Origin of the sequence: Desulfosporosinus nitroreducens (genome assembly GCF_023897015.1) — a bacterium.
In the GTDB taxonomy this organism is placed as follows: domain Bacteria; phylum Bacillota; class Desulfitobacteriia; order Desulfitobacteriales; family Desulfitobacteriaceae; genus Desulfosporosinus; species Desulfosporosinus nitroreducens.
The window spans coordinates 1-115343 of the sequence record NZ_JAMHFY010000007.1; the positions used below are offsets into that span (position 1 = coordinate 1).

The following is a 115343-nucleotide window of genomic DNA, read 5'->3' on the forward strand; positions in this document are numbered from 1 at the left end:
ATGTTCTTAGAGGTCACAACACTCCAAGCTGCTGCAATCGACAGAATCGCAAAAATAAAGAAAACGATTGTGCTCACCTCACTCCACCTTCCCGCTTGATATGTTCGCTTGTTTGGAACGCGCCATCATATCCCAAAGTAATTCTTCGCGATGGTAGACCGCATTTTCATAGACTTGGCAGAGTTTAAGGGCTTTGGTTGGGCAGGCTTCCGTACACAACCCGCACAACAGGCAACGGCCCATGTTCATATGGTAAGTCTGTAATACTTTCTTATTTTTGTCATCCTTTTCGCTGGTTAGAATAATAACCTGATTCGGACAAGCGTTGACACAAAGTCCGCATGAAATACACTTTTCGGGTTCAAGAACCATAGAACTCCGTGTACGGGAAGGAAGAATCGGCTTTACTTCAGGATAATATTCTGTAAGATTAGGTCCGTAGAGACGTTTAATTGTAATACTCAAGCCTTTTAATAAACCTTTACCAAACACTCTTTTACCCTCCAATCCGCACAATGAATAAATCGTAAACATAAATGCCCAGACCTGTTAAGAAGATATTGACTAACGCTAAGGGAAGTAAGATCTTCCAGGCAAAATGCATAAGATGATCGATTCTCATCCGGACAAAGGTCCACCGAACCCACATCATTAAGAAAATTACTAACCAGATCTTGAGAATAAACCATAACCACCCGGGTAGGAATTCAGGGCCGTACCAACCACCCAGGAACATCGTAACAGCGATTGCCGATGTAGCGACCACATTACCGTATTCGGCCAGCATGAACAATCCCCACCTAAGTCCGGAGTACTCCGTGAACGGTCCGGCGACGATCTCCTGTTCCCCTTGGACATGATCAAAAGGAGCCCGGTTAGTCTCCGCAATCCCAGCTATCAGGAAAATTAGAAAAGCCAAAGGTTGCAGGAAAATAAAAGGAATGGTTTTCTGCGCTTCAATAATAGCTGATAAATTAAAGGTCTGAGTAATCATGACTACCCCTAGTAAAGAAAAGATCAAGGGTATTTCGTAACTGATCATTTGGGCTACTGCCCGCAGTCCCCCTAGCAAAGAGTATTTATTATTGGATGCCCATCCGGCCATTAAGATCCCCAAGGTTGTTAATGAAGAAACTGCAAAAAAGTAAAGTATACCCAGATCAAGGTCAATGGCGACCATTTCTTCACCAAAAGGAATGACACCAAATACCATCAAGGTAACACCTACTAGCATCATGGGAGCCATTTTAAAGAGGAATTTATCCACATTGGCAGGGGTAATATCTTCCTTACCCAACATTTTCACCGCATCAGCGATAAATTGGAACCAGCCGTGTGGCCCAAGTCTATTGGGACCTGATCTCTGTGATACCCAGTGGGCAAATTTGCGTTCCACCAAACTAAGAAACAAAGCTGCAACGACCATAATCAAAAAGAGCATAATAAATACGATAATATTAATGCTCAAGTCAGCTCCAAACGAGTGGGAATCGGCAAAAAGTCCACGGATGGCGGCCGCAATATTTACAAACAGATTGTTTAAAGCGTCCATCTTCTTCTCCCCTCATTGAAAAGTTCTTACTTATCCACTTCCCCTAAAACAAGATCCATAGATGCGAAAATAGTCACAAGATCTTGTATCTTCCAACCTTTAACTATCTCAGGCAGCATTTGAACGTTAACAAATGCACCGGTACGAATCCGAACTCGAGCCGGTTTCGTCGACCCATTACTAACAATGTACCAACCCATTTCTCCCTTAGGGTTCTCAACTCGGTGATAAACTTTGCCGACCGGCGGCTTAAGCACCTTAGGAACCTTCGTCATCACAGGGCCTGCTGGGATGTCTTTGTAAGCCTGTTCGATAATCTTTTTACTCTCTTGGATCTCCAGCAGTCGAATAAAGTGCCGGTCATAGGTATCGCATCCATACAACACCGGGATCTCGAAATCAAACCTGTCGTAAATACCGTAAGGCTCGGCCTTACGCACGTCATACTGTACTCCAGAAGCCCGTAAATTGGCCCCCGTTATCAGCAGATTTTCTGCCAATTCCTTAGGAAGAATCCCAACACTTTTCATGCGTGATTGAGCAATCTCATTCCCGAAAAAGATACCATAGTACTCCTCAATCATCTCAGGCATATCCTCTAGAAAACTCTTAAGGGCAGGCATAAACTCCTCCGGAACATCTTGACTGACCCCGCCGATTCGGAAGTAATTGGGAGTCATACGATTGCCCGCCGTCATTTCAAACAGGTCGAGAATCCGCTCGCGGTCACGGAAACAATAACTCCATGGAGTCCAGCCGCTAATATCTAAAGATCCACTCGCGATCATAACCAAATGACTGGCAATCCGCCCTAATTCTGCAAAGATGATGCGGAGGTACTCAGCACGCTCAGGCACTTCTGTATCCATCAATTTCTCAACTGCTTGGACGTAACCAAGACTGTTATGTGGACCTGCCAGATAATCTAAGCGGTCTGTGTACGGAATAAACTGAGTATAAGTTCGACTTTCTGCCATTTTTTCCAGACCACGATGGAGATAGCCGATTTTGGGTTCAACTTTAGTAACAACCTCTCCATCCAAATGGACCACCATGCGAAACACGCCATGCGTACTCGGGTGTTGGGGGCCCATGTTTAAGGAGTACTCTTGAGTTCCTTCAATCATCATAGTTTCCCCACCTATTCCCCTTCTTTTCTTACTCTCATAACAGCACGTTGTTCATGACTCTCAATCACATAATCCTTCCGCATTGGATATCCTTCAAAATCATCCCACATATAGATACGTTTCAAATTTGGATGTCCTCTGAATTGCAAGCCGAACATATCGAAGGCTTCACGCTCTAAAAAGTCTGACCCCTTCCAGATCTGAGTAACTGAGTTAATCACAGGATTATCTCGCTCAACTCTGGCGATAATACGTAAACGCTGAGGACCGCGAAGACTGGATAATTGGTAAACAACTTCGAGGTGATCCCCCAGATCCATTCCACATAGGTCATGCAAAAAATCACATGGGACATCTGCAAAGTTCCTAGCATCTGTTAAAGCTTCTAATATATATCGGCCATCAACAGTTAATTCAAGCTCGCCCAGGTTCTCTTCAACTTCTCCGTTAAACCTGGCAGCTAATTCGATCACTCGGACTCTCAAAATATCACTTACCATAATTAATTAACCTCGCCTTAGCAGGATTCTGGATCTTCTGTTTAAGTTGTAACATCCCAAAAATCAAAGATTCCGGCCTGGGTGGGCATCCTGGTATATAGACGTCAATCGGAATTATGCTATCCGCCCCCGGTACCACAGCATAGGAGTCTGCAAACGGCCCCCCTGAGCAAGCACAATTGCCCATAGCAATAGCCCATTTAGGCTCTGGCATTTGATCATAGATACGCCGTGCTACTGGTGCCATTTTCCTCGTCAAAGTTCCTGCCACAATCATTAAATCAGCTTGTCTCGGCGAAGCTTGGAACACCTCATACCCGAAACGAGATAAGTCATAACGGGGATTTCCTGTTGATGCCATCTCAATTGCACAACAAGCCAGACCGAATGAATTAGGCCAAAAAGAATGTACTCGGCCCCAGTTCAAGAACTTTTCTATGCTGGTAAGCAAAATATTTTTTTCTTCCATAGCCTCAGCATCGCGCAGCTCCATCTCCCTTTTTACATCCACTCCAAAGCACCTTCCTTCCAAGCGTACCAAAAACCGACGATGAGAATAATCATGAAGACAAACATTTCCACAAATGCAAAGGTCCCTAGTTTACGGAACGTCAATGCCCAAGGATACAAAAAGATTGTTTCTACACTAAAGGCGGCAAAGACAATAGCATAAAGAAAGTAGTTACTTTTGAATCCAATCCAGGCCTTTCCAATTGGCAGATTACCGCATTCATAGGTTGTTAATTTTTCCTTATGCGGCTTATGGGGTGCCAGCAGATGCACAATAGTCATCACTACGATCGGTAAAACCACTGCAAACGCAAGTAACAGTCCCACTGCAGCAAAATTATCTGACATTTTATTCTCTCCTTTCACTCAGCTTTAGTGCCAGTTCACTTCCTTTCGAGATGTAAGTTGTAACCTTATTCCCTCCTTCCTTAACACCTACCTTAAAACTGATATAACTCCTTGTTATCAGTCTCGGCACTGATTTATGATAAACTAGCCCTTATGAAGCCACGTTTTGACACTCCCCAAACGCCGTGGCTAAAAGGATATTACAATAGCTAAAAGTATATATCTAGCTATTAGTATATACTTAGAGAAAATCGACTTCAATTGATAGATAATTTTATAACTTGTAAAATTACCCATTAAGTTTCATAAACTACCAAATAAATTAATTAAATACTATATCCCCGCATAATACGCGAAAAAACAACTTTAAAGCGTTAGCTTCAACAAATCGCAGTCTCTAAGAACACTAGTATTTTAAGATCCTGTCAATGAAAAAACCTTCGGTCCCCTTCTCCAAATGGATAAGGGGACCGAAGGAAACTCAGGAAAAAGGAACACCTATGTCCTGGCATACTCAAGGATCTTGGCTTCTACATGGCTCAACCACCGCACATCGGCTTCCGCGTGAAACAATGCCGCATCTGTGAGAAGATCAGTCATCATATTCTCCCGGTTAATCCCACCTTTGCTCAGGCGGTACTTAGCTTCTGTCAGTTCTCTCATTTGTTCCATGTATATTTGAGTCTGTCGTTCAAGGAGTTGGAGCGCAAGCTCCGGATTCTCCCTGCTAATGAACACTAATTTTATAAAGAGTTCATCTCGAAGAGCCCTTGGTTTGGTAGCCGGTTCTCGGAGCCAACGCTCTAACTCCTGAACCCCTTGCGGGCTAATATCGTACACTTTCTTGTCTGGCCGAAAACTTTGCTCTTCTTCAGTTCCGCTAACGAATCCTTCTTTATCCAGCCTGTCTAGTGTGGTGTAGATTTGTCCGTAATTAAGGTTCCAGAAGTTCCCTATTCGCGCATCAAAAATACTTTTTAGTTCATATCCATGGCGTGGGGCTTCTTTTAAAATACCTAAGATGGCGTGTTTAACCGGCATGACTAACTACTCTCCTTATTCTGTTTATTCTTTTATGTACCGATTGGAAAGTATACGTGATATAAGTGCAACTAAGGCGGTCGCCTTCGCTATGCTTCTCCGCTAAGTTAACACGTGCGAAGACAGTGTCTGCAAGAAAGGCTAATACGTGCGAAGACAGTGTCTTCGTGTGTGTGGGCGCCAGCCAAGTTTTCTTTTATATGAGTTTAAACCAATCATAATTATTTACTCTGAACGCAACGCTTTGACTGGATCAACTTTGGAGGCTAACCATGCTGGGTACAGTGTACTCAGACCAACGACCAACGCCATGACGAGGGCAACTCCGATATTCTTGGCCCAAGGGATTGATACATCCAAGACCCAACCATTGACGTTTTTATCGAATATGGTCCCTCCAATCTGAATACCGGCGGCCACCGGAATGGATAGGACTATTCCTGCTATAAACAAAGACCCCACTTCAATTAACAACACACTTCTGATTTGTCCACGGGTCAGTCCTACAGAACGAAGAGTGCCGATTTCACGAACCCGCTCCAGTACAGAAATCAGCATAGAATTGGCAGTCCCAACCGCTGCCACGAGGACTATTACAATAATTACCAAGTTGAAAATATCGCATATACTCCTGTTCAACTTGATCATGCTGTCCCGAAAATCTGAAGCCAAGGCTACCTGCACCCGGAAGTCATTTTGCAAATCTGCCTCCAACCGATCCCGCACCAAGGCTGGTGATACGCCTGGTTCCAGGGTTAAGTAGATATGATCAATCGAGTGGTCACCCCAATAGCGAAGATAGTCTTGGCGGTTCATGTACACACTGCCATTATAGCTATAGAAATCCTTGATAATGGCAACAACCGGAAACTCAAGGTTTCCAGCAGGGGTAGGAATTTCCAGTTTTTCTCCTCTGTGCACGCCGTATTTCAAAGCCATTGATTCAGAAATCCATATATTACCTTCTTGTTTGATGGCGTCCCAAGCTTCATCCTTCCCCGGCTCAAGCACATGGGGAGTGGCTAATTGACGACTATCTAGGACATCGTAGATTTGAAGATCGAGGGGATTGCCGTGCCATTGAATACCGGTGGTACGTAATCCGGCAGCGACTCTTACCCCGTCTACCTTACGGACCCGTTCCAACAACGCTTCAGGTAAACCTACTTGATTACTGGAGAAGGTCTGTAATCCCTGGGTAATCACAATGTCTGACGAAATTAAGGTGTTAACCCAGTTGCCAAATGTCAGATTAACACTGGCGAGGATTCCTAAGAAGCCAAAAGCTACAGCCAAACCAAGAAGTATGGGCATTCCAGTAGCCACTGAACGTCTTGGAGTGCGCCGAAAGGAGCTTAGCCCTAGGCGTCCAGTCAAGCCAAACATTGTTTCAGCCATAGGTTCTAACTTATCTAAAACTATGATTAAAAAAGGTGGCATCAAAACGGCTGCTCCTATCACTATACCGGTTAACGCAGCTTGGAATAATAAGGACATGTTATTCACGAAGACTAGAATCAACCATGACGAAAGAATTAGAATAGCACCGACTACAATCCGCCATCGAGGGTAACCGAGTTCGATTTTAGAATATCGGCTGTTCATGGCCTCGATCGGCGCGATATTGGCAGCCTTCCAAGCAGGTAGCCAAGCAGAGAGAAGGCATGACAGCACGCCCGTCAGCCATATCATGGCGTAATCAAGCATCGTAAAACGAATGCGGGGAATAGACACCTTGAACACTTGGCTCAAAGTTTCGCTCACTGTGCTGAGCAAACCTTGAGCCAAGTATGTCCCTAAGAGGAGCCCCAGGGAACTGCCAATTACACCGATAACTATTGATTGGGCTATGATTAATTTATGGATTTCCCAGCGTCTCCAACCCAAGGCACGCAGGATTCCAAGTTGACGACGTTGTTCGGATACCGCAACTCTCATCGAGTTATACATGACATACAGAGCCAGGAACAAGCCCATGAACCCATAGACATTATTAAGGCTCTTAATGAAACCCAACATTTTGTCTTTAGTCCCGTCTCGTCCCAAGGGCGTGAGCACTTCTACTCTATTACCCAAGCTTTCCTGTAAGGCTTTTTGCACCGCCAGTACATTGTCCGGGTTTTGCAGGACAATGCTGATGTACGATAATTTCCCCTCCAGCTCGAAAGCCTTCTGAGCCGTTGTCAGGGGCATAAAGACCACGGCACCGCCATTGGTTTGGGCCACTCCGCTGTCCTCCAAGATTCCGACCAGGGTAAAATCCTGCATTCCCAGCATAGTCTGGACCTGCCAGATATCCCCCACTTTTACCGGCTTCCCCCGTAACAATTCCTTCGGTACAGCGATCTCTCGGTGATCCTGTGCTGGCATGCGGCCTTGCGTTACCCGATAAGTACGGATTGCTGCATCTTCTCCGGGCACAATGCCCATCAGCGTGGTAAATCCCGGCAATCCTTTGACTTGCACAGAGCTCTGCACAAAAGGAACTGCCGCTTGTACCCCTGCGGTCTTTTGGACTTTAGCTAGTAAAGTATCGCTCATGCCACCCTGAGGGGCTTTCACCTCCAAGTGGGCATTTCCCCCAAGTAAACTAGCAAACTCTCCCCTCGCATAATCGATACTACTATTCAACCCTTGCAAAGCCACCAACGCCGCTATCGCTACCGCCACACTCAGCGTATTTAAAATTGCCCGCAGTTTTCGACGGCGAAAATAGGCTAGAGCTAACTTTATACTTAACAACTCTCTCACCTCGCCGTCGAATCTAGAATTCGTCCGTCTTTCAGGCTGATCAGAGAGTGACCGTACGCGGCAACCATGGGATCATGGGTGACCATGATGACTGTGACGCCCAGATCTTCAGTAATTTCTTTTAATATAAAGAGCATCTGATCACCGGTTTTGGAATCCAGGTTACCCGTAGGTTCATCCGCTAAAATTAGAGAAGGTTGGTGAATGAGAGCCCGTATGATGGCTATCCTTTGCATTTGGCCCCCTGATAATTCTGCTGGATAGTGTTTACGCCGGCTTTCAAGATCCACCCGCTTCAACCAGTCACTCACTTTAGGTTGCCAAACTGAGCGGGGCTGGCCGGCCATTAGTAAAGGCAAAGCTGCATTCTCTTCGGCACTTAGGGTGGGGATTAGATTGAACAACTGAAAGATAAAACCGATTTCCTGGCGACGAAACAAAGTGAGCTGATTATCCTTCCAGTCGGAAATTCTCCGCTTGTTGAGGTAAATATCCCCTTGACTTGGCTTATCTAAGCCGGCCAATAAATTTAATAGTGTGGACTTGCCGGACCCGCTTGCCCCCATAATGGCTAGGAATTCTCCCGCTTTGACCTCTATACTCACTTTATCCAGAGCAACTACTTGTTCCTTGCCCTGGGTATATTGTTTACTCACTTGATCTAGCTTAACCTCACTTCCCTTGAACTGGTTTTCTCCCACTGATTCTATATTTTCCCTCTGTGGTTTCATCCATAGTTTCATCCTCTCTGCCTATATGGCTAAAAGTATATATCTAGCTAATAATATATATGTCACAAGCTCGAAATTCAATATGCTTTTCATGATTTGCAATCCCTCAGTGAACTTCAAGGACATCATTGCATAAAAATAAGGACTTCACGTCGTCAAAACGAGAAGCCCCTTGCAGGCGCCGATCAGTCTCTCTTCTATAATTCTGCAGCGCTCTCTAACAGCGCCACAAGCAAATCCACAGCAGCTTTAACATCACGTGTGTCAATCATTTCAGCCGAGCTGTGAACATATCGCGTCGGTATTGATAACACTCCTGAAGGTACTCCTCCTCTGGACAAATGAATAGCTCCAGAATCTGTCCCCCCATACTCTAAAATCTCCCACTGGAAGGGAATGTTTCGTTCAGTGGCAACCGCTGCCATCCAACGCTTAATTTGAGGAGAGGTGATCATAGAACGGTCGAGGACTTTGATCCCCACACCACTTCCTAACTTAACAGACATAGTATGTGCTTTAGGAGTATCTCCGGTAGCTGTGACATCCACAGCAATTGCTAAGTCAGGTTCAAGAGCATAGGCAGCCGTTTTGGCACCGCGAGTCCCAATTTCTTCTTGCGCCGTAAAAACAAACGCCAATTCATGGGGGGACTTGGTACGTTTGAAGGCTTCCATTGCTATAAAACAACCAATCCGGTCATCAAGGGCCTTGGCTATAATTCTAGATCCAGATTCCACGAAATCTCCCATAAAAACTGCCGTTTCTCCTATGTGAACAATCTGTTCCGCTTCTTCCCGCGAAGATGCACCAATATCCAGATAGAGTTTATCAAGTTTGAAATCGCTTGGCTTATCTAACTTTTCAACTCCGACTGTTCCTACTCTCCCCTTACTCAACTCAACTCTCTGTCCAACCAAGTTTGGGATGCGCACTCCACCGAGGGGGGTAAAACGCAAGAACCCCTCTTGGTCAATATGGGTGATCATCAAGCCGATTTCATCCATATGAGCAGCAACCATGATTTTTTTACCAGTTCCATGACGCGTGACGATGAGATTTCCTAAAGTGTCTGTCTTTAGTTCGTCACAATAAGGCCGCAACTGAGTGGATATATATTTCGCGACCAGCTCTTCGGAACCTGATGGGCCAAATATCTGTGTTAAGTGTCCGAGCGTGCTATAGTCCAAATTTATCACCTTTATCCTCCTTATCAATCACGATAACCCTCAGCATAGGCGGAAAATCCTTTTAATAGTTCATAAACGAGGTTAAGGCAAGCTGTATAGTCCTTTTCTGAAATCACCGAGGCAAAAGAATGAATGTAGCGACACGGTACACTTAAAACAATCGTAGGGATTCCGGCTTTGCTAACATGAATAGGACCGGCGTCATTTGCGCCGCTGCTTCCGCGCCGAAACTGTAAAGGAATTTCCTTTTGACGAGCGACGTCCGTTACCCATCGGATAAGTTTAGGGCTATAGAGGGTTGCTCTATCCATGAGTGAGCAAGCAGGGCCCTTACCCAACTCGGTAACCCATCCCTCTTCTTCGCGATCAGACACATCGGCAGCTACTGTTCCCTCAATAACAATCGCAAAATCCGGAGCAAGGTGATAAGCAGCAACTTTAGCGCCTCGGAGGCCTGCCTCCTCTTGCACTGTAAACGCAGCAACAAAAGGAAAATCACTGTCTTTCTTCAGCAGGTCTGCCAAGATGGCACACCCTGCCCGATCATCAAAGGCCTTCCCCTTGTAAAGACCCTCCCCGAAAGGTTCGCATTTCGTCATGAAGTAAGCGTAATCACCCAGTTTCACCTTACCAGAGGTGTCATCTTTAGATTTAGCCCCGATATCAATATATAGTTGGTCAAAGGTCAAAGCCTTTTGACGTTCAGATCGTTTTTGTAAATGGATTGCTTTGGCCCCAATGACCCCTGCTATGGATTCGTTAATTAGTACGGGTTTGGATACAAGAATTCGGGCATCAATTCCGCCTACAGGCCGAAATTTGAGGAAACCGTCACTGGTTATATCGATGATCATCAGCGCGACTTCGTCCATATGAGCAGCAACCATAACCTTTGGACCAGTAAGATGTCCATTTTTCACCGCAATCAAATTTCCCATTTTATCGATGTTAACGGAGTCGACAAAGGGTTCAATGTGTTGACGCAAAAAATTGCGCACGTGGCTTTCAGCGCCAGAAGTACCATTTAATTCACTTAATCTCTTTAATAACATAACAATCCCTCCAGATCGTCCGGTAAGGAGGCTATAAAGTGGGCCAGCAGTTTTCCAGAGTTAACTACATCTTGCATATCGAGAGTTTCCACTGAGGTATGCATATACCGCAAGGGAATTGAAATCAGCCCCGTAGGAATCCCCGCTTGGCTTACTTGAATAACCCAAGCGTCCGTTCCAGAATGTCCAGGAATTGGTTCTATCTGAATGGGTAACCGATGTCCTCGAGCAGTTTCTGAGAGCTGACGATAGATGGCGGGATGAATATTGGGTCCGAGAGCCACTGCAGGCCCCTTACCTAAGTCAATGGCGACTTGGCCCTTCGTATCTGGAGTACTAGCGTGAGTAACATCTATTGCCACTGCTAAATCCGGATTAAGCGTATAGGCACTGGTAATCGCTCCCCGAATTCCTACTTCCTCCTGGGTTGTCGCTACTGCAATCACATCGTGGCCGTGATGCAGGCGGGAGAGTTCTTCCAAGCAAACCAACATGACCACGACCCCGGCGCGATCATCAAACGCTTTCCCCGCTATCACGTTATTAAGTAAAGGATATGTTTCTCGCCTGAGGGTAATGATATCCCCTACTTGAATAACCTCATTAAGCTTTGTGGGTGAAAGTCCAACATCAATAGTCATATCCTCCATCTTAACGGCTTGATCCGAATCCAGACTTTCTAATAGGTGTGGAGGCAAGGAGCCGATAATACCAGGGATAGTCCGGCGCCCATGAATAAGTACTTCTTGGGACAAGAGGGTTCGCTGGTCTACCCCGCCAATGGAGGTAAAGCGCAGAAACCCATGGGGATCGATCTTTGTTACGATCAGACCGATCTCATCCATATGCGCAGCTATCATTATTTTTTTATTAGGTTTGCTATTCCCTCTTTTAAGAGTATATACATTGCCAAATGCATCGCATTGCACTTCATCAGTTAACGATTTAAAACGCTCCATAACCAAAGAAGCAATCGAGACTTCGTGACCTGAAACCCCTGAGCTTATCGATAAACGATTAAGAAATTCTCTCGCACTCCGCATTTGCTCGTTGATCAAACGATACACCTTCTCCCGAAAAAACTGCTTCAATGTCGTAATGTTTATATATTACTTCGATTTTTAATTCAGAATAACCTGCAAAATCATTCTTCCAAACAATGCAGGATCTTCTTTAAAGAGCTTTTAAGATTCACTAAAATAGATCCAGCAAACGAACGAATGATATTTTATAGAGAATATACGTATGTCCCTTTCTTTTAAAAGTAATTAAATATACCTCAATTCTGTCTTTCAATTCATTCTTTTCTGAATTGGAGAACTTCTCTAAATCCAAACTACTAGGTTCAAAAAAGTTGTATAATTAGATTATTGTTGTGAAAGTAAACACATACTACTTGAATTAGAGGTAAGAAATAATGAGTATCTTTGAAGTCATTATGTTGATTTGTTTTGGCGCAGCTTGGCCCCTTTCCATTTATAAGTCTTACACCTCCCGATCCACCGCAGGTAAAAGCCTAGCTTTTCTAATTGTTATCCTTTTTGGATATGTTGCTGGAATTTTACATAAAGTTTTTAATCAGTACGATGTGGTTGTATATTTATACCTGCTGAATTTCATAATGGTTTTAACCGACCTTTTGATTTACTTACGCAACCGACGAATGAGCACTACTCCCTCCCACCGTCATAATTCAAAAACATCCCCTCCTGCAGTATCAGCTAAATAAAGATGAAAAACCCTCCCGTGGCCGTGATATCCGGAAACAGGGAGGGTTCTTTACTTCTCAACTTCTGGTTTCGCCAGGTCGTACCACTTTTTCCATTTCCAATTTGACTGATACTAATCATGGATTAGATAGGCATGCAAAAATGAACTCTGCCCCTGCTCACCGTTATAATAGCTGGACAGCAAGCAACTTAAATGTTATTATTAAGTTGTTAGGAAAATTTAGTAAAATTAGTTTATTAGGTTTCCCAGGGTTTAACACACGCTATTAAATCTTCTTAGCCTGCGCTATTGACTATACTTAACCAAGGATTGATGACCTTGCGGAACCGCCTAACGCGGTTCCTTTGTTTTTAATAATGAAGAACAATCCAGGATAAATAAGCTTAGAACGGAGATAAGGGAAGGTAGAAAGGAGAGATGTTCATGAGATTACTCATTGTTTCGAACAGGTTGCCGTTAAACGGGGTTCAACAGAACGGCAAACTCATCTTTGAGCAAAGCGCGGGGGGGCTTGTCTCTGGCTTGAGCGCCTATTTAGATTCCTTAAAAAGTACTTCGGCCCAAGACATAGAGTATATCTGGATAGGGTGGCCTGGAATCACTGTGCCTGACAAGATGCAACCCGAAGTAAAGAGCGTTTTAAGCGATCTCTGCGCGTCTCCCGTATTCTTATCCGAAGAAGCTATGGACAAATTTTATCTGGGTTTTTGCAACAAGATTATTTGGCCTTTGTTTCACTATTTCCCCACCTATACTGTTTATGACAAGGATTATTGGTTCCAATACCAAGACGTTAACAAGATCTTTAGAGATGCCGTGTTAGAGGTCATCAAGCCAGGGGATATCATCTGGGTGCACGATTACCACCTTATGCTCCTGCCAAGCTTGCTTCGGGAGAAACTTCCCCATACTCCCATTGGCTTTTTTCTGCATATTCCGTTTCCATCCTATGAACTCTATCGACTGTTGCCTGCTGCCTGGGGGAGTGAAATCCTGCGCGGGCTCTTAGGAGCTAATCTCATAGGCTTTCACACTCAGGAATATGCCCAGTACTTTTTACGGTCGACGCTTCGAATTTTAGGACATGAACATAAACTTGGGCAAATCCTATCCCAGGATCATGCTGTTAAAGTTGATGCCTTTCCCATGGGAATTGACTTTCAAAGATACCACTCAATTCCCTCTGGTTCAGAGTTCGGACATAACTTGAAGGAACTGGAGCAATTACTTCATGGCTTTAAGGCTATTCTTTCGGTGGACCGCTTGGACTACAGTAAAGGCATCAGCAATCGTCTCCAAGGCTACAAATTGTTTTTGGAGACTAATCCCCAGTGGTGTGAGCAAGTAGTACTGCTCATGATCGTAGTTCCTTCCCGCGTTGGAGTTGAACATTACCAGCAGATGAAACGACAGATTGATGAACTTGTGGGCGAGATAAATGGTCGCTTCGGCACTCTGAATTGGACCCCCATTATCTACCAATATAAGCATTTGCCGCTTGACTCTCTGCTGGCCATGTACCGACAAAGTGACGTCGCATTAATTACTCCCTTAAGAGATGGGATGAACCTAATTGCTAAAGAATATGTGGCTGCACGGACTGATCAAACTGGAGTACTTATTCTGAGCGAAATGGCAGGTGCCGCCAAAGAATTAGGAGAGGCTCTGATCATTAATCCCAACAACCTAGAAGCAATTTCTGGAGCATTACAACAAGCTTTAGCAATGCCTGAGACAGAGCAGAAAAAGCGCAACCAAGTCATGCAACATCGTCTTAAAGGGTATGATGTTGTGCGTTGGTCAGGTGACTTTATTCAGGAACTTTTGCAGGTCCAGAAAGATCAATTTTTCACCCTCCCCTTGGACCAGCACAAACAGGCCTTACTCACTGCTTTTCATCAGGCCGATAAACGCTTGTTGCTTCTAGACTATGACGGAACTCTGGTGCCATTTACAAACAATCCTGACCAAGCCAAGCCTGATCAGGAACTTTTGGATCTTCTAAAGGATTTAGCAAAAGCGGGTACGGAAGTTGTTATTATTAGTGGCAGGGATCGTGGAATCCTTGAAACTTGGCTGGGCTTTTTAAATATTACACTGGTGGGGGAGCATGGAGCATGGCTTAAAAGACGGGGAGAGCAGTGGAGTTTAAGCAAACCTCTAGTTAACTCCTGGAAACGCCAGCTCATGCCGATGCTCGAAATGTATACCGACAGACTCCCTGGTTCATTTATTGAAGAGAAGGAATTCTCTCTGGCTTGGCACTTCCGTCAAGCTAATTCGGAGCTTAGCGCCGCCTGCGCACGAGAACTCATGGACGAATTGGTGGCTTTCACTTCCAACGTAGATATTCATATACTACAAGGCAATAAAGTTATTGAAGTAAGAAATTCTGAGGTGACAAAAGGCTCAACTGGCCTCTCTCTTGCTCTGAAACAAGACTATGATTTTATTCTGGCTATCGGGGATGATACTACGGATGAGGACTTGTTTGCCATTCTAGCACTTGAGCATTCTTGGCCCGGGGTTTTGGCGCCTAAAAAGTTTACCATTCGGGTTGGCACAGACAAATCTCAAGCCAGCTACTTTCTGCCAAATTATGTGAAAGTGAGGAAAGTGCTTCAGGAACTGGCTGACATGGAATAAAGAACAATTGGAGGATTGGCCTTAATGCCTAAAAAAAAGTGGTGGAAAGAAAGTGTCGTTTACCAAATCTATCCCCGTAGCTTTAAAGACAGCAACGGGGACGGCACCGGAGACCTTAAGGGAATCATCTCCAAGCTTGATTACCTGCTGTACTTGGGGGTTAACGTGCTCTGGCTCTGCCCAGTTTATCATTCTCCCAATGTGGATAATGGGTATGATATCAGTGATTACAGGGGAATCATGGATGAAATGGGTACCATGGCTGACTGGGAGGAACTGCGGGATGGACTGCACAGCCGCGGCATGAAGTTAGTGATGGATCTAGTCGTCAATCACACTTCAGACCAACACCGTTGGTTTCAAGAGTCTCGCTCAAGCAAAGACAGCCCCTACCGCAGTTACTATATTTGGCGACCAGGCAAAGACGGCAAAGAGCCCAATAACTGGTCCTCAGAATTCGGCGGTTCCGCTTGGGAGTATGATGCCTTGACCGGAGAGTATTATTTGCACGTCTTTTCCAAAAATCAACCCGATCTTAATTGGGAAAATAAAACGGTACGTTATGAAATCTACGATATGATGAGGTGGTGGCTGGATAAGGGGGTTGATGGGTTTCGCATGGATGTGATCAACATGATCGCTAAACACCCTGACCTGCCTGATGCCCCATCCGTTGACAGCTCTCCTTATCAATGGGGAGGCCAGTTCTTTATTAACGGACCCCGCTTGCGGTATTACCTCAGAGAAATGTACGTTAAAGTTTTGTCTAAATACGATATTATGACCGTGGGGGAAACCCGTTGGGTCGACGCAGATATGGCGCGCATTTTTGTCGATGAGTACCGCCATGAACTGAATATGCTCTTTCACTTTGAGCTTTTAGAACTAGATTACGGACCCAGCGGCAAGTGGGAGAAAAAAGCCTGGGAACTTTCGGACTTTAAGCGCATCCTCAGTGACTGGCAAAAGAAACTCGCTGACAGCGGCTGGAACAGCCTCTTCCTCAGCAATCACGACCATCCCCGCATGGTTTCCCGTTTTGGCAATGATAGCACCTACAGAGTGGAGTCGGCAAAGATGCTCGCGACGTTGCTTCATACCCTCCAAGGGACACCTTACATATATCAAGGAGAAGAAATCGGCATGACCAATGTCCGTTTCCCATGTATTGAACATTATCGAGACATCGAAACTCTCAACATGTATGAAGAAGGTCTGAAGAATTCCAAAGACCTGAAGGAATTAACGGAAGTAATTTGTGAAAAGGGTCGGGACAACGCCCGCACCCCGATGCAGTGGAATGACAGTTCTCAAGCCGGCTTTACGGAAGGAACTCCTTGGATTAGTGTAAATCCTAATTATCAGGAAATCAATGTAGAGCAAGCCCAGCAAGATCAAAACTCTATCTTGCACTATTACCGCAAGCTTATCGACCTGCGCCGCCGATATCCCCTCTTGGTGTACGGGGATTATCGGCTGATTTTGCATAAACATACCCAAATTTATTCTTATCTGCGTCATTGGGAAGAAGAAACTCTCTTGGTTATTCTGAATTTCTTTGAGGAGAGTGCCGTTTTTACCCTTCCGGAAAGAGTCACCTTTAAAACTGGCAGACTGCTGATTGCCAATTACTCAGACATTAACGAAAAAATTGTTGCGGAAGACCTTAATGAACTCTCCCTGCGCCCATACGAAGCGCGTGTATATTTGCTTGATTAGCAATACAGTCCTAAAACTGAGAAACATCGATTGTTCGGGGGAAGTTGAGTCCATAGGAAGGAAGGATGTATGAGTTTTGCTAAAGCAAGTTTTAACACAACTAGAGAATGAATTATCAATCTCTCAGACTCAGATCTTAACGATTGCCGCCCTTTTTCAGGCGCACATGGAGCAAGGGTTAAGTGGACGTGTAAGCTCGCTTAAGATGTTTCCTTCTTATCTTCCGGCTCCGAGCGGCTCCGAGACAGGGACCTTTCTGGCGTTTGATTTTGGGGGTTCGAATCTTCGGGCTGCTGTCGTCAAGCTTAAGGGAGAGGGAAATTATCAGGAGCAGTACAGACTAGCCCGGCCTTTGTCAGAACCCGAGTCTGGACGGGATTACCGTTCTTCAACTGTGACTGCTGAAGAGCTCTTTGATTTCCTGGCAGGGATCATTCAAGAAGTGCTTAATAACTCTCCTGAGAATCTCAAGCTCAGTTCTAGCACGTCCGAGCTGATCAGCTTGGGTTTTGCGTTTTCTTTTCCCTATCGCCAACAAAAGTTAGAGGAAGGAGTTCTCCTCAACTGGAACAAAGAAGTTAAGACTTCCGGGGTGGTCGGAGAAGACGTCGGCAAATTGCTCTCTGCAGCTCTTATGCGCCGGGGACTTGGCAATGTCGTTAGACCTGCTGCCATTATCAACGACACTGTGGCCAATTTTTTAACCGCCGCCTATCAAGACCCAACCGTAGACATCGCCTCGATCGTTGGCACAGGGCACAACACCTGCTACCTGGAACCAAAAGCTCCAGGCTTTCCCACTCATATCATTATTAACACCGAGTCCGGAAATTTCTCTGCCGCTCCAGAAACCACCTATGATCAAATCCTAGATCAGCTAAGCGATAACCCAGGGGAGCAAAAATTTGAAAAAAAGCTCTCCGGCAAATATCTCGGAGAGCTTTTTCGTCAGATTGTCCTAGATTTTTCTCAGCGGGGGCTGCTTGGCAGACTTAATAACCCACCTGCCCCAGCCGACTGGAACCAACCCTATTCCATAAGCGGCAAAGACCTGGCTTTAATTTGTCTGAATGAGGATTCTCACTCACGCCTTGTGCCAAAAGAAATGGATTTCGCTCTAAAATACATCATTAATCTACTTATAAAACGTTCATCCCGGCTGGTGGCGGCTAGCTTGATCGGGATTGTTCGACATCTAGACCCACACCTCAACCATCATCACAGTGTAGCAATTGATGGCTCCATGTATAAAGGGATGCCTGGCTATGCACAGGAGCTGACGACTGCTTTAAGCGAAGCATTAGAGAGCAAAGCCAGTCAGGTCACCGTTAAATTGTCTGCTGGAGGCTCCCTTACCGGTGCAGCCATTGCCGCAGCTTTAGCAAAGCAAATCAAATAGTCACGGCAATAAAGCCCTACTTCATTTCTATGTCTATTTTCATCATTCGCTTAAAACATAAGAATTTTCTTTCTTAATTATATAATCATACCAAACCTGTAAAATATCTTGTATGCTGATCTTTCTCCAAAAAGAGCATGTTGTTATCTTTAGAAGGTAACACATGCTCTTTTTTTACATAACATAACTTAACAGCTTAGCCAAATCCCAAGATAGAGCTTTGCCAAAAATGATTGGAAATTGGCGATAAAGGCATGTTTATATAAGCAGAGACTCGGCCTTTACCCAGACGGCCGAGTCTCTGCTTATGACAATTATCGAATTGCATTAAGCTGACCACTTATTTATCTATTCCTTAATAAATATATAATATTATATTTACACATAAATAATATAATGACTTTATGTGTAAATATGGAATAGCAATTCGTATTTCAGTGCCCCTTGATAATTCGTTCATTTTGAAAGGAGATTATTAATGTACAGTCTGACATACGGAGAAGTATCTTTTAAGGAAATGGTTTCAATTATCAAAGCTTATTCGGCTCAGGACCCACATATGGAATTTGTAATTGCTGTGGGAACGGATAGCCAAAACTCGAACATTACGAAGGTACCTGTTACAGTAGGTATCCATAAAATAACAAACAAGGTCGGAAAAGGTGGCATTTATTTTTATGAAATTATTGAAATCAAAAAAATCAATAACATACGACAAAAGATATTTTATGAAACAAATATGAGCATTGAGTTAGCTCTTAAATTGAGCCAAACCTTTGAGGAAAGTAATATTCCACACGAAATCGAAGTTCACGTTGATGTCGGATACAATGGTCCGACTTCTCAGTACGTTGCGGAAATTAAAGGATGGGTTAAAGCTTGTGGCTTTCAATGTGTGGTTAAACCGGACTCTTATATGGCTTCAAGCGTTGCAAACAGGTTATCGAAGTGACTAATATAGTTATGCTTCAAATTTATCTCTAAGGCCTTGCGGCAGGTATTCAACAGCTTCTTCCCATATTAATGGCGAACGGAAGGCTGCAACTAACAGTTTTCCACAACGGGATCTGGTATCGTCTTTTCTTCGAATCAGAAGCCCTCCGCCGCGTTGTTCCAGAAAAACCCTGGCTGCTGCAACATCCCATTCATGAACATTTGAAGAAATAAACAGATCGTATTCTCCATTGGCAACCTTGCATAACTCAAGGGATGCACAACCCAAATATCTGTACGCCTGCACCGTGGACAACATTCCCAAAACATCCATACCCATACCCACAAAATCTCTCATAGTTCTCAAACTAATGCCAACAACTGCTTTGTTTAACCTCTCCTGCCGATCAGGCAAGATATCTAAGCGATACCCATTCATTATTGCCCCTTCACCGTGCCCTGCAGCGAACATAACCCCGTTAGCTACATCAAAGACCAGGCCAAAAATCGGCTTTTCGCCTAAGTACAGGGCTAGTGATATGGCGTAATCCTTGCCAAAACGGTAATAATTGATGGTGCCGTCGATGGGATCGATTACCCAGGTATAACCGCTAAGATCCGAAATGGCCCAGGTCTGGCATTCCTCTGCTAATATTCCATGCCCAGGGTACTTTTCCAGGATAGCCTTTACTAATAGTTTCTCAATAAGTAAATCATGTTCCGTAACAAGGTCCATCTGGGATGTTTTTTCCCTCACTTTAATTACCGAACGTTTATGTTCTTGTTTCAATTTAGTCCCAGCAGAATGTATTAAAATGTTAGCAAAGTCATACATTTCTCTTTCTTCAACGTTCATAAAACTTAACCCTTTCTGGACTGATATTTGCAGGCCATCACTTATTTTTCCTGGATAACAATTCGTTGATACATTCTTTATCCAGTTCAGGGCATCCCAATTCAACCGGTTTCTCCCCATAAAAGCCATGAAAGTCCGACCCGCCTGTTATGATCAGATTGTGTTTTTGGGCATAGCGCAAGGACGTTTGCCGGTCCTCTTCATTATGACTGGGATGATATAATTCAATTCCTTCCAGTCCTAACTCCACCCAATCATCAATCGCATCAAAATTCCTAAGCTGGCCCGGATGAGCAAGAACGGCTATCCCTCCAGCCTCTCTGACAGTCCGAATCGCCGTCTGAGCGTCAACGTATTCCAGCTTAATGTAGGCAATTCCTTGAGGCTCAGAAGTGCCCCCTCTTTGAAAAAGCTTTTTGTACAGATCACCATAAATGCTCTCGCAATAGCCTTTTTCCAGTAAAGCATGCATTATATGCTGTTTATAGACACCGGTTCCCCCTTCATACTTCTGAACAGCCTCCCAAGATATATCATACCCAGCATCCATAACCTTTCTCACCATATCATGAGACGCCTGGTTTCTGCTTTGGATGAGAGATGTGCAAAGCAGGTCCAGAGCAGGATGCCCGGGTTCAATATACATGCCAAGTATATGCGCTCTCTTATTTCTCTGATAATCATAGGCAGATATCTCTATCCCCGGTACGATGCCTACCCCTATTTCCTGTCCAAGAGATACCGCTTCCTGTAAACCTTTAGTGGTATCATGATCCGTAATGGCAAGATGTGTAATTCCCTTTTTCTTGGCAAGTCTAATAACTTCATCAGTGCTGAGGGAGTTATCCGAGATTTTTGTGTGTACGTGTAAATCAATCATTTTTACCAACCTCAATCATAAAACTGATTCCATGCTGCCGGAAACCAAGTTGCTCATAAAACTTATGAGCTTCTATCCTTTTTTTGTTACTGGAGAGCATAAGCTTGTAGCAGTTTTCCTCTTTTGCCTTTTCCATGACGAATTGCATCAGTTTGCTTCCAATGCGCGTCCTCTATACTCCTGACTTACGATCATGCTTTCTGCAAGAGCGAGTTTTGCACCCTTATGCCCTAAATTGTCAATGATGATCAGACTGCAGGTTGCAATAATTCGTCGGTTTTCTTCAACAACGTAAACTTCATAGTACGGATATTTAACCATTTCCCGCCATATTGCCTGAGCCTCACCGGAACTTATCCCGTCTTCTCCATCCATCCCTTTTAGAAGCTCTCTTACATCTGGCAGATCAGACTCCATGGCCTGTCTGATCAACATACAATGTCAACTCTTTCCGTGTTATTTAATACCTGGGAGTCCGCTTGAAAAATAATATTCCCACCTACCAAGGTTTTCCGAAGTATGGGATAATCCTGATGCATTTCAACAATCAGCAGATCAGCCGATTTTCCCACTTCTACAGTTCCGACGTCATTATCAATCCCCAATGCTTGAGCAGGGTTCAAGGTCACCATTTTAACTGCTTCAGTGAAATTAATCCCTTCCTTGACCAGACGAAAAACTGCTGGCAGCATAGCACTCGGGAGATAGTCAGAACACACAATATTTGCTGCATTGTTTAAAATAGCATCGATCGCTCTCATGTTATTGCTGTGAGACTTACCGCGGATAATATTGGGAGCACCCACGCAGACATTAATTCCTTGGGATCTGGCGTAGACGGCAGTATCAAGATTGATAGGAAACTCACTGACTGTCCCTCCACACGCAAGCAGAGTATCGATTTTCCCTCTTGTATCATCGTCATGAAAGGCCAATTTAATCCCTTGATTTTTGGCTATTTTGGCCAAACTAACAAGTTTAAACCAATCAATCTTGGCCCGGCACTCGAAGGTCTTGTCTAGAAAGTCATCAACTTCCTGCTCTTTTTTGCCATGCTGTTGTATGGTAAAGTTTTTAAGCGCTTGGGCATCTTTAAACTGGCCCTGACCTGGAGTATGGTCCATATAGGATATCAAATCTATGCTCTTATCCTTAATAAGGCCTTCCAGGGTACTAACTCCCGCTAGAAAGGTCAGCTCATATCTGAGATGTATTTTATGATTGATCATTGGACGAGTTTGTTTGAGCTTGTTAATGGTATTGATAACCTCGATAACCATGTCAACGTTTCGTACTCCCCATTCGTCACTCATGGTAAGAGAATGGTACATTGTTGTAATACCGCTGACGGCAAGCTTTTTTTCCAACTCGTAGAAGGCCATATTGATAGGAAATAAGGTATTTGGCCTTGGTTGTATCTCTTTTTCGATTGAATCACTGTGCAGATCTATCATTCCAGGCATAACATAACAACCTTCAACATCAAGCATCGTAATATCTGAATAACAATTAATTCTCGGAAAATCGTTTTCTGCCACCTCTGAAATTCTATTACCCTCAATAAGGATATACCCTTTAACGACTTTCTCAGGCAAAACAATCTGTGCGTTATAAATGCATATTCTTTTTGTTCTCATCTGTTTATTCTCCTTGCGTTACAATGATATATCTACTCTATTACCATTCCGTGCTAGTGAACTCGTTCACTAAAGATGAAGATTAGATTAAATACTTTTTTGCAGCTTCCCCTTAATATTCGTAGAAAACACCTCAAGAACAATCGCAATGGCTATAATGAGATAGGTGATAAAACCGACTTCCCTCAGATCGAAATAAAAACCGCCGGCCATGAACAGATCAAAGCCAATTCCCCCTGCTCCGGCTGCCGCACCCATGGCAACGGCATTAGCAAAATTGATTTCAAATCTCAAAAAAGTCCAAGAAAGCAAATAGGTAACTGAAGAAGGGATAACCGCCTGAAAAACAATCTGCCACCAGTTGGCACCGCTGGCCATCAGCGCTTCGATAACACTTCTGTCCAAGTCTTCAAACGACTCGGAATAAGCCTTCGTTAAATAGCTGATTGAATGAAAGCTCATGCCGATAATCGCGGCAGCACTGCCCAGCCCGGCAGCCACTGCAAAAATCAAAACCCATAAAATTGTTGGCACTGCTCGGATGATAGCGACAAAGCCTTTAATAAGATTGGTAACTTGCTTGGGAGCCAAATTCTGGGCGGCCAGCAGTCCCAATAACAAAGCGACAATTCCACCGATCAAGGTTGTTAAGAAGGCCAGCCCTAAAGTCACCACAACATTGTAGAAAGCTTCTCCTAAAGTAAAACGCTGAGCATAGGGGTTCAGAAGCATCGTCTTAAAATTGACGAAGGTATCGGTAAAACCCTTGAGAACATCAATACTCTGATAATCAAGCGTTGAGAAAAAATAGATAGTCAATACTGTTAAAAACAGTATTACTGTCCGCATGGCGATAGACGCCCTATCCAGGAGTTTGATTGGGCCAAAGTTTATAGTATCTTTAGTTAGGAACAATTCTTTAAAGGAGGTATGTCTATCTTCATAACTGCTTAATTGCTCACAAATGTTATTTGTTTCTTGAACGATTAATTCTTTAAATTGCATCACAAAATCACCCTCCTGACATTATTTGATACAAGTTCAATGACAATAACGGTAATCACGATCAATAACACAACTAGGCTGGCTGCATGGTAATCAAACCTTTTGTAATACAAATCAAAGGAGAACCCGATACCCGTTCCGGTTAGAACTCCAACCAGGGTAGCGTCACGGATATTGGTTTCAATCATGTACAATAACCAACTGATCATTTGCGGCATGCTGGCTGGCAGTACTGCCTGAAAAATTATATGAAAATAACTGGCCCCAGTCGCTTGCAAAGCTTCAATCGAGTTATTTCCCACTTCATCAATCGTTTCCATAAAGGCACGTGTCAGAAACCCTAGAGAACCAAAAAATATGGCGAGGTAACCCGTCAGTGGGCTTTGGCTAAACGAAATCATCAAAACCATAGCCCAAGCAACAATGGGTATATTCCGAAAGAGAGAGGCTATTCCCCTACTTACAATACTAAATATACGGTTAATTCTTGTCGTCTGGGAGCCTGCCAAGGATAAGACTAAGGCAAGAACTGCTGCTACAGTTGTTGCCGCAATGGACATCAACACTGTTTCCTGCAATTTGGGAAATATCTCGGGCAGTATCCTTAATGACTCGGCATCAGGATAGAAATTGCTTCCTCCCCAGATTACTGCCTTGGTGATGCTGGTAAAGCCTTTTATCACATCATATTCAGTGATAATAATCGAACCAACTGAAAGAATCAATAATGCTAAAAAGAATACAAGATTGCCATTTCTTCGTTTAGTAAAAATATCATCCCGCATGTCTTTCTCCTAGTTCGAAAATCAAATCTTCGGACTCTGAACCATAAATATCCCGAATCTGTCGAGTTGTTAGATCACATGGTGCTCCGTCAAACACAACTTTCCCCCTGTTAACACCGATAATTCGATCCGAATACTTCAGGGCTACTTCAACTTGGTGCAAATTGACAATGATTGTTATCCCCATCTCCTTAGAAATATTTCTTAAGTGATCCATAATTATTTTCGAAGCATTGGGATCCAACGAAGCAATCGGCTCATCGCATAAAATTATTTTTGGATTTTGCACCAATGCTCTAGCAATGCCAACCCGTTGTTTTTGGCCGCCGCTTAACTGGTCACACCTCTTATATATTTGCTCATTCAGGCCCAAAATCTCAATAATTCGGTAAGCCTGGCTTTTTTCCTCTTGGTTGTATCTGCCTAAGACCCCCGCCAGGGTCGATTTATAGCCAAGCCTGCCGTGAAGGACGTTCTCGATAACTGTCAAGCGGTCAACCAGATTATAATGCTGAAAGATCATACCGATCTTTGTTCTTAGCTTTCTTAACTTTTTCTTGCTCAAACTTGAAGAAATTACGCCGTCAACAGAGATTTCTCCGCTGCTTGCTTCAACCATCCTGTTAATACAGCGCAGAAGTGTCGACTTACCTGCTCCAGAAGGACCAATGATAGAAACAAACTCGCCTTTATCGACAGAGAAACTAACATTATCTAAAGCACAACATTCATTGTTATAGTTTTTTGTGACATTTTTTAATTCTAATAACGCCAATACTACACTTCCTTTCTCTTATTAAATTAAAAGAGAGGGTCAAAACAACCTTGCCATTATCTCATCATGGTTATGGTTGTTTTCAATCCCCTCCAGTGAACTCGTTCTACTATTATAAACCTATCCTAAAATAGTCTCTCGGATCCTATTGGTTATTTACTCAGTTCTCTAATCGGGTTATACCAACCATCTTCAGTGGTAAGAAAACGCTGCGGTGCTTTAAACATCCCTTTATATTTAGAATCCTTTGGTAAGAAAATCTTTTCATTCTTGGTAACCTCATCGGAGGTAAGCGCTTGAGTGATTGCGTCAATAGTTTTCTGGCTTAAAGCTCCGGTATTGACAGCGATTGGTGCATTAATGACTGGGGTGGATTTGATGACTACGAATTGCGTACCAGCCAGTTTGCTGAACGGATCAACAGCGTCCTTCTTGACCGTGTAGACAGCTCCCGGAGTATTGTCTGTTCCTGAAGTGAGATCCACATAGTTGACTACATCAAAATCATCGACGGCTGAGACATCCGATTTATCCGTGAGCAAGTTCACCAAAGAAAGCTGGTGAGAACCCCCAAAAATCACTTGACTGAAAAATTTATCACTGCCCCCTTGCAGCAGATCTTCTGCCTTCAGGTCCTTCCATTTGTCTTGCTTGGAGAAATAGGAAACGATTCCTGCTGAAGGCACCTTAAATCCAGAGGTTGAACTTGTTGATACGAAAGAGAACTTTTTCCCTGCTATGTTATCAATGACATAGTCTGAGCCGGATTTATATTGATCTTCATTGCCTTTTTTAACGAGTAACCGACTATAATACATGGCATCTTTCAAGGTTCCTGAGTCTCCGCTGTTGACCACGAGGGGAAGAACCTTAGGATTCTTTTTGTGAGCTTCCACATAAGATTCCCCGCCAACAAAGGCAAGTTGGGCATTGCCACTGGCCAGGGCTTCAACGGTAATAGCGTAATCTGTCGTTAATTTGTCTACCACTTTTATACCAGTGGCCTTTTCAATGACCTTGCAGATTTCAGCCCGAGCATCTTTGAAATCATCGGAAGCATTATTCGGTAACCAGGCAAAGGTGATGACTTCGGGGTCTTTGACATCCGTACCGGAATTCGACGAAGAATTTGCAGATCCACACCCTGTTATAAGAGACAAAATTAAGATGATAACAAGTGCAAGTAATGTAACTTTTTTCACGTTTATTCTCCTCTCATTTTCGGAGTTGAAACCTACCGAAGCAAGTTTCCTAATCCGATACCTTGAATTAACCATTTCTCTAACTACTCTTTAATTTTACCTGACCATAGTTAAGCCCCCATTATGAAACTGTAAGATTTAAGTTAAAGTTCAAGATCAGCCAGTTTCCCATCACGCATTGTGTATTCTCGCGTACAGAGGTTTTCCATGAATTCAATATCATGGAATATCCCGATCATAGTAGTGCCTTCTCTTTTCAATTGCTCGATAAGTTCTCTTACTTTCAATTTGGAGGCAGGATCCAAACTGGCAGTTGGTTCATCCAGCAGTAACAACTTTGGACGCTTTACCATCGCTCTGGCAATATTCAAACGCAGCTTTTCCCCTCCAGAGAAGGTACCGGGATAACAATCCCATAATTCTTGATCCAACTCAAAATGTTCTAACATCTTAACTGCTTCCAATTCTGCCCGTTCTTCCTCATACCCCATCTCCAAAACCGCTTGTTTCACAAGTTCCCTCGCGGTTGTCCTAGGCATAATGTTTAAGAATTGCGATACGTAGCCGATCTCATATTTCCTTAGATAAATCATCTGCCGCTCCGATAATTCTGCCAAGTTAATAAGTCCAAACTTTTTGGAGTGATACCATATACACCCTTGCTGTGGCGCGTACGTACGATAAATACACTTAAATACCGTTGATTTTCCACTGCCGCTTTTCCCAGTGATACCGACAAATTCGCCCTCTTTTAAATCAATACAAACATCGTGCAATGCCTCAATCTGCTTGTTCAAATTATGGATAACAAACGTTTTGGATAAATGCTCAATTGCCAGTATCTTTTCCATTCAATCACCCCCCGCATTAAAATACTTATCTGTGAATTCCTTAATGGGCAGGCAAAAATCATCCAGCCTTTCTTTAATAATTTCATACGACCAATCCCACCACTTGATTTCTTCAAGCTTTCGGACGCAATCCTCAGTAAATCGTTGCTTAATAGGTTTGGCAGGCACTCCTGCCACTACCCGATAGGGGGCAACATCTTTAGTCACGAGCGCGCCACTGCCCACTACTGCCCCGTTGCCAATCGTTACACCGGGCATGATAATCGCCCCATGTCCAATCCAAGTATCATGGCCGATCTTAATTTTTTGCTCCATTCGCCACTGGAAAAACGATTCATCGTCCAATTCAGCCAAGTCATACTTCATCCGCCGATAAGTGAAGTGGTGCAAGGAAGGCCTTTCTAGAGGATGAAAGACTGGACCAATCCGCACCATGTCCGCAATGTTGGAAAACTTGCCCACATCAACATTTTGCAATGTACAAAAACGACCTGTATAGGAAAAGTCATTTAACTTAACATTTTCAAGAACATTATAAATCCCGATCTCTGCATATTTACCTAACTCAGCATTGGACACTTGACAGTTCTCATTAATAAGTGGTTCTATTCCCAGCTTTTTACTCATTTCCACGCTCCTTTTCGCACTTAATCAGTATAAAGATGACACTTCAGATGGGCTCCAACGTCCATAGCAGTTCAGTAGAACTTACCAATCGCCTGTATGATAATCACCTTTACCGTCCATAGGCTTCCTACAACAGGGACTGTACTAAGTGCTGAGTATAGCCATGCTGGGGATCTTCAAGAATCTGATCTGTCAAACCCTGTTCAATAATTCTTCCATCCAACATAACCATGGTTCGATCCGCCAGCATTCTAATAACACCTAGGTCATGAGATACAATGACCACAGTGATCTGTAGCTCCCTTTGGATGGTCTTGATTAAGTCAAGCACACTGGCTTGAACAGACAAGTCCAGCCCTGTGGTAACTTCATCAAGTAAGAGAAGGGGTGGATTGTTAGATAACGCTTTGGCAATTTGCACCCTCTGCTGCATTCCCCCGGAGAAGTTCTTAGGCGCTTCTTTTATGCGATATATTGGTATGTTTACGTGCTCCAACAATTCTTTCCCCCGGGCTTCCATCTTGCCGACATGTCTGTTTCCAGCCGCAATCAATTTTTCAGCGATATTGCCAATGGATGTAAAGTTTATTCTTAAACCCAAAAGGGGATTCTGATAAACTTTTCCCATTATATGGTTTCTAATGTATCGTTTCTGTTGGGACGATTCTGCAAATACATCCGTTTTTCCATCCTTGTAGGAACTGATATAGGCTTCTCCGCTGCTTACCTCTTGATCAAAATAGAGACACTGCATCAAGGTTGATTTTCCGCTGCCGCTTTCCCCGACTACGCCCAAGATTTCCCCGGCATACACCTCGAAGGTGATATCATGGCAGGCATAGACCGTACCGCAGACAGGACAATAATTCTTCTTCAAGCTGTCCTCATTTAAATCTTTGCAGCTCGGACACCCCTTGCCAAATTGTTTATTAAGGTTGCTTACGGACAAAACAGGCTGTTCAAACTCTGTCATTATAAATCCCTCGTCCTGCTGATTCTTGATTTAATCTTTGCAAACAATAGCTGGTATCATTACATTGATAAAAGGTTTCACCCGTTAAATCATCCAGCATTTCATCCAAAAATACCCCCTTGGCGCCGCATATTCCACAGTATTTATTTTTAAAACTTTCGACTTCAAAAGAAAAGTCTTCAAAGGCGAGGGATTCAACTCGGGTATACGGAGGCACTGCATAGACCTTCTTTTCACGACCTGCACCCAGCAGAATCAACGCTTTCGAATGATTCAACTTAGGATTATCAAATCTCGGGATAGGGCTGGGGGCCATAACATACCTGTCATGAACCATAGCTGGATGATCTGCCCCTGTTGACATAGTTCCGTAATTCATAATTTGCTCAAATAGCATGAGCCAAGCACCGCTGTACTCCTGTTCCGCATGAAGTTTTTTGGTTTCCAATTCACTCGGCTCATAATATCTCAGGGGTTCTGGCAAAGGCACTTGAAGAACCAGGATTTGACCTGATTGAAGGGGTATTTCCGGAATTCTGTGTCTCGATTGAATAATGGTTGCTTCGCTCGCTTCGTCCGTTACTTTGATACCCGTAGTTTTAGTGATAAGTTTTTTAATATTGACGGCATTCACTGACTCATCTGAGCCTTGGTCAATTACTTTCAAAATGTCTTTCTTCCCAACTAGAGAGAGGGTTAGCTGGAGCCCCCCTGTTCCCCACCCCCTGGCAATCGGCATTTCTCTGGAAGCGAACGGTACCTGGTACCCCGGAATAGCAACTGCTTTCAAGGTTGCTCTTCTAATCTCTCGTTTAGACCCCTCATCGAAAAAGGCAAAATTGTACTCGATTCTCATATCTTCATCTCCTCAAGGTTTTCACTGTTGGCATTCCTTACTTTTTTGACTTGCGTACACTGTCCAGCTTAGACTGGAATGTCACATAGTGAGGTAATTTGAGATGTGAAATGAACCCTGTGGATTCAACAGAATCAATATGCAACAGGACAAACTCTTCATTATGGGGCGGATACTCTGGATTACCCGTTTCCAAACAACGGTCTAAAATACTCATAGCAATTGCTTTAGTTTCATTTTGTCCATAACAAATACCATAGCCAATCTCGAATTCAATCTCTTTTTCTCCTTTTCCCTTTTGGACTTCTGCGGGAAACAAAGTCTCAACTTCAGTGACTTTGATTTCTCCGATATAATAAGCATCCTCGTCTTCTTTCTGATCATGGAACGGACTATTTACATAGATCGGCAGCTTGCCTATTCTCAATTCCCCCACTGTCGGATGCAACGCCCCATAACTGCGCAAGGCTGCATATCCTAAGGAAGTAACTGCTCCTGTCTGCCCCCTGGTCAAGATCTGCAACCGTTGACTGCGGCTGGTTGGAAAATGCAGACTTTCTTTAGTAACATCATCTGGCTCGTTATTATTAATTTCGCAAGTGGGGATCAGCCCTTCCTCCCGTAAATAATCCAGGGTCTTGGGCAGATCGGACAAATCGGTCTGATCATTGTCAACTCCGCTTTCCAAGGCATACTCACGCACCCATGCGATGGCTTCGTCATCGGTTTCCTCATTCAAGTCAAAATCAATTAACCGATGAGTGTAATCATTAGCAGCCCCCAAAATCTGTCCTCCGGGAACTTCCTTAAAGCTCGATGAGATTCTTCTTTCCACCGACATCTCCTCTGACTGAACTGTTCGGGAATAATGTTTTCGGGGTAAAGTTGAACGATAGGCTCTCAATAAAAATACAGCTTCTTCAGGGCTTCCTTCGGCCTGTTTAATGGCCATGGCTGCCAGAGTTTCACTGTAGAGGCTGCTTTCCGACATTACTTGGTCGATCAGACAGCGCATTCCGCCTTCAATTTCCTGAAACTTCAGGACGGTACCTTTTTTAAGCCGCTCATACTTCAGGCGTTTAATTGATTCTTCGATAGCTTGAATTCCGCCTTTGACTGCAACATAACCCATTTATCCAGCCACCTCTTGCCATATTTGAGTTGTTCGCGGAAGACATAAAATATTAGCGTTCCTATCTGTAAAGATAAGATCAATTCCTAAGGGATACTCTGAGTTTTTATCAGCTCGTAAATCAACCCAGTTGTGGCTTGTTCTCACTGAGATAAAACTTTCTATTTCTATTCCTGGACCAATTAGGGTTAAATCTCTGTCATTACTCACCGAATCAGCCTCGATGATAATTGTTGCCGCTTTGTGGGGGTCATGCAAATCTCCTGGGCAAGCAGAGTTGATAACCTGCTCAAATTCCTCCGGATCCGCATCATTTAAGACTAAAATAAAATCCGCATTCTCTATTTCTGTTGCTTTGGCATAGGTTAACTGATTTATCAGTTCAGCTATTTCAGCCTCACGTTTGGAGCATACTTTAAACTTCACTTCTGTATCAAACAACATTAGTACCATTACTAAGGGAGCAGGAGGGTTGAAATTGCTGATCTCCAAGGCAACCTTGCTGGCCTGATCTTGAATATTGCTAATCAAACCCGGCCTGGACATTGAATCAAGCGTCTTGCGGTAAGCTTCTTGCAGGTCATGCACCAAATCCAGTTTCATCGGCGATTTCCTTTCCACATTAAATTCGTTGCCTAAAGCTAAACATTCATTGTGTCAAAGTTCACTTTCGTCTTTAAGACCTTATTCATAAAAGTTTGATTTTCCTTATTGATGCGATTCTCCTCAATCAACAATACTTTTTTCCAAGCGTCTGTCTCAGCTAAACTCGCATTATACGCTGCATCAATAACTGCCAGGTTGTGGGCCAGCTCTGGTTGATGCCCCTGGACCATGCCGATTCCTAAAAATCCGTTAATCATGACCTTGCACTCTGTAACCAATACTTCACCCAGGTAAAACAGGCTCTGTTTTGCTTTTTCCCTAGCCTTGATCATAACTAGACCATTATTGCTTTCCTCAATTTTCTTAACCTCATAACTGTCTTGTATCTCTTGGGCTAATTTTGCAGGAACATCTGATGAACCCTTGATTAATATCCTGGTTCTTCTTTTTCTAATCATTAATCAGCCTTCCTTTGCAAGTGTTTTCCTAAGTACCACCAATCGTAGTTCGCAGTTCGTGGTTCGAATATCGAATATCGAATATTTTCCTGGATAAGTTCAACTACTATGTAATTATCATAACTTGTTGCCAAGTTGGCCGATGTTAAAACTTTGTAAGTACCTCGTTAAATCTTTGTAAAGCATCTTTCGTTTTTGTTTGTTGGTTTCGTGAACAGTGTTAGTATTAACAGGTTATTAAAAACTAGGTTTTCCAGTGCAATAGGTGCGCACGAGGCAGGCATAGTTGCCCTTATGCAACCAACCCTAACCCCAAACCCACACATAACAGAGATGATTGAGTTTAAAAGAACGTCCTGGATGACAAGTCTAGTTAGAAAACTTGGCTGGTGCCAAGCCTTCAGGCGCAGGCGGCAGCCATTAGTTGCACTGATGCGCTGGCCACGGATGGCCGAGTGTCCCTGTAGCCATGGATGGCGAGAAGGGACCTTCCAGAAAATATGTAACGAGAGTTATACTCTCTGACTAGTACAAAAAAAATTAGCCGTATGCTTAAAAGCATACGGCTATGTCTTGAGAGGAATTTAAAGATGAACTTCGACGTGGTCGAAACATATTCTGGAAGCTATCGACCTATGGTATAACATAGGAAAAACAATCACTTCTATACAGAATCTTTATGTATTCCAATACAGTGCCAGTCTTCTTATCTGTGCAACCCGATTCTATGACCAAAAGTGGTATCAAGTAAGTGCAGTTTAACAGTTTCCTTTGGGACTCCGTGGGAAACGAAATACTTAAGATGCTGGGCTTTGAGTAATATTCAGTATATCCTTTGCTATTGTAATATTTAAACATAGATGTAATCTCCATACCCACAGTATCGATATCCGTAAATACTGATTTGGCAACATAGGAAATATGAAGGGCGATAGGCTGTTGATCAATATACCTCAATCTTCCCACTTTGAAAACCCTGTCGCTTTCATCAGTTTCTAAATAGTCATAAATTCGCTTATTGTATTTAATCTCCCTGCAAAAGATCGTTTCCGAATGGAAATCGTACCCTTTCTCGATCATTTTCTGGCTGAAACTCACATCACCCGAAAGGACAAGCTCAATCTGTTTAGATCTGTCTTTGACATAGCTTCCTTTCCCCTGCTTTTTATAGATATATCCCAATTCTTCGAGTCTTTCATACGCCTTCCGGGCTGAAATTCTTGGTACCTTGAATTGGTCTGCAATTTTATTTTCCGATGGCAGTTTATCATGGGCGATGTATTTGCCTGAGACAATCAAGTAAACTATCTTATCCACTATTTCCATTTCATTTGACATGTCATACACCCACTTTCAAACCTATTATACTAAATTACTTTCAATTTGTAAGTCAGGGTCTTTTAACAAATGTTACACGGAAACAGGCTGGTAAGGCTCAACTTCCAAATTGATAGAAACTGAACCTAACTTTGATTGTCTCTGGAGACTGGCAGTGCTGGGCTGTTACTCAAGAAAAAAATTACTCAGCTTGAAACAAGCTGAGTAATTTTAGTTTCTATGATCTATCTTCTCAGATCTTTACCGCAGATTATCTAATTTAACTTACAGCTCTGTTCTCTCGCTTTGCGATAATTTATTATATCATCGACCGTAACCACGGGCATTTCGTGTTTCTCGGCAAAGGCTATGATTTCAGGCAGACGCGCCATAGTGCCATCCGGATTTGTCAGTTCACACAATACACCATAAGGTTTTAGCCCGGCAAGCCACATTAAATCGACATTCGCTTCTGTATGCCCAGCACGTTCCAGTACACCTAAGGGCTTGGCTCTTAACGGAAACATATGTCCCGGGCGGCGGAGATCATCTGGACACGCTTGATCGGCAATCGCTGCTTTCACGGTCGTGACACGGTCAGCAGCTGACACACCCGTCGTGACCCCGCTTGCAGCTTCAATGGATACCGTAAATGGAGTTTGAAAACTGCTCGTGTTATTTTCTACCATCATCGGTAAACCTAAGTTTAGGATCTTTTCCTCTGGCAGGCACAAACAGACAATGCCACTGCCTTCTCGAATTAACATGGCCATTTGATCATTAGTCAAGGACTCCGCCGCAAAGAAAATATCTCCTTCGTTTTCCCTTTGTTCGTCATCAGTAACCAAGACGCCCTGGCCTCTCCGTAATGCGTCGAGCGCTTTCTCTACTCTTTCAACTGAATTTCCAAAACGTGTTAATAAAGTCTGATTCAAGTTAATACGCCTCCTATGTTATAGTCGACTTACTCGAATCAGGGCATAGACAGACAGCAAGCAAAAACCAAAAAGCTCCACCTTAATTTACAGAGGTGAATTAGATTATGCAGACTACCTTATCCTCTTTCATCCGGACTATACCGTCGGCACTGGCCTTGCACCAGTTCTGCTGACCCCTTCTACAAAAGAAAGGCGCTCGCGGGCTCCCTAGTATAACTAGGATACCGCCGGTGGGGACTCTAACCCCGCCCTGAGAATAAGTCACTTAACATTTAGTATACTCTTACTCAATCGTTTGTCTAGCCATTTTTATCCAAATTTTAACAGGGTTACTTTATTTATTTTGTCTATAATTCCTTTTCTAACTATCATTTCTCAAAGAGCTCTTGATCTGTACATATCAAAAGTATATACCTCTCTCAAGTTAGGTTATTAATTTTTATGGTATAATGATAAGATATGTTAATTATTTTATTCATAAAAGAGGTATTTTTATGTTAAAGGTTCTAATAGCAGATGATCAAAAGCTCTTACGAGAAAGCTTTAAAACTATCATAGAAAACAATGGGGATATGAAGGTTGTTGCTTGTGCTGCGAATGGCAGAGAGGCTTATGAATTATGCGGCGAATTTAATCCTGATGTGGTGCTAATGGATATTTCGATGCCTTTGTGCAGTGGGACTGAGGCTACCAAGTTAATTAAGTCTAATTATCCACAAATCAAAGTTCTTATAGTTACAGCTTCTGATGATGAATCAGATGTTTCTGAGGCAATAAACAATGGAGCCAACGGCTATATTTTGAAAAATGTTGGTACAGAAGAATTAATGCTTGCGATAAAAAGTACATTCCATGGTTTGCAGATCATGCATAAAGACGTTTTTAGGCCTGAATCATTTAATAGGTTCCCCAAAGAGAAAGTAAAAATTCAAACTAACAAAGTTACCATAAATGCTATCGATGTCATGATAACAGATAGAGAAATGGAAGTTATTCGGATGATTGTAGAAGGTAAAGACAACAAGGAAATTAGTGCCTCCATGTTTATCGCTGGAGGCACCGTTAAAAACACCATAACTACAATCATCTCAAAGCTTCAACTTAAAGACAGAACTCAACTCGCTGTATTTGCTATAAAAAACCATTTGATATAAATTGTGTCCTTCTGCTCTTCAGCGGTTGTTTAAGCGAAATACTTTCCGATTTTCCCCTTGAGTATTTGCATAGTAACTGGTTTGCTAATATAGTCATCCATGCCGGCTATAATACATTTTTCTCGATCGCCCTCCATCGTATAGGCGGTCATGGCGATGACTATCGTATCTTTATTCAAAATACTCATTTTTTTGATTTGATCTGTCGCTTCATAACCGTCCATTACAGGCATTTGACAGTCCATTAATATAAGATCATATTTTTTGGTATTACAAATCTCAACTGCCCGTTTCCCATTAACTGCCAGATCTACTGAATAACCGAGGTTTCTCAACATAGTCATTTCTAATCTCTGATTTGCCAACATGTCTTCAACGAGTAAAATAGAAATATTACTAATCGGAGGAATCTCTTGTCTTATGGAATGCCTTGTAATTAGATATGCCGTCGAATCTGTAGTTTCTAAAACGACGACCTGAGATATAACGTTAATCAACTCCATCTTTCGGACAGGTTTTGTAAGGTAGCCTGCAAAGCCAATCGTTTTGGCTAACTTGGCATCCCCTTTCTGAGTTGCTGAGGTAATAAGGATGAGTCTGATATCTCTTAACCTTTCATCCTTTAACAACTCTTCTCCAAATTCATAACCACTCATCCCATACATCATATAATCTACAAGGACAACATGGGGTAAATCTTCTGCGGATAACCCTGTAAGGATTTTTAGGCCTTCTATGCCATTTTTTGCACTAATAACCCTGCATCCTGTCTCAACGAGATATTCACGAAAAATCATCCTATTACTTTTATTATCATCGACGATCATTACTTTTAAATTGTTTAAGCTAATAGACCTGGGTTTCTGCTCATCTTCGAGTTGCCTTTTTTCCAGTTCTATTGTAATGATGAAGGTGCTGCCTTTTCCTAAAACGCTGACAACATTAATATTACCGCCAATAAGCTCAATTATCCTTTTTGATATTGCCAGCCCAAGGCCAGTTCCTTCATACTTTCGTGTTGTAGACGCATCTGCTTGTGTGAAGACTTGGAATAATTTTTGCTTAGTTGTCTCGGACATACCAATGCCCGTATCCTGAATTTCGATCTGTAAAAGCACCTTTTCTTGACTTTCTTTCAGCACTTTTATTTTAACCGCCACCTCACCCTTATGGGTGAACTTGACAGCGTTACCTATAATGTTATTTAATACTTGCCTCAATCTGCCAGGGTCCCCTTGGACTCCACTGGGCACTCCACTCGCAATGAATAAAACTAATTCAACATCTTTTTCATTCGCTTTTGGGGAAAATAAGGATACTGATTCTTCGACAAGTCTGTGAAGATTAAACGGAATAGTCTCTATCAACAACTTGCCGGCTTCGATTTTAGAATAATCCAATATATCATTAATTAATAAAAGCAGCGCATCTGTAGATGCTTTAACTTCCGCCAGGTAACTAGCTTGTTCCCTTTCTAGCGGCATTGCTGAGAGCAACTCGATATACCCGATAATTCCATTCATGGGTGTCCTTATCTCATGTGACATATTAGCAAGGAACTGACTCTTCGCTATATTTGCTGCCTCAGCGGCTTCCTTAGCCTGCATTAACTCCAGTTCTGTTTTTCTCTCTTGTTCCAGACTTATGATAAATTTATTAAACCATTTACATAGCTCCCCAATTTCATCATTAGATGTTGTCTCTATGCGCGTTTCAAAATCCATAGTCCCTTTTTGTAATTCTTTAAAGGAGTTAGTGATTTTTTTAATAGGTACGACAAATATTTTAGAAATCACCAAAGCGAATAACAAGATAAAGAAAAACGAAACCAGTACGAAAAAAACATTATATCTTTGGATAGCTTCAACTTTATTTGAAATACTTTTTTCAGATATAAGGGCTATAATCATCCATTCGTTTTTAATAGACTTGTCATAAATTACTAGCTTTTTATCCCCTCCAACGTTGGTATTAAACCTGCCTGAATTATTATTTATGTGTTTAGTCAGCTCACCATCTTGTACCCTTCCAATCCATGACTTAACTGGATGATACACGATCCTGTTTTTCCTATCCAAAATCATATATTCCGTATCCTCATATGTACTAGTAAAATGATTATAGAAAACATCAATATCATAGTTTATCAAAAGTAAGCCTATTGGCTTTTCTGTGAAAGTGTTGGGATCGATCTTCTTAAGGACTTTCCCGATAATAATAACTTTCTTATTTTTTGATTTTAAGTTAATGTTATCTTCAATGCCTTGCCAGAGAATTGAATCTCCTGATTTTAAGGCTTCATCAAACAAATTTTCTTTTGCTTCAATATTTATTTCCTGAATGTTCAAGGTATCTCCGACGTGATAGTGTTCACCTCTCAGTGAGTATATATCAATCGATATTAGCCCTTTAAGATTAGTAAAACCACTCAATAAATACCCTATTTGAGCTTGTGTCGACAGTCTTTCAAAATCAGTGACTTCTTTTTCGTCCTTAGCCAATACATCTTTGATCTCTTCAATACTTGACAGATTAGCAATCAACCCTTCAACCTCTTCCATAATAACCTCTAGATTGCGTCTCTTCTCTTCCATCAAATTTATTGAGGATTTGTCGATTTCATCCTTTAAGATGGATTTTGACTTACTATAAGACATTAAACCAAAAAAGCCTAAAGGAACGACACAGGCAAGCACTAGATAAATTAAAAGCTTTTGAGCTATATTGAATTTGATTGGAAGATTACTAAACATAAGATAATCCTTTCAAGTAAGGTTACTAAATGATCTAATTAATAGTTGACTTCGTAACTAATTTAACATCAATAATAGTTTCCTGCGGTTGTTTCTTTCCGTTTAACATTTCAAAAGCAAATTTGACACCGATATAACCTTGAATATCTGCCTGCTGATTTATCGTCACTTGCATTGTTCCTTTAGTAATAGCGGCTCGTGCCTCTGCTAAGTCGTCAAACCCAGCCACCATTACATGATTTAGGTTGAATTCATTTAAGTATTGTATAGTTCCTAAGGCCATCATATCATTGGCGCAAAAGACTGCTCCAATGTCAGGGTATTGGGTAAACATTGATGAAGTAATATCATACGCTTCATCAATCTTCCAATTTGCCGTTTCCATAGCAACGATTTGAATGTTCGGATTCTCTCCAAAGGCCTTTATAGCCCCTTTTTTACGTTGCTCAGCATTATTAGCATTGCGAATACCTTCTACTATTGCGACTTTCGTCGGTTTTGTGATTTGGTCACTTATATATTTTGCTGACTTATAAGCCCCTTGTTCGTTATTTACACTGATAAAGGGAATATCTATTCCAGTGCTCTTCAAAAATGTTGGGTCCAATCTGTTATCAATATTGACAATCGGAATATTCGCGTCATATGCTTTTTTCAGAACCGGGATTAAATCCGTCGAGCTTCCCGGTGAAATGACTATTGCATCCACTTTTGAGTTGATAAGTTCTCCCACGACAGCAATCTGTTGCTCGATTGAAGTCTCTTTAGCCCCAGTTTTCACGATCAAATTAATACCTAACTCGTTTTCTGCTTGGCGAGCTCCTTTCTCCATCTCAATAAAGAACGGATTCGTCAGGGTTTTCATAACTAAAGCGATATTCTTTTTATTCCCGTTGCTGGAATCAGCAGTCTGCTGAGAATGCGAACGACTTGGGTCTGCACTGTTAATAATCTCTTTACTGCATCCTGTAAGAGATAGGGCTATTAGGACAAATACGCAAATTAGAACTCTTTTCATCCAAACGCTCCTTTAGATTATGAGTAATCATTTCTTGAACTCATAAATTGCTCAATATTGCCTGAATAAACAGCTTTACTGACATAATATCTAATTTACTTGGTATATATCAGTATCAAATGGCATTAATTCAAATGCCTATGGCACATATTTCATTAATTATCCATTTTTATAGTAATTTAATTATATTCTTAAAAAACTTCCAAAAATAAAAAAGGAGGATTGGCATAATTATGGCCAACCCTCCTTTCTTATTCAAATGATCTGATAAAATTCATCATTTCTTGCCAGAAACTGTTTTAAACGGCCAGTGTATTATGCCGCCCAGATTAAAAACGTTAACATAACCCTGCTTCAATAGTATCCTTACAGCAGCTCTGCTTCGACTCCCACTCCGACAATAGGCAAAGATCGTGGCTTGTTTGTCCGGCAATTTCAGACTAGCTTCCTGAGCTAGAACATTTAAAGGAATCAAAGTACTTTTGGGAATATGCTTCTCCAGAAATTCCTCCTGAGTTCGTACATCCAGAAGAATGATCCCCTTTTCCGTATCTAATCTCTTCTTTGCTTCTTTTGGTTCAATTTTCAGGTGAGCGATCTTCCCTGTGTTTTTGATATAAAACCAGATTATTAGTACTCCCACGAATAAACTTGCGATAGTTATAGTTTGGTTCATACTTTTTCCCTTTCCAATAAGAAATACTGAAACCCCTCTATACCCTCCTAAGGTATAGAGGAATTGTAAGATGCAATGTAATTTTTGTCAATTAAAAATATTTGGTATATAAAAACGTAACGACTGAAGTAGGTAGACATTTATCAATATGACCAAAAGAGGAGCGAACCCCTATCGTTACTTAGGAGTTCGCCCCTTACCGTTGTTATCCGACATCGGTTAATAGTGAATGAGTTTACTCTGCCTTTTGAGCATTAGAGTTTTTACGGCCGCAGCCTTTTTTCTGCCCAAAACCATGAAATTCGCCTTTGTCGATATCTTGTTCAATTCTTTGTTGACGTTCTTGCATGGCGTTCTTGATTTTATCGGCTTTTGTTTGATCTAAGATTCCAGCCTCTACTTCCTTATCAATAATCTGAACTTTGATGCTGTTCATTTGTTGAGTGAGAGCTTTAATCTCCTTCAATTTATCTTGATCAACAGCCCCTAAGGCGGGCACGGCGCTTAGAACCAACAAAGCCAAAGCCAAAATGCTTGCAGCCAGTCTTCTCATATGCCAGACCTCCTCATTCATTTTATTGCCGGAAACATTCTTAGAATGTCCAATAATATGGTTTATTATTATTGATATTTGTTAAGAATTGAACTCGTTCAGCTAAGGCCGAACATCGAGACTTACGTCACCGAAGCAGAATAAGGAACACAGAAGTGGGTGTTCCTTATTCTGCTTCGGTCAGTTTTAATACTAGCTCGTTTTGTTCATAATCATTAGCATAGTTCTGTCCCCATTTACACAAGGTATCTAAAATAGGCAGGAGACTCTGACCTGCTTGAGTCAGAGAATACTCAACTTTAGGCGGTATTTGTGTATAAATCAATCTCTTGACCAAGCCACTGTCTTCCAGCTCCCGAAGTTGTTGAGTCAACATTTTGGGCGTGACATTAGGGATAGTTTTTCTCATTTCACTGTATCTTAAGGTTTTATCACCTAAATGCCATAGTATAAGGGCTTTCCACTTTCCACCGATGAGGGCCAATGTCAATTCCATGGAACATTGATATTCATTATTTTTGAACTTGATCACTATGTCTCACTCCTTAGTTATTACTGATAAAGGAATAATCAACCTTTAGCAGCGTTCCCTTCTGAAATTCAAGTGTCTTTAGGTGTAATACCCCTCGAACTAACATGGTATACATTTGGGTACTATAGCACAAAAATGTACGTACTTGCTAACTATTATTATATCGTTTATTATCATACCAGGCAATGACCAAGGCTAAATAGCAGGGAGTGTTTGTTTTATGAAAGTTGTAGCTTTTAATGGAAGTCCGCGGGTCAATGGTAATACTTCGCAAAGCATAAAAATAGTTTTAGCGGAATTGGAAAAAGAAGGAGTCGAGACTGAAATCGTCCAATTGGGAGGACGTAAAGTCTTTGGTTGCTTGGCCTGCGGCAAATGTAGCGAAATGATGAACAACCGATGTGTACGCAAGGACGATGAAATGAATACTTTCATCCAGAAAATTGAAGAGGCAGATGGCATCATTATAGGTTCCCCCACGTACTTCAGTAATGTGAGTACGGAAGTTAAAGCCCTTATTGACCGTTGTGGTTATGTATCAAAGTCTAACGGAGGTGCCTTATTAAGGGGAAAAGTTGGAACTTCGGTCGTTTCAGTACGCAGAGCCGGATCCACCTTTACCTACTCTGCTATTAACTTCTTCTTTGGCATAGCCGAAATGGTCATTTGCAGTTCAAGTTATTGGAATATGACCTTATCCCGTGATCCAGGCGATGTTCAAAATGACAATGAAGGCATCCAGACCTTCCAAACCCTTGGTAAAAACATGGCTAGACTTTTAAAGCAAGTTCGCTAAAGTTAAGCAACGTACCTAATCAGCTAAAATCTCAAGTACGACTACCTATGAGGATTTTATTGTTATCCAACTTAATGTTCAGAATTCCAAGTTCGTTTTTCAGCTATGGTGAAGTGAACTCGTTCAGCTAAAGCTGAACATCGAGACTTCGGTGGGGGATTATACCCCCACCGAAGTAGAATAAGGAACGCCCACTTGGAGAAGTGGGTGTCTCGGAATTGATGAATTATTACGCCCAGGTCTATAAAAAGGTCATCGCATCGTGTCGATGACCTTCTTATGGTTTATCGGCTTATCACGGTACTGGAAGTAGATCTTTGGTTATGGCTAAGAACGAAAACCCAGACAAGTCTTCACAGCATCTCCACAAATAGGTCACGGAAATGCAACAAATATAGTCTATATTAGAGATAACACCTCCCACAAATCAGGAAAGGTTTATCAAGTTACGCTAAACTTAATCTATGAGTTATTTTTCTAATAACTAATCAGCTAAAAAAGGAGTTTAAAGTGATATTGGAAAGAATTAAGAAGAGTTACCTTTGGCTGCTCATGCTTTTATTAGTAGCGGTAATTGGAATCGGAGTCCTTTATGCCACCAAAGAGAACATTGTTGCTAAGGTTAATGGGGTCAAAATCACTCAATCAGAATTAAACGAGATTTTACTGCAACAAGGAGGAAAAGATGCTTTAGATACATTGATTCAACAGAGCATCATTAAACAAGAAGCCAAAAAACAGAAGATCCAAGTGTCTGAGTCAGATATTGATAAAGAGCTTACAATTTTAAAAGAAACGTTTGGGAGCGAAGATGCTTTTACTCAAGCCCTGGAAACAAATGGTATAACACTGGATGCTCTTAAAGAAAATATCCTCTTAAATCTAGAGGTAAAGAGAATTATGGAAGCCAATAGCCCAATAACAGAAGAAGAAATTCAACAATACTTTGAAACTAACAAAGAAAGCCTTGGAACCATAGAGGAAGTAAAGGCAAGTCATATTCTAGTTGAGACTGAAGAATTAGCCCAGGAAGTTAAAACAAAGCTTTCAGCAGGGGCGGATTTTGCTGAATTGGCTAAGCAATATTCGACTGACGAGAATTCTAAAGAGTTGGGAGGAGACCTTGGTTTCTTTGCAAGAGGGGATATGGAAAAGGAATTTGAAGAGGTCGCCTTCTCTTTAATCGTTGGTCAGGTTAGCGATCCGGTTAAAACGACCTATGGTTATCATATTATTAAGGCAGATGACAAAAAGGAAGCAAAAGAGGCTGCCTTTGAAGAAAGCAAAGATAAAATTAATGACATATTGTTGGAATCAAAATTGGAAACAGAATTTGACACTTGGCTTCAAGATCGCATGGCAGAGTATAATATCGAGAACTATCTAACGAAGAATTGACCATAACACAAAGAAGAGACGCCTTAAAACGTCTCTTCTTTGTGTATGGTAGACCCTTCAAATTAATCGACTCGTCTTGGCTCTTATTTTAGAAGCGGATTTTTTTTGGTGGTTGTCCCGAGAAGTCAGCTATAATTATCTCCCCATGTTCAATATAAAAAACTTCAAAAATCGGATTATCTGCTGACTTGTACATTCCTATTAAGTTCGGATTATTCTCCAGAATTTTTTCTTTAATACTTAAGTCAAATGAAAATTACTTCCCCAGATAACCTAACAGTTACCATATCTTTAGAAGTTGATGTGAATTCAATGAAAGGGATTTCTTTCATTTGTTGCCAATGAACCTATACGATTTTCTTTTAGAAATCCTAGAACTTCTTCCATTTTAAAAACCTCCCAAAAAATTGTCTTCAGGGTTGATTAATCAACCTAGTGTGATAACATTGTATAAAATAGATTAATGCAAGTACGGTAATTTTATGTACCTAGTATAAAAAATCGTACTATGAAGGTGGCGTCGTGGTTGCAACTAAGAAAAGAGTTATTAGAAATTAAATGCCCTGTCGGTATAACACAAAACGTCATCGCCGGAAAATGGAAGTTGGTAATATTATGGACACTTAAAGATGGAGTTATGCGGTTTAATGAATTACTGAGAGCTTTGCCGACAATACGGCAAGGTTATTTAACACTGCAGTTAAGGGAACTTGAACAAGACGGGCTTGTTCACCGAGAAGTTTATCGGGAAGTCCCTCCGAAAGTGGAATACTCGTTAACAGATATGGGCATTAAATTTCTAACTGTTATTGATAAGATGTTTGAATGGGGAACGGAGTATCTTGAATTTATGAAGAGTAAAGATACTAAGTAACTTCTACCTTTTCAACAGAATAGATCCCCTCAATTTCATTGATATCCTCTATAATCTTTTCCGTATTTATTTTATAAAACGGAGTTTTCAGGGTATACTCTATGGTCGTTTTGTTTTGTTCTTCTTCTAATAGTCTCATACTAACATTGCGAGCCATTACTTTATGAGCTTCAAAGATGCTATTAATGTCGTGGATTGCACAAGTTTTATTGACAGCAATCACTCTTAAAACTTGCTTATCTTTGAAAAAATAGGTTTCAATAGAACGCTCTAAAGTGATGAAAACTAAGATCGTTACAAGAAAGGATGAGTAATAAAAGCCTGCTCCTGCTGCTAAACCAATCGCTGATACTACCCAAAGAGAAGCGGCCGTTGTCAAGCCTTTAACTGAGACGCCATCCCTTAAAATAGTCCCCGCTCCTAAAAATCCAATCCCTGAAACAACTTGAGCTGCTAATCGAGCAGGGTCTGCAGTTGAGGTGAAATCAGAAAATCCATACATTGATAAAATCATAATTAAGGAGGAACCTAAGGACACTAAAATATAGGTTCTTAGCCCTGCTGGGCTATCATGACGTTCTCGTTGAAAGCCTACTATGCCTCCAAAAACACAGGCTAAAAATAACCTTAAAGAAATCTCGTAATCATTAATAGGCACTGTTTTCACATCTTTCTTGGCGTTTTCTTCCTCTTTATTATTAACAGCTTTTTAACTCAGATACGTTCCACATTTTATTAAGTTTTCAGCACTTATTTTACTTTTCACCTATTTTCCGAAATTACGGTTAATCGTTACAAATAAAATCTTATTATCAGATATATCATTACTATAAAGAAATACTCTGAGTGGAAGTTTTCTGTTTCCTCTCAGAGTAATCCTATTGGACATAAATAATGAAGTTTGATACTAACAAAATAAGAAGCAGAGGGCGAGTGGTATCCTAGTCATGGCTATTTTAAAGAAATTTATCAAATATTATAAACCCTATAAATACCTGTTTTATGCCGACATCATGTGTGCCTTGATTGTTTCCATTATTGATCTGTCCTTTCCACAAATCCTTAATTATCTAGCTAGAAACCTATTTACTCAAGATAAAGAAATAATTCTGAAAGCCATAGGATTTATCGGCATAGCCCTGCTGTTTATGTATGTTATTAAGTATTTTTGCCAGTATTTCATTATTTCATGGGGACATATAATGGGCGCGAAGATGGAAACCGATATGAGAAAAGATCTGTTCAATCAATTTCAGCGGTTATCCTTTTCCTATTATGATAGAAACAATACTGGAGAGATGATGTCCAAATTGGTCGCAGACTTGTTTGATATATCCGAACTTGCTCATCACGGGCCAGAAAATGTTTTTATCTCCACACTAAAGATCATTGGCTCCTTTAGTATCTTAATGTTGATTAATATTAAAATGACCCTAATTTTATTAGTGGTGACTCTAGTCATGGTGGTCTTCACCATTTACAAAAACATTAAAATGGCTCCCAGCTTTGCAGATAGCAGGGTGAAAATTGCCGCTGTAAATTCCAGCCTGCAAGATAGTTTATCTGGAATCCGAGTTGTCAAATCCTTTGCCAATGAACGAGTAGAAAGAGAAAAATTCAGAAAAAGTAACCACGATTTTTTGGATTCTAAAATTAGAATCTACAAATTGATGGGTAATTTCCACGCTTGGAATTCGTTTTTTGAAGGGTTGCTCTACGTTGTGATCATTGTTTCCGGGGGGGTATTTATAGCCAATGGTTCGTTAAAAATTTCCGATCTGGCAATTTATGTCCTTTATGTCAACCTCTTTATCAATCCCATAGACGTATTAATAAACTATACTGAATCATTTCAAAAAGGCTACGCTGGTTTCAAGCGATTTATTGAGGTTTTGGAGACTGCGCCAGATATTGTGGACAAAGCAGGAGCTAAACCTTTGACAGAAGTTAAAGGAGAAATTAACTATAAGAATGTCTCCTTTCGCTATGACGATGATTCCAATGTTTTAGATAAAGTGAGTCTAACTATAAAAGCAGGAAAGAACATCGCCCTAGTCGGACCATCGGGAGGAGGGAAAACAACTTTCTGTTCTCTGTTGCCAAGATTTTATGATGTAACATCCGGATCAATAACCATTGATGGAAATGATATCCGAGACGTGACGCTAGATTCTTTACGAAATGCTATCGGGATAGTGCAGCAGGACGTCTATATGTTTGATGGCTCAATCAGAGAAAACATTGCCTATGGCAAGGCCGGATCTTCAGAAGCCGAAATTATTGAGGCAGCCCAAAAAGCCAATATTCATGAGTTTATCCTGTCTCTTGACGAGGGGTATGATACTTATGTTGGGGAACGAGGGGTCAGGCTCTCTGGTGGACAAAAACAACGATTATCAATCGCCAGAGTGTTCTTAAAGAACCCTCCCATTTTAATCTTAGACGAGGCTACGTCGGCCCTAGATAATGAAAGTGAACGATACATTCAAAATTCTCTGGAAAAGCTCTCTAAAAATCGGACGACCATCGTGATTGCCCACAGACTGAGTACGATAAAAAACTCGGACGAAATTGTGGTCGTTACCGATGAAGGCATCCAAGAAAGAGGCAGTCACAAACAACTGCTCGAGAAGGCTGGTATCTATGCCCATTACTATAATATGCAATTTGAAGGCTTGGAATAGTGTTAAATCAGTCCCAGTTTCTTGATGACCTCTAACATTTTATTTGTATCGACTGGTTTAGCGGCATAAGCCTCACACCCGATTTCAAAAGCCTGATTAACATAATCAGTTTCTGCTAAGGCTGTCGTCATAATGACCTTTACCCGCTGTTCAGATGCAAACTCTTGTTTACTCTCATAGTCGCGGATGGCCTTCAATACTTTAACCCCATCTACTTTAGGCATCATAATATCCAGGCAAATTAAATCATAGGGAGCCTTTTCCTTAATTGCTAACAAATATGCGTCAAGCGCTTCCAACCCATCAACTACCAAATCCACTTCACCATACTGCCCAAGGAATTTTGACAAGAACCGCCGACTAGCTAAATCATCTTCCGCAATTAAAATCTTCATCTTTTTCACCCTCTCAATTATTTAGACATAAATAAATTTCAAATTCTCTTTTTAGACTTCGAGCGTATTTATTCGCTTCCTCCTGGTTTTCGCGTCTGGCGGCCAATTCAATTTTAAACGCTAAAGTTTTAAGGTCATCCGCCTCGATCAAGTTACAATTATGTTTAATTTTATGAGCAATTTCTTCAGTGAGATTAATATCCTCATAGCTTAGTGCAAATCGAAGTTCCTCAATATCTCGTGAAACTTCTATGATAATGGCATCTTTATCATATTCCAAGGGCATCTCAGAATCAATATTCAGCACTACTCCATCTTCACTAATCCTTACCTCATGTTTAGGCACAGCGCGCAGTTTATCTGCTGAGCTATTTCGATTCACCACCTCTTCTAAGAGGGAGAATAATTTACCCATCCTGATAGGTTTGGGCATATACTCATCCAGTCCATAGGATAGAAACTTTTCTCGATCTCCAGCAAGCGCATAGGCTGTTAAAGCGATGATAGGAGTATGTTGATTCTCTCCCTCTTTCTCACGGATTTTGGCAGTTGCCTCTATCCCGTCCATTATCGGCATTTGAATATCCATAAAAATTACATCGTACTGATTTTCAGCATGCAATGCTAAGGCTTCCAACCCGTTCGTGGCAGATTCTATAAAGTGCCCTTTTTCTTTGAGCATTAAAGATAAAACCGTTAAACTAACCTTGTCATCCTCGACAATGAGTATTCTCAATGGTCTCATAGAATGGGTGGTGCAGGTGTCTTGTGTCGGATAATTAAGTTTGCCAGATCGCATGAACTTTAGACTAAAGCTAAAAGTACTCCCTTTCCCCTCTTGACTTTCCACTGTTATGGTTCCGCCCATCATCTGTACGAGTTGCTTAGAAATCGCCAGACCTAGACCAGTACCACCATACTTTCTTGTAATAGAACCATCTACCTGACTAAAATTCCTAAAGAGCTTAGTTTGTTCATGGGGTGATATACCAATACCTGAATCTGAAATAGAAAACAAAATCTCTATCATTTCATTTGTTATATCTAGTTCTTTAGCAGAAAGAACAACTCCTCCGAATTTAGTGAATTTTAAAGCGTTATTTAAAAGATTGTTTAATATTTGCTTAAGCCTGTTGGGATCCCCTATCAAAGTTTGCGGGATAGCATTGGAGCAGTCGCAACATAGGGTTAGCTTCTTTTTCATAGCTAAGGGCAAATGTGCTTTTATCGTTAATTCCAATAATTCCGGGATGTTAAATCCTATTTTTTCTATCACCAATTTACCTGCTTCGATTTTAGAAAAATCAAGAATGTCATTAATGATTGTCAGTAAGGAATCTGCGCAGTCTTTAGCGATTTCAAGGTTACCTCGCTGTTCCTGGCTTATATTCTTTAATAGTGTCAAATCAATCATCCCTACGATTCCATTAATAGGGGTGCGAATTTCATGACTCATATTCGCTAGGAATTCACTTTTTGCACGATTAGCAGCTTCTGCTTTATTCTTTGCTAACTGAAGTTCGTTTTCTACATGTATGCGTTCTGTCATATCTGTGATAAGTGAGACGAAATAGCCGGGTTCGGGACTATATAGTTTCACGGAAAACCAACGCTCACTCCAAGCTGAATAGTAAATTGGCAAAGCGAGCTGAAGTCCTGTTGATGCAACTTCCCCATATTCAGCCATCCTTTGGTCGAAGATCTGAGGATCTTCGCCAGAAAAAAGCTCCGAATATTTCTTGCCAATAATTTCCTTGCGAGATACTCTAAATATTCTTTCATATGCTTCATTAATCTCCAGGATTTCATAATCTATGGGTTTTCCGGTTTCATCATAGATTACTCTGTTATGAGCAAAGCTGTCGGGCATATTTATAATTAACGAACGATATCGTTCATACAAAAGTCTTTGTTTTTCCTCGCTTTTGAGCAATTCAATTTGTGTTTTCTTTCGCTCAGCGATGTTTCGAGCAAACGATAAAATACATCTCTTCCCGTCCATCTCGATAAGCTGAGAGTTAACTTCAATAGGTATTTCTTCATCATCTTTAGTAAAGTAAGTACTCTCAAACCTGTATTGCCCTTTAGCAGTTACTTCACCGATAATAGTTTTGAAAAGCTCTTCTTTTTCTCTGCAAAAGTCAGTAATCTTAAGATTGAGAACCTCTTCTTTGCTGTATCCCGTTCTCTCACATACCATCTTGTTCACGTCGATAATTTTTGTCTTTAGGGGTTCGTCCGCTTCAATCTCGAGAAGTATGATCCCATCATAGGCTATATCGAAAAGACTGCGATATTTTTTTTCACTAGATCTTAATAGATCTTCTGCACGTATCCGCTCAGTTATTTCCCGAATGATGCTTACCAAGACTGGTTGGTCTTCGATAAAAGTACCATAAGTACTTACCTCAACAGGAAAGGCACTGCCATCTTTGCGGTTATGGCAAGTCTCGAATAAGATCCCTTGATTCCCCGCCTGTCTCATATGTTCTAAAGTCAAGTCATTCTGTTCTCGGATATCAAAGACCTTTAAGGATAGAAGTTCCTCTTTCGTATAACCATACGCTTGGACCGCAGCGGTGTTGGCTTCTAATATGTTTCCTTCCATATCTAAAAATAAAATTATATCACGTGCTTGTTCTAAAAGAACTTGATACTTCTTTGCAGTATCCTCAACTAATTTGCTATTCGTAATATTGTCCAAGGCTATGACCACATTGCGTTTGCCCACGTTCATTATTGGGGTAATACTTGCCCTGAACCAAAATTTCTTTTCTTTTTGATTTTGTATCAAAACCTTGCTGCATTCCAGCTGAGTTATAGGTTGTCCTGTCTTAAAGGCTAATTCAACAGCCAATCTCAATTGACATGATTGACATTGTATCCCGTAACCACACCCCTTAATGTTTTCTGTACTGCCATAACAATGAAGTCCATTGCCGATACGTTTACCCAAAACATTCTCGGAATTGTGATCCAAAAACTCTAACCCCGCGATATTTACCTTTTCAATTAACGAATATTCATTTAGTAAAAACATTCCTATCGGAGTGGTATTGAAAATTAGTTCAAAGTTGTTTGACTCCGTCTTTTCTTTGTTCATATCCATCCTCAACACCTCCTTTATGATTTAAATTGTCAATCTCTATTTCCTAAGATTGATACAAGGGCTTGGGCCATAGTATCAAGAGAGACCTGCTTTTCCACCGCCCCGATTTCAAAGGCAACTTTCGGCATACCATAAACTACCGATGTTAGTTCATCCTGTCCAAGAGTTCTTGCGCCCCTTCTTCTCATGCTGAGCAACCCTTTTGAACCATCATACCCCATACCCGTCAGAATAACGCCGATCGCACCCTTACCAACTTCCTTTGCCACAGACTCAAAGAGAACATCGATCGAAGGGCAGTGTCCATTCACTTTCTCACCCTCGAAACACTCTGCTCTGTATCGATTTCCGAACTTCTTTAGCCGCAAATGCTGTCCGCCGGGGGCAATCAGTACACTTCCTTGATCCACATAATCACCCGTCTCAGCTTCCTTGACTCGCATTTGAGTGGAGTTATTAAGCCTGTCTGCAAACATTCTGGAGAATACCGGAGGTATATGTTGGGCAATGACGATACCGGGCATTTGAGTCGGCAAATCTTTTAAAATCCTGAAAACTGCCTCTGTTCCTCCTGTTGATGCACCAATGGCTATGAGACTTCCTTCCATTGAAGCGCCTTCCTCCACCATATTCCTTTTGCTCTGTGTGGACAACCTGGAAACTTTTGCGTTTGCCGCTACTTTTATTTTCTGGATTAATTCATGAATAAACCCATGAACATCTTGAACTGATTGAACATTAGGCTTAGTCACAAAATCTACAGCTCCTGCTTTCATCGCCTCGAAGACAGCCATACTAACCGAGCTGACGACAACAACAGGCAACGGATATTGAGGTAAAAGCCTCTTTATAAATTCAATCCCGTTCATTTTCGGCATTTCAATATCACAGGTCATGACATCAGGTGAATATTCTAGGATCTTATCCCTGGCATCGAAGGGATCAACTGCTTTAGCTACCACCTCAATGTAAGGATCAGTAGAAATTCCTCTTGCTAAGACTTCTCTAAAAACCAAAGAATCATCGACAACTAACACTTTTATTTTCCTCATGTTCAAGGTTCCTTTCGGTAGACAGCTGGCATAATATATTTATACTCTGTCTCATTCCGATCGAGAGATTCTGAATGCCCAATAAACAAGTAACCACCAGGCTCAGTCGAATCATAGAACTTCTTTACTAACTTCATCTTTGTATTCTTGTCAAAATAGATCATGACATTCCTGCAAAAAATTGTATGAAACTTCTTTTTGAAAGGGAAAACAACATCCATGAGATTGAATTTCCTATATATTACTTCATTCCTAATCTTATTAACTAGGACATATTTGTCATTATTTAGTTTCTCAAAATAGTTTAGTTTCCAAGACTGCGGCAGTGTGGCAATTCCCTCGTTATCGTAAATCCCGTTAATGGCAATATCTAAAACTTTACTGGAAATATCTGTGGCTAGAATTTTTGCATCCCACCATTTTTTATCCACACCAAGAAACTCGTCAATGATCATTGCTAAGGTATAGGGTTCTTCACCACTAGAACATCCTGCACTCCATATGCGTAAGTCTCTCTCCTTTGATCTGCTAATGAGATTAGGGAGTACTTTTTCCTTAAAAAAGAAAAAATGATCGACCTCACGCATGAAAAAGGTATGATTAGTTGTTATTTTGTTAACGAGCGTTACGATCGCATCTCCAGTTCTATCAGTTACAACGTAATGAAAGTAATCATTGAAATTTTGGAAGTTTTTTTCTATCAATACATTACTAAGCCTGCCCATTAGAAGAGTTTGTTTTTCTTTCTTCAAAAAAATACCATAATTTACTTTAATATACTCAGCTAGTTGTTTAAACTCTTGGTCTGTGATTGAAAGCATAGCATTATTACACCTCCTTCTTAATCAGATTTCGCTATATTAGTTTCAGGAGAGCCCTTAAGGCTCTCCTTTTTTAAAAACTATATTTGCAACAAGGTCTACCACCTCTGTCACAAACCTGTACATTTTTTGAAATATAACTTTAGTTTAAGTTAGTACTTTCCAAATTCGTTATTGCTTAGAGAAATTTGAGATGAACTGTTTGTTACCCCAGCTCCGGAATATCCTTGTTTATCATAATTATTGTTGAACCTTTTCTTTCGGGACATATCTTCCAGCATTTGCAATACCTCTGGGTTAAGGTCTTCCAATCCACTATAGGAGGACCCATTGATTTTCCTCAGCTTAAACTTATTTACTTGATCTCTTAACAATTCTGCTTGACTTGAGAGTTCCTCACTTGCAGCAGCACTTTCTTCCGAAGTAGCTGAATTGGTTTGAACCACGCTTGAGACCTGCATGATACCTTGATTGATTTGATTAATTCCCAAAGCTTGTTCATTGGATGCAGTCGCGATGTCTGCCACCAGGTTAGTTGCTTTACTAACCCCTTCAACAATTTTGTTAAGTGCTTGTGCAGTATCATTAGCGATTTTAGTTCCGCCTTCCACCTTCTTCATAGAACCTTCAATCATGGCAGTTGTTTCTTTAGCAGCATTTGCAGAACGTGCAGCAAGGTTTCTTACTTCCTCAGCAACCACGGCGAAACCTTTACCATGTTGACCCGCCCTGGCTGCTTCGACGGCAGCATTTAGAGCCAAAATGTTAGTCTGAAATGCTATTTCGTCAATTACCTTTATAATCTTGAAGATGTTTCCAGAAGCTTCATTGATCTCCTCCATAGCTTGGAGCATCTCTTTCATCTGCTGATTACCTTGAATGGCATTTTGTCTTGCTGCCTCGGCGAGCTCATTCGCTTGACTGGCATTTTGGGCGTTTAGCGTGGTTTGTGTGGATATTTCCTCAATGGAAGCTGTTAGTTCTTCGATAGAACTGGCTTGTTCTGTTGCGCCTTGGGAGAGGGCCATACTAGAAGCAGATACCTGTCTAGACCCGGATGCTACTTGTTCGGATGCGGTATTGAAGCTTGTCATCACCTCATTAAGATTAGTTGACATACGCTCAAAGGCTGATGACAGAATACCAATTTCATCCTTTGTGTTAGCCCGAATGCTTACATCTAAGTCTCCATCCGCAATCTTCTCTGCAACACTGACAAGTTCACTAATTGGTTTGCTGATAATTCTTGATATAAATACTCCGAGAATGATAGCAATGATAACCGCTATAACAACAACTGCCGTCATTACTTGAATAGTACTATTGGCTGTCGCGCCATATTCTGCAGTTTTATCCAAGCCGCCATCAATTTTTAATTGAAATAGTGTAGCAATCGCCTCTTGTACTTTAACAGTTGGAGCAGTACCTTCTCCGTAAAACAGAGCGACGGCTTGCTCTGTCTGATTGGCCTCGACTAATTGAAAGACCTTATCTCTGTTTTGTTTATATTTGGATAAATTGTCTGACAAAACTTTAAAAACTTCACGCCCTTGATCCGTCTGCATGTTTTTTTCCATCTTTATTAATCCGTCATCAATAATAGCGTCTTTTTCTTTCAACGTGTTGAGGCTTTTTGAATAATCTGCGTTATGAAAAAGCACATCTCTAATGAGACTCCGTTCTTCTTGGAAGGCTAAACCGACTTCTCCTACGTCAGCCGTAGCTATGCCATATACATTAAACAGGTTACCGAAATTGGCTGTAGTATTCTTCAAGCTGATTATGCCAACAACACCAACAACCCCCGCTAAGATAGCTATAAGAACAAAAGAACTAATTATTTTTGCACCAATTTTCATATTGTAAAACCACTTCATGAACCCTTTCCTCCCTATCACTTAAATATTTTCTAGATTTTCAATTTCCAAATCGGTCAGGAGTTTACCAGAATCCAAAAGAAGTTTTACATCGTTCCCCACCTTGCCTATACCTCTGATATATTTATTTCCTTCTTTGTTCAGACTTGGCGGAGAAACGATTTCCTCATCCGAAATTGAGATCACCTCAGAAACACTGTCAACGATAAGACCTATCGGGATTTCTCTAATGTCAATGACTACAATGCATGTCCGATCGTTATATTCTCTGAAAGGCTTTCTAAACCTCAACCTTACATCCATCAAAGGAATAATCTTTCCCCGTAAATTTATGATTCCTTTGATATACTCAGGCATTTCCGGAATTTCCGTGATAGGCTGAAGCCCAATTATCTCTGTTACATATTTAATCTCAATTCCATAAAACTCATTCCCTAAACAAAATGTGAGGAATTTACCTTTTTGCGTGTCTTCAACTTGATCTTCACTGTCTACTGCCTCATTCTCTGACATGCAATCTATCCTTTCCGCCTGAGAACTAACCCCATTCTCGTTTATCCTTGCTGTTGCTGCCCGACTCAAGGAGATTAGTTACAAGTAAATTACCCGGTTTTCTTGACAGTGAACAGCCCCGCAATATCAAGAATTAAACTGATACTTCCATCTCCTAATAAAGTACACCCTGCGAGTCCCGTGACCTTCTTGGTATGTTTAATATAGGCAGGAAGTGATTTAACGACAACTTGCTGCTGACCGATTAACTCATCTGCAAAAATACAAAGAGTTTGATCATCCTGTTCTACCATAATAATGATTCCGTCGGCAAAATTATTAACAAGCGTATTAACATGATACCTTTCATGTAAGCGGAGTATAGGAAAACACTGCCCTCTGACCATTATCATCTCATTATCATCCGGATCAACAATTATATCCGTGGTTTTTGGCCTAAAGGATTCCTTAATCGCGGTTGTCGGTATGGTATAACGCGAATCCCCCACTTTAATATTCATACCATCGATGATAGCCAAGGTTAGTGGAATTTTAAGACTAAGGGTGGTTCCCTTTCCGGGAACACTATCCGCCGTAATTGCTCCCCCTACTGCTTCAATATTTTTAACCACGACATCCATTCCAACCCCGCGTCCAGAAAACTCTGTAACAGTCTCATTCGTTGAAAATCCCGGCAAAAAAACTAAGTTATAGATTTCCTTATCTGTGATTTCGTCCTCGGGAACTTGAAGCAATCCCTTTTCACGTGCTTTGGACATGATTTTAGCTTTATTAAAGCCGCCTCCATCGTCACGTATAATGATTAAGACATCCCCTCCTGCATTTTTTGCTTCTAAGGTAATCGTTCCCCAACGGGGTTTCCCCTTCATTTCTCGATCTGAGGGCATTTCAATCCCGTGATCAATCGAATTGCGAATAAGATGCATTAAGGGATCGGAAATATGTTCAATAATATTTTTATCAACCTCGGTCTCTTGACCAATCAACTCAAGCCTAACATCCTTGTTAAGCTTTTTGCACATATCGCGAACTGTACGGTTCATTTTTTGGAACGTGCCTGTTAAAGGCACCATGCGCACAGACATGACAGTATCCTGTAACTCGCTAGTGATTTTTCTAAGTTGTCTGGCTGCCTTTTCAAAGTTATTAAGTTCCAAGCCCTTAAGGTCGGGATTTTGAGTCACCATCGCCTCAGCAATCACCATTTCCCCAACCAGATCCATTAACTGGTCTAACTTGGCTACACTAACACTTATAATACTTTGCTGAGATGCTGAAGAATAGCTTTCTTTTTGATCAATCGTTATACGTTCACCAGACGAAGAAGCGAAAATTTTAGCACTGTCGTTTAATAAGATTTTCCTTTCTTCATGGAGATCTTCAAATGGTTCACAATTCTTGACTTGTGTTAGTTGAAGGTCCTTTAAATAGATTGTCTGGCTCAGAGTTCGATGAATTTCTTCCAAAGAGCGATCCGTTTTTAAAAAGAGTGTAAATCCCTGTTCCTGAATAACTACCGCACTGTCCTCATGATCTAGATCTGCCGGGATATGGTAGTATTCTTTAACAAGATCCCCCAGATCGTTAACCACCCCAAATGCTCTTAGGTTTTCCATTCCACAATCTTCTTCAAAATAAAGAGTGGCCTGAAATGAGCTACTATAGGATTGAGGTTCTGTTCTTACTTTACTAATATAATATTGCTGCTTCTTGGGGGCAGAATATCCCTGTGAAGTTGCTGTATCTTTCATTTCTTGATCTCTAACCGTGTAATTCTGAGCTTTAATGGTGGCATGAAAGACTCGTAAACTCTCAATTAAGGCAGCAGCATCCCCTTCAGCTTCATCTCCATTTCTGATCTTTGCAATTTCCACTTTGATAAAATCAATACCCTCAAGCACTAAATCTGATAATTGAGAGGAATCAATATTCTGAGGCTTGTCTTCACGCAGAACAAAGAATACATCCTCCATAGAATGGGCTAAGGTAGAAACATTATTAAAAAGCATCATTGCTGAGGACCCTTTAATTGTATGCATTATCCGAAAAATCTCATTGATTGCATCGGAATCGTAGGATTCAAACTTCTCATTGGCAATGATTAATTGCTCCATTTGCTCAATCAGTTGCATTGATTCAAATATAAAGAGCTCCAGCATGGGCTCATTGTGATACTGGTCAGTCAATTTAATCACCCCCTTTTGACTTGGAATTACCTGTTATACGCCCAACACTTTGGAAATCGTTTTATGTAGTAATTCCTCCTTAAAAGGTTTAACAATAAAGGTTTTTGCTCCACTAATTATTGCTTGTTTCACCATCCCCTCCTGACCCATGGATGAAACCATGATTACCTTAGCCTGAGGGTCAAATGCTTTAATTAACTTGAGAGCTTCAATACCTGACATTTCGGGCATGGTAATATCCATGGTCACAACATCAGGGCGCAACTCTTTATACATTGAAACCGCAATTAAGCCATTCGCGGCTTCTCCGACAATTTCAATATCTTGATTCTGGAGCATATTTCGAATGGAAACCCGCATGAAAGCCGCATCATCAACAATAAGTAGTTTTTTCATCTAACTTCACTCCTCGTATTAACTGGGATTACTTACCCTATCCTAATGCAAAAGCATCCAACAACATTTTTAGAGCAGATAAAGTATGATCTTTTAACGAAAAATTATAATTATCCATGCGCCATCTCAGCACACTTGCTCTTTCTAAGCCGATAATAAGATCGGCCATACTTCCTGGATCTACTTCTTTTGCAAGTACTTTTTTATGTTTAGCTTCCGTAATTAAGGATTTGACTGAATTAAACCTTTTGATAAAAATATTATAAACCACAGCGTTGAGCTCTGGTTCACACATTAATCCCTCGCAGGATAGGGTAATTGCAGTTATTTCAGGGTAATTTTCATAATACGTTACGTAAGCTTCTACAAAATAAGTAATTGCTTCGATCGGCGTATAATCTCTAAGCTTTAATGATTCGATAATTGCCTGATCATATTGGGAAAAATATTCGAGTACCGCCAGAATCAGTTCGTTCTTCGATTTATAATGCTTAAATATGGTTGATTCGGAGATACCCTGCCTCTTCGCCACCTCCCTGGTCGTAAGCCCCTGAAGACCCTTTTCACTAATAACTTCAATCGTCGATAAAATTAAGCTTTCTTTAGTATGTATCAGTTTCGACAACAGCGTCCCCTCCGTCGAGAGTAAACATTTACTCGCCTATTATATATACAATCATAATACTTGGTCGACATTTTTCTGTCAATTAGTTTTTAATTCGTTTTAAATATTTTTTTTAATTTAATTTTCACTTAAATCCGCTAATTTTTCCGGACTATTAAATTAAATAGAAAGATATTTTTCTGCTGAACCTTAATATTAACGTTTTGGCGGGAAAATCCCCTGCAACAATAAAAAAATCCCCCTCTATCACATTGAATTGTGCATTAGAGGGGAGCCTGAGTTGCGAAAAGTTTCTTAGTTCACTGCATCAAGATACGAACCTTTGCAATCGCAGTTTTAGAACTTAAAGGATCAGGAATAACCGTTAAATCAAAAGTCTGAGTTTTGTTTAACACCTCATACCCTAGTTCACCTGTCATCCTTCCTCCAGCTTTAATTGTTCCATCTATAGCATCCTTAACGGCCGAAATAGCTTTTATACTTTTACTATTCAGATCTGTAAGCTTAAACCCGATCATACTTCTAACCTCAATATCATTGCTTCCCTGATTTTCAATCGTAAGATTTATAAAAAGGTACGTATTATCTTCTCTTGCAGACTTATCATAACCATTGCCGTCAGAAGTCCTGATACCGTTTATTCTATATTGGAGGTTTCCTATCTTAAAAGTCTCTCCCAACGCATATGCCTCTTGCTGAGATATGAGTGCGGTTTGTTGCTTCTGGAATTGTGGCGAATTAGTGTGTGCCTGTGTAGTTAAGGCGCCAGCCCCTAGTAGAAAGATTATCATTGGTACTAGAAGGACTAGCAAACTATATTGAATCTGAGAGCAATACCTGCGTTGTCTTCCCGTCTTACGTGATGCTGCTAGTTTCCACATGTTCTTCGTCCTCCTCTTGGTTCATAGTTTGTCAACAGGGAACTGATGACAATACTTCGTTGAGTGAATATTAGCACAACTATCCGCCTCTGTCTATAGATCCAGAATATAGTATCATTAATTTTTTATATGATGATCGGTTAAATATATCTCAATTATCCTTTTAACTATCGTAATCCAACCTCTTTTTAATAGTTTTCATCTATTATCTATACCTATTGTAATAATGACAATATATTATGATAATAAATTCTTATATGCTTTCAATATAAAATGGGTTCTTACGCAACTCCGTGAAAACCCTCAATTACCACAATTCCAAGCATCGTATAATAACTTTACGCCCTCTGATATTTCTATTTTACTCAATGCACCATAGCCTAATAAGAATGTATTCTCATATTTCTCTAACATTTTGCCAATAAAATAATCAGAGATAGGATAGACCTTGACACCTTTTTCAGCTGCAGCTTTACACATATCGTTTTCACTTTTACTTATTACTGATTTTATTAACAAATGACTCCCTGCGCTCTCACCAACAATCTTAATATCATCACCAAAAATTGATAATTCTCTAATTAAGTGTCCCCTTTTATCTTTATATAGCTTGCGCATTTTATTAAGATGTTTTTCATAATTACCCTCAGCAATAAATTTCGCGACGATTCTTTGTTCAAGAATTGATACTTCAGAGCCGAATTCACTGCATATCCTAGTGTAGTTTTTAAGCAATGTTAACGGTAATACCATATAACTTATCCTAATGGATGGCGCGATTGAAGTCGAAAATGTGCCAACATATATGACCTTACCATTTTGATCGATACTTTGCAGGGATGGTAAGGGCTTTCTAATATATCTGAACTCACTGTCATAGTCATCTTCAATTATAAATCGTCCATCCGCTTCATTCGCAAAATTAAGCAGCTCAACCCTTCTGCCTATAGGCATGCTGATTCCAAGAGGAAACTGATGGGACGGGGTCACATAAACCGCCACATTAGAAAGGTTTTTAAGAGGTTCAATCTCTATTCCCCTGTCATCTATAGGTATAGGCAAAATTGTATGTCCCATATGTTCAAACGTTTTATATGCCTTTCGATAAACAGGGTTTTCTAGGGCTATAGAAGTATTATTGCTTAAGACAAGGCTCAAGGTACGCAATGAACTCTCGGTTCCTGCTCCAATAACTATTTGTCTTTCATCACAGTTTACCCCTCTTGAGCTATGTAAAAAAGCAACTAATTCTCGCCTTAAATTCACATCTCCCTGCGCCATAGTTCTCTTTAAAATGCTATGGTCAAATTCGTTAAAACAACTTTTAAAAATATTCCTCCATGTTTTATAGGGGAATGCTTGGTGGTCAATATCACTGGGAGAAAAATCAATTTTTAGATTGGACATACTTATATTTAAAGTGTTTTCTTGCTGAGTAACATTTATTCTGTGATATACGTCAATATCACAAACAAAGTATCCCTTCTTTGGGACAGCTATAATATATCCCTCATCTATTAACTGGCTGTATGCAGTATCAATCGTGTTAATGCTGACGCAAAGATGCTCAGATAGTTTCCTCTTTGAAGGAATTCTATCATAAGGCTTATAATTCTTACTCTGAATTTCAGCTTTTAACCACTCATAAATTTGCCTATATAATGGTGTTTTATTCGTACATAATGGCAAAGTAATCAAAGGCATCCTCCAAACTGTTACTATACATATATTAAAAACTGATACTATTAGAGGTAACAGATATATTCTATAATCAATCTATTAATTGTCAAGGAGGATTATTAGTTTATGAACAAACAAAAGAGGGTCGCTGCAATTCACGATATCTCTTGTGTGGGCAGATGTTCACTTACGGTTGCCCTGCCCATTCTTTCAGCAGCAGGGTTTGACACAAGTGTATTGCCTACAGCGATTCTATCTACTCATACTGGCGGTTTTGAAGGTTTTACATATAGAGATTTAACGGAAGATATAAAACCTATCTCAGATCATTGGCAATCACTTAATTTACATTTTGACGCTTTATACAGCGGTTTTTTGGGTTCCTTTGAACAGATTGACTTAGTAGCAGACCTATTTGACACTTTTAGAAGTAACGATACCTTAGTAATGGTTGACCCTGTGATGGCAGACAATGGAGTTTTATACTCCATTTATTCGCCAGAAATGGCTAAGGGCATGACCAAATTGTGCGCTAAGGCAGATATTATCGTCCCAAATTTGACCGAAGCTGCTTTCCTTTTAGATGAGGATTATGTTGGGGAAAATTATTCACAACAATATATTGAAACTACCTTAAAAAAACTATCTTCCCTGGGATCAAAAATGGTTGTACTATCGGGTGTTTCGTTTGAAAGAGACAAGTTAGGAGCAGCCGCCTTTAATAGCGAAACAGGTAAGATTAGTTATGCCTTCAATGATAAGATTGACGGTTACTTTCATGGCACAGGAGATGTATTTGGGAGCGCCTTATTATCTGCGCTTTTAAATAACTTTTCTCTTGAAGAAGCAACACAAATAGCCGTAGATTATACTCATATGTGCATAAGTTTGACTCAAAAAGCAGAACTAGAAAAAAGATATGGCGTCTGCTTTGAAAAAGCAATCCCCTATCTAATCAAGAAATTAGGGTTATATAATGATCAAGTTACAATCAAATCGGAAATTTTATAGAAGAACAGCAGGTGACGAGGCTAACTAACATTTACCTTCAAATTTACTTTTAAACACTCATACAGAGGGGGTATCCAAGATTCTGGATACCCCCTTTTGTATGAGTGTTCGAGGCCTGTTTTAGACTGTTTAATTCTGACCCATTTTAAGGAGTTGCTTGGCCAAATCTTCTATCCTTACCAAACTATTGGCAATTTCCGTCACTTCATTAGCATGACTTTCGGTTACCTCCGTCAGTTGCTTAATAGCCTCTATTAAAAGCCCCACGGATGATTGAACCTCTTGGACATTTCTTTCAATTGCTTGAGTAGAGGAGTCTGTATCTGTGGCAAGCTTCCTAACTTCTTCTGAAACAATGCTAAACCCTCGTCCATGCTCACCTGCCCGAGAAGCTTCAATCGCCGCATTGATCCCTAGGATTTTACTTTGTTTGGAAATTTTCTTGATTTCCTGTGTTAATTCGTTGGTTCTGAGCATCTCCTTGTTTACCTGTTCAGTCTCTGCGTCCATACTTCTGAGTGTAGCCGCCAGTTCTTCAGTCGCAGCTGACAAATTGTGAGCTGATGAAGAAATCGCGACCACAGAATCAAGGATTTCCTGACCGGTTATTAGAAGATTGTCATAATGCTCAAGGGAACAAGCAATGGCAAGGCAGCCAGCGATCTTTGACTCTTCAATGATCGGTTGAGCGATACCGACAAAAGGTACTCCAAAAATTTCTTTCGATACCCGCCGTACAACGCGTTGTCCACTCGTAAGAGCTTCCAACACATTTGAGCCTGGCGTAGGTGCATTTCCAATCTTGGCTCTAGTATCAATTGTTTTTCCCGGGTAATAAGCAACTATCTTCTCAGTATCGAAAAGTGTAACGGCAGCGTCAACATTAAAAAATTGCTGAACTTCCTCAGCTATAATCTGGTAAGCCTCAAATTTTTTCACTTAATTTCCTCCACGTTTAAGATTACTGAAACAAAAGCCACAATCTTTATTGTAATTTATAGAACGGATAATTTCAACGAACACCTGTTAATAGCCATTCCTCCCATCATCTTATTGGGATTCATATTTCCGGCTGTTCTTAAACTGCCCATATCAGATTTTGTTTTTCACAGATGTCTTTCATAAAGGAACGCTGGGAACCATCCTTGAAGTGAACCAGAATCATATTCCCATCCTCTTTCGCAATGATACCCTCTCCAAAGGTTCTATGTTCTATTACTAAACCAACACCTAAATCACTGGTCATAGTTACAGTTTCTTTTTGGATAACTTCTTCCGGGTTTTCCCCTTTCATAACCAGAGAAGTCTCGCGAACAAAACGAGAAGACTTAACATGTTTATTATTATAATAATCCATCGAGCATAAGGTTAAGTGCTGTTTAGCCCTGGTCATCCCTACATAGAACAGACGCCTTTCCTCTTCCAATAATTCTTTCTGTCCACGTTGGTCGTTCTCAGGTATAACCCCCTCAACGAGGTCAAGCAAATAAACCTGTTCCCATTCTAATCCTTTAGCCGAATGCATCGTTGAAAGTGTCACAGCATTACTGTGCTTATTTTTATAAGAAAGCTTCATTTGCTCTTCTAGGAAGGTCAAGCGCTTGGCAAATTCTACTATGGCAGGTTCATTTTGAGCAATTGAGATTAGAATATCCAGGAGACTCCCTATATACTCTTCAGAAAACCCCAGCGAGTCACATATTCGTTCAATCGCTTTATCATATTCCAACTGGCTTCTGATAAAACGGATGGCCTTTGCAGGAGGAAGTGTATTAAGCACCTTAAATTGTTTCTTAAGTTCTAAATACTCATTTTTACGCTTTGAAGTAACCTCAGGTTGTTCTGCTAATATCTCAAAGATTGAGCGGTCAATTGCCCTTTGCTTAAGATAATCAAGTTGTTGCTTTCTAATATGACAATTAAGCTTAGACCAAATCTTCTCTAAGATTGGCAAGCTTTTATCACTAAAAGAGAAGCGCAAAAAGTTTAGAATATCATTTATAACCCAGTGTGAGAAAAACTTCTGCTTGCCTGCCTCTCTCATATAAAAGGGAATATTAGCCCTGCTTAACTCTTCAGCCAAACAAATTGCAGATAGATTGTTGCGGTAAAGCACCCCTATCTTCGATAAATCTTTTTGACTTCTAAGTTCTTGGATTAAAAACTGATATTGCTCCCTTATTCCTGTAAAGTGCTCTATTCGAAGTATGTCTCCCGCAGGATTCTTCGTGAACATTTCTTTATCAAAACGCAACTTATTGGAACGAATGAACCCACGGGCTGCGTCCACAATTTGAGGGGTTGAGCGGAAATTCTGTTCCATGCGCAGAATCTTTGCACCAGGATATGTTTGTTCAAAATTTAGTAAATATTCCGGCTCGGCGGCTCTAAATCCAAAGATGCTTTGGTCATCATCCCCGACTGCAAAAATATTGCCTTTAGGTTTTGCGACGATTTCTATGATCTTATGTTGGAGAAGAGAAGTGTCTTGGCTTTCATCAGTGAGAATATAGTCAAAGCGCTTGCGATAAGCCTCAAGACGCTTAGTGTTTTCATTTAGCTCCTGGAACGCAATGGAAAGCATGTCATCATAGTCGATCAACCTTGGCTGACTATTTCTCTTATACTCCTCATAGTCGTTATAAATTAATGGGAAGTTCTTGATATCTGCCTTCTTAAACTCTTCGGGCTGCCTTAAAGTATTTTTTACATAACAGATGGTATTCTGTAACCCTTCCAGTTGCTCGTCCGTAATTGCTGAAGCATTGCGCTTTTCATAGATTCTACGCAGGACCCCTGTCTTGCTTTCAGGGCCTTTTTGTTCCTCAATAATCTCGAACCGAGTGTCCCTTTGTCGAAAGGCTGACCGAACCACTTCATAGGCGAAACTATGGATTGTTGAAAATTGAATTTCTTTGTTAGTTTTGTTTTCCGTGTCAGCCTTAACTCCAAACCTTTCCATATATCGCTCACGCATTTCTTTTGCGGCCGCCCGTCCGAACGTCAGACAAAGAATCGCTCGGGGATCCACCCTTTTTACTCGTATTAAGTAGGCTATGCGAACTGTTAGAACCGTCGTCTTTCCCGCGCCTGGAACAGCCAAGAGCAATAGCGGCCCCTGATCATGGATGACTGCCCCTTTTTGTTGTGTTGTTAAATTAAGTCCGCTTTTTTCAATATCTGCAAAGAATTCCTTTTCGTTTACCAAATTAGCTCTCCCACTTTTATAATTCAGTTGTCTAACTATACTTTAGTATTTTATCATTGACATTCATAATAGTATATAATCCGACATCTGAAAGATCTGAGTTCGCTGCACAATAGTCAGTAAAAGGGGATGTAACGAAACTTGTTTTCCAGTTTATTACATCCCCGCTCTATTTGTAATCCCCTTAATATTAGAGGACTGTTCACCACTTCAAAGGTGTACAGTCCTCTATTTTGGGATAACGCACCACGAGCTTGAAAAAATCTCAAGTTTCGTTACGGCCCCTTCAGATCATAACAATACCTAATTTCATCATCTCTTTTTTATCAAACACGCTCAATAATCAACGCTTTACCCATGCCACCCCCAATGCACAAAGTAGCCAGACCATATCTTAGGTTTCTGCGCATCATTTCATAAAGAAGCGTAACAACGATTCTAGCTCCGGTACATCCCACCGGATGTCCTAACCCTACGCCGCTTCCATTGACATTAACAATCGAACGATTCAACTCCAATAATTTCTCCACAGCAATATACTGTGCCGCAAAGGCTTCGTTCACCTCAAAGAGATCAATATCACCTAGGGTCAGGTTAGCCTTTTGCAATGCCTTCTTAACGGCCGGCACAGGTCCATACCCCATGAGTTCAGGTTCAACTCCAGCAACTGCATAAGACACTATTCTAGCTAATGGCTTAACCCCAAGTTCCTTGACCTTTCTTTCTGAGGCCAGTACCACCGCAGCTGCCCCATCATTGAGTCCCGAACTGTTTCCAGCAGTGACGGTACCATCCTTGATAAAACTTGGCTTTAATTTAGCAAGATCCTCCATGGTTAAACCATCTCTCGGATGTTCATCTGTATCTACAACGTTTGACTTGCCCTTCTTTAAGGCGATGGTGACTGGTACGATTTCCTCTTTAAACCGACCGTTCTTGATAGCATCCAGGGCATTTTGATGACTTCTGAGCGCTATTAAATCTTGCTCTTCTCGGGTAATACCGTACTTTGTTGCCAAATTTTCTGCTGTTTGACCCATCAAGATATGATCGATTGGGTCCTCTAATAGTTCCCAGACCGAGTCTTTTATCTCTCCATGCTGAAGACGTTGTCCCCAGCGTGTACTTTTTAGCAAATAAGGAGAAGAACTCATACATTCTACTCCTCCGGCTAAGACTAGTTCAGAATCTCCTAAGCGAATTTCCTGCGTACCGGACACGATGGCCTGCATCGCTGAACTGCATTGTCTTTGGACAGTAAATGCGGTTACCTCTTTGGGAAAACCAGCCTTTAATGAGACGACCCTTGCTACATTAGGCTCATCTGTCCTTTGGATACAGTTTCCTAAGATCACCTCATCAAACTGGCTTTTATCGACTATACCTGCTCTTTTCACAGCTTCTTTTGCCGGAAACAAAGCAAGTTCATTAGGGAGCAGGGTCTTTAATGAGCCGCCGAAATCTCCTATGGGTGTCCGAGCCCCAGATAAAATAAAAACCTCTTGCACTGCGCTCAACTCCTTACTTTTCATTTACCAGAACATTATATCACTTTATTATAAAAATTAGGTTTACTTTATCAGAAAATTCAGTTGTAAATAGGAGTATGGTTTTCACTTCATTAAGATGTAAATTTACCCAATAAAAAAGCTCACGAAGATCTTACATTTGATTGTAAAATCTCCCTGAGCTTTATAATCTCGCATCCATCATTTAATCAGTATTTCTAAATAAGATAGTCCTTTTGTTACTAACAAATCCAGAATTCTTGTTAAGTTTGCTTTATCATTTAGGCAACATAAGCGCTAATCATTTTATGATATCCATGCTTGAATTGCCATAGACATCATTCAGAATTGAATTGACCCCTTTTCTCTTGTAACATTTACGTCGTTGTCTTTAGCCCATTGAACCACAAAAACAGATTTGCCCCTCTTCTGATAAGTCATCTTTGATATTTCCCTCGTTGATCACCGCATGACTAAAATCCGGTGTTCCATCCGCGAATATTGCTTCGGCAGCATTTTTGTTGTTTAACATGATATTTGTAATAGCCAAGGCAACCTCAGGCACTAATTTCAGTCTTTCGATCCACTGAAAGCAATAAAAATGAGTAACTGGATGTCGTGATCCATCCTTAGGATGAGTACAGTACCATACTGTATAACTGTACCCATCATAAGACTCCTCATTACAACGATTAAATGTGGCAGTGTCAGGAATCGAAACCAGATCTCTCTTTGATTTCATGGAAGCATTCTTCGCTTCAGGAATTCTCCGGGCGTCAATATTCTCTTTCAGAAAATTAATGACTCCAACGTCTGCCAGGGTGCTGGTATCCCCTATTTCTCGACCCTCTGCGATGTCTTTTAAAAGACGTCTCATTATTTTCCCGCTTCGAGTCTTAGGTAATTCAGTACTCAAAAAGATGTCATCCGGCCGTGCAAGTGAACCGATCTTTAGGACAACATGTGCTTTTAGTTCATTAACCAGCTCATCGTTAACCGCAATTCCTTCTTTTAAACTAACGAAGGCAAACACCGCTTGGCCCTTTACTTCGTGTGTTCTGCCCACACATGCCGCTTCAGCCACAAATGGATGATCAGCTAACGCACTTTCCACTTCCGCCGTTCCGATTCGATGACCGGAGACATTAATGACATCATCCACGCGTCCAGTTACCCAAAAATAACTATCTTCATCCCATTTCGCTTCGTCTCCGGTAAAATACATGCCCTTAAACTGGCTCCAATAGGTATCTTCATATCGTTTGTCATCACCATACACCGTTTTAAGCATCGCTGGCCATGGCTCACGAATCACTAAATATCCGCTCTTACCTTTCGGGACAGGATCACCAGCGTGATCAACTATTTCTATATGGACTCCTGGAAATGGGATCGTGCACGATCCAGGCTTTAGGGGTGTAATCCCTGGGACGGGTGTCATCATTATCATACCCGTTTCCGTTTGCCACCAGGTATCCACTATGGGGCATTGCTCTCGTCCGATATGTTTATAGTACCACATCCAAGCTTCCGGATTAATCGGTTCACCGACCGAGCCCAAGAGTCGTAAACTTGAAAGATCTCTGCCTGAGGGATAACTTTCTCCCCATTTCATAAACGTACGAATCGCAGTTGGTGCAGTATATAAAATTGTAACCCTATATTTCTCAACGATTTTCCAATAGCGATCCTTTTCTGGATAATCAGGGGCTCCTTCATACATCACAACCGTTGCACCATTACTTAATGGCCCATATACTAAATAACTGTGTCCAGTTATCCACCCAACATCCGCTGTACACCAATACACATCTTCTTCTTTGACGTCAAATACCCATTCATGCGTTGTCGAAACTCCAACCATATAGCCGCCTACCGTATGAACCACCCCTTTGGGTTTTCCAGTGGTTCCACTGGTGTAAAGAATAAAAAGCATATCATCCGCTTCCATTGGTTCCGCTGGACATACTATAGAAACATTCTCGACAGCTTCGTGATACCATACATCTCGTCCTTCTATCATATCGACAGGTTGACCGGTCCGCTTGACGACGATTACATTTTCTACACAATTATTTATACAAGTTACAGAGGGAAGTGCATGATCCACATTAGCTTTCAACGGGATACTATTCCCTCGTCGATAGCTTCCATCCGTGGTCACTACAACCTTTGACTGAGAGTCCTGAATCCTGTCCTTCAAAGCTTCTGCGCTGAACCCGCCAAATACAACACAGTGCGCAGCTCCTATCCTGGCACACGCGAGCATCGCGATAACGGTCTCAGGAATCATAGGCATATAAATTGTCACACGGTCTCCTTTTTCTACATCAAGAGACTTAAGTACATTCGCAAACTGGGAAACCTCGCGCAGAAGATCTTGATAGGTAAGGACTCGTCGATCTCCTTGTTCCCCTTCAAATATTAGAGCCGCTTTGTTCCGACGCGCTCCTTTTAAATGACGGTCCAGGCAATTATAAGCTGCATTCAATTTTCCGCCGACATACCACTTTGCAAATGGATAATTCCATTCTAGAATGGTGTCCCATGATTTAAACCAGTCCAATCGTTTCCCTTGTTCGTTCCAAAACTCATTCCGGTCCTGCCCTAGCTTATAAATTTCTGGGTTTTTAATTACGGAATTTGAAGTAAATTCCTTAGGAGGGAAAAATATCTTTTTCTCCTCCAGTGATCCTGGCCTATGTTTCTCTGTCATATATTACCCTCCTATCTTATATTCCTTTTATAATACACCACCAGGCCTAAAAGCGATAGTCATTTAGCCGACAATTCGGAATATTAATTTTCCATTTCATTTTTTATTTTTGAAGGAGTTCCGAAGAACTGTTCACAGCGAATATAAATAACCCCTCCTGTAACATTTTACTGGAGGGGTTATCCGCAATATTGAATTAATATTCTATGAAAGATTACAACAGCTTTTCAATCGAGCTTGAAATTATTCTTAAACTGCGTACAAGCTCTTGATATTCGTCTTTATTCAAATCAGAAATGCATGCTTTGTTGGCATTATTTGATATATCAATCAGATGTTCTAGGGCATTTCCGCCTTGTTCTGTAAGAGTTATGCTATAAATCCTGCGGTCATTTATATCAATATTTCTAACAACATACCCCTTTTTTACTAACAAGTCTAAGATTCTTGTGACATTTGTTTTATCCTTGAGGCATGCACGGGCTAAGTCAGTTTGGGATGCTCCCGGATTATGATAAACAGCATTTAGAATTGCCCATTGTTCTGTTGTAACATTTAAGCCGTTGTCTTTTATCAACTTACTAAAATAGGTTTTCATAAAATAGTTTGTTTTAGCAACAATAAAACCCAAGGAATCATCTATATTAAAATCTTTCATATATTCCCCTTCTTCATTCGTAACATCTAAAGAATAATAATATCATGAATCTTTAATTGAGCAAACTTCGTCTCAAAATATTATCTTCTTTTGAAAAACAAGGGGGCAATTGCCCCCTTGCTCGCCGAGCTAGATCCTTTCTGCAATTTTCAACCATGTTTCTTTGGTCAAAAAGCTTTCTTCCACTTGCTCTTCTAACTCTAAAAAGCGTTTATAGGGAATGCTAAAAGAAAGGACATCTTTGTCGATAAATTTACGGGCCGAGGGGTCGGTTAGACCTATACAGCACTTCGGGTTTTCCGACTCCACTTGATCCAATGCATAAAGTATTGACTGATGACAGCCAGCGCCAAAATCCACTTTTACATTGTCTTGGGTTGCTTTATCGTAATTAGCAAAGAACACCAGTGCTGATAGTTGATCCGCATTGGTTAGAAAAATGACAACCTCTGGTGTTTCACCCTCCCCTAATTCTGCCAAAGGTTTAAAGACAATATACTTCTTTGCCACGACTACCGGTAAGCCCGTTACAAATTTGGCTGCAACATCAGGATTCTTTTTATAAAATTCTCCTTCCATGCCGCCTACCCCGCCGGTAGACAAAAAATACTCCGTAAAACCCAATTTGAATTGTTCAAAACCCAGCCCTACTGCTCCGCCTCCGCACCCAGGGGTTTTAGAGTCAAACACTGCGCTCCGGCCCTTAGTTGCTGCATTTAACATTGAGATAACACAGCCCCACTTTCCCTCCTGAAATTGCAGAGCCCCCTCAGGTTTTAGATCTGTACGAAATACTGCAACCGGCTGGGTTTTGAGTTTAATAGCTTTGGCAATTTTGCTTTTCATTTTAACACTTCCTTCCTGACAGTTTGTTTTATATTCCTATGTTTCAGTATATTATTGTTATAACAATTGTAGATATAGCAACTATATTTGTCAACGTTTTTATACTATAATGAAACCATTTAAGGACCAATACGATCAACACCTACTCTGTTAATACTAGCAAGAAAATTTGATATACTAAAGAGGAAAGAAAGCGTCCTTACTAGAATATTCATAATCAATATACTTTATTAGTTTAGGAACGGACCTATTTACTTAGGAAATAGAAAATTTAACAAAAAGGGAGATGTGTGATGTCTAACTTCGTTGAAATTAATCCAGAACGTTTTGAACGGAGCCCGTTTAAGTTAATAGGTAAGGATTGGATGCTTATTACTGCTGAAAAGGATGGAAAGATTAATACTATGACTGCCTCGTGGGGCGGTTTTGGGGTAATGTGGGGTAAAAATGTTGCCTATATTGTTCTCCGCCCACAACGCTACACTAAAGAGTTTGTGGATAACTCTAAGACATTTTCCATCACATTTTTGGATAACAGCTTTAGAACAACATTAAGTTATCTTGGCACAAAGTCTGGCAGAGATGAAGATAAAATCAAAAACTCCAAGTTAACCGTTCTTCATACCGATGATATTCCGTATTTTGAAGAAGCAAGTATCGCAGTTCTTTGTAAGAAACTCTATGCCCAAGAATATAAACCCGAGTTTTTTATTGATCAAGAGCTTAATGAAAAATGGTATCCTGAGGTTGACCATCATACATTGTACATTGCAGAAGTTACAAAAATCCTTATAAAAGAGTAGCAAAAAGGAAGGCAGGAAGCAAAACAATTGCATCCTGCCTTCTTATCACCAGTAGGTGAAGATGGGCGCATTTAAACCTGAAACTTGCTAACGGCTTCCTGAAGATTCTGGGCTAGCGTAGCAAGGCTCTGGCTGGAAGAGGCTATTTCCTGCATGGACGCCGATTGCTCCTCAGTAGCAGCCGATACCGTCTGGGCTTCACCAGTAACCTTTTTACTTAAGTCATCAATCTGGTTCACAGATCCTACTATCTGTTGGCTGCCAATAGCCATCTCATCAATGGTCAAAGCTATTTCTTTCACCTGTTCAGATACGTGGGTCACCAATTCTGTGATTTCCTGAAAAGCTTGTCCGGCAGCATTAACTACTTCTGCTCCCAAGGTAACTTCCTGAGTGCCATTACCCATGGCCAGGACAGCTTGATCGGTGTCTCCCTGAATTTCGCCGATCAGTGAGGCTATCTGCTTGGTTGCTTCCTGTGACTGTTCGGCAAGTTTACGCACTTCTTCAGCCACTACTGCAAAACCTCGTCCTTGTTCACCAGCCCGTGCAGCTTCAATAGCGGCGTTAAGGGCCAACAGATTCGTCTGTTCTGCAATACCAGAAATTGTAATAACAATCTGCCCAATTTCCTTTGAGCGTTCGCCCAATTCAGCGACCGCCTTGGCCGAATTGTTTACAGTTTGTTCAATCTTTGCCATTTGTGAAACAGCTTTATTTACCGAGCTGTTCCCTTCGTTGGCCTTATTGGCAGCCTGGACCGATTGTCCAGCCACCTCCGTCGTTGTCGCTGAAACCTGTTGAATACTGGCTGACATCTGCTCAACAACGGCTGAAGCTTCATCAACAGCCCTCAACTGCTCTTCTGCACCTGTCGCCACTTCGGTAATTGACGTTGCTACCTGGTTCACGGCCAGAGCCGATTGTTCGACGCTAGCCGTTAATTCTTCACTGGCAGCAGCTAACTGCTCGGCTTGATAGCTGACCATAGTGACCATTTCATGCAAATGCATCCTCATCTTTTGGAAACCATTCGCCAGTTGACCGATTTCGTCTTCCGCAAAATCCCCTGTCTCACGCTCTCTAAAATCTCCTTGGGCCAAGAGCAGACACTCATCTCGTATCAACAAAACAGGTTTTGTGAACCTTTTGGCAATAAATACTATTGCAAGTCCAGTAATCAATAAACAAACCACGGCAATTATCAGCATCATTCGGGTTAAGCTAGTGGTTTCCCTGGTAGCCTCGACTTCAGGCGCCGCCACCGACATGATCCAGCGTTGTCCGCCCGGCAAGTCGATTGGAGTGAAAACCGCTATCCTTGGCACATTATCAACAAAGGTATATGCTCCGCTTAGCTGTTTCCCTGACTCTGCTGCCGACTTAAACAGGTTAATCAGATGGTCGTCAAGCTCAGCCTTTGGCAACTTAAGTTCAGGATTAATAGTCTTCTCCAAAAGATTCAGTTTGCCGATCGCTTCAGGAAGTTTTGGATGAGCTATGATCATGCCTGAATCATCCGCAATTTGACCATAGCCACTATCTAGAAATTTCAGATCTTTAATGAGTGCGGACACTCTTTCCACCGAAAATGTTCCAACCAACACCCCAGTGAACTGATCATTATTCTTGACAGGAACCGCTAAGACAACTGCTAACTTCCCAGTTGACTTGGAAACTAGGGGGTCTGAAACAACTGCTTGCTTGGTGTCTATAACTTTCTTAAAATAGTCGCGGTCACCGTAGGAGGAAGTCGCTCCAGTGCTGGTGAGCCCTGATCCATCAGGTGCCACGAAAACAACGGCATCAAAAGTACCAAATCGTTCTTTGGCCTCTGCCATAGCCTGAACCATCCGCACTTTGTCGGAACCCGTACGAATTTCCTCTAGATTACCCAGGTCTTGAAGCCGAGACAGCATAAGCTCCATATCGGCTTGAACGCGATTGCTGTAATCAGTTCCCACCGCGATGGCTGTTTGATCGACACTCTTGGTCAGGGACTGTTTGGAAAGGTAGTAGCTAACCCCAGTTAGCACACTTAATACCACGATAACAAGGGGCAACAAGAGCAGCAGCAATTTGGTTTGAATACTTTTAACGTTCACTTCTTCGACTCCTTTAGCTCAATTCCTACAAAATACGACTTTTATGTATATAATTAAAAGCTGTAGCGTTTAAAGCGCCACAGCTTAAAAATCACCAATAAAACGGTGTTCTACCTTTGGCAACCTGACTGTCATAGTACTTATACCTTAGACTCATGGCTTTGTGTCCTTACTTTTCAGTAAGTTTACTTTTCACTTTATTAAATTATGATGATGAGTCCTTCGTAACATCAGATTTTATATTCGTCATTATATACATTAATTATCTGAAATACAACATACATTTAATATCAAGTTATTAAAAGTTATACCAGAACTTTTTAAACCAAAATTCCATTACCGCCCCCTCTCACGATCGTGTAATGGAATTAGAAACCTCCGCAACAGTCAGTGTATTGAATGTGGTTCTTACTCATATTGAGGAACTTAAATGAAGGTTATGCTCGGAAACAACAGCATTCCTGCCGCCCTCTTTTGCTTTGTACAAGGCTCTGTCAACTCGATCCATAATTAAACCCTCATCATCCTGAGTACAGAATGATGTAACGCCAAAGCTGCAGGTTAGAGCCATTCCCTTCTTCATTGACTCTTTACAGATTGATTTTCGTAACCTTTCCGCGAGGGCAGAAGCCTCTTGACAATACGTCTGAGGTAAAAGAATTACAAACTCCTCACCACCCCAACGAGCAAACACATCCACTCCCCTAACTAAGCCTTTCACAAGATTGGCTATCTCTATAAGAACTATATCTCCAAAAATATGGCCATTTTTATCATTAAACTGCTTGAAATGGTCTATGTCAAACATAATAAGAGAAAAGGAATTTCCGTACCTCCTAGCTCCCTCAATCTCACTGCTCAACGCCTCGTTGAATTTCAGGCGGTTATATATATTAGTTAATGAGTCTTTCGTAGAAAGATCTTTAAAGTATTGTTTGTTAACAAAATCAAGCCTCATGTACTTGCCCAGACTGTACGAGGATATGCTGCTAAAAAAGATTGCTAATGACAGATACCCAAATACCGAACTAAATTCTAGCAAAGGTGGATGATATTTAGTCAGAGTAATAACCATATAACCAATCAATGCGAAAAGTGAAAGAAATACTTTATAGTGCAGTAAGTTTGGCACTAGAAAGAAAATCCCTAAAACAATCACATTAATCGAAAAAGCCTGGATTAGAAAATGATAGTCCTCATATTTCATAACAATAATAAAAAACAGTACAATAAAGATGAGTTGATAAATAGTGATCTTTAAAAAAGGAGATGACTTCAGGAAATAATCTGGCTTAAAATAAAACATCACTGATAACCCAAGGAACGTCAAACGACATAGAAAAAAAATAGCCAGAACCATGAATTGGCTGTTTGATGAAAAATCATAAACTAGATACAAGGAAAAAATGCTTCCTACTATAAGAGCGACTTTTCGCATATAGTTTTTAGACCTTGTTAAGTATGAATCCTGAAATTGCTGTTCTAAATGCTTGTCTAAGAACATTCCGGTCAATTTAGAAGTAACATGGTTTTGAGAATCCGCCAAAAAATCACTTCTTTCTAAAAGTACCACATTAGTAACCCTACCGCCCTTTACATTTCCACTATTAAACATTTTAAGATGAATATTGAATATATTATATTACAATATGGAGTATAATTCTATATTTTGTTATATTCTGTATAACTTTATTGTTGTAATCATATCTTTTTTGTTATACTTTGAAGAAATTTCTTCCAAATTGATCTATCATATAGAAATGAAAATACGCTAATCAGTTTTTACACACAGATTAGCGTATTTTTGTAATTGAAAAGAGATTTCCATCTGATTAGTGATCCCTGCGCCTTTAAAATAAGCGAGAATCTACCTGTCTAAATCTATCTTCAGGAACAGATAAGAGCTTCTCTAGAGTTTCTAATATTTCTGGCTTTTGTTTCGGTATTTTTCCATTAACCCAAGCAAAATTCGAGACATGATCACTGAGAAGGTCGAAAGGACCCTTTAAGTTGGCAACTAGAAGATGGGTTTCTTCTAGAGCTTCATGGGGGCTAAGCAGGTGAAAGTGCCCTTGTTGGTAATCTTCATACAGAGGGGTTCCTTTCCAAGGCACATATGTACGCAACCTCACAAAGTCTGGGGTAAATGCATTCAGTACCCTAGCGCTTTCTATTGCATGTTCATATGTACGCTCGCGTCCACCAATCCCAATGAGGATATATTCACTCAGTTCGATACCAGCGCCTCTCACCTTTAGACCCTCTTCAATCATTTCTGAGGACGTAAACCCTTTTTCTATCCTACGCAGAACTTCATCATCTCCGCTCTCCATTCCGGAGTGTATACGGGTTAGGCCTGCCTCTTTTAGACGGCGAAAATCCTTTATTTTTTTTAATTTGAGATATTTTGCCGAGCCATATACCGTCATACGCTTCAAGAATGGAAACATTTCTTGAGCATAATACAGAATTTCTGTAAGCTGGTCTGTTTTCATTAATATTGTGTTCCCATCTGGAAAAAAGATCGACTGGACTTTTTCCCCATGGTATTTTCGGGCTGTTCGAAGGTCCTCTTTAATATCTGAAACGGATCGAATTCGAAATTTTGTTTTGCGATACATACCACAAAAAGTGCATTTATTATGGGGACAACCGATAGTTGCTTGAATGAGTAAGCTTTCTGCTTCACTTGGTGGACGGTAGACAGTTCCTTCGTAACGCATTTTAAGCTCCTCTCTAAAGATAATTATGGCCTTAGAACTTATAAGCTCGGCCGAACAAACATTTCTTTACTTTTTTGTCTTTATCAATTCCGAGACTCCCACTTCTTGTGGGGTGTTCCTTATTCTACTTCGGTGACGATAGTCTCCAGTGGAGAGTATCGCCGAGCGCCTTTCCCAACACTTAGCGCGAAGGAGGTAGACTCCATCCTACGGCGCGAATGTAATCGTCTGTGGATATGTCCCTTCGGCATAAGTCTATCCTCAGCGCAATTGTATTCGTTACGGGCCGTGCGCTTTCGGCGATAAGTTCCACCGGAGACTATCGTACTGGAGACTTATGCCACCGAAGTCTTCGATGTTCAGCTTTAGCTGAACTAGTTCACTAAACGGCTGCCCGATGATTTCCTGCTTAGCTAAGAAAATTTGATCTTGAATATGTCTGGAAACTGAAGGATTTAGCCCCCCCTATACAGAATACTCTGATTTTATACTATTGGCAAGGAGGGGTAGAATGAAAAATATCTTTCAACGTAATTGGTATATTGAAGTGCGTCGCAGCGACAACGGACAGCTTCAAGCTAAAACGAGCTATGTTGATACCACCCGAGAAGCAACTGCTCATCTTTTGGTAGACGTTAATTCCTTTATTATAGAAGAAGCCCTATGGGAAGAACAGAAATCTTCAAAACCAATCGGCGCCCGCACACGTCAAGTCACACCACTGCAAGGCTCTGAAGCTTACTTTAGTTCCGGTCCGGCACTTAGAGAAGCAGCAACGTTTCTCAAGGACCCCCTTGCGGTTCCTCTTTTTTCCGAAACTGTTAAAGGGATTATTCAGGCTGAAACCTTTCTCCTAAGCGAGCGTGGCTATAGTTCAGAGGATGAATACGATCAAAAGTGGACGAATTTCTATTTAGGCTCCTGTAGGTACTACAGCAACTTAGACAAAGTGACTATGAGTTGGTATGAGCACGTTGGGGAAAGTAAACGATCTGGTAATTTGTTTGTGCGTTTCAAGACTCAGAGCCTTTTTGAGCTGAGGGAGGGGCAATACTTATTGATAGGAAATTTAAGTGATTCTTTCCACGAGGTTAATGTACGTCTAAAATTGGATGAGTTTACAGTTAAAGAAGCTGATGGGGTTCTTTTGCGTACTCCCGACATTATTTGCCGTGAGGCAGCATCTTTACTAGTGAACCTGCATGGCCTCGATATACGTGGGATTTCTAAAAAAGAGCTGGCAAGGCTTTTAGGCAAAGGGCAAGGTTGTGTTCATGTCATCGATTTGGTGAGTGATTGTACGCAAATCCTGGACACTCTAGTCCGCAAGGTAGTATAAACAATTCTAATTCCGCGAGAAAAGAGATAACAAAGTGAAAAAGAAGGACCCCAAAGCCTTAACGTAAGGATTTGGGGTTCTTGCTTTTTAAAATCATCCCGGGAGTCTATCAGAATTTAACAACAATCTACTCCCAAAGCAGTCCAGGTCTGAATACCGACGATTCCATCCGTAACTAGACCCATACACTCTTGGAAAGCAAGGACAGCCGCTCTAGTAATAGGTCCAAAGATCCCATCAACATTGCCCGTATAGAATCCTCTTGTTTTCAAGAGTCCTTGCAGTTTTACTACTGCTGGTCCAGTGCTCCCTTGTTCAAGAGTAGGACATTGATTTCCCGGTGGCGGGGTTGGTGTATGACAATCTACGCCCAGCGCTGTCCAAGTTTTTATTCCAACAATTCCATCTTGCGCCAGGCCCATGCTCCCTTGAAATGCTACGACTGCAGCCCGCGTGACAGGACCAAAAATTCCATCGACATTGCCTGTGTAGAAGCCTCTTGCTTTCAAGAGTCCTTGCAGTTTTACTACTGCTGGTCCAGTGCTCCCTTGTTGGAGAGTTGGACAGTGATTTCCCGGTGGTGGGGTTGGCGTATGACAATCTACGCCCAGTGCAGTCCAGGTTTTTATCCCGACAATTCCATCTTGCGCCAGGCCCATGCTCCCTTGAAATGCTACGACTGCAGCCCGCGTGACAGGACCAAAAATTCCATCGACATTGCCTGTGTAGAAGCCTCTTGCTTTCAAGAGTCCTTGCAGTTTTACTACTGCTGGCCCAGCGCTCCCTTGTTGGAGAGTTGGACAGTGATTTCCCGGTGGTGGGGTTGGTGTATGACAATCTACGCCCAGTGCAGTCCAGGTTTTTATCCCGACGATTCCGTCTTGCGCCAATCCCATGCTTCCTTGAAATCCTACAACAGCTGCCCGCGTGACAGGACCAAAAATTCCATCGACATTGCCTGTATAGAAGCCTCTTGTTTTCAAGAGTCCTTGCAGTTTTACTACTGCTGGTCCAGTGCTCCCTTGTCGGAGAGTTGGACAGTGATTTCCTGGTGGCGGGGTTGGTGTATGACAATCTACGCCCAAAGCAGTCCAGGTTTTTATCCCGACAATTCCATCTTGCGCTAATCCCTTGCTCTTTTGAAAAGCAAGGACTGCCCCTCTAGTCAATGACCCAAAAATCCCATCAATTTTTCCAGGGTTGAAACCGGCTGCTGCTAACTTAGTTTGCAACTTTTTCACGTTAGCACCAGATGAGCCCATTTTTAATAAAGGACATTGCGGTTGTCCATTGGAATTACCTATGTTTTTGTTATGCAAGTCAAAGCCCCCCCCTTTTTTCTAGCATATGTCGGATTAATTAACAATGTAAATTGTCCTTGATTTCTAAAATCATTATTACTATTTAGATAATCACTAACCCTTAAATAATGCATAAAATAGTAAATCACAGGCAATTGTCTCTGATATTGAATGTAAAGAGGTGACGATATTGACTACCTTAAGGCGGGGAGCGCGAGGGAACGAGGTTAGCGAGCTTCAAAGACTGTTACTGGAATGGGGTTATAACCCGGGGCCAATTGATGGAGTTTTTGGGGCGAAGACTGAACAGGCCGTCCTTCAGTTCCAAAGGGATCATGGATTAACGCGGGACGGCATTGTTGGTCCCATAACTTGGCGGGCTCTTCAAAGTCAACTGCCAGGCTATCAAATGTACACAATTCAAGCAGGTGACACTTTATACAAAATAGCCTTGAGATCTCAAATCAGTCTGTCTAGTTTATTAGCTGCCAACCCTGGGGTTGACCCTAATCAATTAAGAATCGGTCAACAAATTAGGATTCCCGTTCCTGGTCCTGGACCAGAACCCGTTCTTACACGTGTCGTAAGCGGATGGTTACCTTATTGGGTTCAATCTCTAGCTTTTCAATCCGTTCAAAATCACCCGGAGATATTTCATTCAATTTCACCTTTCTGGTATGTAATGACATCTGATGGTGATGTCCTAAGCTTTCCTGGTGCAGAAAGCAGTACCATTCTTTCCTATGCCAGAGAACATGGAATTAGGGTAATCCCACTTATCACGAATAGTTTTGACAGTGAACTCATTTCAATAGTTCTTAATGATCCAGTTCTTCGCCAAAGACATGTTCAGAACATCGTCAGCAAAACAGTTCAAATGGACTATCCAGGAATCGATATTAATTATGAGAATTTATATGTTAGAGACCGCGAATTATTTGTAGTCTTTCTGCGAGAACTCAAGGCTGCTCTTTATGCCATGAGCAGATTGCTTATTGTGAGTGTTCATGCTAAGACTGATGCAGCGGGAGCGTGGAGCGGCGCAGAAGCACATGATTATGTTGGAATTGGCCAAGCGGCTGATGCCGTTCGTGTCATGGGGTACGACTTTCACTGGCAAGGAAGCGATCCTGGACCCGTGGCACCAGCCGATTGGGTCGATGCAGTCTTGGCCTATGCGGTTTCAACTATCCCAAGAAATAAGATAGAACTTGGCGTGCCAGTTTCGGGTTATGATTGGCCGCTAGGTCAAACGGCGACGAGTGTTACCTATTCTTTCGCTGTTGTTAAAGCTAACCAGTATAACGTTCCCATTGCCTTGGATGCTTTACTGGGCCCCCACTATACTTATATGGATATTGCTGGCATTAACCATGAAGTTTGGTTTGTGGATGTACTTTATTTCGGAACACTTTTAGACCTAGTTAATAAATACGATATCCGTGGGATTTGTATCTGGCACCTGGGTGCGGAGGATCCGAAAATTTACGATGCTATAATTGGCAAGTTCTAATCCCTTCATTAACAGTATTCATTTTGTTGGACTCGTGGTTGATATGAGCACAATCCTATCAATTATTTTAAAGTAAGGAGCTTCCCGGTTGGGAAGCTCCTTACTTTAGAGCGTGTCTATCCATGGGAAATCAATAGAGATTCAGTCAATTACATAGAAATCCTTCTATCTAGCATAATAGGATTCAGGAGGTGTATTATGGATCTTTATTGGCTTATTCAAGCTGTTGCCTACTGGTCCCTTGTTTTATTTTTGTTAGTAAAATACGGAATACCGCAACTTGGTTTTTAACCAAGTTGTTTTTTGTTTAAGTTTTCTGTTTAAGCTGTCATCTTAGAAAAGTCTATTTCAATAGGTCAATTAAGATTTCTAAGGATAAATAATCTAGAGGTCCGCTAAAGAATCTGATGCAATTCCACGTAATCCGGCAATGTATAACTCACTTTGTTCTTTTCAATGCTTCTTTGATAAAAATAGTCTAAATTTATTACATTATTTTGATTTGTACTTATATACAATATAATGTAATTTGTGTTAATATTCAATTAAATGAATCTTAATTCATTTAATTGAATATATTCCTATACATCCTATTTCCTCATATTGGAAGCAAAGTGTCCATAAAATTCTGTCTTGAACGCGCATTATTGTTTGCAACCAATAATTAAATGAAATGGCAGGCGATATAACATGAATCAAAAGCCAGGTACAATTTATGACGACGCAAAAAAGTGTGTTGATCAAGTTATCAATTATGTAGGGAAAGATATTACCTTTTGTATGTCTCTAGCCCTTGGTAAACCCATTATCTTTATGAATGAACTGTACCGACGGGCTAAAGAGGATCCTGAAATAAAGCTAAAAATTATTACTGCACTCACGCTTGAAAAACCCAAAGGCCATAGTAATCTGGAAAAACGTTTTTTGGGACCTCTGTCAGACAGGGTTTTTGAAGGTGTTCCTGAATTTGATTTTATGCTTGATTTCAGAGCTGGAAAGCTATCCAAAAACGTTGAAGTGCTCGAATTCTTCTGCAAAGCTGGCGGATATCTGTCTAGTCCTGAAGCTCAGCAAAACCATTTAGCTACAAACTACACCCACGCCACTCGTGATGCTATAGCCTTAGGTGCTAACGTCTTCGGCCAGTTAGTCGGTTATCAGGAAATCGATGGCAAAACGATGTATTCTATGAGTTGTAACACAGATGTCTGTCTGGAAGCCGTAAAAGTCTTAAAAGAGCTAAGGGCAAAAGGAAAAAAAGTTGCTATCATCGGAGAGGCAAACAAGAAAATGCCCTTTATGTATGGAGATGCAGTTGTAGAAGCGGATACATATGACATTATTCTTCAGGGACCACAATACGATTATGAACTTTTCTGTCCCCCTAAAGATCCTGTTGCCCTGCCCGATCACATGATCGGCATTAATGTCAGCACTTTGATAAAAGACGGGGGCACTATACAGGTAGGAATTGGCGCTTTGGGCGATGCTATTGTAGCAGGGCTTATCATGCGTAATGAGCATAACGATTTATATCAGGAGATTTTAGAAAAGGCCGGTATTTTTAAACGATACAAAAAACTAATCACCGAATGGGGGGACACAGGAACTTTCGAGAAAGGTCTCTATGGTTCATCTGAGATGTTTGTTGATGCCTTTATGCAAATGTACAAGAGTAAAATTCTAAAAAGAAAGGTCTTTAACAGCGCACCTCTTATGAAACTCATTAATGAAGGAAAACTCGAACCAGATAACATCCCCGCTGATGTCATAGATCAACTCATTGAAATGAAAGCAATTCATTCTAAATTAAATGAAGAAGACTTTGTCTTTCTCACTAATTACGGCATCTTGAAAAAGGGTCTTTCCTATGAATCGGGTGCAATTATCGATGAGGGTACTAAATACTCTGCAGATATGAATGACGAAAGAAATCTTATGGAGATTCGAAAGCTGCTCGGGAAAAAGTTACTAGGTGGTCAAGTTATCCTCGGTGCCTTCTTTGTTGGCCCGAAAGCCTTCTATCGGGCTCTTAATGATATGAGTGAAGAGGAAAGAAAACTCTTTGGCATGTCCGGTGTGGAGAAAGTTAACCAGCTTTATGGTGATGAAGAACTGAGAAGCCTGCAACGTAAGGACGCACGTTTTGTCAATACCGGCATGGTGGCAAGTGTTCTGGGATCCATTGCTTCGGATCAGCTCGAGGATGGTCGAGTTATCAGTGGAATTGGCGGTCAATATAATTTTGTGGCCATGGGGCACGCCCTAGCAGATGCCAGGGTTATTATGATGGTCAAAAGTACAAAAGGTTCTGGTAAGAGCCTTAAGTCCAACATCGTCTTCAGCTATGGTCATTGCTCTATACCCAAACATCTAAGGGATATCATTGTTACAGAGTATGGGATTGCCGACGTTCGCAGCAAACCTGAAAAACAGGTTATTGCAGAATTAATCAATGTCGCTGATTCCCGATTTCAAAACCAACTTTTAGATCGGGCCAAGAAAGCAGGCAAAATACCTCAAGATTATGAAATTCCTCAAGAATACAGAAATAATACACCAGAAAAGATTACTGCCTTACTTAAGCCTTATCAGATGCACGGAGTATTCCAGCCATTTCCCTTTGGAACGGATTTGACGGATACTGAAATTGCTCTCGGAGGGGCCCTTAAGGGCTTGAAAAAGCTCTCAAGTGGCAACCGTCTAAAAATGGCTACAGGGTTGCTGCAAGAATTCTTTAGACCGATCCCAGAATCAACTCATCATTATATGGAGAGATTAAATCTCCTCAAGCCTTCTTCAATACAAGAAAGGATCCTGCGAAAACTAGTGGTTTTCGCATTAAGAAACAATACTCTTCTCAAGAAACCGAGTCTTAACGAACAGCCTGTTTTAGATCAGGTCAGGGATAAACACTCGCTTTAGTTTCCACCTAATCTAAAAACAAAAGCCCCCAATTCAATTGAGGGGCTTATTTTCATGGCCTGAGCAAGATTCTAACAGGTTTTACGACGATGAATTGTTTCCTCTTGTGAAGAATGTCTTTGCTTCCTGAACTCTTTGGTCTAATAGTGAACTTTCCATTTTTTTCATAATTTCCGACACTTTTACCTCGTCATCTTTAAAGGTTGCCATAGCTGCTTTATTAACTTCTTTTTCCGTCTCGGCCAATCGATTCACAAAACCAAGATAGTTATCTTCACTTTGATAATGAACTATAATCATTTGCTCATACTGATCTTCGTTTGTAGCTAATAATGCCAGATAATGCTCACAGAGCAGTTTTATTTCCTCAATTTGGTGATGATAGATTTGTTTAACTAATCGTTCGGCTTTAGGATCCTTTTGCACAGTTTTTTCCACCATTACCAAAGCTTCCTCACGGGAAATTTCATTCTTGTATAGTTTACAAGCTGTATTTAAGGCAATTTCCTTGGTGTATAGATAGCCTGCTCTAAAACCTTTTGTTGATTCTTTATATCTGCGATGACGTTGCATATATGGGACAAAAACTATCGGGAAAAGAATCATCCAAGCAGATAGCTCCGGCTTTTCCAGAACACTGGCCGTAATTATTTGTGCTGTCCTAGTTTCATAAGCTAAAATGCTCTTATGATTTTCATCTATGATCACTTGTTCCTGATTAGTCATTTTCATCCCCTCTTCGATAAAGAACTCTCCCAGAATCCCAGGAGAGCTCTTTATTATAAAATTGTAAGCTTTACTGACCCTCTTCTTCCATTCCAGGCGAATACTGCAGACTATGTGTAACTCGCGGTTCTATATCTCTGATTTGTTCCACAAAGATATAAAACCATGCACCTGCTTCAATTTTTTCGTCGATGATTAATTGATGTTCCTCAGAAAAGCCAGCCGCTTTTGACAAAAAGGGTAACCCCATCGTCACAAATAAATACAATAGTACTAAACTCAAGGCCAGTGACAGTGACTTGCTAGGCTTGAATCTATTTCTCGGTATTGTTAAGAACTCTCTCAATACATACATTTTAAACCTCCAGCATACGATCTATGCTCGTTACTGCATCAATTTTTCCGTAATTTGAGGGAAAACTTTCATGAACATAATATACGCCATCGTAAAGGTCAACGCAATATTAAAGGACTGACCGCATACATAAAGTATTGCCGGTTTTCCACCTTTAAAATACTTGCCTAGTTCACGGAAATTTGTCGATAAACCAATACTAGCAAACGCTAAAGCAAAGAACCACTTCTGAAGACTACCCAAAAAGCTGCTGGTACCATTATCAATAAGCACTTTTGAGCTGTCTGAACCCATTCCTGCATAAATGAGAGTGAAAACTATGGACGCTCCAAGGAAACCAAGGACAAACTTAGGAAACCGATTCCAAATCTCACGCATTGCACTTGAGACTTTCAAATCTGCTTTGGATTTGTCAACATCAACCTTTAATGCCCAATAGGCAGCAATACAAAAAGCCATTAAACCGATCATAATATTTTGGATCATTTTAATAGTCGCAGCCACGTCTCTGGCGACAGGTCCAAGGATTTCACCGGCTGCCACAACTGCTCCGGTGGAGTCAACCGTTCCGCCGATCCAAGCACCGCCAAGCACCGGGTTCAGACCTAGTGCCTTAATCATCAATGGCATTACAACCATCATTATGGCTGTAAACGTAATAGAGATACCAACTGCAAGAGTAAGTTCTTCCTTTTTCGCCCTACAAGCGGCAGCGGCTGAAATAGCAGCTGAAACACCACTTACAGACATATCTGCGGAAATAACCATGTTTAAAGTGGGCGATTCGATTTTAAGAATTTTTTGTCCGAACCAGAAGGTAGTGATTAAAACAACTGGGGTTACTATCCAAGTTACAAACACTCCAGGGATACCGATAATCATCATTTTATTGATCAAGATGGTTGCTCCAAGGAGTACCAAGCCTGTTTTTATATAGTATTCAGTTTGCACAGCCGGCATAATCCACTTTGGTGTACCGATGGTGTTACTTACTAAAAAACCAAGGATAATAGCCCACATTACGTATTCCAGTCCCCAAGCCTTAGCAAATTCGTGACCGCCTAAGAAGAAGGACAGAGCCGCAACGATAAATACAACAGGGAAAGCAACTAAGAATTTTTTCGCTGATTCTCCCATAAAATGTTTTCCTATGCCAAATAAGAGAGCCAAAACAATCATTAATGGAATCATAGTAGTAAAATGATTATAAGGTTTCGTTTCTGCCGCAGACTTAGCTTTTGCTGCGTCTGCTTTGGCCTTTTGCCATGCAGCAATTTTCGTTTTTGCTTCTTTGTTTAACTCTGTATCCTGAAAACTTGCCTCCGAGGCTGCTTTTTCTGCTAGAACCGCTGCAGCCTTCGCCTCGGTTGTCGCTACTTTTGCCTTTTCATATTTTTCCGCAGATGCTGCACTTTTTGCTTTTGCATCACTCTCACTTAGGAAAAATGATTTCATCGGATTATCGCTCCATGATCCCGGGACAGTAAAATATTTAGATACTGATTTAGCCAGAGGAGCACTGGTTCCCTTTAAACCAGCTTTTGCATCATTTGCCTCAAGCCAGGCGATAGTTTTAAATGGTGCTTTTTCCGCTTCAGCCTGCATCGTAGCATTGCTATCCGCAATTATTTTATCCATATTTGCGGGGGGATTAGCGAAAAACAGGAACATACTTAAGATAAGAATAATAGCTCCAAGCCAAATTGCCCAGTAATCTTCAAACTTCAATAAGAAAGAATATTTACTTTTAGGGTTCGTAGGATTAGACATTTTTTACCTCCCAAAATTTAGATTTTTACTCTTTTTTAGATCTTCTGAATTTTTCTAGATAGTTAAACCACACCTCCTTCTTCATGCACAGTCTCCAATATTGATTGTTATCTCTTTCACATATTCTTAATGCAAGTTCTATACCAATTTTACATAGTAAGGATTAGTTATTTCTATAGTTGTTCTTGAAACTATCTTCTAAACATAAAATGGAACATAATCCATTTATTATACAAAAAAGAGTAAGTTTAAAATTATATTTATGTTCCTTCAGCACAGATTATTCTATATCAATTATTTTGAACATTCTTGTTTTTAATGACTTTATCCGTGACATAATGTCACCGTGACATTATGTCGTGACATTATGTCACGGTTTTGTCAACGAATGCTTCTATTTTCGTACGCTGACGCCAAGTTAAGCTATCGTAATCTTAACAATTTCTTAACAATCTAACCATCTATTAAACTCATTAGCTTGTTATACTATATATAGTTGTACTTCTCAGGAAATGGAAGATAAAATTTATCAATAGGGGGGCACATGTTTCTTCCAAAGATTTCGAGTAATGTTACTAACTTCAAATTTTATAACGGATTACTTAATCTCAGCTTAATTACTTGTCTGCCCTTGTTTATGCTATTTTCCTTAGAGACCGTATATAGAGGTGGTATTTCAAGTACACTTTCTTGGATTGCACAATACTCAAAACAGTTCTTACTTAGCTATGTCTTAATGTTTGGAGTTATTAACTTTTTTTATGTCTTTAAACGGAAAATCTATATCTCTATGGGAGTCTTATTTCTATCTTTTTTCTCCCTCATAGGCCTTATAAGCAGACAAAAATTAATTTGGAGGGGTGAGCCCCTTCTTCCCTGGGACCTCATCCTGGGCAAAGATGCCCTGATTATAGCTAAAGAGTTTAGTGGTACTCCTGAACTCATTCCACTTCTATACATAAGTGTTATCACAATCTCTCTTTTGCTTTCAGTTCAAGTGATACCTAAAGAAGTTTTCAATTGGAGGGGAAAATTAGCTCCTTTTGCGATATCCTTAGCCTTACTTATTTCCTTTTATTCAGGAGTCATATCCTTGGAGAAAACCTTTTCGCTTCAGCAGATTAACTGGAGCCAAAAACTAAACTACGAGGAAAATGGCATGTTGCTCGGCTTCATCCTCAATACAACCTATCTATCGGTTGATAAACCAGACAATTACGAACAGGAACTAGTGAAAGAGATTATTAGTAATACAACGCCATCTTATATTGTCGATCCTAACTTTAAGCCAAACATTATTTTCGTGATGAGTGAAGCCTTTTGGGATCCTACTCTTTTGAAGGAAGTCTCATTTAGCGAAGACCCCATTCCCTACTTTCGTTCTTTGCAAAAGGATCAAACCAGCGGAGTGATGCTTTCTCCAGTGTATGGAGGAGGCACAGCTAACACCGAATTTGAAGTATTAACGGGATTATCAACTCAATTTCTTCCAAAAGGCGTAGTTCCTTATGTTGAATATCTCCGTAAACCTATAGACGCTTTACCTGCCGTTTTAAAGAAACAAGGGTATGAGACGACAGCTATTCACACCTATGATAACTGGTTTTATGGTCGAAACAATGTTTATAAGAACTTAGCATTTGATAAGTTTATTAGCAAAGAATTCTTTGATCAGCCGGAATACAATGGCCCATATATCCGTGACACTGAGCTTTCTCAGAGAATTCTCTCAGAAATGAAGAAAACGGAAAAGCCAGATTTTGTTTATGCTGTTTCTATGCAGGCTCATGGGCCTTACTCTGCCGAAGAAACCCCAGAAAACTCGGTTAAAGTAAGCGGAGATATAAGTCCATCGTCAAGAGCAATTTTAGAAAACTATACTCAGATTATTTCCGATGTTGATCAATCCCTTAAGCTATTAATTGAAGGGTTAGAGCAGTTGAGCGAACCCTCAATCGCAGTTTTTTTCGGGGATCATTTACCTATGCTTGGGACAAACTTTGACGTTTATCAAGAAGCAAATTTCTTTCAAGATGAACTCAATTACCAAGATTACTTAAATATGTACAGTGTCCCCTTTGTCGTCTGGGATAACTTTTCAAACGACAAGGAGGAACTTCGTATATCCTCAAACTTTCTAAGTTCATATATCCTCGAACGTGCCAAGAAACCAGGAAGTCCGACGACAGACTTCCTGCACTCCCTTATTCAAAACGGTTCCAGTGTCGTAATCAGTGAGCATCATTTGCAGAGAGAGGATATTTCTCAAAAGGAAATTAGTCAGTACCAGTTGCTTCAATATGATATTCTCTTTGGCAACGAGTACGCTTACCTCATAAAACCGGATCACAAACCTCAAGTGAACAGTGATTATATTGTAGGGGACGGGCGGGCGCTCATTGTCAATGCCTCCCCTCCTAATACGTCAGTTATTGAGATAACGGGGGAAAACTTCTTATTTGACCACAAAGTCTATATAAACGGACAACTCGTTCAAACCGATTTTGAAAATCCCACCTATATAACAGCCAGTCTTCCTAAGCGCTTGAATAATAAATCTGGAGCTCTAGATATTCAGATTAAGTTGACGGACAGTATGGGAAATGTCATCTCAGAATCCAATACCTTTAAGCTTGACAGCTTTAGTAATATTTGATCTGACACAAGGCTTTTAACCTTTTTGATGAAGCAACTCCCTCAGAGGCGAATTGGATATTTCTGAGGGAGTTGCTTCATTCACAAAAACACTTTCTTTTTTTACGTCATTCTTATACTCATAATTTTCATAATATTTGGTTTAATCATGATTTTGTTTCTCTCCGTCTATCAATAATAGCTTTTTATTATTCAACAAATTAAGTAATAGGAATAATATAAATTTATAAACAATTTAGAATAATCCTATTACATTCTATAGGGAAATATGATAAAATTTACCTGAATGAATTATCATTCAGGTAAATTATTTAATTTTTTGTTAATTATTTACGGATGGGCTTATTAAAGTAGCAATTATTTGGATGTGGATTGGAGGACAGTTAGCTGAAGTTAGATTAAGAGTATTATTTACAACAATGTGGCTCATCGAGTAAATAACAATCGGTCTAAAGATGCTCTCATTTTCTGTAATTTGTTGAAATGGTGGGTGACTATTCAAATGAAAGAAAACTCGGGAATGATCTATGACGATGCGAAAAAGTGTGTCGATGAAGTTATTAACTACATAGGGAAGGATATTAGATATGCTATGACTCTTGCCCTAGGGAAGCCAGTTCATTTTATCAATGAACTTTACTCACGAGCAAAAAAGGACCCCGAAATTAAACTAAAAATTATTACTGCTCTTTCTCTGGAGATACCTAAAGGCAACTCTGAACTTGAACGGCGCCTAATGCAACCGATTGTAGACAGAGTTTTTGCAGGTGTTCCGGAATTTGAATATATGATTGATTTTAGGGCAGGTACCCTTCCAAAAAATGTGCAAGTCTTCGAATTTTACTCTAAAGCAGGTACTTACCTCAATAATCCCGTAGCCCAACAGCATCATTTGTCTTCACACTATACACATGTTGTTAGAGATGCTTTAGCCCTAGGCACAAACGTTTTTGGTGAACTTATAGGTTACAAAGAAATCAATGGCAAAACTATGTATTCTATGGCCTGTAACCCTGATATCTGTCTTGAAACCGTTCGTTTAATGAGTGAAATGAGAGCCAATGGTCAAAAAATAGTGATCGTCGGAGAAGCAAACAAAAAAATGCCTTTTATGTATGGAGATGCCGTTGTAGAGGCCGAAACCTATGATATGATTCTTCAGGGTCCACAATTCGACTACGAACTTTTCTGTGCACCTAAAGATTCGGTCGCCCTGGCAGATCATATGATCGCTATCAATGTCAGCCCTTTAATCAAAGATGGCGGTACCATTCAAGTGGGCATTGGAGCCCTAGGGGATGCCATTGTTTCAGGACTTATTATGCGCAATGAACATAATGCTTTATATCAGGAAATCCTGGAGAAAGCTGGCATAAAAAAACGATATAAAGAACTGATCACACGCTGGGGAGATACAGGCACTTTCGAAAAGGGGCTTTACGGCTCATCTGAAATGTTTGTTGATGCCTTTATGCAGATGTATAAAAGTAAGATTCTGAAAAGGAAAGTCTTTGAGAGCATCCCGCTTATGAAATTGATCAACGCGGGAAGGCTTGCGGCCGATAACATACCTCCTGATATTATCGACCAACTCATCGAGATAAAAGCCTTGCATAGAAAACTTAAGGCCAAGGACTTTGCTTTTCTCACGGAATTCGGAATCCTTAAACAGGGCCTTTCTTATGAAAACTATGCAATTATCGACGGAGAGACCCGCTACTCTGCCGATATGAATGAGGAGAAAAACAGACTTGAGATTCGAAAACTGCTTGGGAAGGAACTCCTCAAGGGTACCGTGATACTGGGGGCATTCTTTTTAGGTCCAAAAGCATTTTATCAAGCCCTCAATGATATGAGCGAGGAAGAAAGACAGCTCTTTGCCATGTCAGCTGTCGAGAAGGTCAATCAGCTTTATGGCGGAGAAGAACTGCGTACCCTGCAACGGAAGGATGCCCGATTTATAAATACCGGCATGGTCGGCAGCGTTTTTGGAGCAATCGCTTCAGATCAACTTGAGAATGGTCAAGTTGTCAGTGGAATCGGCGGGCAATATAACTTTGTAGCGATGGGCCATGTCCTGCCTGATGCCAGGATCATTATCATGATCAAAAGCACAAAAGGTTCCGGTAAGAACCTTAAATCAAATATAGTCTTTAGTTACGGTCATTGTTCAATCCCTAAACATATGAGAGATATTGTAGTTACAGAGTATGGGATAGCTGACATTCGCAGTAAACCGGAAAAGCAGGTTATTGCCGAAATGATCAATATTGCTGATTCTAGGTTTCAGAAACAGCTCGTAGCGCAAGCGAAAAAGGCAGGAAAGCTCCCCCTGGATTATGAAGTTCCTGAGGAGTATAGAAATAATACACCACAAAAGATACATGCCCTGCTTAAACCCTATCAGTCGCATGGGCTCTTTCCACAATTCCCGTTTGGAACAGATTTAACAGAAATTGATATCACTCTGGCTGGTGCCTTGAAAGGCATGAAGGGGCTCGCCAAGGGAAATCGACTCAAATTAGCAAAAGGAATGTTGGCAGAACTTTTCAGACCTACTCCAAAATCAGTTCAGCACTACTTGGACAGAATGAAACTTGCCCACCCTTCTTCGATTAATGAGAAAATCATGAGAAAGATTGTTGTTTTCGCACTTAGGAATGCCAATGTAATTCCGTCTTCTGCTCCACGTCCCATAAATCTTTCGACTCAAGTAAAAGGCTAAGTTTTGGTAAGCCTTTATTGATTAAAAATATAAACACGTCTATGAGATGGCTAAAACTATCCTCATAGACGTGTTTCCTTATTTAGGGTAATTTTATACCTTTAAGTTGAGGGGCTACCTCTCCTCTCGGTCATACGACAGACCCAACGCCCCAGGCGCGGTTAGACGTCCTTTTTGACGGGCTACCACAAAAACCAGGATTATAACTGTGAACAAATAAGGCAACATTTGTAAGAAAAAGGGCGATATTTGATAGCCCAGAACTTGCAGACGGAAACCAAGGGCATCAATCCCCCCAAAAAGGTAGGCACCCATTAAGGCCCGCCATGGATTCCACAAGGCAAAAATCACGAGAGCTACCGCTATCCATCCTCGGCCCGCCGTCATGTTTTCCAACCAACTTGGGGCATAGGCTAAGGATAAGTATGCTCCTCCTATACCGCCTAAGGCTCCACCTGCCATTACATAGATATATCTCAGATAAAAGACGTTTAAACCAAGGGCATCCATAGCTGCCGGATTTTCTCCCAAAGCTCTGAGATTTAAGCCAGGTCTAGTACGAAACATAAAATACCATATTATAACAACCAACACATAGCTGATGTACACTAACGCATCATGTTGAAAGAAAATGGGGCCTATGTAGGGTATATCTGCCAAGGGACCCAGGGGGATAACACCAAATGGCTTCTCAACAGGAATTCCAATATAAGCCTTACCAAGGTAACCGCTTAGCCCCGTACCAAAAATAGTTAGCGCTAAACCGCTTACGACTTGATTAGCCCGAAGTGTAATGGTTAGGAAGGCATGAATTAAGGCCACTGCTCCGCCAGCCAGCATGGAAGCTAACAAACCGAGCCAAGGGCTGCCTGTGGTTACTGCCATCATAAACCCTGAAACTGCACCGATCAGCATAATACCTTCAACTCCGAGGTTGATGATTCCTGCTCTTTCAGTAATTAGTTCACCCAGGGCCGCATAGAGAATCGGTGTACCGGCAATCACTGAAGCTGCCAATAAAGGGATCAAGAATTCTTGGATGCTCACTTGCTTAATTCCTCTCCTTTCTGGCTCACCAGTTTCAACCGGTAGTTAGTAAGGACTTCTCCTCCAAGGACAAAGAAGAGTATCGCCCCCTGTAACATCGTAGCTACAGCGGCAGGCACACCTTCTACCTGGACTGCGTATCCTCCCACCTGCAACGCCCCAAACAAGACCGAGACTATAAGGATAGCCAAGGGGTTAAGCTTGCTGAGCCAAGCGACAATAATAGCCGTATACCCGTAGCCCGGGCTGATTCCATGTTGCAGCTTACCAATAATGCCGCTAACTTCAGCCATACCTGCCAACCCTGAAATTGCCCCGCTTAGGAACATCACCAATAAAATATTTCGTTTGATATTCATGCCTGCGTAACGCGCCGCTCGTTCACTTGAACCAATTACGTTAATGCTGTATCCCCAGCGGGAATACTTAAAAACAATGGCTAGGATAACGGCCAAGGCTAAAGCGAAGAACAAACCCGTATGAACACGGGAATCACCCAGACCAGGCAACCTGGCAGCCTCCGCAAAAGATGCAGTTATGGGGAAATTTGATCCCTCGGGATCTCTCCAGGGGCCATAGACCAAAAAGTCCACCCAGAGGATCGCCACGTAATTGAGCATTAAGGTTGTAATAATTTCATTAACCTTCCAAATCGCTCTCGGAATAGCCGTCAAAAGTGCCCAAAGTCCCCCTGCAATCATTCCAAGGATAATCATTCCCGGGAGCATGAGGTAAACTGGCAGAGCGGGAAAGGTTAAGGGCAACCAGGTTGCCGCCATAGCCCCCATGTAGAGTTGCCCTTCAGCACCAATGTTCCACAACTTCATCTTAAAAGCCAACGAAACCCCTAATGAGGTTAACATCAGTGGAATAGCCTTAACCATGGTCTCGGTGAGTCCATATTTCGAACCCAAACTGTCAACCAACATAAGCGAATACACTGTCAGTGGATTTTCTCCGGTAAGGACTAAGAAAATCCCTCCTAATAACAGAGCCAACAGTACGGATATTAAAGGGATGATAAAAACCATCACCGGCGACGGAGTTAAGCGCTTTTCCAGTTTAAAGGTGAGCCGGTTCATTGTCATTCATCCTTTCTTTGGCTAAGCTGGAACCTGTCATTAAGAGTCCTACCTCTTCTAAGTTAGCTTGTTCAACCGGAAAATCTCCTGTTAGCTGACCGTCGAATACTACCCCTACCCGGTCTGCTAATTTAAATATCTCGTCAAGGTCCTCTGAGATCAGCAGGATTGCCGTCTTTTGTTTCTTTAATTCCAAAAGTAATTTATGGACCGCTTCAGTGGCTCCGATATCCAATCCCCTTGCAGGATAAATAACTACCATTAATTTGGGTGAACTAGAAATCTCTCTAGCCAATAACAGCTTCTGCAAGTTCCCCCCTGACAGCACTTTAATAGGCTGATGCAAGCTGGATATTTTAACCTGATACTGTTTTACTAAAGTCTCGGCATTATGCGCTACCGCTTGGGATTTCAACAACCATCGCCCTGAGTACTCCGGCTGATGATAATTTTTTAGAATAAGGTTTTCCAGGGCATTTAGTTCAGGTACAAGTCCCATACCTAAGCGATCTTCAGGTACATAAGCAACCCCTAGGTCAATGATAGTGCGGGGGGAGAGGTTGCTTATATTCCCGTTGTTTAAAAGAACTTTCCCGCTCTCGACCTGGCGCAAGCCTGCGATGACTTCCGCCATCTCTCGTTGTCCGTTGCCCGATACGCCGGCTAGCCCGAGTATTTCTCCTTCCCGTACACAAAGGGTCATGTTACGCAAGCAAGGCAGACCCATGTCATTGAAGGCATTTACCTTATCCAGTTCCAGTACGACCCCACCCACAGGAGAAGAGTCTCTCTCATACTTTGAGGCCACAGCTCTGCCAACCATTAAGCGGACCATTTCTTTGGCATTAATTTGGTCATGTTCAAGTACGCCAGCTAACTTTCCCTGTCGCAACACGGTAACTCGATCTGCAATCGCCTCAACTTCATTAAGCTTATGTGTAATAAGAACAATGGCACATCCTGCGGAGGCCATTCTGCGTAAATTTTCAAACAGTTCGCCGGCTTCTTGAGGAGTCAATACCGCCGTGGGTTCATCCAATATCAATACTTTAGAACCGCGGTAGAGCATACGGACAATCTCCACGCGCTGTTTTTCTCCGACCGAAAGTTGCCAAACCTTGGCATTCAAATTGATCTCCAGACCATATTTCTTTCCAAGCTCATTAATCTTGGCTTTAAGTTCCTTGTTCGCTAAAAAAAAGGAATTTCCCTTTTCACCTAATGTAATATTTTCGGCTACAGTAAAGGGCTCGACTAATTTAAAGTGTTGATGGACCATACCGATACCGCAAGCTATGGCATCCCTAGGGGAACGAAATTTTTGTTCAACCCCGTTTAGCAGAATTTTGCCGGCATCTGGCTTGTAAAGCCCAGCCAGTACGGACATTAAAGTACTTTTCCCTGATCCGTTCTCTCCCAATATGGCATGTATTTCTCCAGGGTTAATATCAAGGTCTACATGGTCATTCGCCAGTACACCTGGGAACTTTTTCACGATTCCCTTTAATTGGATTAAGGATTGGTTCATCTCTGTTCCCCTCAATTCACAAACAATTTCCGGCGAAACCTTAAAAAGGAGGCTGCGAAATTATGGGAGATTATGCTTTTAAGGTTAATTAAACACCCTTCTAAGCATAATCTCTGCCATAAAGATGGACAAATTATTTATATCCGGATTTTATTTGGGGATTGTTCCGTCTACACCTTCAACAAACCAGTCCATTGAAAGCATATCTTTGTCAGCCATTACTTGACCTTCTGGGACTTTAACAGCTCCCGTTTGATCCTTAATAGGGCCGGTAAAGACATCCCATTTTTTGCTCACAATTTTATCTTTAGCATCTGCTACAAGTTTCTTAGTGTCATCGGTCACCATAGGACCGAAAGGAGCAATATCAACAATACCATCGCTCATAGGACCCCAGTATTGATCGTTTTTCCAAGTCTTATTAATAACTGATTCCACAGTTTGCACATAGTAAGGACCCCAATTCCAAACTGCAGATGTCAACACTGCTTTTGGTGCCATATTGGACATATCCATATTATAACCGATACCATATTTACCTGCTTCTTCTGCCGCTTGCATAGGTCCAGGAGTATCCTGGTGTTGAGCAATGACATCTGCTCCAGCCGTCAGGAGGCTCTTGGCAGCATCTTTTTCTTTAGCAGGATCATACCAAGTATTAGTCCAAACTACCTTTACTTTGGCAGCGGGATTAACAGAGCGTACCCCTTGAGTAAAGGCGTTAATGCCCCGGATAACCTCTGGGATAGGCATGGCTGCTACGTAGCCAATAGTGTTGCTTTTCGTAGTTTTACCAGCCGTAATACCTGTCAGATAACGAGCTTGGTAAATACGACCGAAATAGGTCCCTACATTATCTGCGGTTTTGTAACCTGAATTGTGCATAAAGGTAACCTCAGGGTATTTTTTTGCCACATTAATGGTCGGATCCATATAGCCAAAGCTGGTTGTAAAGATGATTTTGTTACCCTTTTCAGCGAGTTGAGTAATAACGCGCTCAGAATCCGCTCCCTCAGGAACTGATTCCATAATCGTTGTCTCCACTTGTGGTAATTTTTCTACTAAGTATTTGCGACCTTGGTCATGAGCAAAACTCCAACCTGCATCCCCTACTGGTCCAACATACACAAACGCAACCTTGAGTTTCTCCTTAGCAGCGTCAGCCGGCGCTGGAGTTGAAGTTGCTGGGGTCTTGGCACCGCAACCGGAAATAACCAAAAGCAGCGAAACCAATAAGGCGACTAAAATTGCACTTCTTCGTTTTAAATTCATCTCAATTTTCCTCCTTTTTCTTTCTCTATTCCCACCACTAAATAAATTTGTCTGTTATTCACCCCCCATTTCTTTTACAAGAAAAGCTTCCCAGAGATAAGATAATCACCTCTAGAAAGCTTCGTTGCTAAATTACTCAGTACTAGCTCTATTATATTACCTGCAATTATAAATTACAATGATTTCTTGTGTATGTAGGATTTTCTTCATTTACTATTATTATCTTTTCTCGGTACTCAGAAATTCCGAGATAACTATTGCCATATATTTTATAAATATTAATGAATTTTCAAAAAAATTTAGCTATTAGTTTTCCGTTAAATTCAATTCTTACAAAAAAAACATTTGCAGATTTATCCGCAAATGTTTTTAGAAACTGGCTTTTTTAGTTTTATCCTTCTAATTTACCGTAAATAACGCGCTCTCGAAGTTCTCCAATCATAGCAGGAACATTGATACTCATCGGACAGCGCTCTACACATCTGCCACAACGCAAGCAAGAGTAAACGAGCGGAGCTGCTTTCTCCATGCCTCCGGACACAAATGCTGTCCAGATTGCACCTATGCCGCCCATATAAGTATGACCAAAATGACCTGCAGTTACTTGGAACACAGGGCACTCATACATACATCCACCGCAACGCAGACAATGCAAAGCCTGACTGAACTTTTCCTCATGGGCCATTTCATTTCGACCATTATCTACGAAGATGACGTAGAATTCCTTAGGGCCATGCGCTCCATAAGTTGTCACTTTCTCGATATCGCCCGTTTTGCTCGGACCGCTGACAATATTAACGTAACCTGGAACACCATACTGAGCATATCTCCAGGTAACTTCAGCAACTTTCATAGCTTCCTGGAACGTCGGCACTAATTTCTCGACCCCAACCATAACAATATGGACCGGAGGCGCACCCGTTGCCAATCGAACATTACCTTCGTTTTCAATAATAACCATAGCGCCGGTATCCGCGGCCACCACATTGGCACCACTGATTCCTATATCCGCAGTAAAATACTTTTCACGCAGAAATTCTTTTACTACCTTCACTTCTTCGGCAATATCAGGCGGCACTACTTTGCCAAAAAACTTCGTAAAGACCTCAGCCACCTGCTCTCGTGGAACATGAATGGAGGGGGAAAGGATATGCATTGGACGTTCCTTACGCAGTTGAAGTATGAACTCTCCCAAGTCAGTCTCCCAGACCTCGTTGCCATTGTCCTCCAGGTATTCACGCAGATGGAGTTCCTCTCCCAGCATACTTTTCCCTTTGACTACAGTTTTACCCTTGCCAATAATACCGAGAGCAATATCTAAAGCAGCCTGATGATCCTTAGCATAAAACGCTTTTCCTTTGTTGCGCTCCACAGAGGCCATTGCCGTTTCCAATAGATTGTCCAAATTAGCCATAGACTGCCGCTTAATCTCTTGTACTTCCTCTGCTAGTTCCGGGGTATGCGGAAAACGTTCTAAAGTTTCGGTAACAGTATTGCGATAGGAAGTAACCGCCCTTGAAATCGCTGTCCGAATGTTTTTATCCTCGCTGGCTGCATTAAGGGACTTGGCATAATTGACAAAGTCCTTTCTCAAATCCACTGTCATGCTTTAACCCCCCTATATAGGAATTCAATTAAATCTTCAACTACGGCTGAGTCACCCTTGATGCGTCCAGCCTCTAAGGCTGAGAGGCAATACGGACATGACGTCAGAATATGTGATGAACCGCTTTCCTTCAATTCAGTCACACGGCGTTCACCAATAACATGGGATAACTCGGGAAACAGAATTTTTATGGGTCCGCCACAACAAGACGTCCATTCACGGCTCATAGGAGCTTCTTTCACATCGGCGCCAATGCTGACCAGAATATCTCTCAGTTCTTGATGAATACCTAATTCTCGAGCCAAGCGGCAAGAATCATGTATCACAACTGACTCAGCAGATTGGAGCTTAGCTAACTTATCTCGCCGTTCCCAGACGAGGTCAACATACGTACGTATTTCAAAGTCAAAACCCTCAACCATTTTTGGATAAACAAACTTAAAGACTTCTGCGGCATGAGGAGAGAGGCAAACGATGGTTTTAGCACCGCTTTTTTTAATCACTTCCACTACTCTCTTTACATAATCCTCCATGTCTTGTAAGTATCCTAATTCATACAACAAGGCTCCGCTGTACAGTTCCTCTTTTCCTGAGTAACAGAACTCATAACCCAGTTCTTGAAGCACCTTGGCGGCTTTAAAACAAACCGAATTATACCTATCCTTGTCCTTAGCAAGTACCGAAGCATACATCTTTTCTGGACTGAATCCGGTCTTATTCAGTATATTTCTAGCGCCCATCATCATAGAAAAAACCTTGCTGCCCTGGTCGAGATGAGTAATTGTTTTAACCAACGAGTCGATAAAGGGGAGCATTTGATATTCCCCACCCGTATAGAAAAGCACTTCCCCTTTAGCCGGTAAGTCAAGCTCCTTAGCCCACGAAGAAACTTCAGAACCTTTTAAAGCCAGCGGACTGCCATGCTTAATAATATTTTCACTTATGACATCCAACACCATCGGCATTTTTGTTTCCACAGTCAAACACTTCCTCCCACAATAATATATGGTTCAAATACCCATTCTCTTGATACAGGCATTTTTCTCCATTCAGAAAGCGCGCATCGATTTTCTCCTGCGCGCCTTCATTATTTCAATACCAAATCAGCCTAGCTTCACATATTTCATTATAATAAAAAACCAAATGAAAGTAACCCTATTCGTGTATTGTATTATGTATTCCTGTTAATCCTCTTTAATAGGTGCTAACTCCCAATCTGGAATTATTGGAATTAGTCAGATCAAAAATTGATAGAAACCGTACAAATTTACTATAACCTCCAATACTCTCTTTTTAATTTCAAATTCCTTGATATTGGCCATAATACGGCAGATTTCTTGACAAGCACATTTAGGACGTTTATTGTAAATATAGGAATTGAATTTTCAAATATTTTTCTGGAGGAATGAGATTGAAAGGTAAATATACGATTATATTCATTCCGCCCGATCAGTCGACGACTCGCCAATTTCAGTTTTCTAAACTCGGCAAGCGGTATCTGGGTGCAGGAATACTTCTTATAGGGTTGATAATTACCGGTATGTTTGCTCGAACCCTTTATCTAAGTCATTACATAAGTCATCTGCAACCTACTATAGACCACATTACTCAACTTGAATCCACGATTGAAGAACGTGATGAGAAAATCTCCAATCTAAATGAAAAGTCCACTCAAATCACTGAAGATCTTAAACGGATAATAGACCTCGAAGAAAAACTTTCTACCATATTGCCATTACAACCATCCTCATCATCGACATCCCTTAGCCGCGGTATCAGCCCTCATGCCCCGAACTTTATTCTTGTCAACCCTCTGGTTCAAACTCCCGACCAAAATGCTCAAATTGTTGCTGACCATTTAGTTCTCTTACAGCGCTATTACGAAGCAGCGATCGTGCAAAAAGATCAGCTTGAACACACTCCAAGCCTTCTTCCTGTAAATGGAGAAATCACCTCTCCTCACGGTTATCGCCGAAATCCCTTTGGAGGTTGGTCAAAAGAGTTTCATAATGGAATTGACATCGCCTGTGATTATGGCACCCCTGTTTTAGCGACTGCAGATGGGGTTGTCACCTTTGCTGGCAGAAACTCAATCTTCGGACTTAGAGTAGACATTGATCACGGCCAGGGCATAACAACCTTTTATGGTCATAATTCTCGGCTTCTGGTGAAGGAAGGGGACCATGTAAAAAAACGAGACGTTATTGCTTACAGTGGAAATTCCGGTCGAAGTACGGGATCTCATCTTCATTACGGTACCGTTGTTAATGAAAGAAATGTAGATCCTTTAACCTTTACTGAAGTAACAAAGGAGATTTAAAGCAAATGTTCAAAAAACTTTCGAACTCTCAATCTAATGGTGACGTTACGTTAATTGCTTCGGAGTGCCAAATAACCGGATCAATTATCATCAATGGGAATGCTAGGATTGACGGAAAAGTCGAAGGAAGTGTACAAGCAACCGGGGATTTAATAATTGGTAACAGCGCTTATTTGAAGGCTGATATTGAGGCCAATACTGTGAGCATTGCCGGGGAAGTACACGGAAACATAAAAACTGCGGATCTTTTAGAATTAAATTCTACTGCGCGCTTATTTGGAGATATATGCACACGTCAGTTTAAAGTTGAACAAGGTGCTCAATTTACTGGGTTGAGTCAACTATTTGAAGAAACGACTCCTCCTTTGATTGTTCATGAAAATAGTAAGGAGCCTCGCTCAGCAAGGGAAACGAAACGGGTCTCAACGCGTGCCTGATTCTGAATTGATCTGAATCTTTTTGAAAAACAATCTTAATGAACTTATGAGGGCAGTCGACCAGTAATTCTGGTACGATTGCCCTCTTCTATTTCTAACTCAGTTCGTTGGTCTTTTCTCAAGAGCATTAATATAGGCTTTAGCACTAGCTTCAATGATATCCGTAGAAAAACCTTTTCCCACTACAAGACGACCATCCCCATGACGCAGCTTAACCGTGGCTTCTCCCAGCGCTTCACTGCTTCGTGTCACAGATTTGAGATAATAATCTTCAAGGATCGAATTATTTCCTGTTATCCTGTCAATCGTGTTAAATAATGCGTTCACAGGACCATTGCCACAAGCGGCATCGGTCATCACGTTCCCCTCAATTTCCAAGGTCACGGTAGCAGTAGCCATCTCGATACCATTTGTCGCAATAGACATACTCTTTAGAACAATACTATTCGCTGTGCTTCCTGAATCCCCCATCAGGACGTAAAGGTCTTGATCGAACACTTCCTTCTTCAGATCCGCTAACTGCAAGAACCGTTGATAAACATCATCAAGCTGAGCACCTTCTACCTTATATCCCAATTCCTCCAGACAATGTTGGAGGGCATGTCTTCCCGATCTTGCTGTAAGGCTGATAAAATTTTGCGACACTCCGATGGTTTCGGGTTGAATAATCTCATAAGTTTCTCGATCTTTTAGAACTCCATCTTGATGAATGCCTGATGCATGATTAAAAGCATTGGCTCCAACAATCGCCTTATGATCTGGGACTGTCACTCCAGTTATACGGGAAACCAGTCTGCTGGTGGCTGATATCTCACGGGTGTTGACTTTGCTCTCTACCCCGTAGCCGTCACGCCGGGTGTAAATTGACATAATGACCTCTTCAAGAGAAGTATTTCCTGCCCTTTCGCCGATACCGTTAATCGTTCCCTCAACTTGGCCCGCTCCCGCTTTAATTCCTGCTAAAGAATTGGCGGTTGCCATGCCTAAATCATTGTGACAATGAACACTCACGATGGCTTTGTCAATATTAATAACGTTTTGAATAACCGATTGAATCAGTTCCCCGTATTCCCATGGGTTTGCATAACCTACGGTATCTGGGATATTAACCACAGTAGCCCCTGCAGAAATTACATTTTCAATCACCCTTGCCAAGAAAATTGGGTCACTGCGGAAAGCATCCTCTGCGTAGAACTCAACATCGCTTACATATTTTTTTGCGTACTTAACCGCAGCAACTGCCTGCTCCACAACTTGGTCAGGAGTGAGTTTTAATTTCTTTTCCATATGAACAGGAGAAACTCCTATGCCCGTATGGATTCGAGGATATTCCGCTTTGCGCAGAGCTTCCGCACAAAGATCAATGTCTTGTACTACCGCTCTGGTTAACCCGCAGATGATAACCCCTTTAAGTTCCTTAGCAATCGTCCGAACGGATTCTAAGTCCCCAGGCGAGGATGCGGGAAAACCTGCTTCTATGACATCCACTCCAAGCTTCACTAACTGTTGACCTATTTCCAATTTCTCTTTGACATTTAGAGTAATCCCCAAGGATTGCTCCCCATCTCTGAGGGTAGTATCGAATACATATAATCTGCGCATTTTTTGTGATTCCTCCTTAAAATAAAATAAACCCTTCGTCTCTGATTGAGACGAAGGGTTAGTTCGCGGTACCACTCAAGTTGACAGCAAATAGCCGTCTTCTCTAAAGATACGGGAGTTAATCGTGGTTCGTAGTTCGTGGTTCGACCCTAAAAATAACTTTATGGTTCGAACTTCGAAAACCGAACTTCAAACATCGAAGTTCCGATATCTCCTTCCTTTTAACGGCGGAAGCTCCGTCCGAGCCTACTTTAAACAATTTCGGTCGGCTACTCGAGGAAGAGTTCCAAGCCCATACCATTACTGTCTTTCACCACCTGACAGCTCTCTATAAACGGTAAAAAGGACTGTACTATTTCCTCTCATCGTCATTTTAACAGTTTTTATTATTCTACACTACTATTTTTTATTGTCAAGGGGTTTCTACAATTAGTTTCAATTAACTTTCGCATAGCTTTTGCGGCTATAGGATATCACTGCCGCCAGAAGGGCAATACCCATGGAAACTAACATAACGGAGTGATAAGCAGACATAAACTCTTCTACTTGACTAGGTTGGGGCAGAGTAACACCGCCCCATGCTTCGAACAACGAAACGGATAAGGCAATACCTATCACCATTCCTAAATTTCTGACAAGGCTGTTTATTCCCCCGGCAATACTAAGCTTTTGAGGAGGAACTGAACTCATCACACTGCTGTTGTTTGGAGATTGGAACATGCCAGCTCCTAAGCCCATGAGTATGGGACCGGGGATTATCTGTAAAAAACTTGCAGTGGTCTGAAGGGTAGAAAAATAGAACAAACCTAATGAAGTAATGACCAACCCGCCTGTTGTGAGAATCATAGGTCCAAATTTGTCAGAAGCGGAACCACTGACAGGAGCTACAATAGCCATTACCACCGGGAAGACCATTAACATTAATCCAACCTGAGAAGGCCTGTAGTTAAGAATCCCTTGCAAGTAAAATGGTAAAAGCATGTTGTTAGCAAACATAGCTACAAAGGATAACCCTCCTGAGAGGTTTCCTATAAGAAAAGGACGGTTGCGGAAGAGTGATAAGTCAATCATAGGATGCTGAACTTTACGCTCAGTTATAACGAAGAAGACCAGCGATGTTATGCCTAGCACCAGGCTTAAAAGAACAGGAAGACTCGACCAGCCCCATGCCTCACTATTCGTAATTCCCAAGAGTACACAGATCATCCCGAATGTAAATGAAAAAGCACCCGTATAGTCAAAACTCTCTTTATCTTTGTTCGGTACATCACTTGGCAAAATCAAAAGAACTGCCGCATACCCTATAATGCCAATAGGAAGGTTAATGAAAAAAATTGAGCGCCAGCTAGTCATGCCAATGATAATTCCGCCTAAAGCAGGGCCTGTCAGCGAGCCTAGAGCAACGACAGTTCCTGTCAGTCCCAGTGCTCTGCCCCGCTCCTTAGGTGGGAAAATCGCGGTAATAATGGCGGCGCTGTTAGACATTAACATCGAAGCGCCTATTGCTTGCACCACTCTAGTCCCTACCAGGAACCATATGTCTTGGGCAAAGCCGCATAAAACTGAACCTAGAGTGAAAATTATAAAACCAAGGGCGAAGACCCTTTTACGTCCAAACATGTCAGCAATCCGACCGAAGACCGGTAATAAACTGGTAATTGTCAAAAGATAGGCACTAACCACCCATTGAAGTGTAGAAAGATCCGAATGGAATTGACTAGATATGGTAGGCAAGGCTACGTTTACAATACTGCTGTCTAAAGTAGCCATAAAGGTACCGATCGCCACTGTAGCTAGAACATACCAACGATAATTTGGGGAATTTTTAATTGTTTCCAACATTATTTTTCTCTCCTCTGAGCAATCCCATCTTGTTTCCACCCCGGACGACCGTGTCAATTGTTCATGATAACACAACCATACTCTCTTAACAAACCAGGCTTACTTGCCATAACTATAGTTGTTGTCCCAATAATTTTCCAGTTAATTATATCAAGGCAATTAAAAATCATCAAGAATGACCTTGGAGCACAAGACTTACAACAAAAAAACAGAACCACGTCTTACGATGTGGTTCTATCTTTTGTTATTGTTCACTCACACATTAAATCTTCTATCAATTCACAATGGCAATGTCCGTGAAATTAGTTCTTTCGTCTCTCTGTTCCAGGCACGGCGTTCGTTGGTTTGGCTATTGGCAATGCTCTTGGTCCAATTATTTCTGCATTTATTGTAGGTGTTGCGCAATGGCGCTGGTTATTCTGTATCCCTCTCTTCATCTTAATTACGTTGCCCTTTTACCGCAAAAATTTAGGAGAAGAGCAGGACGAGCAGGGGGATCCCGTAAAACTTGACTGGATCGGTGGTGGTTTACTGGCTTCTACAGTGACCTTGCTGCTTCTAGGCGTTACGAGTGGAACCTGGTGGTTTGCTATTGGCGGATTGCTAGCTCTGGTTTTGTTCATAGCACGAATTCGTTCCGCCGCCAAACCGTTTATTCAACCTGAGCTCTTTAGAAATAAAAGCTATTCTCTCTTGCTAACGATTGCTTTTCTAATAAGTGGAATTGGTTTTTCCCTTTATCCTCTAAGTCCATTGCTTTTGGCTCATGTACATCAGCTGCCACCTAGCTGGATCGGTTTTGCGATGGTTCCTGGAGCAGTAGCTTCGGCCATTCTTGGAAGAAAAGGCGGTAAGCTGGCAGACTTAAAAGGGAATTTATATCTATTCTTTGTTGCATCAGGATTGCTATTAACCTGTTTTGCCTTACTTTCAACCTTCACTGGAATTACTTACGTATTTATTGCTATCTTTTTAATTTTCGGTAATGTGGGGCAAACCTTTATGATGGTTGCTATGTCCAATTCAGTGTCCGTGACCTTGCCTAAGAAACAGGCTGGAGTAGGAATGGGATTATATATGATGCTGAATTTCATTGCAGGGGGAATGGCTTCAGGGGTTTACGGCAAGGTGGTGGATCTTGGCTCCAATGTTCATTGGAACCCCGCAAATATCTATCCAAATGGCATTATTTACAGTAATATATTTCTCGTTCTTGCTGCCTTACTAGTAGGTATTCTGATGTTTTACTATTCTCAGGTTGGAAGAGCAAACAGAAAAAGTATCAAGTTGGAAGGATGAAGCTAGTTTAGATTAAGTCTACTATTGTTCATATTTGAAAAAAAGATCTCGGAAACAGCGTTTGGTTTCCTAAGAGAAAAACGATGATTAATAAAGGTGGACATTAACAAAGGAGGATGCCTTTTCAAGCAATCCTCCTTTGCATTCTCCTCCACAATTTCAAAAGTTCTTCTCTTTAAAGTGTTTCTTTAAGACTTTTCCCTTCTTTAAGTTCTTTTAAATTTGGGTCCTGAAGAATTAGATCTCCTTCCATTAAGCCTTCCTCTATAGTAACCTGACTGTCATTTTCCAGGCCTTTTTTCACTGGCTGGATTTTAGCTTTACCTTCCCGAATCAGCCAGACAGCCTCCCCCTCTTGATAAGGAAAAAGGGCAGTTTTGGGGACCATTAGTTGATTGGGGACTTCCAGCGTGGTGAATTTGACATCCACATTGCTTCCGAGAACAACTTTGGGAGAATCTTCAGAGAGCAAAATAGTAACTTTAACACGATTTTCCTTAAGGCCAAGGGGAGAAACCCTCTCGATCGCTGAGATAGCAACGGCATCAACTGTACCCGCAAACGACTTATCACCCGAGCTGGTCGCTTGAATCACTTGAACCGGACTTCCTACTTTTATATCTAGGGCATCACTGGCCAGAACGAAGCTCTCTAATTTGTAACCCTCATTTGTGAACACGGTCAGAATTTGCTGGCCTTGAGGGATGACGTTGCCTTCTTTAAGAGAGAGGTCTTTGATAATCCCATCTTGAGGAGCTACTACTGCGGCTTTGTTGATCTTATCTTCTAACTGGTCGATTTGCGCCTGAACGGCTTTCTTCTGATTACTATAATACAGCTCTGTCCCTTGAGAAGTCTGATGTTGCTCATATATCAGTTGTAAGCCTAATTTCTGCTGTTCCAACAGGTTTTTCGCTTTCTCGAACGTTCTCTCAGCTTCTTCATATTGAACACGAGCGATGGTACCGGCGTCATAGAGAGCCTTCATGCGAGTTAAGTTTTGTCCCTCAGTCTGGACATCCTTTTCGGCTAGCTGTATGAGTAAAGTTTGTTGGGCGATTTGTGCCTGATCAGGGCTTTTATCATTTTCTAAGCGTTGTCCTTCCAGACTTTGCAATTGAGCCTTCAGTCCCTCCAGTTGATATTTAAAATCACTGATGTTCATTTCCAAAAGCACTTGTCCCTTTTTAACACTGTCTCCATTTTGGACCTTGAGGGATTGCAATTTTCCCTCAACAGGGTTAAAGATCGGCCATTCTTGGGCAGCCATAACTTCCCCTTCCTCTGTGAACCCTTTGCTGAAGTCTTTGGGGTGCAGGGCAATAACGTTAACCGGCAGGGGCATCGCATTAGTGATGGTGACCGCAATAAAAATCAGGAGTGCAAGCCCTCCGAAAATTAAGAACTTACGATGCTTAACCTTTGGCAACTTAAATTTTTTAGGTGTTTGATTAAACTTGGTTTCAATGGCCATTTTCACCCTCCTCTTACTTTCAAATTACAATTCGCAGCTTAATATTTTAATTAACATTCCGATTTCGATCCCAATTCAGTCAGCTCTTTAGTCTCGAGTTGCAAGGATTTCAACATAGGGAAGTGATTTTATTTTGTAGTACGCTCTGCTTTGGGCCACTAAAACAGAAAAGGCAGTTCCTGCAGCCGCGCCCAGCAAAGCCATGGGTGGAAGGTCTGCCGGAAGAGAGTACATATCATTGCTCATTGACTGTGCCATACTCATGCTTAATCCATAGGCCATCGGTATTCCAAGCAGGATTCCAAAAGCATATAAGGTCCATTGTTCTGAAGTGATCACTCGCAATACCTCACTTGGTGTCATTCCTAACACACGGAGAGACGCTAATTCTCGTTTCCGTTCTGAGAGAGAGATGATACTGGCATTATAGATAAGAGCAAATCCGCAAAAGCCGCCGAGAATAGCGAGCAACCAAACCGTAAAACCAAACGATTCCATCATTTTTTGGATCTTAGCCCCCGTATCCTTGAGAGATTCGATTGAGGAGACGTTACTGGCATTTTGATATTTGCTTTTCATGGATCCTATTTCAGCAGAATCCATCTGGATTAACATTGCAGTACTTATTTCCCCTTGCCTTAGAAATCGTTGTAATTCTGTATCCTTCATAAAGGCATTAAGTCCAACATATTGAGGGACTACCCCTGTGACCAGTAAGTTCTCACCCTTTTGACTGAGAGTTTCTCTCCGCAAGGGACTTTCTACATAGATGACATCTCCCGCTTTGACGTTTAAAGATTTAGCTAAATGTTCTGATAGCAAAACTCCATGGTCAGGAACCTCCAAGCGTCGGCCGCTTTTATCCAGAATGTTATAGAGTGTCGAATCTTCAGAGAGACCCATCAATGCGACGTCTTTCTTTAACCAACTGCTTCTCAAAGAAGCAGGTACTTCCAGTACAGGTTCAACTTTAGACACCCCTGCGTCATGTGCGAGGGCGAATTTCACTGCCCCAGTAGGGGAAGGTTCAGTTAACTGTAATTTGACATCATAGGTTTGAACTTGTTCCAGCTGGACCACCGTTAGTAAATCGGTCATGTTCTGCATTGACCATGAAACTGTCATTAAACTATAGACTACCGCGATCCCTATGACGTTAAAGAGACTCCTGGTTGGTGTTCGAAAAACATCCCGAATACCCATCTGGGCTTGAGATGAGAGGGTTTGCCAAAACCACGTGAATTTTTCGATTAAAGTTTTACGCGCAGTCCCTGGTGCCGGGGGTCTCATGGCTTCGGCCGGTTCCAAGCGCAAAATATCCAGACTTCCTTTTACCCCACTGAGTACGCTAAAGACGAACGCCAGAGCCAGACTAAAAAAAAGGTATTTAAAAGAGAATTCGCTTTTAAGACCAGGCAGAGCAAAGAATTCTTTGTACATAGTGGTTAAGGGAAACGAAAGAGCAACTCCAGATAATCCTCCCAGCACCCCCCCTGTTGTCCCTATGACCACGGGATAGGTCAGATAATGCAGGACAATCTCTCGATCCGTAAAACCAAAGGCCTTAAGTGTCCCGATTGCCACCCTTTGCTGTTCGATCAGCCGACGCAACATTGTATACAGAATAATGGCCGCAACCCCCAGAAACACTACAGGAAGGGTTTTTGTCATAGTTCGAATTTGTTTAATTTCACTTGTTAGAATGGCGTGACTCGTTTGATCCTTACGAGGGACAATACTCCTGACTCCATAGGGTTTTAACTCGGCTTGGAGACTGTCCTTCACCGAATCGAAGCTAACTCCAGGTTTCAGAGTTATCACAATATCATTGACTTGTCCTTTTTCCTTGACCAGTGCTTTAAGTGTGCTTAAGGGAACATAGGCTATCCCAAATTCTTCAGCTGATGGATAAAGGTCTTGGGCATTTCTCATAATGTAAATGAACTCTGGGCTTTGCGCAGTTCCCGTTATATATAAGGAGACCTGATTTCCATCAATACTAACATCAATTGAATCTCCTAACGACAAATGATTTGCTGCTAGGAATTTTGGGTCTACGAGGATTTCCGGTTGGTTTTCGTTCGGAAGTTGCCCCTCGATAAGCTGAATTTGGTTAATTTGAGGGGCATTGGCATCATTCAATGTCAACATTTTCAAGTATCGATTAGAGTCTTCTTGTTGGTCTATCACACGAACTTCTTTGACAATCCGTCCTGCGGCTTGATCAATTCCAGGCAGGAACGTAAGCGAGTTTACTTTGTTTTCAGGATACCCTGTCACCGTAATAAATCCATCGGCAAAGTTTGTTTCCACATAAAAATCTTGCTGTGCCTTATCCATACTTTCCACAGCAATGGACATCGAGGTATAGAGAAGTAAGCCTAAGGCAATGACCATGATACAAGCGAGATAAACCCCAAAATTTTCTCTGATATCTCTCCATGTCTTTCTTCTAAGCATTACCATGATATCTCCTCAGGGCAAAGTGGTTTTTCTATAATTTTGACATCATCCAGTAACCCGTCCTTCAAATAGAAAACCCTATTTGCCATTTTGGCAATTTCCACGTTATGCGTAATGATAATCACAGTCTTATGATATTCACGATTTAATTTCTGCAAGGCTTTTAAAACCTGAATACCTGTTTGAATATCTAACGCCCCCGTCGGCTCATCACAAAGGAGAAGTTCAGGGTTTTTAACGATAGCCCGTGCAATAGCAACCCGTTGTTGCTGTCCTCCGGAGAGTTGGGATGGGAAATGATCTGACCAATTCTCCAGACCAACCTCACGCAAGATGTCTGATACAGAAAGAGGATTTTGAGCAATTTCCACAGCTAGTCTTACATTTTCATAGGCTGTGAGATTTGGCATTAAGTTGTAGTTTTGAAAGACAAAGCCCACTTCATTACGGCGGTAAAGTGTAAGCTCTTGGTCATCAATCTCATGAAGCGGTTGTTCTTTGTAATAAAGCTCACCCGTCGATGCCTGGGTCATTCCACCGATAATATTCAGTAACGTAGTTTTCCCGGAGCCGCTTTGGCCTAAGACGACAATAAATTCCCCATAAAAGATTTGGAAGTTTATTCCCTTCAAGACTTCGATTTCCACTTCACCTGTGCGATAATGCTTGCGAAGGTCTTTTCCTTCCATAAGAACGTCCATTCATCTCACCTCCTAGACATGTGAATTAGTCTCCACTTCTGAACCGTACATTCCATACTTCAAGATTTCCATGTACTCCATATAATCTGCCATAATCTTATCGTAGTCTTGGAACATCTCCTGTTCCTTGCCTTTATAGTCCTTGAGATACTTTTCTCCAAGTGCCCCTAGAAAAAGCATAATCATTTGAATCGCCTTAGAGGGTTCTACACCGCTGCGAAACTTTGAATAATCAATATCTTCAAAGAACAACGGCATCCAATCCTTTGAAGTTTGAAGATATTTCTTTTCAATCTCTGGCCGCATGTCCAGTGGAGCCTTTTCGAGTGATTCCATAAATAGTTTGACAATATATGGATACTTATGAGCTATCTTAAGCTTTATCACTCCCAACTCACTTATCCTTTGAAAAATGTCCTTTGTCTCGGTCAATGGGTATCTCGTAAATTCTTCAATCATTTCCCGAATGCAGTAATCTAAGATATAGAAAAATAAGCTTTTTTTATTCTTAAAATAATGAAACAGAATCCCTTTAGAAATACCCGCTTCTTTAATAATTGAGTTAGTTGACGCGTTATCATATCCTTTATTAGCAAATTCATGGACACATACATCTAAAATCTTTTTCTTTTTATCTTCATTTAGATTTTCAAAATTATCGTACAACATGATCTCTCCTTGTAAGACTGCGCTAGTATGATAAACAATCGACGGATGATAGGATTATACACTAAGTTTGACCACTCGGTCAATAGGTTTGTGACCGAGTGGTCAAGGGCTATGAATAGCTAAAGAAAACTTGGCTGGCGCCCACGAAGACACCGTCTTCGCACGTATTAGCCTTCTTGCAGACACTATCTTCGCAGGTGTTAACTTAGCGGAGAAGCCTCCGGCGAGGCGGCAGCCTTAGTTGCACTTATACTTGGAAAGTATATAACGTAAGTTTATACTTTCCAAGTATAAAAAAGCAGGGGCTGTCCCCTGCTTTCCTACTCAAACAAAAGTGCTAACCTTATGTTTTTTATTATAAGTATATATTATTGCAGTAAAAATTTCAGGCTAAAGATACCTTTACGTGGAAATAACTAAATGATACGCAAACCTAAAGGGGGGCTAAACGCTTGGAAGAGATATTTTCGCCCAACAGCATCATAGACTTAGGTCCTGTCGACTTAGTGATTGTACCGCAGGTAGATTCTGCTCCAAATGTTATACAGCTAAAAGTTTATGAACGAGAACACTTTTTTCTTAACCCTAATCCAGCTGTTAACCAAAATCAAATAGCAGTATACTCTATTTGTTCGAGTTGCTTTACCCAAGCGGTTGCTGAAATCCGCGATCTATATGCTGGATGGTCCAAAATCGATAGAACTGAGCCCACAAAACTGATTGGTATTCATAATCAAAATCCGAACACCCTTTATATCCAGTTTTCGCTCGGAGAACGTTATTTTATCTATAAACGTTGCCTAACATTAAATAGAGACATGGTTTACGAAGAATTGTTCGGCAAGAAGCATAACCTAAGCAGGCGTTCTCTAAACAGTGAGGATGAACAGTATCTCATCTCTAGGCTTAGGTTTATGCCAAAGGCAAAAAATGCAATTAGCTTTTATGCTTTTAAAGCTCACATCCGTACCCGAAGACATTTTGCATTTTCTCATTGATGGAGGTCTATTAGGAAAAGCTACAAACTACTCAGTAGTAACTGTTCCCTGTTGCTACTGAGACTGTAACCTTACAAGCTAAACCACATAAGGGTAAAGAAAGATACTGTTGATACTACTATTGAAGCAATGATCATTGCCAGAAGGGGACGCATTGCTCTAGTCCGCAAACTTGACAGATGGACATTAAGCCCTAACCCAACCATGGCCGCTGCTAGCAGAAAAGTGGATGCTTTGGAAATATCGTTTAGAACATAATCTGGAATCGGCAGATAAGTTCCCATTAAACTTGTCATTATGAATCCTGCCAGAAACCAGGGAAAGGGAGCGCTTTGATTACCCTCCCCCTCTCCTTTGCGCTTCATCCAAAATGAAAGGATTAGGCTTAAGGGGATCAGCAAGAATACTCTGCCAAGCTTGGCTAGTAATCCCATCGCTAACACATCCTGGCCGGCTGGCATTGCGGCAGCTGCCACATGAGCTATCTCATGTAAACTAACACCACTCCAGATCCCGTATTGGACAGCACTCATGGGTAAAAATGGCATCAAAAATGTATAGGTTAAAGCAAAGACTGTCCCAATTAAGGCAATAATACCGGCGCTGATTGCAGTATCTTCGTCATTCGCTTTTAAAATCGGAGATACAGCTGCAATTGCTGCGGCTCCACACACTCCTGTCCCGATTCCAAGAAGCAAAGAGAGGTTGAGGTCTGCTTTAAACAACTTTGCCAATAACATAGTAGTTGTTATCGCAATAACAATCGTCATTGCGTCATAAACAAGAAGCATCCCGCCCTTATTAATAACCATATCAATATTAAGCTTGAATCCATAGAGTATGATGGCAAACCGCATCAGGTAACGCGCAGAAAACTGAATTCCTTCGCGAATACTTTCCGGATATCCAATAACATTTCGATAAATAACGGCAATCAAGATAGCACTTAGCATTGCTCCTATTCGATTAATTCCCGGTAAGGCTGCCAGCCATGTACCAGAACCGGCAACAACCATTGTAAATAAAATTCCTATTATAAAACGGTTCCGTCTTTCCTGATCTATCACTAAAGCTTCTTGAAAGCTTAAGTCCACCTTTGCTTGAAACCACATTTTCCATAGGCCTCCTCATCATTCTAGTCATTTGCTCTTCTAAAGGACTGAGTTTCTATCTAAAACTATAGAATGATTGAGGTAATGGAGCAATATAGGTTCCTGTCAGCAATCATTAGGAATACATATTATTCGCTTTTCCAGAGTTATTGTATTATAATGTAGTACTTCCTTGAAGTGCACGAACATAAAAACCGCAATATTTTCCATAGTTAAATGAACTTGAGGTGTAAACAATGATTGCCGATCCCTTAAAAATCTTTGTAACTGTTGCAGAGCTTAAGAATTTTTCTCGTGCCGCTGAAGAATTGTATTTATCTCAACCCAGTGTCAGCCTTCAGATACGCAATCTAGAAAATGAGCTTGGCTCCAAGCTCATAAATCGTTCACCGAAACATTTAGAGCTCACTCAATCAGGTGAAATACTCTATAGTTTGGCAAAACAGATATTGCAACTGTATGAAAAGGCAAAACAAGATATCAACGAGTTAACAACTACTGTTACAGGATCACTCAAGGTTGGTGCCAGCTATACGATTGGTGAGTATATTTTACCTTTTGCATTGGCAGAATTTGCTGCTCAATTTCCAAATGTAGATATCGATGCATCAATCGCTAACACTGTGGAAATCACCCAAGCTGTCCGATCTAATCATTTGGACCTGGCACTGGTGGAAGGTGAGGTCAATCACCCAGACCTTGACATTCAAGCTCTGATGGATGACGAGATCATTTTAGTTGTCCCTAACCAACATGCTTTGGCGAGACTTCCCATTGTCACAGCTGATCATCTTCAAGACCGAGTATGGATTCTTAGAGAAAGTGGGTCTGGAACTCGAGACTTCAGTGACAAGTTGATTAAGGATTGGAACATTAACGTAAAAAAATCCCATATCTTTGGAAGCAGTCAAGCCGTTAAGCAGGCAGTCATTGCAGGTCTGGGGATTGCACTTGTCTCAAGCTGGATAGTGCGTAAAGAATTGGCGGCCAAAGAATTGACAGCGATCCGAATTAAAGGGAAGCGGCTAATTCGTACATTTTCAATAATAAGACTGAAAAACAATGAAATGTCCAAGGCTATGAACGTTTTTACAGAAAACCTTCTCTCACATGACCTTATCTCTTCGCTTATTGATAATAATCCTTCCGTACTCGATTAAAGGATATTGAAACAGTAAGAAATGAGCCACGCCCCTAACAAAAAGATGTTTTTTGTCAGGGGCATGGCTCATTTCTTACTATTCTCACGAATAATATCATTCTGTAGGATTCCTTACACTGTATTAAACTACTTTCATTCAAATCGGGAGCCTTTTTAGCTGCTTATTCTAAAAATTCTCACGCCATCTTTTTCTGTCCTTTCCAGTTCGCTCTTATACATTAAATATTCAAGATGGGCCAGAGTTTCAGTCATGGCGAAGCGCAACTCGTGATAGCTGAGGTCCTGTCTGAAAACCTGTTTGCACACTTGATAAGCTGTGGCGCCACCGCCTGTACAACTTTTGATTTCTTGCAACCGAGCTTCGTGGTGAGCCTCTAATTGACTTATTCTCTCTTCAATCGTGGAGAACGGCTTACCGTGAGAGGGTAAAGCCAGCTTACAGTTCAAACTGCGGATGCTGTCGAGGGCGTGTAAAAAGTTATCCAAGGGGTTAGGGTTAGGATAAGCATCAGTTTGGGGCCACAAACTAATATTGGACGAGATTTCGGGTAACAAGTGATCCCCTGATAACAGTACTCCATGATCGACATTATAAAAGCAGATATGTCCATCTGAATGCCCCTGTGTCAAGATAACCTGGTACTCAAAATCCCCTATAGTTACCACTTGACCCGCTTTTAAGGTTGTCAACTCTGCATGTGGAGATGTAAAAAAACGAATAATGTCATTTACGGAACCCATAGTTTCTTTGACCATATCATTAGGCATGCCATTTTCTCTAAACAAAGCATCTAAGGCATCGAAGCTATTTTCACTTTTCCAATAGTGTTTTATCAGCTCGGCATCGATTTCCCCGATATAGACCGGAGCACCAGAAAAGCACTGAAGCCATCCCGAACATCCATAATGGTCCGGATGAAAATGTGTAAGATAGATTCCTTTAATATCTGTAGGCTTAATGGAGTGTTCCTCAAAAAATTGCATCCATCCTTCAACTGTGGCCTCTCGACTAAGGCCCGCATCAATAAGCCACCAGCCGAGTGATCCTTTTACTGCATAACAGTTGACATGGTTTAACCTAAATGGCAAGGGCAGTTTTACTTTATAAATCCCTAGAGCTTCGTAAATCACGATCATCACTTTCTTTCTTTTCTGTAGATTATATCAGAATAGTCTTACTAGTTATTCTTTATATTATTTCAAATACCTGCCATTTAGTAAGACCATGTCCATTTAAATACGAGGTATCTTAAATGCTGAAAACACATAATGTAAAAATAAAAGTTATTGGATGTATTATACAATCATCCAATTGGATGTTGTAAGGTTGGAAACTCCCCCATATAATTAGCTAAAACTTAAACAGGGGGAGAAAAATATGCCATACACCTTTGCCGAAAGGGTAAATCACATGGAGAATTCAGCGATTCGCGAACTTCTAAAAGTTACTGAACAACCGCAGATTATTTCTTTTGCCGGTGGTCTTCCAGCCCCAGAGTTATTTCCTCTTAAGGAAATCCAGGAATCTTATGCTCAAGTTTTTGGGACAGGCGACCCTTCAGTCCTCCAATACGGAACTACGGAAGGATATTTACCCTTACGTGAAGAGATAGCTGCCCAAATGAGGATTAAAGGCATCCAAGCTGAAGCAGAAAACATATTTCTTACGAACGGTTCACAACAAGGCTTAGACCTCATCGCCAAGTTATTTATTAATCCTGGCGATATAGTGCTCCTCCAG

The 115343-nt window shown here is 41.2% G+C and carries 96 protein-coding genes, 1 pseudogene, 2 riboswitches and 1 other annotated feature (1 of these 100 running past the window's edge); of the genes and pseudogenes, 23 read left to right on the top strand and 74 right to left on the bottom strand.

What is annotated here, in order from left to right; genetic code table 11:
* Positions 1–78: 78 nt before the first annotated feature.
* From M8E35_RS09670 to M8E35_RS09725, 12 genes are all read right to left on the bottom strand, one after another.
* Positions 79–492: a NuoI/complex I 23 kDa subunit family protein gene (locus M8E35_RS09670; protein ID WP_252468651.1), complete on the bottom strand. Its 414-nt coding sequence runs from the start codon at positions 490–492 to the stop codon at positions 79–81.
* Positions 493–496: 4 nt separating this feature from the next.
* On the bottom strand, positions 497–1552 hold the full coding sequence (nuoH, locus tag M8E35_RS09675) for an NADH-quinone oxidoreductase subunit NuoH (protein ID WP_073033060.1): 1056 nt from the start codon (positions 1550–1552) through the stop codon (positions 497–499).
* Between the two features lie 26 nt (positions 1553–1578).
* Positions 1579–2682 carry an NADH-quinone oxidoreductase subunit D gene (locus M8E35_RS09680; protein ID WP_073033058.1) on the bottom strand — a complete coding sequence of 368 codons (1104 nt, stop codon included), beginning with the start codon at positions 2680–2682 and terminating at the stop codon, positions 1579–1581.
* 11 nt (positions 2683–2693) lie between these two features.
* Positions 2694–3182, bottom strand: coding sequence for an NADH-quinone oxidoreductase subunit C (locus M8E35_RS09685; protein WP_252468652.1), 489 nt, complete (start codon positions 3180–3182; stop codon positions 2694–2696).
* Positions 3172–3693: an NADH-quinone oxidoreductase subunit B gene (locus tag M8E35_RS09690; protein ID WP_252468653.1), complete on the bottom strand. Its 522-nt coding sequence runs from the start codon at positions 3691–3693 to the stop codon at positions 3172–3174. The genes M8E35_RS09685 and M8E35_RS09690 overlap by 11 nt, the downstream gene beginning before the upstream one ends.
* Entirely contained in the window at positions 3684–4040 is a 357-nt protein-coding gene (locus M8E35_RS09695) for an NADH-quinone oxidoreductase subunit A (RefSeq protein WP_073033052.1), read from the bottom strand. The genes M8E35_RS09690 and M8E35_RS09695 overlap by 10 nt, the downstream gene beginning before the upstream one ends.
* 498 nt (positions 4041–4538) lie before the next feature.
* Positions 4539–5081: a PadR family transcriptional regulator gene (locus tag M8E35_RS09700; protein ID WP_252468654.1), complete on the bottom strand. Its 543-nt coding sequence runs from the start codon at positions 5079–5081 to the stop codon at positions 4539–4541.
* 225 nt (positions 5082–5306) lie between these two features.
* Positions 5307–7832, bottom strand: a complete 2526-nt coding sequence (locus M8E35_RS09705) for an FtsX-like permease family protein (protein ID WP_252468655.1) — start codon at positions 7830–7832, stop codon at positions 5307–5309.
* Positions 7829–8563 carry an ABC transporter ATP-binding protein gene (locus M8E35_RS09710; protein WP_252468657.1) on the bottom strand — a complete coding sequence of 245 codons (735 nt, stop codon included), beginning with the start codon at positions 8561–8563 and terminating at the stop codon, positions 7829–7831. Before M8E35_RS09710 ends, M8E35_RS09705 begins: the two co-directional genes overlap by 4 nt.
* 197 nt (positions 8564–8760) lie before the next feature.
* Complete coding sequence (locus tag M8E35_RS09715; protein ID WP_373887434.1) at positions 8761–9759, bottom strand: M42 family metallopeptidase; 999 nt, start codon at positions 9757–9759, stop codon at positions 8761–8763.
* A 14-nt stretch (positions 9760–9773) separates the two neighbouring features.
* Positions 9774–10802 carry a M42 family metallopeptidase gene (locus M8E35_RS09720; protein WP_252468659.1) on the bottom strand — a complete coding sequence of 343 codons (1029 nt, stop codon included), beginning with the start codon at positions 10800–10802 and terminating at the stop codon, positions 9774–9776.
* Complete coding sequence (locus M8E35_RS09725; protein WP_252468660.1) at positions 10793–11860, bottom strand: M42 family metallopeptidase; 1068 nt, start codon at positions 11858–11860, stop codon at positions 10793–10795. Before M8E35_RS09725 ends, M8E35_RS09720 begins: the two co-directional genes overlap by 10 nt.
* 359 nt (positions 11861–12219) lie before the next feature.
* Between M8E35_RS09725 and M8E35_RS09730 the strand changes: the two genes are divergently transcribed.
* The 5 genes from M8E35_RS09730 to M8E35_RS09750 all read left to right on the top strand — a co-directional run bounded on the left by M8E35_RS09730 (position 12220) and on the right by M8E35_RS09750 (position 19249).
* Positions 12220–12531 (top strand): hypothetical protein, encoded by a 312-nt coding sequence (locus M8E35_RS09730; protein WP_252468661.1) that lies wholly within the window; start codon positions 12220–12222, stop codon positions 12529–12531.
* Positions 12532–12956: 425 nt separating this feature from the next.
* The gene (locus M8E35_RS09735) at positions 12957–15179 is read left to right on the top strand and encodes a bifunctional alpha,alpha-trehalose-phosphate synthase (UDP-forming)/trehalose-phosphatase (RefSeq protein ID WP_252468662.1); all 2223 of its coding nucleotides are present in this window, start codon (positions 12957–12959) and stop codon (positions 15177–15179) included.
* A gap of 24 nt (positions 15180–15203) precedes the next feature.
* Complete coding sequence (locus M8E35_RS09740) at positions 15204–16898, top strand: glycoside hydrolase family 13 protein (protein WP_252468663.1); 1695 nt, start codon at positions 15204–15206, stop codon at positions 16896–16898.
* A gap of 76 nt (positions 16899–16974) precedes the next feature.
* Positions 16975–18297, top strand: coding sequence for a hexokinase family protein (locus M8E35_RS09745; protein ID WP_252468664.1), 1323 nt, complete (start codon positions 16975–16977; stop codon positions 18295–18297).
* 478 nt (positions 18298–18775) lie between these two features.
* Positions 18776–19249 (top strand): ribonuclease H-like YkuK family protein, encoded by a 474-nt coding sequence (locus M8E35_RS09750; RefSeq protein ID WP_252468665.1) that lies wholly within the window; start codon positions 18776–18778, stop codon positions 19247–19249.
* 9 nt (positions 19250–19258) lie between these two features.
* Here the strand turns inward: M8E35_RS09750 and M8E35_RS09755 are convergent, their stop codons facing one another.
* The 18 genes from M8E35_RS09755 to ribB all read right to left on the bottom strand — a co-directional run bounded on the left by M8E35_RS09755 (position 19259) and on the right by ribB (position 34125).
* Complete coding sequence (locus M8E35_RS09755; RefSeq protein ID WP_252468666.1) at positions 19259–20086, bottom strand: inositol monophosphatase family protein; 828 nt, start codon at positions 20084–20086, stop codon at positions 19259–19261.
* Positions 20087–20123: 37 nt separating this feature from the next.
* The gene (locus M8E35_RS09760; RefSeq protein ID WP_252468667.1) at positions 20124–20966 is read right to left on the bottom strand and encodes a PHP domain-containing protein; all 843 of its coding nucleotides are present in this window, start codon (positions 20964–20966) and stop codon (positions 20124–20126) included.
* Positions 20959–21114 carry a GNAT family N-acetyltransferase gene (locus M8E35_RS09765; RefSeq protein WP_252468668.1) on the bottom strand — a complete coding sequence of 52 codons (156 nt, stop codon included), beginning with the start codon at positions 21112–21114 and terminating at the stop codon, positions 20959–20961. Before M8E35_RS09765 ends, M8E35_RS09760 begins: the two co-directional genes overlap by 8 nt.
* Positions 21114–21401: a GNAT family N-acetyltransferase gene (locus M8E35_RS09770; protein WP_252468669.1), complete on the bottom strand. Its 288-nt coding sequence runs from the start codon at positions 21399–21401 to the stop codon at positions 21114–21116. Before M8E35_RS09770 ends, M8E35_RS09765 begins: the two co-directional genes overlap by 1 nt.
* The gene (locus M8E35_RS09775; protein ID WP_252468670.1) at positions 21395–22603 is read right to left on the bottom strand and encodes an alpha-D-ribose 1-methylphosphonate 5-triphosphate diphosphatase; all 1209 of its coding nucleotides are present in this window, start codon (positions 22601–22603) and stop codon (positions 21395–21397) included. The genes M8E35_RS09770 and M8E35_RS09775 overlap by 7 nt, the downstream gene beginning before the upstream one ends.
* An 87-nt stretch (positions 22604–22690) precedes the next feature.
* Complete coding sequence (locus M8E35_RS09780) at positions 22691–23608, bottom strand: PhnE/PtxC family ABC transporter permease (RefSeq protein WP_252468830.1); 918 nt, start codon at positions 23606–23608, stop codon at positions 22691–22693.
* Entirely contained in the window at positions 23608–24393 is a 786-nt protein-coding gene (locus tag M8E35_RS09785; protein WP_252468672.1) for a PhnE/PtxC family ABC transporter permease, read from the bottom strand. Before M8E35_RS09785 ends, M8E35_RS09780 begins: the two co-directional genes overlap by 1 nt.
* The gene (gene phnC / locus M8E35_RS09790) at positions 24383–25168 is read right to left on the bottom strand and encodes a phosphonate ABC transporter ATP-binding protein (RefSeq protein ID WP_252468674.1); all 786 of its coding nucleotides are present in this window, start codon (positions 25166–25168) and stop codon (positions 24383–24385) included. The genes M8E35_RS09785 and phnC overlap by 11 nt, the downstream gene beginning before the upstream one ends.
* Before the next feature lie 152 nt (positions 25169–25320).
* Positions 25321–26370 (bottom strand): PhnD/SsuA/transferrin family substrate-binding protein, encoded by a 1050-nt coding sequence (locus tag M8E35_RS09795; RefSeq protein WP_252468675.1) that lies wholly within the window; start codon positions 26368–26370, stop codon positions 25321–25323.
* Positions 26371–26513: 143 nt separating this feature from the next.
* On the bottom strand, positions 26514–27221 hold the full coding sequence (locus tag M8E35_RS09800) for a phosphonate C-P lyase system protein PhnL (protein WP_252468676.1): 708 nt from the start codon (positions 27219–27221) through the stop codon (positions 26514–26516).
* Complete coding sequence (locus tag M8E35_RS09805; RefSeq protein WP_252468677.1) at positions 27222–27848, bottom strand: DapH/DapD/GlmU-related protein; 627 nt, start codon at positions 27846–27848, stop codon at positions 27222–27224. It lies immediately after the preceding gene.
* Positions 27849–27975: 127 nt separating this feature from the next.
* Positions 27976–28821, bottom strand: coding sequence for an ATP-binding cassette domain-containing protein (locus tag M8E35_RS09810; RefSeq protein WP_252468678.1), 846 nt, complete (start codon positions 28819–28821; stop codon positions 27976–27978).
* Complete coding sequence (locus M8E35_RS09815) at positions 28808–29677, bottom strand: alpha-D-ribose 1-methylphosphonate 5-phosphate C-P-lyase PhnJ (protein WP_252468679.1); 870 nt, start codon at positions 29675–29677, stop codon at positions 28808–28810. The genes M8E35_RS09810 and M8E35_RS09815 overlap by 14 nt, the downstream gene beginning before the upstream one ends.
* A gap of 37 nt (positions 29678–29714) precedes the next feature.
* Positions 29715–30809, bottom strand: coding sequence for a carbon-phosphorus lyase complex subunit PhnI (locus M8E35_RS09820; RefSeq protein WP_252468680.1), 1095 nt, complete (start codon positions 30807–30809; stop codon positions 29715–29717).
* Positions 30810–31412: a phosphonate C-P lyase system protein PhnH gene (gene phnH / locus M8E35_RS09825; RefSeq protein ID WP_252468681.1), complete on the bottom strand. Its 603-nt coding sequence runs from the start codon at positions 31410–31412 to the stop codon at positions 30810–30812.
* Positions 31413–31450: 38 nt separating this feature from the next.
* The gene (gene phnG / locus M8E35_RS09830; RefSeq protein ID WP_252468683.1) at positions 31451–31873 is read right to left on the bottom strand and encodes a phosphonate C-P lyase system protein PhnG; all 423 of its coding nucleotides are present in this window, start codon (positions 31871–31873) and stop codon (positions 31451–31453) included.
* A 633-nt stretch (positions 31874–32506) separates the two neighbouring features.
* Complete coding sequence (locus M8E35_RS09835; RefSeq protein ID WP_252468685.1) at positions 32507–33211, bottom strand: GntR family transcriptional regulator; 705 nt, start codon at positions 33209–33211, stop codon at positions 32507–32509.
* 254 nt (positions 33212–33465) lie between these two features.
* On the bottom strand, positions 33466–34125 hold the full coding sequence (ribB, locus tag M8E35_RS09840) for a 3,4-dihydroxy-2-butanone-4-phosphate synthase (protein WP_252468687.1): 660 nt from the start codon (positions 34123–34125) through the stop codon (positions 33466–33468).
* A gap of 117 nt (positions 34126–34242) precedes the next feature.
* A riboswitch (FMN riboswitch) is annotated at positions 34243–34390 on the bottom strand.
* 232 nt (positions 34391–34622) lie between these two features.
* Between ribB and M8E35_RS09845 the strand changes: the two genes are divergently transcribed.
* Positions 34623–35282: a response regulator transcription factor gene (locus M8E35_RS09845; protein ID WP_252468689.1), complete on the top strand. Its 660-nt coding sequence runs from the start codon at positions 34623–34625 to the stop codon at positions 35280–35282.
* A 29-nt stretch (positions 35283–35311) separates the two neighbouring features.
* On the opposite strand, the gene M8E35_RS09850 is transcribed toward M8E35_RS09845, so the two are convergent.
* The 5 genes from M8E35_RS09850 to M8E35_RS09870 all read right to left on the bottom strand — a co-directional run bounded on the left by M8E35_RS09850 (position 35312) and on the right by M8E35_RS09870 (position 40814).
* Positions 35312–38035: a response regulator gene (locus tag M8E35_RS09850; protein ID WP_252468690.1), complete on the bottom strand. Its 2724-nt coding sequence runs from the start codon at positions 38033–38035 to the stop codon at positions 35312–35314.
* Between the two features lie 34 nt (positions 38036–38069).
* Positions 38070–39053 (bottom strand): sugar ABC transporter substrate-binding protein, encoded by a 984-nt coding sequence (locus tag M8E35_RS09855; protein ID WP_252468691.1) that lies wholly within the window; start codon positions 39051–39053, stop codon positions 38070–38072.
* A gap of 277 nt (positions 39054–39330) precedes the next feature.
* The gene (locus M8E35_RS09860) at positions 39331–39729 is read right to left on the bottom strand and encodes a rhodanese-like domain-containing protein (protein ID WP_252468692.1); all 399 of its coding nucleotides are present in this window, start codon (positions 39727–39729) and stop codon (positions 39331–39333) included.
* Between the two features lie 235 nt (positions 39730–39964).
* A complete protein-coding gene (locus tag M8E35_RS09865; RefSeq protein ID WP_073033211.1) occupies positions 39965–40282 on the bottom strand; it encodes a DUF2680 domain-containing protein in 318 nt (105 codons plus the stop codon).
* Between the two features lie 166 nt (positions 40283–40448).
* Positions 40449–40814, bottom strand: coding sequence for a winged helix-turn-helix transcriptional regulator (locus M8E35_RS09870; RefSeq protein ID WP_302049872.1), 366 nt, complete (start codon positions 40812–40814; stop codon positions 40449–40451).
* A gap of 220 nt (positions 40815–41034) precedes the next feature.
* Here M8E35_RS09870 and M8E35_RS09875 point away from each other — a divergent pair, with 220 nt between their 5' ends.
* From M8E35_RS09875 to M8E35_RS09885, 3 genes are all read left to right on the top strand, one after another.
* On the top strand, positions 41035–41610 hold the full coding sequence (locus M8E35_RS09875; RefSeq protein WP_252468693.1) for a flavodoxin family protein: 576 nt from the start codon (positions 41035–41037) through the stop codon (positions 41608–41610).
* Positions 41611–42120: 510 nt separating this feature from the next.
* Positions 42121–43008 carry a peptidylprolyl isomerase gene (locus tag M8E35_RS09880; RefSeq protein ID WP_252468694.1) on the top strand — a complete coding sequence of 296 codons (888 nt, stop codon included), beginning with the start codon at positions 42121–42123 and terminating at the stop codon, positions 43006–43008.
* Positions 43009–43534: 526 nt separating this feature from the next.
* A complete protein-coding gene (locus tag M8E35_RS09885) occupies positions 43535–43882 on the top strand; it encodes a winged helix-turn-helix transcriptional regulator (protein ID WP_252468695.1) in 348 nt (115 codons plus the stop codon).
* Here M8E35_RS09885 and M8E35_RS09890 read toward each other — a convergent pair.
* Complete coding sequence (locus M8E35_RS09890; protein ID WP_252468697.1) at positions 43875–44540, bottom strand: MgtC/SapB family protein; 666 nt, start codon at positions 44538–44540, stop codon at positions 43875–43877. The two genes, M8E35_RS09885 and M8E35_RS09890, sit on opposite strands and share 8 nt — an antisense overlap.
* A 289-nt stretch (positions 44541–44829) precedes the next feature.
* On the opposite strand from M8E35_RS09890, the gene M8E35_RS09895 reads away from it, so the two are divergent.
* Positions 44830–46566, top strand: coding sequence for an ABC transporter ATP-binding protein (locus tag M8E35_RS09895; protein WP_252468698.1), 1737 nt, complete (start codon positions 44830–44832; stop codon positions 46564–46566).
* A 2-nt stretch (positions 46567–46568) separates the two neighbouring features.
* Here the strand turns inward: M8E35_RS09895 and M8E35_RS09900 are convergent, their stop codons facing one another.
* The 11 genes from M8E35_RS09900 to pdxR all read right to left on the bottom strand — a co-directional run bounded on the left by M8E35_RS09900 (position 46569) and on the right by pdxR (position 60119).
* Complete coding sequence (locus M8E35_RS09900) at positions 46569–46961, bottom strand: response regulator (RefSeq protein ID WP_252468699.1); 393 nt, start codon at positions 46959–46961, stop codon at positions 46569–46571.
* A 13-nt stretch (positions 46962–46974) separates the two neighbouring features.
* Positions 46975–50070: a hybrid sensor histidine kinase/response regulator gene (locus tag M8E35_RS09905; RefSeq protein ID WP_252468700.1), complete on the bottom strand. Its 3096-nt coding sequence runs from the start codon at positions 50068–50070 to the stop codon at positions 46975–46977.
* Positions 50071–50099: 29 nt separating this feature from the next.
* Entirely contained in the window at positions 50100–51122 is a 1023-nt protein-coding gene (locus tag M8E35_RS09910; protein WP_252468701.1) for a protein-glutamate methylesterase/protein-glutamine glutaminase, read from the bottom strand.
* A gap of 2 nt (positions 51123–51124) precedes the next feature.
* Entirely contained in the window at positions 51125–51943 is an 819-nt protein-coding gene (locus tag M8E35_RS09915; protein WP_252468702.1) for a CheR family methyltransferase, read from the bottom strand.
* Positions 51944–52095: 152 nt separating this feature from the next.
* Positions 52096–53820 (bottom strand): methyl-accepting chemotaxis protein, encoded by a 1725-nt coding sequence (locus tag M8E35_RS09920; RefSeq protein ID WP_252468703.1) that lies wholly within the window; start codon positions 53818–53820, stop codon positions 52096–52098.
* A 21-nt stretch (positions 53821–53841) separates the two neighbouring features.
* A complete protein-coding gene (locus M8E35_RS09925; protein ID WP_073033226.1) occupies positions 53842–54333 on the bottom strand; it encodes a chemotaxis protein CheW in 492 nt (163 codons plus the stop codon).
* A gap of 89 nt (positions 54334–54422) precedes the next feature.
* Positions 54423–56519, bottom strand: a complete 2097-nt coding sequence (locus M8E35_RS09930; protein WP_252468704.1) for a chemotaxis protein CheA — start codon at positions 56517–56519, stop codon at positions 54423–54425.
* Between the two features lie 33 nt (positions 56520–56552).
* Positions 56553–56915, bottom strand: a complete 363-nt coding sequence (locus M8E35_RS09935) for a response regulator (RefSeq protein ID WP_073033230.1) — start codon at positions 56913–56915, stop codon at positions 56553–56555.
* A gap of 37 nt (positions 56916–56952) precedes the next feature.
* Positions 56953–57540 carry a TetR/AcrR family transcriptional regulator gene (locus M8E35_RS09940; RefSeq protein WP_252468705.1) on the bottom strand — a complete coding sequence of 196 codons (588 nt, stop codon included), beginning with the start codon at positions 57538–57540 and terminating at the stop codon, positions 56953–56955.
* A 299-nt stretch (positions 57541–57839) separates the two neighbouring features.
* Positions 57840–58421, bottom strand: a complete 582-nt coding sequence (locus tag M8E35_RS09945) for a DUF4352 domain-containing protein (protein WP_252468706.1) — start codon at positions 58419–58421, stop codon at positions 57840–57842.
* A gap of 303 nt (positions 58422–58724) precedes the next feature.
* The gene (gene pdxR, locus M8E35_RS09950) at positions 58725–60119 is read right to left on the bottom strand and encodes a MocR-like pyridoxine biosynthesis transcription factor PdxR (RefSeq protein WP_252468707.1); all 1395 of its coding nucleotides are present in this window, start codon (positions 60117–60119) and stop codon (positions 58725–58727) included.
* A 108-nt stretch (positions 60120–60227) separates the two neighbouring features.
* Here pdxR and M8E35_RS09955 point away from each other — a divergent pair, with 108 nt between their 5' ends.
* Positions 60228–61112 carry a pyridoxamine kinase gene (locus M8E35_RS09955; protein ID WP_252468709.1) on the top strand — a complete coding sequence of 295 codons (885 nt, stop codon included), beginning with the start codon at positions 60228–60230 and terminating at the stop codon, positions 61110–61112.
* Positions 61113–61241: 129 nt separating this feature from the next.
* Here M8E35_RS09955 and M8E35_RS26705 read toward each other — a convergent pair whose 3' ends face one another.
* The 6 genes from M8E35_RS26705 to M8E35_RS09985 form a co-directional block, all read right to left on the bottom strand.
* The gene (locus M8E35_RS26705; RefSeq protein ID WP_252468711.1) at positions 61242–62051 is read right to left on the bottom strand and encodes a methyl-accepting chemotaxis protein; all 810 of its coding nucleotides are present in this window, start codon (positions 62049–62051) and stop codon (positions 61242–61244) included.
* A gap of 139 nt (positions 62052–62190) precedes the next feature.
* Positions 62191–64320 (bottom strand): ATP-dependent helicase, encoded by a 2130-nt coding sequence (locus M8E35_RS09965; RefSeq protein WP_252468713.1) that lies wholly within the window; start codon positions 64318–64320, stop codon positions 62191–62193.
* Positions 64321–64646: 326 nt separating this feature from the next.
* Positions 64647–65828: a thiolase family protein gene (locus M8E35_RS09970; RefSeq protein ID WP_252468715.1), complete on the bottom strand. Its 1182-nt coding sequence runs from the start codon at positions 65826–65828 to the stop codon at positions 64647–64649.
* A gap of 391 nt (positions 65829–66219) precedes the next feature.
* Positions 66220–68544 carry an acetate--CoA ligase gene (gene acs / locus M8E35_RS09975; protein WP_252468716.1) on the bottom strand — a complete coding sequence of 775 codons (2325 nt, stop codon included), beginning with the start codon at positions 68542–68544 and terminating at the stop codon, positions 66220–66222.
* 214 nt (positions 68545–68758) lie between these two features.
* Complete coding sequence (locus tag M8E35_RS09980; RefSeq protein ID WP_252468717.1) at positions 68759–69202, bottom strand: MarR family winged helix-turn-helix transcriptional regulator; 444 nt, start codon at positions 69200–69202, stop codon at positions 68759–68761.
* 129 nt (positions 69203–69331) lie between these two features.
* Positions 69332–70048 (bottom strand): DUF169 domain-containing protein, encoded by a 717-nt coding sequence (locus tag M8E35_RS09985; RefSeq protein WP_252468718.1) that lies wholly within the window; start codon positions 70046–70048, stop codon positions 69332–69334.
* Between the two features lie 293 nt (positions 70049–70341).
* On the opposite strand from M8E35_RS09985, the gene M8E35_RS09990 reads away from it, so the two are divergent.
* Positions 70342–70851, top strand: coding sequence for a flavin reductase (locus tag M8E35_RS09990; protein ID WP_252468719.1), 510 nt, complete (start codon positions 70342–70344; stop codon positions 70849–70851).
* 71 nt (positions 70852–70922) lie between these two features.
* Here the strand turns inward: M8E35_RS09990 and M8E35_RS09995 are convergent, their stop codons facing one another.
* The 3 genes from M8E35_RS09995 to M8E35_RS10005 form a co-directional block, all read right to left on the bottom strand.
* Complete coding sequence (locus M8E35_RS09995; protein WP_252468720.1) at positions 70923–72956, bottom strand: methyl-accepting chemotaxis protein; 2034 nt, start codon at positions 72954–72956, stop codon at positions 70923–70925.
* Between the two features lie 115 nt (positions 72957–73071).
* A riboswitch (cyclic di-GMP riboswitch) is annotated at positions 73072–73156 on the bottom strand.
* A gap of 212 nt (positions 73157–73368) precedes the next feature.
* Entirely contained in the window at positions 73369–74502 is a 1134-nt protein-coding gene (locus M8E35_RS10000; RefSeq protein ID WP_252468721.1) for a GGDEF domain-containing protein, read from the bottom strand.
* A gap of 304 nt (positions 74503–74806) precedes the next feature.
* Complete coding sequence (locus M8E35_RS10005) at positions 74807–75679, bottom strand: radical SAM protein (protein WP_252468722.1); 873 nt, start codon at positions 75677–75679, stop codon at positions 74807–74809.
* A 511-nt stretch (positions 75680–76190) separates the two neighbouring features.
* On the opposite strand from M8E35_RS10005, the gene M8E35_RS10010 reads away from it, so the two are divergent.
* Entirely contained in the window at positions 76191–77018 is an 828-nt protein-coding gene (locus tag M8E35_RS10010; RefSeq protein ID WP_252468723.1) for a DUF2889 domain-containing protein, read from the top strand.
* A gap of 116 nt (positions 77019–77134) precedes the next feature.
* Here the strand turns inward: M8E35_RS10010 and M8E35_RS10015 are convergent, their stop codons facing one another.
* On the bottom strand, positions 77135–78337 hold the full coding sequence (locus M8E35_RS10015) for a peptidoglycan-binding domain-containing protein (protein WP_252468724.1): 1203 nt from the start codon (positions 78335–78337) through the stop codon (positions 77135–77137).
* 163 nt (positions 78338–78500) lie between these two features.
* Between M8E35_RS10015 and M8E35_RS10020 the strand changes: the two genes are divergently transcribed.
* Together M8E35_RS10020 and M8E35_RS10025 are read left to right on the top strand one after the other, a co-directional pair.
* Entirely contained in the window at positions 78501–79832 is a 1332-nt protein-coding gene (locus M8E35_RS10020; RefSeq protein WP_309446454.1) for a peptidoglycan-binding protein, read from the top strand.
* 690 nt (positions 79833–80522) lie between these two features.
* Complete coding sequence (locus tag M8E35_RS10025) at positions 80523–82757, top strand: acetyl-CoA hydrolase/transferase C-terminal domain-containing protein (protein ID WP_252468728.1); 2235 nt, start codon at positions 80523–80525, stop codon at positions 82755–82757.
* An 81-nt stretch (positions 82758–82838) separates the two neighbouring features.
* Here M8E35_RS10025 and M8E35_RS10030 read toward each other — a convergent pair whose 3' ends face one another.
* From M8E35_RS10030 to M8E35_RS10040, 3 genes are all read right to left on the bottom strand, one after another.
* Positions 82839–83483, bottom strand: a complete 645-nt coding sequence (locus M8E35_RS10030) for an NF038143 family protein (RefSeq protein ID WP_252468730.1) — start codon at positions 83481–83483, stop codon at positions 82839–82841.
* A 70-nt stretch (positions 83484–83553) separates the two neighbouring features.
* Entirely contained in the window at positions 83554–83838 is a 285-nt protein-coding gene (locus M8E35_RS10035; protein ID WP_252468732.1) for a hypothetical protein, read from the bottom strand.
* A gap of 30 nt (positions 83839–83868) precedes the next feature.
* Entirely contained in the window at positions 83869–85608 is a 1740-nt protein-coding gene (locus M8E35_RS10040; protein ID WP_252468733.1) for a YeiH family protein, read from the bottom strand.
* 544 nt (positions 85609–86152) lie between these two features.
* On the opposite strand from M8E35_RS10040, the gene M8E35_RS10045 reads away from it, so the two are divergent.
* Both M8E35_RS10045 and M8E35_RS10050 read left to right on the top strand, forming a co-directional pair.
* Complete coding sequence (locus M8E35_RS10045; protein WP_252468734.1) at positions 86153–88264, top strand: LTA synthase family protein; 2112 nt, start codon at positions 86153–86155, stop codon at positions 88262–88264.
* A gap of 501 nt (positions 88265–88765) precedes the next feature.
* Positions 88766–90988, top strand: coding sequence for an acetyl-CoA hydrolase/transferase C-terminal domain-containing protein (locus M8E35_RS10050; RefSeq protein WP_252468735.1), 2223 nt, complete (start codon positions 88766–88768; stop codon positions 90986–90988).
* Positions 90989–91102: 114 nt separating this feature from the next.
* Here M8E35_RS10050 and M8E35_RS10055 read toward each other — a convergent pair whose 3' ends face one another.
* The 6 genes from M8E35_RS10055 to M8E35_RS10080 form a co-directional block, all read right to left on the bottom strand.
* The gene (locus M8E35_RS10055) at positions 91103–92035 is read right to left on the bottom strand and encodes an ABC transporter permease (protein ID WP_252468736.1); all 933 of its coding nucleotides are present in this window, start codon (positions 92033–92035) and stop codon (positions 91103–91105) included.
* Positions 92032–93117, bottom strand: a complete 1086-nt coding sequence (locus M8E35_RS10060; protein ID WP_252468737.1) for an ABC transporter permease — start codon at positions 93115–93117, stop codon at positions 92032–92034. The genes M8E35_RS10055 and M8E35_RS10060 overlap by 4 nt, the downstream gene beginning before the upstream one ends.
* Positions 93098–94645 carry an ABC transporter ATP-binding protein gene (locus M8E35_RS10065; RefSeq protein ID WP_073032086.1) on the bottom strand — a complete coding sequence of 516 codons (1548 nt, stop codon included), beginning with the start codon at positions 94643–94645 and terminating at the stop codon, positions 93098–93100. Before M8E35_RS10065 ends, M8E35_RS10060 begins: the two co-directional genes overlap by 20 nt.
* Positions 94646–94795: 150 nt before the next feature.
* Positions 94796–95917, bottom strand: a complete 1122-nt coding sequence (locus tag M8E35_RS10070; protein ID WP_252468738.1) for a BMP family ABC transporter substrate-binding protein — start codon at positions 95915–95917, stop codon at positions 94796–94798.
* A 391-nt stretch (positions 95918–96308) separates the two neighbouring features.
* Complete coding sequence (locus tag M8E35_RS10075; protein ID WP_252468739.1) at positions 96309–97523, bottom strand: LUD domain-containing protein; 1215 nt, start codon at positions 97521–97523, stop codon at positions 96309–96311.
* Positions 97520–98500: a (Fe-S)-binding protein gene (locus M8E35_RS10080; protein ID WP_252468832.1), complete on the bottom strand. Its 981-nt coding sequence runs from the start codon at positions 98498–98500 to the stop codon at positions 97520–97522. Before M8E35_RS10080 ends, M8E35_RS10075 begins: the two co-directional genes overlap by 4 nt.
* A 434-nt stretch (positions 98501–98934) precedes the next feature.
* On the opposite strand from M8E35_RS10080, the gene M8E35_RS10085 reads away from it, so the two are divergent.
* Together M8E35_RS10085 and M8E35_RS10090 are read left to right on the top strand one after the other, a co-directional pair.
* The gene (locus tag M8E35_RS10085) at positions 98935–99843 is read left to right on the top strand and encodes a M23 family metallopeptidase (RefSeq protein WP_252468740.1); all 909 of its coding nucleotides are present in this window, start codon (positions 98935–98937) and stop codon (positions 99841–99843) included.
* Between the two features lie 5 nt (positions 99844–99848).
* A complete protein-coding gene (locus tag M8E35_RS10090; RefSeq protein ID WP_252468741.1) occupies positions 99849–100280 on the top strand; it encodes a bactofilin family protein in 432 nt (143 codons plus the stop codon).
* Positions 100281–100379: 99 nt separating this feature from the next.
* Here M8E35_RS10090 and M8E35_RS10095 read toward each other — a convergent pair whose 3' ends face one another.
* On the bottom strand, positions 100380–101882 hold the full coding sequence (locus tag M8E35_RS10095; protein ID WP_252468742.1) for a 2-isopropylmalate synthase: 1503 nt from the start codon (positions 101880–101882) through the stop codon (positions 100380–100382).
* 43 nt (positions 101883–101925) lie between these two features.
* Positions 101926–102257: a binding site (T-box leader), on the bottom strand.
* A 60-nt stretch (positions 102258–102317) separates the two neighbouring features.
* Positions 102318–103724, bottom strand: coding sequence for an MFS transporter (locus tag M8E35_RS10100; protein WP_252468743.1), 1407 nt, complete (start codon positions 103722–103724; stop codon positions 102318–102320).
* Between the two features lie 342 nt (positions 103725–104066).
* Between M8E35_RS10100 and M8E35_RS10105 the strand changes: the two are divergent.
* Positions 104067–105023 (top strand): annotated as a pseudogene (locus M8E35_RS10105) (MFS transporter); the annotation flags it as partial.
* 175 nt (positions 105024–105198) lie between these two features.
* Here the strand turns inward: M8E35_RS10105 and M8E35_RS10110 are convergent.
* The 4 genes from M8E35_RS10110 to M8E35_RS10125 form a co-directional block, all read right to left on the bottom strand.
* The gene (locus M8E35_RS10110) at positions 105199–106497 is read right to left on the bottom strand and encodes an efflux RND transporter periplasmic adaptor subunit (protein WP_252468745.1); all 1299 of its coding nucleotides are present in this window, start codon (positions 106495–106497) and stop codon (positions 105199–105201) included.
* 87 nt (positions 106498–106584) lie between these two features.
* Positions 106585–108963 carry an ABC transporter permease gene (locus M8E35_RS10115; RefSeq protein WP_252468746.1) on the bottom strand — a complete coding sequence of 793 codons (2379 nt, stop codon included), beginning with the start codon at positions 108961–108963 and terminating at the stop codon, positions 106585–106587.
* Positions 108957–109661 (bottom strand): ABC transporter ATP-binding protein, encoded by a 705-nt coding sequence (locus M8E35_RS10120; RefSeq protein ID WP_252468747.1) that lies wholly within the window; start codon positions 109659–109661, stop codon positions 108957–108959. Before M8E35_RS10120 ends, M8E35_RS10115 begins: the two co-directional genes overlap by 7 nt.
* Positions 109662–109673: 12 nt before the next feature.
* A complete protein-coding gene (locus tag M8E35_RS10125) occupies positions 109674–110327 on the bottom strand; it encodes a TetR/AcrR family transcriptional regulator (protein WP_252468748.1) in 654 nt (217 codons plus the stop codon).
* 455 nt (positions 110328–110782) lie between these two features.
* On the opposite strand from M8E35_RS10125, the gene M8E35_RS10130 reads away from it, so the two are divergent.
* A complete protein-coding gene (locus M8E35_RS10130; protein ID WP_252468749.1) occupies positions 110783–111328 on the top strand; it encodes a hypothetical protein in 546 nt (181 codons plus the stop codon).
* A 71-nt stretch (positions 111329–111399) separates the two neighbouring features.
* Here the strand turns inward: M8E35_RS10130 and M8E35_RS10135 are convergent, their stop codons facing one another.
* Positions 111400–112440: a YeiH family protein gene (locus M8E35_RS10135; protein ID WP_252468750.1), complete on the bottom strand. Its 1041-nt coding sequence runs from the start codon at positions 112438–112440 to the stop codon at positions 111400–111402.
* A gap of 236 nt (positions 112441–112676) precedes the next feature.
* On the opposite strand from M8E35_RS10135, the gene M8E35_RS10140 reads away from it, so the two are divergent.
* Complete coding sequence (locus M8E35_RS10140) at positions 112677–113600, top strand: LysR family transcriptional regulator (protein WP_252468751.1); 924 nt, start codon at positions 112677–112679, stop codon at positions 113598–113600.
* A 155-nt stretch (positions 113601–113755) separates the two neighbouring features.
* Here the strand turns inward: M8E35_RS10140 and M8E35_RS10145 are convergent, their stop codons facing one another.
* The gene (locus M8E35_RS10145; RefSeq protein WP_252468753.1) at positions 113756–114739 is read right to left on the bottom strand and encodes an MBL fold metallo-hydrolase; all 984 of its coding nucleotides are present in this window, start codon (positions 114737–114739) and stop codon (positions 113756–113758) included.
* Positions 114740–114980: 241 nt separating this feature from the next.
* Between M8E35_RS10145 and M8E35_RS10150 the strand changes: the two genes are divergently transcribed.
* Positions 114981–115343, top strand: the beginning of a protein-coding gene (locus M8E35_RS10150; protein ID WP_252468755.1) for an aminotransferase-like domain-containing protein. It continues 813 nt past the right edge of the window; only the first 363 of its 1176 coding nucleotides appear in the window; its start codon is at positions 114981–114983; its stop codon lies beyond the right edge, outside the window.

Coding starts and splice junctions, on each gene's coding strand:
- nuoH (WP_073033060.1), bottom strand. CDS start 1,552: ATGGACGCTTTAAACAATCTGTTTGTAAATATTGCGGCCGCCATCCGT.
- M8E35_RS09680 (WP_073033058.1), bottom strand. CDS start 2,682: ATGATGATTGAAGGAACTCAAGAGTACTCCTTAAACATGGGCCCCCAA.
- M8E35_RS09685 (WP_252468652.1), bottom strand. CDS start 3,182: ATGGTAAGTGATATTTTGAGAGTCCGAGTGATCGAATTAGCTGCCAGG.
- M8E35_RS09695 (WP_073033052.1), bottom strand. CDS start 4,040: ATGTCAGATAATTTTGCTGCAGTGGGACTGTTACTTGCGTTTGCAGTG.
- M8E35_RS09700 (WP_252468654.1), bottom strand. CDS start 5,081: ATGCCGGTTAAACACGCCATCTTAGGTATTTTAAAAGAAGCCCCACGC.
- M8E35_RS09710 (WP_252468657.1), bottom strand. CDS start 8,563: ATGAAACCACAGAGGGAAAATATAGAATCAGTGGGAGAAAACCAGTTC.
- M8E35_RS09720 (WP_252468659.1), bottom strand. CDS start 10,802: ATGTTATTAAAGAGATTAAGTGAATTAAATGGTACTTCTGGCGCTGAA.
- M8E35_RS09730 (WP_252468661.1), top strand. CDS start 12,220: ATGAGTATCTTTGAAGTCATTATGTTGATTTGTTTTGGCGCAGCTTGG.
- M8E35_RS09735 (WP_252468662.1), top strand. CDS start 12,957: ATGAGATTACTCATTGTTTCGAACAGGTTGCCGTTAAACGGGGTTCAA.
- M8E35_RS09740 (WP_252468663.1), top strand. CDS start 15,204: ATGCCTAAAAAAAAGTGGTGGAAAGAAAGTGTCGTTTACCAAATCTAT.
- M8E35_RS09750 (WP_252468665.1), top strand. CDS start 18,776: ATGTACAGTCTGACATACGGAGAAGTATCTTTTAAGGAAATGGTTTCA.
- M8E35_RS09755 (WP_252468666.1), bottom strand. CDS start 20,086: ATGAACGTTGAAGAAAGAGAAATGTATGACTTTGCTAACATTTTAATA.
- M8E35_RS09760 (WP_252468667.1), bottom strand. CDS start 20,966: ATGATTGATTTACACGTACACACAAAAATCTCGGATAACTCCCTCAGC.
- M8E35_RS09765 (WP_252468668.1), bottom strand. CDS start 21,114: ATGCAATTCGTCATGGAAAAGGCAAAAGAGGAAAACTGCTACAAGCTT.
- M8E35_RS09770 (WP_252468669.1), bottom strand. CDS start 21,401: ATGTTGATCAGACAGGCCATGGAGTCTGATCTGCCAGATGTAAGAGAG.
- M8E35_RS09775 (WP_252468670.1), bottom strand. CDS start 22,603: ATGAGAACAAAAAGAATATGCATTTATAACGCACAGATTGTTTTGCCT.
- M8E35_RS09780 (WP_252468830.1), bottom strand. CDS start 23,608: ATGCAATTTAAAGAATTAATCGTTCAAGAAACAAATAACATTTGTGAG.
- M8E35_RS09785 (WP_252468672.1), bottom strand. CDS start 24,393: ATGCGGGATGATATTTTTACTAAACGAAGAAATGGCAATCTTGTATTC.
- M8E35_RS09800 (WP_252468676.1), bottom strand. CDS start 27,221: ATGGAAAAGATACTGGCAATTGAGCATTTATCCAAAACGTTTGTTATC.
- M8E35_RS09805 (WP_252468677.1), bottom strand. CDS start 27,848: ATGAGTAAAAAGCTGGGAATAGAACCACTTATTAATGAGAACTGTCAA.
- M8E35_RS09810 (WP_252468678.1), bottom strand. CDS start 28,821: ATGACAGAGTTTGAACAGCCTGTTTTGTCCGTAAGCAACCTTAATAAA.
- M8E35_RS09815 (WP_252468679.1), bottom strand. CDS start 29,677: ATGAGAATCGAGTACAATTTTGCCTTTTTCGATGAGGGGTCTAAACGA.
- M8E35_RS09820 (WP_252468680.1), bottom strand. CDS start 30,809: ATGGGTTATGTTGCAGTCAAAGGCGGAATTCAAGCTATCGAAGAATCA.
- phnH (WP_252468681.1), bottom strand. CDS start 31,412: ATGAAACTGGATTTGGTGCATGACCTGCAAGAAGCTTACCGCAAGACG.
- phnG (WP_252468683.1), bottom strand. CDS start 31,873: ATGATTAGAAAAAGAAGAACCAGGATATTAATCAAGGGTTCATCAGAT.
- M8E35_RS09835 (WP_252468685.1), bottom strand. CDS start 33,211: ATGTCAAATGAAATGGAAATAGTGGATAAGATAGTTTACTTGATTGTC.
- M8E35_RS09845 (WP_252468689.1), top strand. CDS start 34,623: ATGTTAAAGGTTCTAATAGCAGATGATCAAAAGCTCTTACGAGAAAGC.
- M8E35_RS09850 (WP_252468690.1), bottom strand. CDS start 38,035: ATGTTTAGTAATCTTCCAATCAAATTCAATATAGCTCAAAAGCTTTTA.
- M8E35_RS09855 (WP_252468691.1), bottom strand. CDS start 39,053: ATGAAAAGAGTTCTAATTTGCGTATTTGTCCTAATAGCCCTATCTCTT.
- M8E35_RS09860 (WP_252468692.1), bottom strand. CDS start 39,729: ATGAACCAAACTATAACTATCGCAAGTTTATTCGTGGGAGTACTAATA.
- M8E35_RS09865 (WP_073033211.1), bottom strand. CDS start 40,282: ATGAGAAGACTGGCTGCAAGCATTTTGGCTTTGGCTTTGTTGGTTCTA.
- M8E35_RS09875 (WP_252468693.1), top strand. CDS start 41,035: ATGAAAGTTGTAGCTTTTAATGGAAGTCCGCGGGTCAATGGTAATACT.
- M8E35_RS09895 (WP_252468698.1), top strand. CDS start 44,830: ATGGCTATTTTAAAGAAATTTATCAAATATTATAAACCCTATAAATAC.
- M8E35_RS09900 (WP_252468699.1), bottom strand. CDS start 46,961: ATGAAGATTTTAATTGCGGAAGATGATTTAGCTAGTCGGCGGTTCTTG.
- M8E35_RS09905 (WP_252468700.1), bottom strand. CDS start 50,070: ATGGATATGAACAAAGAAAAGACGGAGTCAAACAACTTTGAACTAATT.
- M8E35_RS09910 (WP_252468701.1), bottom strand. CDS start 51,122: ATGAGGAAAATAAAAGTGTTAGTTGTCGATGATTCTTTGGTTTTTAGA.
- M8E35_RS09915 (WP_252468702.1), bottom strand. CDS start 51,943: ATGCTTTCAATCACAGACCAAGAGTTTAAACAACTAGCTGAGTATATT.
- M8E35_RS09920 (WP_252468703.1), bottom strand. CDS start 53,820: ATGAAGTGGTTTTACAATATGAAAATTGGTGCAAAAATAATTAGTTCT.
- M8E35_RS09925 (WP_073033226.1), bottom strand. CDS start 54,333: ATGTCAGAGAATGAGGCAGTAGACAGTGAAGATCAAGTTGAAGACACG.
- M8E35_RS09935 (WP_073033230.1), bottom strand. CDS start 56,915: ATGAAAAAACTACTTATTGTTGATGATGCGGCTTTCATGCGGGTTTCC.
- M8E35_RS09945 (WP_252468706.1), bottom strand. CDS start 58,421: ATGTGGAAACTAGCAGCATCACGTAAGACGGGAAGACAACGCAGGTAT.
- M8E35_RS09955 (WP_252468709.1), top strand. CDS start 60,228: ATGAACAAACAAAAGAGGGTCGCTGCAATTCACGATATCTCTTGTGTG.
- acs (WP_252468716.1), bottom strand. CDS start 68,544: ATGACAGAGAAACATAGGCCAGGATCACTGGAGGAGAAAAAGATATTT.
- M8E35_RS09980 (WP_252468717.1), bottom strand. CDS start 69,202: ATGAAAGATTTTAATATAGATGATTCCTTGGGTTTTATTGTTGCTAAA.
- M8E35_RS09985 (WP_252468718.1), bottom strand. CDS start 70,048: ATGAAAAGCAAAATTGCCAAAGCTATTAAACTCAAAACCCAGCCGGTT.
- M8E35_RS09990 (WP_252468719.1), top strand. CDS start 70,342: ATGTCTAACTTCGTTGAAATTAATCCAGAACGTTTTGAACGGAGCCCG.
- M8E35_RS10005 (WP_252468722.1), bottom strand. CDS start 75,679: ATGCGTTACGAAGGAACTGTCTACCGTCCACCAAGTGAAGCAGAAAGC.
- M8E35_RS10010 (WP_252468723.1), top strand. CDS start 76,191: ATGAAAAATATCTTTCAACGTAATTGGTATATTGAAGTGCGTCGCAGC.
- M8E35_RS10025 (WP_252468728.1), top strand. CDS start 80,523: ATGAATCAAAAGCCAGGTACAATTTATGACGACGCAAAAAAGTGTGTT.
- M8E35_RS10030 (WP_252468730.1), bottom strand. CDS start 83,483: ATGACTAATCAGGAACAAGTGATCATAGATGAAAATCATAAGAGCATT.
- M8E35_RS10035 (WP_252468732.1), bottom strand. CDS start 83,838: ATGTATGTATTGAGAGAGTTCTTAACAATACCGAGAAATAGATTCAAG.
- M8E35_RS10040 (WP_252468733.1), bottom strand. CDS start 85,608: ATGTCTAATCCTACGAACCCTAAAAGTAAATATTCTTTCTTATTGAAG.
- M8E35_RS10045 (WP_252468734.1), top strand. CDS start 86,153: ATGTTTCTTCCAAAGATTTCGAGTAATGTTACTAACTTCAAATTTTAT.
- M8E35_RS10050 (WP_252468735.1), top strand. CDS start 88,766: ATGAAAGAAAACTCGGGAATGATCTATGACGATGCGAAAAAGTGTGTC.
- M8E35_RS10060 (WP_252468737.1), bottom strand. CDS start 93,117: ATGAACCGGCTCACCTTTAAACTGGAAAAGCGCTTAACTCCGTCGCCG.
- M8E35_RS10065 (WP_073032086.1), bottom strand. CDS start 94,645: ATGAACCAATCCTTAATCCAATTAAAGGGAATCGTGAAAAAGTTCCCA.
- M8E35_RS10070 (WP_252468738.1), bottom strand. CDS start 95,917: ATGAATTTAAAACGAAGAAGTGCAATTTTAGTCGCCTTATTGGTTTCG.
- M8E35_RS10075 (WP_252468739.1), bottom strand. CDS start 97,523: ATGACAGTGGATTTGAGAAAGGACTTTGTCAATTATGCCAAGTCCCTT.
- M8E35_RS10090 (WP_252468741.1), top strand. CDS start 99,849: ATGTTCAAAAAACTTTCGAACTCTCAATCTAATGGTGACGTTACGTTA.
- M8E35_RS10095 (WP_252468742.1), bottom strand. CDS start 101,882: ATGCGCAGATTATATGTATTCGATACTACCCTCAGAGATGGGGAGCAA.
- M8E35_RS10100 (WP_252468743.1), bottom strand. CDS start 103,724: ATGTTGGAAACAATTAAAAATTCCCCAAATTATCGTTGGTATGTTCTA.
- M8E35_RS10110 (WP_252468745.1), bottom strand. CDS start 106,497: ATGGCCATTGAAACCAAGTTTAATCAAACACCTAAAAAATTTAAGTTG.
- M8E35_RS10115 (WP_252468746.1), bottom strand. CDS start 108,963: ATGGTAATGCTTAGAAGAAAGACATGGAGAGATATCAGAGAAAATTTT.
- M8E35_RS10120 (WP_252468747.1), bottom strand. CDS start 109,661: ATGGACGTTCTTATGGAAGGAAAAGACCTTCGCAAGCATTATCGCACA.
- M8E35_RS10135 (WP_252468750.1), bottom strand. CDS start 112,440: ATGTGGTTTCAAGCAAAGGTGGACTTAAGCTTTCAAGAAGCTTTAGTG.
- M8E35_RS10140 (WP_252468751.1), top strand. CDS start 112,677: ATGATTGCCGATCCCTTAAAAATCTTTGTAACTGTTGCAGAGCTTAAG.
- M8E35_RS10145 (WP_252468753.1), bottom strand. CDS start 114,739: ATGATCGTGATTTACGAAGCTCTAGGGATTTATAAAGTAAAACTGCCC.